96 protein-coding genes, 5 tRNA genes, 1 pseudogene and 1 riboswitch (2 of these 103 cut by a window edge) are annotated in these 115,343 nt (G+C 72.6%); of the genes and pseudogenes, 77 read left to right on the forward strand and 25 right to left on the reverse strand.

The features are described from left to right. The 3 genes from glyA to gcvT form a co-directional block, all read right to left on the reverse strand. Positions 1-587, reverse strand: the 5' portion of a protein-coding gene (glyA, locus tag J5Y04_RS09115) for a serine hydroxymethyltransferase (RefSeq protein WP_209411352.1). Its footprint begins 682 nt before the window's first position; the window shows 587 of its 1,269 coding nt (coding positions 1-587); it begins with the start codon at positions 585-587; its stop codon lies off the left edge, out of view. A 134-nt stretch (positions 588-721) separates the two neighbouring features. Further along, on the reverse strand, positions 722-1,099 hold the full coding sequence (gene gcvH / locus J5Y04_RS09120) for a glycine cleavage system protein GcvH (RefSeq protein ID WP_148642853.1): 378 nt from the start codon (positions 1,097-1,099) through the stop codon (positions 722-724). Between the two features lie 99 nt (positions 1,100-1,198). Continuing rightward, entirely contained in the window at positions 1,199-2,320 is a 1,122-nt protein-coding gene (gcvT, locus tag J5Y04_RS09125) for a glycine cleavage system aminomethyltransferase GcvT (protein ID WP_209411353.1), read from the reverse strand. A gap of 233 nt (positions 2,321-2,553) precedes the next feature. Then, positions 2,554-2,659, reverse strand: a riboswitch (glycine riboswitch). Positions 2,660-2,807: 148 nt separating this feature from the next. On the opposite strand from gcvT, the gene J5Y04_RS09130 reads away from it, so the two are divergent. From J5Y04_RS09130 to J5Y04_RS09165, 8 genes are all read left to right on the forward strand, one after another. After that, complete coding sequence (locus J5Y04_RS09130; protein WP_209411354.1) at positions 2,808-3,602, forward strand: enhanced serine sensitivity protein SseB; 795 nt, start codon at positions 2,808-2,810, stop codon at positions 3,600-3,602. A 180-nt stretch (positions 3,603-3,782) separates the two neighbouring features. Further along, positions 3,783-4,721, forward strand: coding sequence for an enhanced serine sensitivity protein SseB C-terminal domain-containing protein (locus J5Y04_RS09135; RefSeq protein WP_209411355.1), 939 nt, complete (start codon positions 3,783-3,785; stop codon positions 4,719-4,721). A gap of 509 nt (positions 4,722-5,230) precedes the next feature. Then, complete coding sequence (locus J5Y04_RS09140; RefSeq protein WP_209411356.1) at positions 5,231-6,220, forward strand: ABC transporter permease; 990 nt, start codon at positions 5,231-5,233, stop codon at positions 6,218-6,220. Positions 6,221-6,274: 54 nt separating this feature from the next. Next, the gene (locus tag J5Y04_RS09145; protein WP_209411357.1) at positions 6,275-8,044 is read left to right on the forward strand and encodes an ABC transporter substrate-binding protein; all 1,770 of its coding nucleotides are present in this window, start codon (positions 6,275-6,277) and stop codon (positions 8,042-8,044) included. A gap of 98 nt (positions 8,045-8,142) precedes the next feature. Then, on the forward strand, positions 8,143-9,153 hold the full coding sequence (locus tag J5Y04_RS09150; protein WP_209411358.1) for an ABC transporter permease: 1,011 nt from the start codon (positions 8,143-8,145) through the stop codon (positions 9,151-9,153). After that, positions 9,150-10,217, forward strand: a complete 1,068-nt coding sequence (locus tag J5Y04_RS09155; RefSeq protein ID WP_209411359.1) for an ABC transporter ATP-binding protein — start codon at positions 9,150-9,152, stop codon at positions 10,215-10,217. Before J5Y04_RS09150 ends, J5Y04_RS09155 begins: the two co-directional genes overlap by 4 nt. Before the next feature lie 34 nt (positions 10,218-10,251). Continuing rightward, positions 10,252-11,310: an ABC transporter ATP-binding protein gene (locus J5Y04_RS09160; RefSeq protein WP_209411360.1), complete on the forward strand. Its 1,059-nt coding sequence runs from the start codon at positions 10,252-10,254 to the stop codon at positions 11,308-11,310. 119 nt (positions 11,311-11,429) lie between these two features. Then, positions 11,430-12,089 (forward strand): trimeric intracellular cation channel family protein, encoded by a 660-nt coding sequence (locus tag J5Y04_RS09165; protein WP_209411361.1) that lies wholly within the window; start codon positions 11,430-11,432, stop codon positions 12,087-12,089. Here J5Y04_RS09165 and J5Y04_RS09170 read toward each other — a convergent pair. Continuing rightward, a complete protein-coding gene (locus J5Y04_RS09170) occupies positions 12,025-12,780 on the reverse strand; it encodes an IclR family transcriptional regulator (protein WP_209411362.1) in 756 nt (251 codons plus the stop codon). The genes J5Y04_RS09165 and J5Y04_RS09170 overlap by 65 nt on opposite strands. 274 nt (positions 12,781-13,054) lie before the next feature. Between J5Y04_RS09170 and J5Y04_RS09175 the strand changes: the two genes are divergently transcribed. After that, positions 13,055-14,236, forward strand: a complete 1,182-nt coding sequence (locus tag J5Y04_RS09175) for a cysteine desulfurase family protein (protein WP_209411363.1) — start codon at positions 13,055-13,057, stop codon at positions 14,234-14,236. 47 nt (positions 14,237-14,283) lie between these two features. After that, entirely contained in the window at positions 14,284-15,420 is a 1,137-nt protein-coding gene (gene mnmA, locus J5Y04_RS09180) for a tRNA 2-thiouridine(34) synthase MnmA (protein ID WP_209411364.1), read from the forward strand. Positions 15,421-15,463: 43 nt separating this feature from the next. Here the strand turns inward: mnmA and J5Y04_RS09185 are convergent, their stop codons facing one another. The 3 genes from J5Y04_RS09185 to J5Y04_RS09195 form a co-directional block, all read right to left on the reverse strand. Further along, positions 15,464-15,892: a PIN domain-containing protein gene (locus J5Y04_RS09185; RefSeq protein WP_209411365.1), complete on the reverse strand. Its 429-nt coding sequence runs from the start codon at positions 15,890-15,892 to the stop codon at positions 15,464-15,466. After that, complete coding sequence (locus J5Y04_RS09190) at positions 15,889-16,164, reverse strand: hypothetical protein (RefSeq protein ID WP_209411366.1); 276 nt, start codon at positions 16,162-16,164, stop codon at positions 15,889-15,891. The genes J5Y04_RS09185 and J5Y04_RS09190 overlap by 4 nt, the downstream gene beginning before the upstream one ends. Positions 16,165-16,349: 185 nt before the next feature. Beyond that, positions 16,350-16,790, reverse strand: coding sequence for a hypothetical protein (locus J5Y04_RS09195; RefSeq protein ID WP_209411367.1), 441 nt, complete (start codon positions 16,788-16,790; stop codon positions 16,350-16,352). Positions 16,791-16,806: 16 nt separating this feature from the next. Between J5Y04_RS09195 and J5Y04_RS41495 the strand changes: the two genes are divergently transcribed. From J5Y04_RS41495 to J5Y04_RS09225, 6 genes are all read left to right on the forward strand, one after another. Continuing rightward, a complete protein-coding gene (locus J5Y04_RS41495; RefSeq protein WP_245204478.1) occupies positions 16,807-17,340 on the forward strand; it encodes a lipopolysaccharide assembly protein LapB in 534 nt (177 codons plus the stop codon). Next, positions 17,337-17,855, forward strand: coding sequence for an NUDIX hydrolase (locus J5Y04_RS09205; protein WP_209411368.1), 519 nt, complete (start codon positions 17,337-17,339; stop codon positions 17,853-17,855). Before J5Y04_RS41495 ends, J5Y04_RS09205 begins: the two co-directional genes overlap by 4 nt. A gap of 196 nt (positions 17,856-18,051) precedes the next feature. Next, a complete protein-coding gene (locus J5Y04_RS41500; RefSeq protein ID WP_245204479.1) occupies positions 18,052-18,384 on the forward strand; it encodes an N-acetyltransferase in 333 nt (110 codons plus the stop codon). Positions 18,385-18,415: 31 nt separating this feature from the next. Next, complete coding sequence (locus tag J5Y04_RS09215; protein WP_209411369.1) at positions 18,416-19,009, forward strand: flavoprotein; 594 nt, start codon at positions 18,416-18,418, stop codon at positions 19,007-19,009. 324 nt (positions 19,010-19,333) lie between these two features. Then, positions 19,334-20,311 carry a hypothetical protein gene (locus J5Y04_RS09220; RefSeq protein WP_209411370.1) on the forward strand — a complete coding sequence of 326 codons (978 nt, stop codon included), beginning with the start codon at positions 19,334-19,336 and terminating at the stop codon, positions 20,309-20,311. After that, on the forward strand, positions 20,304-20,762 hold the full coding sequence (locus J5Y04_RS09225) for an NUDIX hydrolase (RefSeq protein WP_209411371.1): 459 nt from the start codon (positions 20,304-20,306) through the stop codon (positions 20,760-20,762). Before J5Y04_RS09220 ends, J5Y04_RS09225 begins: the two co-directional genes overlap by 8 nt. A 95-nt stretch (positions 20,763-20,857) precedes the next feature. On the opposite strand, the gene J5Y04_RS09230 is transcribed toward J5Y04_RS09225, so the two are convergent. Next, positions 20,858-21,451: an MBL fold metallo-hydrolase gene (locus J5Y04_RS09230; protein WP_209411372.1), complete on the reverse strand. Its 594-nt coding sequence runs from the start codon at positions 21,449-21,451 to the stop codon at positions 20,858-20,860. An 81-nt stretch (positions 21,452-21,532) separates the two neighbouring features. Between J5Y04_RS09230 and J5Y04_RS09235 the strand changes: the two genes are divergently transcribed. From J5Y04_RS09235 to J5Y04_RS09340, 22 genes and pseudogenes are all read left to right on the forward strand, one after another. After that, positions 21,533-22,501: a GlxA family transcriptional regulator gene (locus tag J5Y04_RS09235; protein ID WP_245204480.1), complete on the forward strand. Its 969-nt coding sequence runs from the start codon at positions 21,533-21,535 to the stop codon at positions 22,499-22,501. Between the two features lie 194 nt (positions 22,502-22,695). After that, on the forward strand, positions 22,696-23,220 hold the full coding sequence (locus J5Y04_RS09240; protein ID WP_209411373.1) for a TIGR00730 family Rossman fold protein: 525 nt from the start codon (positions 22,696-22,698) through the stop codon (positions 23,218-23,220). A gap of 13 nt (positions 23,221-23,233) precedes the next feature. Next, positions 23,234-23,923 (forward strand): SDR family oxidoreductase, encoded by a 690-nt coding sequence (locus J5Y04_RS09245; protein WP_209411374.1) that lies wholly within the window; start codon positions 23,234-23,236, stop codon positions 23,921-23,923. 86 nt (positions 23,924-24,009) lie between these two features. Continuing rightward, positions 24,010-26,403 carry a hypothetical protein gene (locus tag J5Y04_RS09250; protein WP_209411375.1) on the forward strand — a complete coding sequence of 798 codons (2,394 nt, stop codon included), beginning with the start codon at positions 24,010-24,012 and terminating at the stop codon, positions 26,401-26,403. Between the two features lie 317 nt (positions 26,404-26,720). Then, entirely contained in the window at positions 26,721-29,039 is a 2,319-nt protein-coding gene (locus tag J5Y04_RS09255; protein ID WP_209411376.1) for a right-handed parallel beta-helix repeat-containing protein, read from the forward strand. 296 nt (positions 29,040-29,335) lie between these two features. After that, positions 29,336-31,546 carry a right-handed parallel beta-helix repeat-containing protein gene (locus J5Y04_RS09260; protein ID WP_209411377.1) on the forward strand — a complete coding sequence of 737 codons (2,211 nt, stop codon included), beginning with the start codon at positions 29,336-29,338 and terminating at the stop codon, positions 31,544-31,546. Between the two features lie 108 nt (positions 31,547-31,654). Next, positions 31,655-32,665, forward strand: coding sequence for a methionine synthase (locus J5Y04_RS09265; protein ID WP_374105973.1), 1,011 nt, complete (start codon positions 31,655-31,657; stop codon positions 32,663-32,665). A 23-nt stretch (positions 32,666-32,688) separates the two neighbouring features. Further along, positions 32,689-35,037: an NAD-dependent DNA ligase LigA gene (gene ligA, locus J5Y04_RS09270; RefSeq protein ID WP_209411535.1), complete on the forward strand. Its 2,349-nt coding sequence runs from the start codon at positions 32,689-32,691 to the stop codon at positions 35,035-35,037. 373 nt (positions 35,038-35,410) lie between these two features. Then, positions 35,411-36,979, forward strand: a pseudogene (locus tag J5Y04_RS09275) (putative bifunctional diguanylate cyclase/phosphodiesterase); the annotation flags it as partial. A 471-nt stretch (positions 36,980-37,450) separates the two neighbouring features. Continuing rightward, positions 37,451-37,747 carry an Asp-tRNA(Asn)/Glu-tRNA(Gln) amidotransferase subunit GatC gene (gene gatC / locus J5Y04_RS09280; RefSeq protein ID WP_035845952.1) on the forward strand — a complete coding sequence of 99 codons (297 nt, stop codon included), beginning with the start codon at positions 37,451-37,453 and terminating at the stop codon, positions 37,745-37,747. 5 nt (positions 37,748-37,752) lie between these two features. Further along, positions 37,753-39,246 (forward strand): Asp-tRNA(Asn)/Glu-tRNA(Gln) amidotransferase subunit GatA, encoded by a 1,494-nt coding sequence (gatA, locus tag J5Y04_RS09285; protein ID WP_209411379.1) that lies wholly within the window; start codon positions 37,753-37,755, stop codon positions 39,244-39,246. Next, positions 39,243-39,482, forward strand: coding sequence for a hypothetical protein (locus J5Y04_RS09290; protein WP_209411380.1), 240 nt, complete (start codon positions 39,243-39,245; stop codon positions 39,480-39,482). The genes gatA and J5Y04_RS09290 overlap by 4 nt, the downstream gene beginning before the upstream one ends. A 75-nt stretch (positions 39,483-39,557) precedes the next feature. Beyond that, complete coding sequence (gene gatB, locus J5Y04_RS09295) at positions 39,558-41,069, forward strand: Asp-tRNA(Asn)/Glu-tRNA(Gln) amidotransferase subunit GatB (RefSeq protein ID WP_148642825.1); 1,512 nt, start codon at positions 39,558-39,560, stop codon at positions 41,067-41,069. Positions 41,070-41,350: 281 nt separating this feature from the next. Beyond that, positions 41,351-41,506: a hypothetical protein gene (locus J5Y04_RS09300; protein ID WP_209411381.1), complete on the forward strand. Its 156-nt coding sequence runs from the start codon at positions 41,351-41,353 to the stop codon at positions 41,504-41,506. 131 nt (positions 41,507-41,637) lie between these two features. After that, complete coding sequence (locus J5Y04_RS09305) at positions 41,638-44,685, forward strand: helix-turn-helix transcriptional regulator (protein WP_245204481.1); 3,048 nt, start codon at positions 41,638-41,640, stop codon at positions 44,683-44,685. 470 nt (positions 44,686-45,155) lie between these two features. Then, entirely contained in the window at positions 45,156-48,086 is a 2,931-nt protein-coding gene (locus J5Y04_RS09310; RefSeq protein ID WP_209411537.1) for a bifunctional diguanylate cyclase/phosphodiesterase, read from the forward strand. Positions 48,087-48,417: 331 nt separating this feature from the next. Then, on the forward strand, positions 48,418-50,271 hold the full coding sequence (locus J5Y04_RS09315) for an acetolactate synthase large subunit (protein WP_209411383.1): 1,854 nt from the start codon (positions 48,418-48,420) through the stop codon (positions 50,269-50,271). A gap of 34 nt (positions 50,272-50,305) precedes the next feature. Next, positions 50,306-50,830 (forward strand): acetolactate synthase small subunit, encoded by a 525-nt coding sequence (ilvN, locus tag J5Y04_RS09320; RefSeq protein WP_148642822.1) that lies wholly within the window; start codon positions 50,306-50,308, stop codon positions 50,828-50,830. Between the two features lie 159 nt (positions 50,831-50,989). Continuing rightward, complete coding sequence (gene ilvC / locus J5Y04_RS09325; RefSeq protein ID WP_209411384.1) at positions 50,990-51,988, forward strand: ketol-acid reductoisomerase; 999 nt, start codon at positions 50,990-50,992, stop codon at positions 51,986-51,988. Positions 51,989-52,241: 253 nt separating this feature from the next. Then, the gene (serA, locus tag J5Y04_RS09330; RefSeq protein WP_209411538.1) at positions 52,242-53,828 is read left to right on the forward strand and encodes a phosphoglycerate dehydrogenase; all 1,587 of its coding nucleotides are present in this window, start codon (positions 52,242-52,244) and stop codon (positions 53,826-53,828) included. Positions 53,829-54,131: 303 nt separating this feature from the next. Beyond that, positions 54,132-54,293 carry a hypothetical protein gene (locus J5Y04_RS09335; protein ID WP_209411385.1) on the forward strand — a complete coding sequence of 54 codons (162 nt, stop codon included), beginning with the start codon at positions 54,132-54,134 and terminating at the stop codon, positions 54,291-54,293. Positions 54,294-54,537: 244 nt separating this feature from the next. Continuing rightward, a complete protein-coding gene (locus J5Y04_RS09340) occupies positions 54,538-57,927 on the forward strand; it encodes a S8 family serine peptidase (RefSeq protein ID WP_209411386.1) in 3,390 nt (1,129 codons plus the stop codon). Between the two features lie 87 nt (positions 57,928-58,014). Here the strand turns inward: J5Y04_RS09340 and J5Y04_RS09345 are convergent, their stop codons facing one another. Further along, complete coding sequence (locus J5Y04_RS09345; RefSeq protein ID WP_209411387.1) at positions 58,015-60,540, reverse strand: YfhO family protein; 2,526 nt, start codon at positions 60,538-60,540, stop codon at positions 58,015-58,017. Positions 60,541-60,706: 166 nt separating this feature from the next. Between J5Y04_RS09345 and J5Y04_RS09350 the strand changes: the two genes are divergently transcribed. From J5Y04_RS09350 to cimA, 5 genes are all read left to right on the forward strand, one after another. Then, a complete protein-coding gene (locus tag J5Y04_RS09350; protein ID WP_209411388.1) occupies positions 60,707-61,273 on the forward strand; it encodes a Uma2 family endonuclease in 567 nt (188 codons plus the stop codon). A 62-nt stretch (positions 61,274-61,335) separates the two neighbouring features. Then, the gene (locus tag J5Y04_RS09355; protein ID WP_148642817.1) at positions 61,336-62,373 is read left to right on the forward strand and encodes a 3-isopropylmalate dehydrogenase; all 1,038 of its coding nucleotides are present in this window, start codon (positions 61,336-61,338) and stop codon (positions 62,371-62,373) included. Positions 62,374-62,611: 238 nt separating this feature from the next. Next, positions 62,612-63,724 carry a branched-chain amino acid aminotransferase gene (locus J5Y04_RS09360; RefSeq protein WP_209411389.1) on the forward strand — a complete coding sequence of 371 codons (1,113 nt, stop codon included), beginning with the start codon at positions 62,612-62,614 and terminating at the stop codon, positions 63,722-63,724. A 103-nt stretch (positions 63,725-63,827) separates the two neighbouring features. Next, positions 63,828-64,397 (forward strand): Uma2 family endonuclease, encoded by a 570-nt coding sequence (locus J5Y04_RS09365; RefSeq protein ID WP_307853014.1) that lies wholly within the window; start codon positions 63,828-63,830, stop codon positions 64,395-64,397. A 321-nt stretch (positions 64,398-64,718) separates the two neighbouring features. Beyond that, positions 64,719-66,338: a citramalate synthase gene (gene cimA / locus J5Y04_RS09370; RefSeq protein ID WP_209411390.1), complete on the forward strand. Its 1,620-nt coding sequence runs from the start codon at positions 64,719-64,721 to the stop codon at positions 66,336-66,338. A 159-nt stretch (positions 66,339-66,497) separates the two neighbouring features. Here cimA and J5Y04_RS09375 read toward each other — a convergent pair whose 3' ends face one another. From J5Y04_RS09375 to J5Y04_RS09410, 8 genes are all read right to left on the reverse strand, one after another. Next, positions 66,498-67,082: an ATP/GTP-binding protein gene (locus J5Y04_RS09375; protein WP_209411391.1), complete on the reverse strand. Its 585-nt coding sequence runs from the start codon at positions 67,080-67,082 to the stop codon at positions 66,498-66,500. Next, the gene (locus J5Y04_RS43485; RefSeq protein WP_209411392.1) at positions 67,063-67,767 is read right to left on the reverse strand and encodes a DUF742 domain-containing protein; all 705 of its coding nucleotides are present in this window, start codon (positions 67,765-67,767) and stop codon (positions 67,063-67,065) included. The genes J5Y04_RS09375 and J5Y04_RS43485 overlap by 20 nt, the downstream gene beginning before the upstream one ends. Positions 67,768-67,928: 161 nt before the next feature. Continuing rightward, on the reverse strand, positions 67,929-68,342 hold the full coding sequence (locus J5Y04_RS09385; protein WP_097236138.1) for a roadblock/LC7 domain-containing protein: 414 nt from the start codon (positions 68,340-68,342) through the stop codon (positions 67,929-67,931). A gap of 10 nt (positions 68,343-68,352) precedes the next feature. After that, complete coding sequence (locus J5Y04_RS09390; protein ID WP_307853015.1) at positions 68,353-71,790, reverse strand: nitrate- and nitrite sensing domain-containing protein; 3,438 nt, start codon at positions 71,788-71,790, stop codon at positions 68,353-68,355. A gap of 399 nt (positions 71,791-72,189) precedes the next feature. Further along, positions 72,190-72,768: an ATP/GTP-binding protein gene (locus J5Y04_RS09395; protein WP_148642811.1), complete on the reverse strand. Its 579-nt coding sequence runs from the start codon at positions 72,766-72,768 to the stop codon at positions 72,190-72,192. After that, positions 72,749-73,174, reverse strand: a complete 426-nt coding sequence (locus J5Y04_RS09400; RefSeq protein ID WP_148642810.1) for a DUF742 domain-containing protein — start codon at positions 73,172-73,174, stop codon at positions 72,749-72,751. Before J5Y04_RS09400 ends, J5Y04_RS09395 begins: the two co-directional genes overlap by 20 nt. A 162-nt stretch (positions 73,175-73,336) precedes the next feature. Then, entirely contained in the window at positions 73,337-73,750 is a 414-nt protein-coding gene (locus tag J5Y04_RS09405) for a roadblock/LC7 domain-containing protein (protein ID WP_097236138.1), read from the reverse strand. A gap of 10 nt (positions 73,751-73,760) precedes the next feature. Next, on the reverse strand, positions 73,761-77,477 hold the full coding sequence (locus tag J5Y04_RS09410) for a nitrate- and nitrite sensing domain-containing protein (RefSeq protein ID WP_307853016.1): 3,717 nt from the start codon (positions 77,475-77,477) through the stop codon (positions 73,761-73,763). 629 nt (positions 77,478-78,106) lie between these two features. Here J5Y04_RS09410 and J5Y04_RS09415 point away from each other — a divergent pair. The 8 genes from J5Y04_RS09415 (at position 78,107) to J5Y04_RS09450 (ending at position 81,691) form a co-directional block, all read left to right on the forward strand. Further along, positions 78,107-78,331, forward strand: coding sequence for a hypothetical protein (locus tag J5Y04_RS09415; RefSeq protein ID WP_209411394.1), 225 nt, complete (start codon positions 78,107-78,109; stop codon positions 78,329-78,331). 317 nt (positions 78,332-78,648) lie between these two features. Continuing rightward, positions 78,649-79,449, forward strand: a complete 801-nt coding sequence (locus J5Y04_RS09420; RefSeq protein WP_209411395.1) for a fumarylacetoacetate hydrolase family protein — start codon at positions 78,649-78,651, stop codon at positions 79,447-79,449. 4 nt (positions 79,450-79,453) lie between these two features. After that, entirely contained in the window at positions 79,454-80,965 is a 1,512-nt protein-coding gene (gltX, locus tag J5Y04_RS09425) for a glutamate--tRNA ligase (protein WP_209411544.1), read from the forward strand. A 214-nt stretch (positions 80,966-81,179) separates the two neighbouring features. Beyond that, a tRNA-Gln gene (locus J5Y04_RS09430) sits at positions 81,180-81,251 on the forward strand. 46 nt (positions 81,252-81,297) lie between these two features. Further along, positions 81,298-81,370, forward strand: a tRNA-Glu gene (locus tag J5Y04_RS09435). 27 nt (positions 81,371-81,397) lie between these two features. After that, positions 81,398-81,470: transfer RNA gene (locus J5Y04_RS09440), tRNA-Glu, on the forward strand. 26 nt (positions 81,471-81,496) lie between these two features. Then, positions 81,497-81,572: transfer RNA gene (locus J5Y04_RS09445), tRNA-Glu, on the forward strand. Positions 81,573-81,616: 44 nt separating this feature from the next. Then, a tRNA-Gln gene (locus tag J5Y04_RS09450) sits at positions 81,617-81,691 on the forward strand. A gap of 155 nt (positions 81,692-81,846) precedes the next feature. Here J5Y04_RS09450 and ndgR read toward each other — a convergent pair. Continuing rightward, positions 81,847-82,560: an IclR family transcriptional regulator NdgR gene (gene ndgR / locus J5Y04_RS09455; protein ID WP_148642806.1), complete on the reverse strand. Its 714-nt coding sequence runs from the start codon at positions 82,558-82,560 to the stop codon at positions 81,847-81,849. Between the two features lie 231 nt (positions 82,561-82,791). Between ndgR and leuC the strand changes: the two genes are divergently transcribed. The 4 genes from leuC to J5Y04_RS09475 all read left to right on the forward strand — a co-directional run bounded on the left by leuC (position 82,792) and on the right by J5Y04_RS09475 (position 86,194). After that, positions 82,792-84,213 (forward strand): 3-isopropylmalate dehydratase large subunit, encoded by a 1,422-nt coding sequence (gene leuC, locus J5Y04_RS09460; protein WP_148642805.1) that lies wholly within the window; start codon positions 82,792-82,794, stop codon positions 84,211-84,213. Positions 84,214-84,218: 5 nt separating this feature from the next. Continuing rightward, positions 84,219-84,815 carry a 3-isopropylmalate dehydratase small subunit gene (gene leuD, locus J5Y04_RS09465; RefSeq protein WP_209411396.1) on the forward strand — a complete coding sequence of 199 codons (597 nt, stop codon included), beginning with the start codon at positions 84,219-84,221 and terminating at the stop codon, positions 84,813-84,815. Between the two features lie 343 nt (positions 84,816-85,158). After that, on the forward strand, positions 85,159-85,347 hold the full coding sequence (locus J5Y04_RS43490; protein ID WP_209411546.1) for a hypothetical protein: 189 nt from the start codon (positions 85,159-85,161) through the stop codon (positions 85,345-85,347). A gap of 133 nt (positions 85,348-85,480) precedes the next feature. Next, entirely contained in the window at positions 85,481-86,194 is a 714-nt protein-coding gene (locus J5Y04_RS09475) for an HU family DNA-binding protein (protein ID WP_209411397.1), read from the forward strand. 110 nt (positions 86,195-86,304) lie between these two features. Here the strand turns inward: J5Y04_RS09475 and J5Y04_RS09480 are convergent, their stop codons facing one another. Both J5Y04_RS09480 and cofC read right to left on the reverse strand, forming a co-directional pair. Continuing rightward, positions 86,305-86,526 carry a hypothetical protein gene (locus J5Y04_RS09480; RefSeq protein WP_209411398.1) on the reverse strand — a complete coding sequence of 74 codons (222 nt, stop codon included), beginning with the start codon at positions 86,524-86,526 and terminating at the stop codon, positions 86,305-86,307. Between the two features lie 43 nt (positions 86,527-86,569). Beyond that, complete coding sequence (gene cofC / locus J5Y04_RS09485; RefSeq protein WP_209411399.1) at positions 86,570-87,277, reverse strand: 2-phospho-L-lactate guanylyltransferase; 708 nt, start codon at positions 87,275-87,277, stop codon at positions 86,570-86,572. A gap of 216 nt (positions 87,278-87,493) precedes the next feature. Between cofC and J5Y04_RS09490 the strand changes: the two genes are divergently transcribed. From J5Y04_RS09490 to J5Y04_RS09500, 3 genes are all read left to right on the forward strand, one after another. Continuing rightward, positions 87,494-88,327, forward strand: coding sequence for a 1-acyl-sn-glycerol-3-phosphate acyltransferase (locus tag J5Y04_RS09490; protein WP_209411400.1), 834 nt, complete (start codon positions 87,494-87,496; stop codon positions 88,325-88,327). Continuing rightward, on the forward strand, positions 88,324-89,325 hold the full coding sequence (locus tag J5Y04_RS09495) for an NAD(P)H-dependent glycerol-3-phosphate dehydrogenase (RefSeq protein ID WP_148642801.1): 1,002 nt from the start codon (positions 88,324-88,326) through the stop codon (positions 89,323-89,325). Before J5Y04_RS09490 ends, J5Y04_RS09495 begins: the two co-directional genes overlap by 4 nt. 100 nt (positions 89,326-89,425) lie before the next feature. Then, positions 89,426-90,568 carry a D-alanine--D-alanine ligase family protein gene (locus tag J5Y04_RS09500; RefSeq protein WP_209411401.1) on the forward strand — a complete coding sequence of 381 codons (1,143 nt, stop codon included), beginning with the start codon at positions 89,426-89,428 and terminating at the stop codon, positions 90,566-90,568. Between the two features lie 88 nt (positions 90,569-90,656). On the opposite strand, the gene J5Y04_RS09505 is transcribed toward J5Y04_RS09500, so the two are convergent. Both J5Y04_RS09505 and J5Y04_RS09510 read right to left on the reverse strand, forming a co-directional pair. Next, positions 90,657-91,169 carry a DUF3515 domain-containing protein gene (locus tag J5Y04_RS09505; RefSeq protein ID WP_209411402.1) on the reverse strand — a complete coding sequence of 171 codons (513 nt, stop codon included), beginning with the start codon at positions 91,167-91,169 and terminating at the stop codon, positions 90,657-90,659. 20 nt (positions 91,170-91,189) lie between these two features. Next, complete coding sequence (locus J5Y04_RS09510; protein WP_148642799.1) at positions 91,190-91,423, reverse strand: Lrp/AsnC family transcriptional regulator; 234 nt, start codon at positions 91,421-91,423, stop codon at positions 91,190-91,192. Between the two features lie 209 nt (positions 91,424-91,632). Here J5Y04_RS09510 and J5Y04_RS09515 point away from each other — a divergent pair, with 209 nt between their 5' ends. From J5Y04_RS09515 to thiD, 3 genes are all read left to right on the forward strand, one after another. Continuing rightward, positions 91,633-92,598 (forward strand): thiamine-phosphate kinase, encoded by a 966-nt coding sequence (locus J5Y04_RS09515; RefSeq protein WP_209411403.1) that lies wholly within the window; start codon positions 91,633-91,635, stop codon positions 92,596-92,598. 161 nt (positions 92,599-92,759) lie between these two features. After that, on the forward strand, positions 92,760-93,785 hold the full coding sequence (locus J5Y04_RS09520; protein ID WP_209411405.1) for a 6-phosphofructokinase: 1,026 nt from the start codon (positions 92,760-92,762) through the stop codon (positions 93,783-93,785). Between the two features lie 23 nt (positions 93,786-93,808). Then, a complete protein-coding gene (gene thiD / locus J5Y04_RS09525) occupies positions 93,809-94,669 on the forward strand; it encodes a bifunctional hydroxymethylpyrimidine kinase/phosphomethylpyrimidine kinase (RefSeq protein WP_209411407.1) in 861 nt (286 codons plus the stop codon). A 127-nt stretch (positions 94,670-94,796) separates the two neighbouring features. On the opposite strand, the gene rpmB is transcribed toward thiD, so the two are convergent. Further along, a complete protein-coding gene (gene rpmB, locus J5Y04_RS09530) occupies positions 94,797-94,982 on the reverse strand; it encodes a 50S ribosomal protein L28 (RefSeq protein WP_014138233.1) in 186 nt (61 codons plus the stop codon). 248 nt (positions 94,983-95,230) lie between these two features. On the opposite strand from rpmB, the gene J5Y04_RS09535 reads away from it, so the two are divergent. The 10 genes from J5Y04_RS09535 (at position 95,231) to mutM (ending at position 105,267) form a co-directional block, all read left to right on the forward strand. Further along, the gene (locus J5Y04_RS09535; RefSeq protein ID WP_209411409.1) at positions 95,231-96,913 is read left to right on the forward strand and encodes a DAK2 domain-containing protein; all 1,683 of its coding nucleotides are present in this window, start codon (positions 95,231-95,233) and stop codon (positions 96,911-96,913) included. 73 nt (positions 96,914-96,986) lie between these two features. Then, a complete protein-coding gene (gene recG, locus J5Y04_RS09540; RefSeq protein ID WP_209411411.1) occupies positions 96,987-99,206 on the forward strand; it encodes an ATP-dependent DNA helicase RecG in 2,220 nt (739 codons plus the stop codon). Positions 99,207-99,310: 104 nt separating this feature from the next. Continuing rightward, the gene (locus J5Y04_RS09545) at positions 99,311-99,844 is read left to right on the forward strand and encodes a hypothetical protein (RefSeq protein ID WP_209411413.1); all 534 of its coding nucleotides are present in this window, start codon (positions 99,311-99,313) and stop codon (positions 99,842-99,844) included. Between the two features lie 88 nt (positions 99,845-99,932). Then, positions 99,933-100,517 (forward strand): 16S rRNA (guanine(966)-N(2))-methyltransferase RsmD, encoded by a 585-nt coding sequence (gene rsmD / locus J5Y04_RS09550; RefSeq protein ID WP_209411419.1) that lies wholly within the window; start codon positions 99,933-99,935, stop codon positions 100,515-100,517. 52 nt (positions 100,518-100,569) lie between these two features. Next, the gene (gene coaD / locus J5Y04_RS09555; RefSeq protein WP_148642791.1) at positions 100,570-101,061 is read left to right on the forward strand and encodes a pantetheine-phosphate adenylyltransferase; all 492 of its coding nucleotides are present in this window, start codon (positions 100,570-100,572) and stop codon (positions 101,059-101,061) included. 196 nt (positions 101,062-101,257) lie between these two features. Beyond that, a complete protein-coding gene (locus tag J5Y04_RS09560) occupies positions 101,258-102,451 on the forward strand; it encodes an ATP synthase F0 subunit B (protein ID WP_209411421.1) in 1,194 nt (397 codons plus the stop codon). Between the two features lie 191 nt (positions 102,452-102,642). Next, the gene (locus tag J5Y04_RS09565) at positions 102,643-103,287 is read left to right on the forward strand and encodes a DUF177 domain-containing protein (protein WP_148642789.1); all 645 of its coding nucleotides are present in this window, start codon (positions 102,643-102,645) and stop codon (positions 103,285-103,287) included. Between the two features lie 2 nt (positions 103,288-103,289). Next, positions 103,290-103,463: a 50S ribosomal protein L32 gene (rpmF, locus tag J5Y04_RS09570; RefSeq protein ID WP_030056747.1), complete on the forward strand. Its 174-nt coding sequence runs from the start codon at positions 103,290-103,292 to the stop codon at positions 103,461-103,463. Positions 103,464-103,483: 20 nt separating this feature from the next. Next, entirely contained in the window at positions 103,484-104,254 is a 771-nt protein-coding gene (gene rnc / locus J5Y04_RS09575; protein ID WP_209411426.1) for a ribonuclease III, read from the forward strand. 92 nt (positions 104,255-104,346) lie between these two features. Further along, positions 104,347-105,267 (forward strand): bifunctional DNA-formamidopyrimidine glycosylase/DNA-(apurinic or apyrimidinic site) lyase, encoded by a 921-nt coding sequence (gene mutM, locus J5Y04_RS09580; protein ID WP_209411427.1) that lies wholly within the window; start codon positions 104,347-104,349, stop codon positions 105,265-105,267. 7 nt (positions 105,268-105,274) lie between these two features. Here mutM and J5Y04_RS09585 read toward each other — a convergent pair whose 3' ends face one another. Continuing rightward, positions 105,275-106,195, reverse strand: a complete 921-nt coding sequence (locus J5Y04_RS09585; RefSeq protein WP_209411428.1) for a hypothetical protein — start codon at positions 106,193-106,195, stop codon at positions 105,275-105,277. Positions 106,196-106,498: 303 nt separating this feature from the next. On the opposite strand from J5Y04_RS09585, the gene J5Y04_RS09590 reads away from it, so the two are divergent. The 6 genes from J5Y04_RS09590 (at position 106,499) to ftsY (ending at position 114,817) form a co-directional block, all read left to right on the forward strand. Then, positions 106,499-107,860 carry a transmembrane domain-containing protein gene (locus tag J5Y04_RS09590; RefSeq protein ID WP_209411429.1) on the forward strand — a complete coding sequence of 454 codons (1,362 nt, stop codon included), beginning with the start codon at positions 106,499-106,501 and terminating at the stop codon, positions 107,858-107,860. A 201-nt stretch (positions 107,861-108,061) separates the two neighbouring features. Then, entirely contained in the window at positions 108,062-108,559 is a 498-nt protein-coding gene (locus J5Y04_RS09595) for a helix-turn-helix domain-containing protein (RefSeq protein WP_307853018.1), read from the forward strand. Between the two features lie 34 nt (positions 108,560-108,593). Further along, a complete protein-coding gene (locus J5Y04_RS09600) occupies positions 108,594-108,893 on the forward strand; it encodes an acylphosphatase (RefSeq protein ID WP_148642784.1) in 300 nt (99 codons plus the stop codon). Between the two features lie 423 nt (positions 108,894-109,316). Beyond that, entirely contained in the window at positions 109,317-109,520 is a 204-nt protein-coding gene (locus tag J5Y04_RS09605; protein ID WP_148642783.1) for a hypothetical protein, read from the forward strand. Between the two features lie 198 nt (positions 109,521-109,718). After that, positions 109,719-113,369 carry a chromosome segregation protein SMC gene (gene smc / locus J5Y04_RS09610; RefSeq protein ID WP_209411430.1) on the forward strand — a complete coding sequence of 1,217 codons (3,651 nt, stop codon included), beginning with the start codon at positions 109,719-109,721 and terminating at the stop codon, positions 113,367-113,369. A gap of 239 nt (positions 113,370-113,608) precedes the next feature. After that, positions 113,609-114,817, forward strand: a complete 1,209-nt coding sequence (ftsY, locus tag J5Y04_RS09615; protein ID WP_209411431.1) for a signal recognition particle-docking protein FtsY — start codon at positions 113,609-113,611, stop codon at positions 114,815-114,817. Between the two features lie 241 nt (positions 114,818-115,058). Here ftsY and J5Y04_RS09620 read toward each other — a convergent pair whose 3' ends face one another. Further along, on the reverse strand, positions 115,059-115,343 hold the 3' end of the coding sequence (locus J5Y04_RS09620) for a bifunctional DNA primase/polymerase (protein ID WP_209411432.1). Its footprint extends 390 nt past the window's final position; only the last 285 of its 675 coding nucleotides appear in the window; its start codon lies off the right edge, out of view — the gene reads right to left on this strand; it ends in the stop codon at positions 115,059-115,061.

A 115,343-nucleotide genomic window follows, 5' to 3' on the forward strand; every position in this document is an offset into this window, starting at 1 on the left:
GCGCCGACCTCGTCGGCGATGCGGCGGAACGCGGCGAAGTCCAGCTGGCGCGGGTAGGCGGACCAGCCGGCGATGATCAGCTTGGGCTGGTGCTCCTTGGCGAGGCGCTCGACCTCGGCCATGTCGACCTGGCCGGTCTTGTCGTCCACGTGGTACGCGGCGACGTTGTAGAGCTTGCCGGAGAAGTTGATCTTCATGCCGTGGGTCAGGTGACCGCCGTGGGCCAGGGACAGGCCCAGGATGGTGTCGCCCGGCTGGATCAGCGCGAACATCGCGGCGGCGTTGGCCTGCGCGCCGGAGTGCGGCTGGACGTTGGCGTGCTCGGCGCCGAACAGGGCCTTGATCCGGTCGATCGCGATCTGCTCGACCACGTCGACGTGCTCGCAGCCGCCGTAGTAGCGGCGGCCGGGGTAACCCTCGGCGTACTTGTTGGTCAGCACCGAGCCCTGGGCCTCCATGACCGCCACCGGGGCGAAGTTCTCGGAGGCGATCATTTCCAGGGTGGTCTGCTGGCGGTGCAGCTCGGCGTCGACCGCGGCGGCGATCTCGGGGTCGAGCGAGTGCAGGGACTGGTTGAGAACCGTCATGGTGTGGTCTTCCCGGGAGGAGAGAAGGAGGTCCCGCGCGTGGCGCGCCCCCGCGGGGGTGGCGGCGGGCGACGGGAGGGAGGGACGGCCGGCGGCGGGGCGGCCGCAGCGCTGCGGCCGCCCCGGCGGGTGGCTCAGGCCGGGTTGGTGAGGGCGTCGTACTCGGCGGCGCTCAGCAGCTCGTCGGTCGACTCGACACGCACCTTGAACAGCCAGCCGCCCTCGAACGGGGCGCTGTTGACCAGGGAGTTGTCGTCCAGGACGTCCTGGTTGACCTCGGTGATCTCACCGGTGACCGGCGAGTACAGGTCGCTGACCGACTTGGTGGACTCCAGCTCGCCACAGGTCTCACCCGCGGTCACGGTCTCGCCGACCTCGGGCAGCTGCACGTAGACGATGTCACCGAGGGCGTCGGCCGCGTGGGCGGTGATGCCGACCGTGGAGACACCGTCCTCGGCGGCGGTCAGCCACTCGTGCTCCTTGGTGTACTGCAGGTGCGTGGGGTTGCTCATGGCGTCATTCTCCAGGATGGGAAGCGGGTACGACGAAGCGGCCCGGCGGCCGGGCACGCCTCGGCGGGGGAAGCGGAGGGGGGAAGCGGCGGGGAGGGGTCAGCGGGCGCGCTTGTAGAAGGGCAGCGCCACGACCTGGACCGGCTCGTGCTTGCCGCGGACGTCCACCGCGACGGTGGTGCCGGGGGCGGCGTGCGCCGCGTCCACGTAGGCGATCGCGATCGGCTTGCCCAGGGTGGGGGAGGGCGCGCCGGAGGTGATCCGGCCGATCGGGGCGCCGTCGGCGGAGACCACCGTGTACTCGGCGCGCGGCACGCGCTTGCCCTCGGAGACCAGGCCGACCAGCACCCGCGGCGGGTTGGCCTCGGCCTCGGCGGCGGCCTTCTCCAGCGCCTTGCGGCCGACGAACGCACCCTCGTTGGTGGTCTTGTCGAAGCGGACGACGCGGCCGAGACCGGCGTCGAACGGGGTCAGGTCGGTGGAGAGCTCGTGCCCGTACAGCGGCATGCCGGCTTCCAGGCGCAGCGTGTCGCGGCAGGAGAGGCCGCAGGGGACGAGGCCGCGGTCGGCGCCGGCCTCGGTCAGCGCCTGCCAGATCTGCTCGGCGTCGCCGGGGTTGCAGAAGATCTCGAAGCCGTCCTCGCCGGTGTAGCCGGTGCGGGCGAGCAGCACGTCGCGGCCGGCGACCTGGGCCGGGAGGATCGCGTAGTACTTCAGGCCGGGCAGGTCGGCCTCGGTGGTGGCGGTGAGGATCGCGGTGGCCTCGGGGCCCTGGACGGCGATCAGCGCGTAGGTGTCGCGGTCGTCGGTGACGACGGCGTCGTAGCCCTTGGCCCGGGCGATCAGCTCGTCCAGCACCAGCTGGGCGTTGGAGGCGTTGGCGACGACCAGGAAGGCGTCCTCGCGCAGGCGGTAGACGATCAGGTCGTCCAGGATGCCGCCGTCCTCGGCGCAGATCATGGTGTAGCGGGCGCGCAGCACGCCGAGCGCGGAGACGAAGCCGACCAGCGCGTGGTCCAGCATCTCGCCGGCCTGCGGGCCGGTGACGGTGATCTCGCCCATGTGGGAGAGGTCGAAGAGACCGGCCTTGGTGCGGACGGCGAGGTGCTCCTCGCGCTCGCTCCCGTAACGCAGCGGCATGTCCCAGCCCGCGAAGTCGGTCATGGTGGCGCCGAGGCTGCGGTGCAGCGCGTCGAGCGCGGTGAGGCGGAGGGACGACATGGCCTGGAACTCCTCGGTCTGGGCACTCAGGGGTGCGCACGCCGGACCGGTCCCGCTCGGAGAGGGACCTGACCTGCGCGCGGGCATGCGGCGGCTGGGTCTCCCCATCTGTCGTCGTACCTGAGAGCTTCACCGCACGCGGGCCCGCAGCTCTTTACAGCTAACAGGACAGCATGGCGGCTTGCACCGTGGGTGGGCGCGCGACCGGGCCGTGCGCCGCTTTCCAGATGTGCCTAATCCGTGCGGTAGGGGTGCCTGAGAGATTCCGGGGAGGACTTGCTCCTTCGGCGCCGGTCCTGCCGCCGTCGGCGGCACTCCGGACTCTCCCGCGCGGGTTCGAGCGGCCGGTATGGAGTTAGGGGGCGGCCCGGCGAGAACGCGGAGCCGCGGACATCATGGCACGTCCGGCGCCCGTGCGGGAGAGGGGCCCCGGGCGGCCCGCTAGGCTGCACGCGTCGACGAGCCAGTGAGGCGGTACAAGGGGCGCATGGGGTACCCGGTGGAGCAGCAGCAGGGGTGGGGCGGTCCGGACTCGGTGCCGCCCGGCGGCGGATGGCCTGCCAACGAGCTGGAGCAGGTGCTCACCGCCGCGCTCGGCGATCCGGGCGCCACGCCGCGGGTGTTCGAGGTGCTCGCCCGCAGCCAGGTGTGGATCCCGCTGCCGGCCGGGGCCGACCCGCAGGGCCAGGCGCTGAACCTGCCGACCGTGGAGCTGGGCGGGGAGCCGTACGTGCCGGTCTTCTCCTCGCAGGAGGTGTTCCTCCAGCAGGCGCCGGGGATGCCGTTCGCGATCGCGCCGGTCTGGGAGTTCGCCCGCGGGCTGCCGCTGGGCGTGGGCATCGCGGTGAACCCGGAGGCGGCGGTCGGCATCCCGGTGCCGCCGCAGGGTGTGGCCGAGCTGCGGCGCGGGCCGCGGGAGGACCGCTGGGAGGCCGCGCAGGCGCCGTCCGGCGGCCGGGTGGCGCTGCGCGAGCCGGTGCCGGGCGAGGACCCGGAGGCCTTCCTGGCCGCCTGCCGCGGCGAACTGTCGGCGCTGCCCGGGGTGCTCACCGCCCGGCGGGCGCTGGCCAGCGTCGAGGGCGAGCCCACCGTGATGTTCGTCGGCGTCCAGCTGGACCGGCTGGCCCCGGCCGACCCGGCCGCCGTGAACGAGGCGCTGGGCCGGGCGCTGGGAACCGCGCCGCTGCCCGGCGGCGTCCACCTCGTACTGCTCGACCTCGCGGAGGACCCCGTGGTCGAGTGGTTGCTCGACAAGGTCCAGCCGTTCTACACACGGATGTGACCCGGCGCGGAAGCGACGTGCCCCTCCCCGCCCGCCGTCGGGCGGCCCGCGAACGGGTAGGAGGGGCCCAAGGCAGGCACGTCGGCGTGGCGGTGGTCGGTGGCGCCCCATAGGGTGCGTGCAGACACCCGTCGGGCCGGCGGCAGGTGAGGGAAAGAAGAGGCGCAGCGAGGTGGGCGCATGAGTGCGGGAGCGGTAGCGGGCGGTGTACCGGGGCCCTGGGGCCAGGCACCCGCCGGGCGCCCCGGCGCGGATCCGAGAGCGCTGGAACACGCCCTGCGCGAGGTCGCGCCGGAGCGCTGGGAGGCGTACGAGGCGCTGCTGCACGCCCTGGCCGACGGCCAGGTGCTGATGCTGCTCTGGCACGGGACGCCGGGAAGCCCGGACGCCCAGTACGGGAACATGGAGATCAGCGGCCACGGCTACGCGCCGGCGGTCACCTCGCCCGAGCAGCTGGCGGCGTCCGGCTGGGCGCGGGCGCACGAGGTGATCTCGGGGCGCGAGATCGCCGCCTCGCTCTACCGGACCCGCTGGGGCCTCTGGCTCAACCCGCACGCCCCCGGCGGCGGGGTCGGCGTGCCCTGGGCGGACCTGCGGCGGATCGCGGCCGGCCTGGACCGGCTGCCGGCCGGGCCGCTGAAGCTGAGTGAACCGCAGGTGCCCGCCCAGCAGTTCTTCGCACTGCTGGAGCACCAGGCGGGCGAGGTGCGGGCGGTCAAGGCGCTCCGCCGGGCCTGGGTGCAGCCCTCCGTAGGCGAACCGTACCTGGCCATCGGCCTTGAGCTGTACGAGAGTTCGCCGCCCACGGTGGAGGCCGTCCGGGCGTTGATGCAGCGGGCGATCGCGGTCGCGCCGGAGGGCCTGGCCGTCTCCACGGTGGCGATGGGCGACGAGTACGACCCGGTGGCGCTCTGGATGCGGGCCAACGCACGGCCGTTCTACGACCGCGAGGCGGGTGCCCAGGGCCGGCCGCCGGCCACGGCGTACCCGCCGGTGCCCCCGCCGCCGTACGCCTCGCAGGCGGGGCCGGGGTACGGCTACGGCACCCAGCCGCCCGCCCCGGGCTGGCAGGGCCAGCCGCCGCCGCAGCAGCCCTGGCCCGGCTACCCCACCCGCTGACGCGGTAGCGGCCGAGCGGCGCGGCAAAGGCCGAGCGACGCGGTAAAGACCAAGCAAAGAAACCGGTTTGACGATCCGTCGGACCGGTTTCGGCGTTTTCCGGACGAAGTTCCCGTTCGTGCTGGCAGACATCTTGACATGGCTGTTACAGCTGTGTGAAGAGCGGTATGCCGAAGATCCAGAGGTGCATGTCGACAGATCACAGTTGGGCATCTGTCGGTTGTCAGGGCTGGCGCAAGCCAGTTCGGATGGCAGAGAGTTCTGCAAACGCACCGCGCGTGGTTGGCGCCCCACAAAGGCGAACGCGCAGGCGGACAGCTTGATCCACGCGATGCCCATCCCGCGTGGCGGCAGTACCCGAGCACGCAGTACCGCACGTCGTACCGCTGCGAACACCGCCCTGTACCTCCGTACGTCCGCACCTCCGCACGTCCGCACCAGCCGTCCCGCCGATCCCGGCGACCGGCACCCGTGGGCCGGCCACCGTCGGCGAGGGGACCGAACTGACCATGACCGCACCCATCAAGACCGCCGGAAACGCACCGGAGGCAGACGCCGCCGCGAGCCCGGCCAAGAAGATCGAGGGCCGCTCGCTCGGCCAGATCGCCTGGACCCGTTTCAAGCGGGACAAGGCCGCCGTCGCCGGCGGCATCGTGGTGATCCTGCTGATCCTGCTCGCCGTGCTGGCCAAGCCGATCGAGTCGGTCTTCGGCATGGACCCCGACGCGCTCAACCAGGACCTCCTGGACGCCAACCTCGGCGGCCTGCCGTTCGGGGACTGGGGCGGCATGAGCATGGACCACCCGCTCGGCGTCGACCCGCTGCAGGGCCGCGACCTGCTCGCCCGCGTCATCGAGGGCTCCTGGGTCTCGCTGCTCGTCGCCTTCGGGGCGACCCTGCTCTCCAACACCATCGGCACCGTGCTCGGCGTGATGGCCGGCTACTACGGCGGCTGGGTGGACAACCTGATCAGCCGGGTGATGGACGTGTTCCTCGCCTTCCCGCTGCTGCTCTTCGCCATCGCGATCTCCGCCTCGCTGCAGGGCGGCGCCTTCGGCCTGCACGGCCTCCCGCTGCACATCATGGTGCTGATCTTCGTGATCGGCTTCTTCAACTGGCCCTACATGGGCCGGATCGTGCGCGGCCAGACCCTCTCGCTGCGCGAGCGCGAGTTCGTCTACGCCGCCCGCAGCCTGGGCGCCCGCGGGCCGTTCATCCTGTTCAAGGAGCTGCTGCCCAACCTGGTCGGTCCGATCCTGGTCTACTCGACCCTGCTGATCCCGACCAACATCCTCTTCGAGGCCGGCCTGAGCTTCCTCGGCGTCGGCATCCAGGCCCCGCAGTCCTCCTGGGGCGGGATGCTCAACGACGCGATCAAGTACTACCAGGTGGACCCCCAGTACATGGTGGTCCCCGGTATGGCGATCTTCCTCACGGTTCTCGCCTTCAACCTGCTCGGCGACGGGCTGCGTGACGCCCTCGATCCCAAGAGCAACTGACCTCTCGTCAGGACCCTCCGATACGCCACCACTCCTCAAGGGGTTGATCCCACCATGCGTAGGTCCCGTACCGTCGCGCTGACCGCAGTGGCTGCCGCCACTGTCCTGGTCGTCACCGGCTGCTCGTCCAGCTCCTCCAAGAGCGGGGACAGCAACTCGTCCTCCGCCGCCTCCTCCGGCGGTGCCGACGCGGCCACCAAGGGCATCGTCAACGCCTCGGACAAGAAGGGCGGGACGGTCACCTACGAGATGAAGGGCACGCCGGACTCGCTCGACCCCGGCAACACGTACTACGCGTACATCTACAACTTCTCGCGCCTGTACGGGCGTCCGCTGACCACCTTCGCCCCGGGCCCCGGCGACGAGGGCAACAAGCTGGTCCCGGACCTCGCCGAGTCGATGGGCCAGCCGAGTGCGGACGGCCTGACCTGGACGTACAAGCTGCGCGCGGGCCTCAAGTACGAGGACGGCAGCGCGATCACGTCCAAGGACGTCAAGTACGCGGTGGAGCGCTCCAACTGGGCGCCGGACGTGTTCTCGAACGGTCCGACGTACTTCAAGGAGCTGCTGGTCGACAACCCGACCCCGTACGAGGGTCCGTACAAGGACACCACCGGTGACCTGAAGTCGATCGAGACCCCGGACGACCTGACCGTCGTCTTCCACCTGAAGCACGCCTTCGCGGACTTCGACTACCTGGTCTCCGCCCCGCAGACCGTCCCGGTCCCGAAGGACAAGGACAAGGGCGCCGACTACGTCAAGCACCCGCTCGCCTCGGGCAGCTACAAGTTCGAGTCCTACGAGGACGGCAAGCAGCTCACGCTGGTGCCGAACACCAACTGGGACGCGAAGAGCGACCCGATCCGCAAGCAGCTCGCGGACAAGATCCTGCTCAAGATGAACATCGAGCAGTCCACCATCGACAAGGACCTGCTGGCCGGCAACGCCCAGGTGGACCTCGTCGGCGGCGGCGTCGACCCGCAGACCCAGGCGCAGATCCTGCAGAACCCGAAGCTCAAGGCCAAGACCGACAACGCCTACGGCGGCCGTCTGGTCTACACCGCGATCGACAGCCACGTCGCGCCGTTCGACAACGTCGACTGCCGCAAGGCCGTCCAGTTCGCGATCGACAAGGTCTCGGTGCAGACCGCGATCGGCGGCCCGATCCGCGGCCAGATCGCCAACTCGGTGCTCCCGGCGGACATCCCGGGTCACCAGGACATCAACCTGTACGAGACCAAGGACAACAAGGGCGACGAGGCCAAGGCCAAGGAGGCCCTCAAGGCTTGCGGCAAGCCGGAGGGCTTCTCCACCGTCCTGTCCGCCCGTACCGAGCGGGCCACCGAGATCGCCGCCGCGACCTCGATCCAGGCCGCGCTGAAGAAGATCGGCATCAACGCCGAGATCCAGCAGTTCCCGCAGGGCAAGTACCTCTCCGACAACGTCGGCGTGCCGGCGAAGAACAAGGAGAAGAACATCGGCCTGATGATGATGCAGTGGGGCGCCGACTGGCCGACCGGCTACGGCTTCCTGCAGCAGATCGTCGACGGCCGCGCCATCAAGGAGGCCGGTAACAACAACCTGGCCTCGCTGAACGACCCGGCGATCAACAAGCTGCTCGACGACGCCGCGGTCAACACCGACAAGGCCGCCCGCGAGAAGATCTACTCCGAGATCGACAAGAAGGTCATGGAGAGCGCGGTCTACGTCCCGCTGACCTACTTCAAGGTGTTCCTGTACCGCTCGGACACCGCCACCAACGTCGTCTCCACCTCGGCCTTCTCGGGTGAGTACGACTACCTGAACATCGGTACGAGCAAGTAAGAGCCTGGCTCCGCATCCCTGAAGGCAGGTGAAGGCAGCGGCGCCCGCCGCCGTCCGGAAGATCCCGGACGGCGGCGGGCCGCCGGAGCCGCCCTACTGTGTTTGCCTACATCCTCCGCAGGACGCTCGCGGCCGTGGTGCTGCTGCTGGTGGTCAGCGCGGTCACCTTCGCGATCTTCTTCCTGCTGCCGCGCCTGGCCGGCGAGACGACCGACCAGCTGGCCACGCAGTACATCGGGAAGAACCCCTCCCCCGAAGCGGTCGCGGCGGTCAAGAAGAACCTCGGGTTCGACCAGCCGATCTACGTCCAGTACGGGCGCTTCCTGAAGGCGCTGGTCACCGGGGCCGAGTACAAGTTCGGCCCGGACGCGGCCACCTGCCACGTTCCCTGCTTCGGCTACTCCTTCAAGAACCACCTTGAGGTCTGGCCCGAGCTGACCAAGCGCATCCCGATCACGCTCTCGCTGGCCATCGGCGCCGCGGTGCTCTGGCTGGTCTCCGGCGTCACCACCGGCGTCATCTCGGCGCTCAAGCCGCGCTCGATCTTCGACCGCCTCTCCATGGGCGTCGCCCTCGCCGGCGTCTCGCTGCCGGTCTTCTTCACCGGCGCGCTGCTGCTCACGCTCTTCAGCTACGAGTGGCCGATCCTGGACAACCTGCAGTACGTCAACTTCACCGACGACCCGCTGATGTGGGCCCGCAACCTGATCCTCCCCTGGATCTCGCTGGCCTTCCTCTACTCCGCGCTCTACGCCCGGCTCACCCGCGCCGGAATGCTGGAGACGATGAGCGAGGACTACATCCGCACCGCCCGGGCCAAGGGCCTGGTCGAGCGCAAGGTCGTCGTCAGGCACGGACTGCGCTCCGCGCTCACCCCGGTCGTCACCATCTTCGGCATGGACCTCGGCCTGCTGCTCGGCGGTGCGCTCATCACCGAGCAGGTCTTCTCGCTCCAGGGCGTCGGCGCCTTCGCGGTCTCCGCGATCGCCGACAACGACCTGCCGAAGATCCTCGGCGTCACGTTGCTCGCAGCCTTCTTCATCGTCCTCTGCAACCTCGTGGTTGACCTCCTGTACGCCGCTGTCGACCCCCGGGTGAGGCTGTCGTGACCGAGCTCCAGAAGACCCCGGCGCCCGTGGCCGCCCCGACCGGGGACGCCTTCCTCTCCGTCCGGGACCTGCGGATCCACTTCGACACCGACGACGGCCTGGTCCGCTCGGTCGACGGGGTCAGCTTCGACCTGCACAAGGGCAGGACCCTCGGCATCGTCGGCGAGTCCGGCTCCGGCAAGTCCGTCACCTCGCTGGGCATCATGGGCCTGCACCGCTCCAAGCGGGCCCGGATCAGCGGCGAGATCCGCCTCGACGGCGAGGACCTGATCGCGGCCGGCCCCGAGCGGGTCCGGCAGCTGCGCGGCCGCGAGATGGCGATGATCTTCCAGGACCCGCTGACCGCGATGCACCCGTACTACACGGTCGGGGCGCAGATCATCGAGGCCTACCGGGTCCACCATCCGCAGGCCACCAAGAAGCAGGCCCGGGCCCGCGCGGTCGAGATGCTCGACCGGGTCGGCATCCCGCAGCCCGACCGCCGGGTCGACGACTACCCGCACCAGTTCTCCGGCGGCATGCGCCAGCGCGCCATGATCGCCATGGCCCTGGTCAACGACCCCTCGCTGCTGATCGCTGACGAGCCCACCACCGCCCTGGACGTCACCGTCCAGGCGCAGATCCTGGACCTCATCCGCGACCTCCAGCAGGAGTTCGGCTCGGCCGTCATCATCATCACCCACGACCTCGGGGTGGTCGCCGAGATCGCCGACGACATCCTGGTCATGTACGGCGGCAAGTGCGTCGAGCGCGGACCCGCCGACACCCTCTTCGACGCGCCCGAACACCCCTACACCTGGGGCCTGCTGGGCTCGATGCCACGCCTCGACCGCGAGCTCCAGGAGCGGCTCGTCCCGGTCAAGGGCACCCCGCCCAGCCTGATCAACGTGCCCAGCGGCTGCGCCTTCCACCCGCGCTGCCCGTACGCCGGGCAGACCGGGGGCCGCTCCACGAGCGAGACCCCCGTCCTGACCGAGGCGGCGCCCGGGCACCACGCGGCCTGCCACCTCGCCACCGCCGACCGGCACCGCATCTTCGCCGAAGAGATCGCGCCCCGGCTGTGAGCCCGGCCTCGTACCACCTTTCTGGAGAGAACCGATGACGGACACTCAGGCGGCAGCCCCCGAGCCCTTGAAGAAGGTGCCGGCGCCCTCGCCCGCTCCCGACCGCGAGCCGCTGCTCCGGGTGACCGGACTGACGCGGCACTTCCCGATCCACGGCGGGCTGCTGCGCCGCCGGACCGGCGCGGTGCGGGCCGTCGACGGCATCGACTTCACCGTCAACGCGGGGGAGACCCTCGGCGTGGTCGGCGAGTCCGGCTGCGGCAAGTCGACCATGGGCCGACTGGTCACCCGGCTCGACGAACCCACCGGCGGGAAGATCGAGTTCGAGGGGACCGACATCACCCACCTGGGTACCGGGGCGATGCGTCCGCTGCGCCGCGACATCCAGATGATCTTCCAGGACCCGTACTCCTCGCTGAACCCCCGGCACACCGTCGGCACCATCGTCGGCGCGCCGTTCAAGCTGCAGAAGGCCGAGCCGGCCGGCGGGGTCAAGAAGGCCGTCCAGGAGCTGCTGGAGCTGTGCGGGCTCAGCCCCGAGCACTACAACCGGTACCCGCACGAGTTCTCCGGCGGCCAGCGCCAGCGCATCGGCATCGCCCGGGCGCTCGCCCTGCGGCCCAAGATGGTCGTCGCGGACGAGCCGGTCTCCGCGCTCGACGTCTCCATCCAGGCGCAGGTGGTCAACCTGCTGGACGACCTCCAGCGCGAGCTGGGTCTGACCTACCTGATCATCGCGCACGACCTCTCGGTGGTCCGGCACGTCTCCGACCGGGTCGCCGTGATGTACCTCGGCAAGGTGGTCGAGATCGCCGACCGGGACTCCCTCTACGCGAACCCGATGCACCCGTACACCAACGCGCTGATGTCGGCCGTGCCGGTGCCCGACCCGCGCCGCAGGCAGCGCCGCGAGCGCATCCTGCTCAAGGGCGACGTGCCGTCCCCGATCAACCCGCCGTCCGGCTGCCGGTTCCGCACCCGCTGCTGGAAGGTGCAGGAGATCTGCGCCACACAGGAGCCGCCGCTGGCCGCGCTCAAGACCGGGCACCAGGTGGCCTGCCACTTCCCCGAGCGGAGCGAGGGGAACGACTAGCAGAGCCCGGAGAACGCGCCTTCGGCGGGCGGTACGGCGGAGAAGGCCCCCGCCTCGGCGTGAGGCGGCCGGGTTGAGCCGAATCGGAGGGGGAGGTTCCGCGGGTCCATAGTTGTGCGGTGACCTCGCAGATCTTCCCCTCCGACGTCCAGCAGTCGCTGGACCTGATCGGCATCTTCGTCTTCGCCCTCTCCGGGGGCCTGCTCGCCGTCCGCAAGAACATGGACATCTTCGGGATCTGTGTGCTGGCGGAGGTCACCGCCCTCGGCGGCGGGGTGATGCGAGACCTCGTCATCGGGGCCACGCCCGTGGCCGCCTTCACCAACCTCGGGTACTTCGTCACCCCGCTCGTGGCCGGCCTGGTGGTCTTCTTCCTGCACCCCGAGGTCGAACGGATCAACCGTGCGGTGCAGACCCTCGACGCCCTCGGGCTCGGCCTCTTCTGCGTCACCGGAACGGCCAAGGCGCACGACTACGGCCTCGGCGCGGTGGCGGCCATCGCGCTCGGCATGGTGACGGCGGCCGGCGGCGGCGTGATGCGCGACGTGCTGGCCGGCGAGATCCCCTCGCTGCTCCGCTGGGACCGGGAGATCTACGCCGTTCCGGCCCTGGTCGGCTCCACGCTGGTGGTGGTGCTGATCGGCCTCGACCGGCTCAGCGCGGCCACCGGCACGGCCGCCGCGCTGACCGCCTTCGTGCTGCGGATGCTCGCCCTCAAGTACGGCTGGCGTGCCCCGCGGGCCTGGCACCGCAACGGTTCTCGCACCAGCGAGGAGTAGGCGAGCCCCCGTACGCCAAGGAGATCGCCTCGGCCGTGCAGAGCAGCTCCGGCAGCAGCCGGACCAGCTCGAACGGGGCCATCTCGTAGGTCGGGGCGCTCACCGCGCACGCGGCCACCGGCCGCCCCGCACTCCCGGCCACCGGCGCGGCCACGCAGGCCACCGGCTCCCGGTGCTCGGCCGACTCGGCCGCCCAGCCCTGGCGGCGGACCCTGGCCAGCTCGGCCGGCAGGTCGTCCTCGCGGGTGCCGTCCTCGGGCAGTCCGGCCAGCAGCACCCGGCCGATCGCGGTGCCGGTCGTCGAGGCCCGCCGCCCGATCCGGGACGGTCGGCCGGCCCCCGGGTGCCAGCGGCCGGCCAGCTCGTCCAGGTAGAGCACCTCGTCGTCCTGGAGCACGGCCAGCTGGACGGTCACCCCGAAGCGGCGGTTGAGCGCGGCCAGGTAGGGCGCCGCGATCCGCCGCACGTCGATCTCCTCCAGCGCCCGGTGGGCGAGCGACAGCAGCCGGCCGCCGAGCCGGTAGCGCCGGTCGTCCAGGCGGTGGACGAAGCCGTGCTCCTCCAGGGTGCGCAGCAGGCGCAGCGCCGTGGACTTGTGCACGCCGATGCTGGTCGCGGCCTGTTCGAGGGTCACCGGGCCGTCGCCGAGGGAGCCGAGGATGGTCAGCGCGCGATCGACAGACTGCGACATCCCGCCCCCAGTCCTGTCCCGTACGGCCTCTTTTGCGGTGGGTCGTCAGGCTAACCGCTGGCCCCGGCGGGCGGCCAAACCGGGCCCGGACGCGGGCGTCCGGCGGGCGGGACGGTGCCACCGGCGCGGTCCCGGGTCCGGTGCCGTACGTGGCCGGTGGGTGGTCCCGGGTCCGGTGCCGTACGTCGCTGGTACGCGGTCCCGTGAGGCGTGGGTGGCCGGATTGCGCCGGTGGCCGTGACGGCGGCGGGCGGCCCTCTACAATCGGATGGTTATGCCATACCTGGACCATGCGGCGACCACGCCGATGCTGCCCGAGGCGATCGCCGCGATGTCGGCGCACCTGGGGGTCGTCGGCAACGCCTCCTCCCTGCACGCCTCGGGCCGCCGGGCCCGCCGCGTCGTCGAGGAGGCCCGCGAGTCGCTCGCCGAGTCCCTGGGCGCGCGGCCCAGCGAGATCGTCCTCACCGGCGGCGGCACCGAGTCCGACAACCTCGCGGTCAAGGGCCTGTACTGGGCCCGCCGCGACGCCGACCCGGCCCGGACCAGGGTGCTCAGCAGCCCCGTCGAGCACCACGCGGTGCTGGACGCCGTGCACTGGCTCTCCGAGCACGAGGGCGCCACCGTCGAGTACCTCCCGGTGGACGGGCTCGGCCGGGTGCACCCGGCGGCCCTGCGGGAGGCGATCGAACGGGACCCGTCGTCCGTCGCGCTGGTCACCGTGATGTGGGCCAACAACGAGGTCGGCACCGTCCAGCCCGTCGTCGAACTCGCCGCCGTGGCGGCCGAGTACGGCATCCCGATGCATGCCGACGCCGTCCAGGCGCTCGGTCAGGTCCCGGTCTCCTTCGCCGAGTCGGGGCTCACCGCGCTCACCGTCACCGGCCACAAGATCGGCGGCCCCTTCGGCATCGGCGCCCTGCTGCTCTCCCGCGGCGCCAGCCCCGTCCCGCTGCTGCACGGCGGCGGCCAGGAGCGCGACGTCCGCTCCGGGACGCTGGACGCCCCCGCCGCCGCGGGCTTCGCCGCCGCCGCGGCCCTGGCGGTCGAGCGGCGGGCCGAGCACGCGGCCGTGCTGGGCGCGCTCCGCGACGAACTGGTCGCCTCGGTGCTGGCCGTCGTCCCCGACGCCGTCCTCAACGGCGACCCGGCGGCCGAGGGCCGGCTGCCCGCCAACGCGCACTTCTCCTTCCCCGGCTGCGAGGGCGACGCCCTGCTGATGCTGCTCGACGCCCAGGGCATCGAGTGCTCCACCGGCTCCGCCTGCTCGGCCGGCGTCCCGCAGCCCAGCCACGTCCTGCTGGCGATGGGCGTCGACCCGCTGCTGGCCCGCGCCTCGCTGCGGTTCTCGCTCGGTCACACCTCGGTGCGGGAGGACGTGGCGGCGCTCGCGGAGGCCATCGGCCCGGTGGTCCAGCGGGCGCGGAACGCCGGTCTGGCGTCCGTGCGGCGCTGATATCGGCTCGGGGAACAGCCGGCCGAGCACGTACGCTTACTGGCATCATGACTGACTTCCCGGGTGCCCCGACCACTCCGTCCACCGGCCGCCTGCGCGTGCTCGCGGCGATGTCCGGCGGAGTCGACTCCGCCGTCGCCGCCGCCCGCGCCGTCGAAGCGGGGCACGAGGTGACCGGCGTCCATCTGGCGCTCTCCGCCAACCCGCAGTCCTTCCGTACGGGCGCGCGCGGCTGCTGCACCATCGAGGACTCCCGGGACGCCTGGCGGGCGGCCGACGTGATCGGCATCCCGTTCTACGTCTGGGACCTCGCGGAGCGCTTCCGCGAGGACGTGATCGACGACTTCGTCGCCGAGTACGCGGCCGGCCGGACGCCGAACCCCTGCCTGCGCTGCAACGAGAAGATCAAGTTCGCCGCCCTGCTCGACAAGGCGATCGCTCTCGGCTTCGACGCCGTCTGCACCGGCCACTACGCCCGGATCGTCGACCTGCCGGACGGCTCGCGCGAGCTGCACCGCGCCGTGGACGCGGCCAAAGACCAGTCCTACGTGCTGGGCGTGCTCGACGCCGACCAGCTCGCCCACTCGCTCTTCCCGCTCGGTGACACCACCAAGGACGTCATCCGCGAGGAGGCCGAGCGCCGGGGCCTGGCGGTGGCGAAGAAGCCGGACAGCCACGACATCTGCTTCATCGCGGACGGCGACACCCAGGGCTTCCTGGCGAAGCACCTCGGGACGGCCACCGGCGACATCCTCGACACCGACGGCACCAAGCTCGGCGAGCACGACGGCGCGTACGGCTTCACCATCGGCCAGCGCAAGGGCCTGCGGATCGGCCGCCCGGCGGCGGACGGCAAGCCGCGGTACGTGCTGGACATCTCGCCGGTGAACAACACGGTGACGGTCGGCCCGGTCGAGGGGCTCGACGTGACTGGGCTGACCGCGATCCGCCCCCGCTGGTGCGGCACCGAGGAGCTGGCCGACGGCCGCTACACCGCCCAGCTGCGCGCCCACGGCGAGGAGGTGCCGGTGACCGCCTCGATGGTCGACGGCGAGCTCCACGTCCGCCTGGACTCCGCGGTGCGCGGCATCGCCCCCGGCCAGGCCGTGGTGCTGTACGACGGCACCCGCGTCGTCGGCTCCGCGACGATCGCGACGACGGAGCGCCCGGCGGTCAACGCGTAGTCCGACGACATGGGCGGGCTCGGCGGATGCCGCCCGGCCCGCCCTACGCCTCGTACTCCCACGGGTTGAGCACGAGGGCTCCTGTCCGGGCCAGGTGTTTGATGTTGCGGCTCACCACCGTCCAGCCGTTGGCGAGGGCGGTCGCAGCGATCAGTGCGTCCGGCGGGTCGATACTCGTTCCGGAGCTCTTGAGTCGTCGGTGGATGGCGAGGTACGCGAGCGCCTCACGCTCGCCGACGGCAGCAATCCGGTCTCGGTACGCACTCCGGATGCCCTCAAGGGCCCGCTCGAACCCAGCCCGCCGTAGCGGGTCGGGTGCCGCCGCGATTCCTGCCTCGATCTCCGCGACGGTGATCACACTCAGGTAGAGGGCAGGGATCGGGACCGATCGGGCCCACGCGACGACAGCCGGAGCCGGCTTCGGCCGGGTGGTGAGCTCAGCAACCACGTTGGTGTCGAGCAGGTAGATCATTCGCCGCCCGCCGCGTCGTCATAGGAGCGCTCCCCGAAGTCCAGCCCTTCGAACGGGGTCGACAGCAACTTGTCGAGAAACCCATCGCTTCCGAGCGTCGCCCAGCGGTGGAGCATGGCAGGCAGTGCGTCGATGTCGGTGTCGGCGAGCTCGGCGTCGAAATGCTCGGCCTGGTCCGCGGGCAGGGAATCCCGGATCTCCCGGATGGTCCGCAGAGGATGCGGTTCGTCGGGGCGGCGCGGCGGAAGCGGCAAATCCGGGGCAGTGCTCATGGTCGGCTCCTCCTCGTTGCAGGCCGCTGGGCAGTGAGACCACTCCAGCCTAAAGTTCATCGGCCTCCCCTGTCAGTCCGCCCTGGAGGACGCCGACCTGGACGTCGGCAACGGGAGCGCCCGGCGGTACGGGCCGGTCCGGGTTGCCGGGGCCCGGCCGTCCGAAGCGGGGCGGCCGGGCCGTGTCACCGGTGCTGCGGAACGGGGTGCTCCGGGGAGTCCAGCCAGACGAACTGCCCGCCCGGGGTGACCGACAGGCCGAACCGCTCGTGCCCGGGGCGGCCCCGGCCGGCCCACCACCGGTACGCGGCGTCCACCTCGTCCCAGAGCCTGCGCGGGCCGGACTGGTACACCTCGTACTGCGTGCGGCCCGGCTCGTAGTCGGCGGAGGCCCACGACCGGGTGTCGCGGCTGTAGAGCCACAGCGTGTACGCGCCGTCCTCGTAGCGTTCCGCCCTCCAGAACGCACCGGGCACGCCGGCGCCGATGACGAACTGCTCGAACCACCCTCCGGTGTCCGGCGGGGCGAGGGTGGTCGTGCTCCTCACCCCGTCGGCGGGCCACGGCTCTCCCCGTAGGTAGGCCTCGAAGAGCGGCCGGTCCGTGCGCTGCTGCCGGAGCCGCATGAACGCGGAGCCACGGGTGAACCGCCCGCTCGCGCCGGCTCCGTCGTCGTGGACGGTCAGACGGACGATGTGCTCGCCGCCGTACTCGGTGCCGAACGGGGGGCATGCGGCTCTCGCTGCCGGAGCCGATGACGACCACCCGTGGTTGAGTCCGTTCGACGACGCCACGCTCGCCAGTGAGTCCGCACTGGCGTTCAGCGACCTCGGCCGTTCCAAGGACGCCCTTCAATATGGCGAACAGGCCGTAGCCCTACGTCAGGAAGGCCGGGCACGCTCGCTTGCTTTCAGCCGCATCACGCTTGCGCGCATCCATGCCGACCGAGGCGACCTGGACGCCGCGATCGCTGTCGGAACCGAGCTTCTGGCCACAGGCCCGACGCTCGGGTCCGTACGGGTCGTTCACCAGCTGGACGACCTCGGTGAGCTCCTTGCGCGGCACCGCGAGTACGGGCCGGTGCGTGAGTACCTGGCACGATTCGACGAGGCACGCAGAACCTGGCTGCTTCTGCTCGCCGACATCATCCCGTCGTCTCAGGGAGGTTCAACGTGAGGCCCGCGCCCACCGACACCAACGCCTGGAACGCCTACCTCGCCGAGGGCAATGCCCGGCAGGCGCGGAAGCGCGTCTCCGCGGACGTGATCCTGCGCGACCAGGCCGGTCGTATTCTGACCGTCAACCCGACCTACAAGGAGGGTTGGGACCTGCCCGGCGGGATGGCGGAAGCCAATGAGCCGCCGGACGACGCAGCGGTGCGGGAACTGCGCGAGGAACTGGGCCTGGAGATCACCGTCCATCGCCTGCTGGTCGTGGACTGGGTCCCCCCGCATGGCCCGTGGGACGACCAGATCGCCTTCATCTTCGATGCGGGCACCCTCACACCTGAGCTGGCCGGAAGGGTGCGACCGCACGACGAGGAACTCTCCGAGGCCGTGTTCCTCCCCGCGTCGGAGGTCGCAGACCGGCTGCGCATTCGCCAGCGGAACCGGTTGCACGCAGCCGTCAGGGCACTCGCTGACGGCAGCGCCAAGTACCTGCACGATGGGGTGGAGGCGTGGGGGCAGTGACGGTTCACCTACTCGGGGGCAAGCAGGCAGCGGAGCTTGAGCGGCAGCTGAAGGAGGTGTTCGCGGAAGCGTTCGCAGAGCCCCCGTACGGGGAGGTGCGGGCCGACGTGGAGCGGGCGTTCCGCCGTTTCGCTCGCAGGTCCGCCGGCGTGGCTTCCTGGCCGCTGTCGCCTATGACGCCGACCTCGTTGTGGGCATGGCTTACGGCTACCCGCTGCCGGCAGACACCGGGTGGTGGGACACCCTGACTGATCCCATCTCCGACGATCTCCGGCGCGAGGACGGGAAACGTACCTTCGGTCTCTTCGAGTTGGCGGTCCGGCCGAGGTGGCGTCGTCAAGGCATCGCGACCCGGATGCATCGCGTCCTTGTCGAGGGGCTCGACAACGGCCGGGTGATGCTGAACGCCAGGCCGGAGGCGACTGCGGCCCAGGCGTCCTACCGCGCCTGGGGCTATCGGCGGGTTGGCTCAGCGGTTCCGTGGGAAGGTGCAGCCCGGCACGACGTGATGGTTCTCGACCTCCTCTGATCTGCCGTCCAGCCGAGTTGGGAGTTTGCGATTGCCCGAGCATCGCGAGCCGTTTCTCTACGTCGTCGTCTGCGCCTCGGGCATCGCGGACGACGTGGGCGAACTGATTGCCGCCGCCCAGGCCGAGGGCTGGAGGGTCGGCGTGATCGCAACGCCGAGCGCCCTCGGATTCGTAGACCAGGAAGCCATCGAGGCCCAGACGGGCTATCCGATCCGCTCGGCCTGGCGTACCCCGAGCATCCCGCAGCCGCTGCCACCTGCCGACGCCATCGCGGTAGCCCCCGCCACCTTCAACACCATCAACAAGTGGGCTGCCGGAATCTCTGACACCCTCGCGCTCGGCATCCTCTGCGAGGCGTACGGGCTCGGCATCCCCGTGGCCGTCCAGCCGTACATCAACTCCGCCCAGGCCGCCCACCCCGCGTACGAGGAGAGCCTGGCGCGCCTGCGCTCGATGGGCGCCCTGATCGGCGACTACGTTCCGCATAAGCCCAAGTCGGGCGGGGGCCGGGACAAGTACAGCTGGACCCACGTCCTTGACCTGCTTCGCCCGCTGGTGCACTCCACGGCACGGCAGCCGTGGTCACCCGGCGGCCTGCTCGCCGAGCAGGCCGCCGGGAGCTGAAAGCTTCCTGGCGTCCGGCGCGAGAGCTCGCAGTGCGCGTGAGATGGTCAGGGCGCCAGCGGCAGAGCCTGATGGCGCGGAGAACTTGCCCCGACTAGCGAACAGCCCGCCTCGCGTGAGCACTGACCGCAGTGAATCTATGACTGTCCGTCAAATCAGCTGCTCTCTCGGCGTAAACTGGAATGGCCACCGCCCAGTTGGGCGGTGGCCATTCCCGCGTACGCCTGTAACTTGGCGGTTCCGGCGTACGCGTTTCTCCAAAGCTCGGCCAGTATGCCAGCCAGGCTGCCTTCCGGCTCGCATATCGGCCATGAAAGGCTGAACGTGCACGCCATCACCACCGAAGCCCTCGCCCTCGCCCGTCCCACCGGCACCCCACCCGCGAACGAGTTCCGGGTCCGCGTGGGGCAGTGGATGCAGAGCGTCCCGACCGGCGGGCCCTGGAAGTCCCTCGGGTCGTCCTTCGTCCTCTTCCTCATGCACGCCGCGCAGAAGGCCGACGCGGACGGGACCAACCTCCACTGCCCACCCTCCAACCTCTGGTTCTCCCGCGCCTGCCGGGTCTCCAAGGACTCCGTCCCTGGCTTCTACCGCGCCGCCGAGGCCGCCGGGGTCCTGGCCCTCGTCCACGGCCCCTCCGGCACCCGCGTGCGCGGCTACGCCGTCACCATGCCCCTGGGCGGCGTCCCCGACTGGGACGCCGCCCTCGCCGTCCTGCGCGCCGACGCCCGGCGGGTCAAGCAGGAGCAACTCCGCTGCGACGCCGGTAAGTCCGCACATGCGGAGCCGGTGAAGTCCGCACGTGCGGTGCTGCCGAGGCCGCGCTGCGGTGAGCGGAAGTCCGCACCTGCGGATCCGGGCAAGTCCGCACGTGAAGGCTCGAAGCTCCGCACGTGCGGACGGAACCAGGAAGTCCCTTACCAGGAAAGGCAGATGGTTGCTGTTGTGGTGACAGGTACCACTCCGCGCGCGGGCGAACGGCCCGCGCCGGTACCGCTGCCGCCGCTGCCCGACCCCACGGCCTGGGAGCGGATGATCGAGCACCTGCCGCCCGACCTCCAGGAGCCCGCCCGCGCCGTCCCGGAGGACGACCTGCTGCGCCGGGTCACCACCACGGCCCTCCGCGACGGCTGGGCGTCCCCGGGCTGGCTCGCCGCCCGCCTGGCGTCCCACCGGCCGGAGAATGCCCCCGCCGCCACCCCTGCCGACCGTCTCGCCGCCGCTCTGGTGGCCGTCCTGTGCGCCCTCTCGGACCGACACGCCCGCGCGGCCCGGGGCCTCCGTCCTGCTGCGCATGAGTGACGGTGCCGGACCGCCCCGGTCAACGCCGCTCCACTCGGTGTCCGTCGCGGGAGCGGTGGTGCGCGAGGACGGCCGGGTGCTCGCGATCCGCCGGGCCGACAACGGCACCTGGGAGCCTCCGGGGGGAGTGCTGGAGCCGGCCGAATCCATCGAGGACGGGGTGCGCCGCGAGGTCTACGAGGAGACCGGGATCAAGGTCGGCGTCGAGCGGCTGAGCGGCGTCTACAAGAACGTGAGCCGCGGCGTCGTCGCCCTGGTCTTCCGCTGCCGTCCCGAAGGCGGGACCGAGCGGCTCTCGGCCGAGTCGACCGCCGTCGCCTGGCTCACACCGGCCGAGGTGTCCGATCGCATGGCCGAGGTCTACGCCGTGCGCCTGCTGGACGCACTGCGGGACGACCCTGCATCGGTCGTCCGCACGCACGACGGTCGGCGGCTGCTCGGGCAGGGCTGAGCGTGGCCGACAGTGCCGCGCGCAGAAGCGGACGTGACGCCTGGGACCGGCCGGGACCGCTGGACCGGTTCCGCGGATTCCGCCGTGCGCACTTCCTACAGCGGTGCGTTGTCGTCGGCCGTGAACGGGGCGCCGTGGCCGGGCACGATGACGTCCGCGGCGGCCAGGACCCGGAGGCGGGAGGCGCGCAGGACCTCGCGGTCCGGGGCCACCGGGTCGTCGGCCGGGCCGTTCCGGTGCCACCACAGGTCGCCGGCGAAGGCGACCACGCCGGTGTCCGTGCCCGCCAGCAGCGTGATGTCCTCGTTGCTGTGGCCCGGGGTGCGGATCAGCCGCAGCGACGGGGTGAGTTCGTAGCCCTCCGCGTCCCGGTTCGTCCAGTGGTGGCCCTGGTACTCCACCTTGTGGTCGTGGACCCGGGCGCGGCCGAAGAGGCCCACGTTCATGGTGTTGTCCGGGTGGTGGTGGCTGAGCACCACGTCGGTGATGTCGTCGGGGCCGAGGCCCAGTTCCGCGAGCGGTGCGAGGATGTCGTCGTGGTCGGCGACCATGCCCGGGTCGAAGATCACGTGCCGTCCCGCGTCCGAGACGTAGGAGACCGTGGCGGCGACTCCCGGGCCGGTGGAGCCCACGTAGCCGGTGGTCAGGACCTTGTACACGGCGCTGCGGCCGAGCGGTGCGTCTGTCATGCCTCGATCCTGTCGAACGGGCCGAGTCCCGACGAGTGGCACGGATGCCAGCGATCGCAGGAAATGTGCCATCATCCGCGGATGGCACCCTTCGCGACCGTCGCCGCGTACGTCCCGCCCGGCGCCGGCATGTTGTCCGTCGGCATCGTCGCCGAGGTGTTCGGGGCCCACGGGGCGGCGGCGCCCGGTTTCGACTTCGCGCTCTGCGCCGACCGCCCGGGGAGTGTCCCCACCGACCTCGGCGTGCCGCTGACGGTCGGGCACGGCCTGGACCGGCTGGCCGCCGCGGACCTCGTGATCGCCCTGCCCGGGGCCGGCTTCCGCACGCCACCCGGCCCCGCCGTGCTCGACGCCCTGGTGGCCGCGTACGAGCGCGGTGCCCTGGTGGCCGCCCACTGCGTCGGCACCTTCGCGCTCGCCGCCGCCGGGCTGCTCAACGGCCGCCGGGCCGCGACCCATTGGCGGTTCGCGGACCTGCTGGCACGCGACTACCCGGACGTCGCCGTCGAGCCCGACGCCCTGTACCTCGACGAAGGGCGGATCGTCACGGGAGCGGGGGCCGCCGCGGGGTTCGACCTGTGCCTGCACCTGATCCGGCGGGAGCACGGAGCCGCCATGGCCAACCACATCGCCCGCGACATGGTGCTGCCGTCGCACCGCGACGGCGGGCAGGCCCAGTACCTGGCCGCGCCCGCCCCCGAGGACGGTCAGGACGAGCGCCTCGCCGAGGTACTGGCCTGGGCCCGCGAGCACCTCCACGAGCCGCTGCCGGTGGCGGAGCTGGCCCAGCGGGCCATGATGAGCAAACGGTCCTTCGCCCGCCGCTTCACGGCCGCCACCGGCACCACCCCGCACGCCTGGCTGCGGGACCTGCGGCTCAGCAGCGCCGAGGAGCTCCTGGAGACGACGGACCTGCCGGTCGAGGAGATCGCCCGCCGGGTCGGCTACGGCAGCGCGTCGGTCCTCCGGGAACAGTTCGTCCGCCGCCGTGGCGTCCCGCCCCGTGACTACCGCCGCTCCTTCACCCGCATGACGACTCCGGCGGGATGAGCCGGTCCGTCTCCACGAAACGGTCCGCGGTCGGTAGGTCGGTAGTCGGTAGGTCGGTACGCAAGCAGGTACGCAGGCAAGCAGGTACGCAGGCAAGCAGGTACGCAAGCAGGTGCGCAGGCCGGCCCGGTGCGCCCGTGCGGAAGGAAAGCCGGTGGGCCGGGCAGCGGGCACGTGGTACACCAGAGAACACTATGAATATCTGCGTCTTCTGCTCCGCGTACTCGCTCGACGACCGCTACACCGGCCCCGCCGCCGAATTCGCCCGCCTCCTGGGGGAGGGCGGGCACACCCTGGTCTGGGGCGGCTCCAACGCCGGCCTGATGGGGCTGCTCGCGGACGGCGTGAAGGAGGCCGGCGGCCGGCTGGTCGGCGTCATGGTCGAGATGCTGAAGCACAAGGGGTACGTCGGTGCCGACGAGCTGGTCATGACGCGGGACCTCGCGGAGCGGAAGGCCGAGCTGGCGGCCCGGGCGGACGCGATCGTCGTCCTGGTCGGCGGCCTCGGCACCCTCGACGAGGTCACCGAGGTGCTGGAGCTCAAGAAGCACGGGATGTTCGACAAGCCGGTGGTCGTCCTCGACACCGAGGGCTTCTACGGCGGCATGCGCACCCAGCTGGAGCGGATGGACGCCGAGGGCTTCCTGCCGCGCCCGCTCGGTGACCTGATCACCTTCGCCGACACCCCCGCGCAGGTCTTCGAGCAGCTCAAGGCCTGAGAGGATCCGGACCATGGCTGCACATCTGATCACCGGCGCGGGCTCCGGCATCGGCGCCGTCCTCGCCGAACGCCTCGCCGAGCGCGGGGACGACCTCTGGCTGCTGGCCCGCGACGCCCGCCGGGCCGCCGAGCTGCGCGAGCGCTTCCCCGGGGCGAACACCCTGGTCGGGGACCTCAAGGACCCGGCCAAGCTCTCCTGGGCCTTCGGCCACCAGGCGCTTCCCGTCGAGCTGGACTCCCTCCTGCACGTCGCGGGCGTGGTCGAGCTCGGCCAGGTCGGCGAACTGCCGGTCAAGGCCTGGCAGGAGACCCTGAACGTCAACCTGGTCGCGCCCGCCGAACTGACCCGGCTGCTGCTGCCCTCGCTGCGGCTAATCAAGGGCCACGTCGTCTTCGTGAACTCCGGCGCCGGCCTCAACGCCCACGCCGAGTGGTCGGCGTACGCGGCGAGCAAGCACGGGCTGAGGGCGCTCGCCGACTCGCTGCGCCAGGAGGAGCACGGCCACGGCGTCCGCGTCACCTCGGTCTACCCGGGCCGCACCGCCACGGCGATGCAGGTCAAGGTGCACCAGCAGGAGGGCAAGTCGTACGACGCCGACAAGTGGATCGACCCGGAGTCCGTGGCGAAGGCGGTCCTCGCCGCGCTCGACGCCTCGCGGGACGCGGAGATCACCGAGATCACCGTCCGCCCGGGCAGGTAGTCCCCGGGCAGGTAGTCCCCGGGCAGCGCAAACGTTTACCAAAGCCTTGCGCCGGCGGGTATTTCGGCCGGTATCTCCGGTGTGGAATGATCCGCTCGCCGCTTTTCCGGACGCGTTTCGAGAAGGCGGCGAGCGGCGCACCCAGCGCCGCCCGATCGTCCAGGGGGACTTCCATTTCCAGAACCCGCCTTGCGCTGGCGCTCAGCGCAACGCTGCTCGGGACGGCCGCTCTGCCGGCCATCGGTGCGAACTCCGCGGTTGCCGCGGCCACCACGCTCTACGTCAACAACAACGCCCAGGCCAACTGCACCGACGGCGGCACCGGCACCCAGGCCGCGCCGTTCTGCACCGTCGCCGCCGCGGCGGCCGTCGTCCAGCCGGGCCAGACCGTCCAGATCGCCCGAGGTGACTACCCGGAGAACGATCTCACGATCACCCGCTCCGGCACGTCCGGGGCCCCGATCACCTTCCGCGGCCCCTCGCCGTTCGAGCCCGGCTACGGCGGCAGCGCCAGCATCGGCACGAGCAAGGCGCCGGGCGGCGGCCTCACCGTCCGCGGCGCCGCGCACGTCCGCTTCGAGCACTTCGGCGTGTACGCCGCCGCCTCGCGGCCGGTCGTGCTGGCGGACGGCGCGCAGGACGTCTCGTTCGACGACTTCGCGGCCTTCGGCGACACCGGCGCGCGCATCACCAATGGCTCCGGCCAGGTCCGCTACTCCCGAGGCACCTTCCTCGGTACGAAGGGCCCGACCATCAAGGTGGACGGGGGCTCCACCGGCACCGTTGTCACCACCAACCTCCTCGTCCCCGGCTCCGGCGACGACCGGGCCGCCGTGCTGGTCGACAACGCGCCCAACAGCGTCGTCGTGGCCAACAGCATCGAGGGGGTCTGCGCGCCCGGCATCGTGCTGACCGGAACCTCGACCGGTGCCGTCGTCGAGAACAACGTGATCAACCCCACGGGCGACCAGGCAGTCCCGTGCGGCGGCCCGGACGCGCCCCAGGACTTCGGTCTCAGCGTGGCCCAGAGCGCCACCGCGGGCACCAAGGCCGACTACAACACCTTCGACGCGCAGAGCAACACCCCGGCGTACAACTGGGCCGGCACCACCTACACCGACCAGGCGTCCTTCACGGCCGCCAGCGGCGGGCAGGGCGCCCACGACTTCCTCGCGCCGATCAGCCGTTTCCGGGGCCCGGACTACACCGACCACGCCGGTGACGCGGCCGACGAGACCGCGCCCGGGATGCTGCCGACCGACCGGTTCTACAAGACCGCGGTGGAGGACCCGACGCTGCCCGACACCGGTACGGGCAGCGGCATCCGTGACCGCGGCGCGGAGGAGCGCACCGACGTCGGCAGCGCGTTCACCCCGTCCGGCCCGACCCGGCTGCTGGACACCCGTCTGGCGATCGGAGTCCCGAGCACGCAGGCCGTGTCGGCGTGGGGCACGGTCGACCTGCCGGTCACCGGTGTCGCGGGTGTGCCGGCGAGCGGCGTGACGGCCGTGACGATGACTGTGACGGTGACCGAGCCGCAGGTGGACGGTCACCTGACGGTCTACCCGCACGGCGGCGCGGCGCCGGACTCCTCCAGCGTCAACTGGGCGTCCGGGCACACCATCGCCAACCAGGTGACGGTGCCGGTGAAGGACGGCAAGGTGTCCTTCTTCAACGCCTCCGGCGGCACCGTGCACCTCGTCGCCGACCTGGCGGGCTACTACAGCCCGCAGGGTTCGCTGTTCCACGCGCAGGGGCCGACCCGGCTGCTGGACACCCGTCTGGCGATCGGAGTCCCGAGCACGCAGGCCGTGTCGCCCTGGGGCACGGTCGACCTGCCGGTCACCGGTGTCGCGGGTGTGCCGGCGAGCGGCGTGACGGCCGTGACGATGAACGTGACGGTGACCGATCCCACGGGGGGCGGCCATCTGACGGTCTACCCGCACGGCGGAGCGGCGCCGGACTCCTCCAACATCAACTGGACGGCCGGGCAGACGATCCCGAACCTGGTGACGGTGCCGGTGAAGGACGGCAAGGTGTCCTTCTACAACGCCTCCGGCGGCACGGTGAACCTGATCGCCGACCTGGCGGGCTACTACGCCACCACCGGCAAGACCGCCTTCTACCCCGGTGGTCCGACGCGGATCATGGACACCCGACGGGATTTCGCGGACCACAGCTACCACCGTCCGGCAGGCCCCGTCCCGGCCTGGGGCACGCTGGACCTGAACACCAGCGCGACGAACGGCCTCCCGGTGACCCTGAACGTCACGGTCACCGAGCCGGGCGCCGAGGGCCACCTCACCGTCTTCCCGTACGGGGACGCGGTGCCGGACGTCTCGAACCTCAACTTCAAGCCCGGTGACACCATCGCCAACCAGGTCGTGGTCCAGCAGTCGGGCGGCCGGATCTCGCTGTACAACGCGAGCGGCGCGCCGCTGCACCTCGTGGTCGACGTGTTCGGCACCGAGCGCTACTGAGCGCTCCCGCCACACCAACGCACCAACGCACCAACGCACCAACGCACCAACGCACCAACGCACCAACGCACCACCGCACCAACGCACCAACGCACCACCGCACCACCGCACCACCGCACCACCGCACCACCGCACCACCGCCCGGGGGCGGCCCTGCTGCGGAGCTCCGCGCTCTGCGGCAGGGCCGCCCTCGGGTGCGGGCCGGGGCCGCCGGTAAAGCCTTGGTAGAGCTCTGCCCCCTGTGCGATGATCCGCTCCGCCCTCCGTTCGATCACTTTCGGACGTCCGAGGGTTGGAATGCGCCATAGCGCTTCGTCATGCCCAGGGGGGCTTCGATTTCCAGAACCCGCATAGCGCTGGCCGTCGGTGCGACGCTGCTCGGCACGGTCGGTCTGCCGGCCGTCGGGGCCAACAGCGCGGTCGCCGCGGCCACCACGCTCTACGTCAACAACGCTGCCGGTGCCAACTGCACCGATGCCGGTACGGGCGCCCAGGCGGCACCGTTCTGCACGATCGGCGCGGCGGCGGCAGTCGCCCAGCCGGGGCAGACGGTCGAGATCGCCGACGGTACCTACACCGAGGACCTGACCTTCACCCGATCGGGTACCGCCGAGGCGCCGATCACCTTCCGCGGCAAGCGGCCGGACCCGCTCTACCTGTCGAGCGGCGTCAGGCTCGGCACTTGGGACAAGCCGGTCAACGGCTTCACCGTCAAGGGCGCCCAGCACCTGCGCTTCGCGAACCTGTCGATCACCCCGGCCTTCCAGAAGCCCTCCGTGGTGGTGGACGGCGCCGGTGACGTGGCGTTCGACGGCGTCGACGTCGGCGGCGGCACCAGCATCCGGATCACCAACGGCTCCGACAAGGTGCTGTTCGGGCGCGGCCGCGTCTACACGGCGGGCCCGGCCCTCCTCGTGGACGGCGGCTCCACCGGAACGGTGCTGACCACCAACGAGGTGCAGCCGAGTGCGCCGACCGACGGGACGGGCATCCTGGTCAAGGACGCCCCGAACACCGTCGTGGTGAGCAACTCGATGAACACGCGCTGCTACGCGGGCATCGTGCTGGACGGCGCGTCGACCGGCGCGGTGGTCGAGAACAACGTGGTGGACACCGCGCTGGACCTCGACAAGTCCTGTGCCGACAAGGCCGCCAAGGCCACCGGGATCACCGTCGGGGCGAACGCCACCGCCGGTACCAAGGTCGACTACAACGTCGTCGACTCGCGCAGCGGCGGTGCGGCCTACAGCTGGGCCGGTACCACCTTCACCGCCCAGGGCCAGTTCACCGCGAACACCGGCCAGGGCGCGCACGACCTCGTCACCCCGTCGTGGTCCCAGAAGGGCCCGAACGCGCCGGTCGACCCCACGGTCGACTCGGCCGACGAGAACGCCCCGGGCATGCTGGCGTCCGACCGCATCGGCGCGGCCCCGGTGGACGACGTGACGGTGCCGAACAGCGGGACCGGCAGCGGCATCCGCGACCGCGGCGCCCACGAGAACCTGGACGTGGGCAGCGCGTTCACCCCGGCCGGCCCGACCCGTCTGCTGGACACCCGTGCGCCGATCGGCGTCCCGACGGCGCAGGCCGTCCCGGCGTGGGGAACGGTCGAGCTGCCGGTCGCAGGCGTAGCCGGGGTCCCGGCGACGGGTGTGACCGCGGTGACGATGAACGTGACGGTGACCGAGCCGCAGGCGGACGGCCACCTGACGGTCTACCCGCACGGTGACCAGGCGCCCGCCTCGTCGAACCTCAACTGGACCGCCGGGCGCACGATCCCGAACCTGGTGACGGTCCCGGTGAAGGACGGCAAGGTGTCGTTCTACAACGCCTCCGGCGGCACCGTGCACCTGATCGCCGACCTCGCCGGCTACTACGGCACCAAGGGCTACCTCTTCCACCCGCAGGCCCCGACCCGGCTGCTGGACACCCGGGAGCCGATCGGCGTCCCGGCGGCGCAGGCCGTGCCCGCGTGGGGCACCGTCGACCTGCCGGTCGCGGGCGTAGCCGGGGTCCCGGCGGCGGGCGTGACCGCGGTGACGATGAACGTGACGGCGACCGAGCCCACGGCGGACGGTCACCTGACCGTCTACCCGCACGGGGACAAGGCGCCGAACGCCTCCAACCTCAACTGGACCGCCGGGCGCACGATCCCGAACCTGGTGACGCTCCCGGTCAAGGACGGCAAGGTCTCGTTCTACAACGCCTCCGGCGGCACCGTGCACCTGATCGCCGACCTCGCCGGCTACTACACCGCCGAGGGCAAGGTGAGCTACCGTCCGGAGGGGCCGTGGCGGCTCATCGACACGCGTGAGTACATCCGCTGGGAGGACGGCGAGCGTCCGGCCGGCACCGTGCCGGCGTGGGGCACGCTGGACGTCCCGGTCGGTGACATCCCGAACGTCACCGCGGTGACCCTGAACGTCACGGTCACCGAGCCGGGCGCCGAGGGCCACCTCACCGTGTACCCGCACGGCGATGCGGCGCCGAACGCCTCGAACCTCAACTTCCTGCCCGGGGAGACCATCCCCAACCAGGTCGTGGTCCCGGTCAAGGACGGCACGATCTCGTTGTACAACGCCAGCGGTGCGCCGCTGCACATCGTCGTCGACCTGTTCGGCTACCAGGCGTACTGACCCCCCCCGAGCACCACCCCCGCGGCCCCGGACCGAGCCCCGCGCTCGGTGCCGGGGCCGCTTCGGATTACCCCGTGGTGCGGTTCCCACCCCCTGTGGCATGATCCCGATCGACCCTCCGCCGGGAGACCCAGGCCCTCCGCCGGGAAACCCCAGGCCGACGAGGGCTCGCACGCGGCACCGGTCCGCATTTCCGCCCAGGGGGGCATCCCATTTCCAGACTTCGCACAGCCCTGGCCGTCGGGGCCACGCTGCTCGGCACGGTCGGCCTGCCGGCCGTCGGTACGGGCGGCGCGGTGGCCGACGCCACCACGCTCTACGTCAACAACAAGGCCGGGCTGAACTGCACCGACAGCGGCGCCGGCACCCAGGCCGCGCCGTTCTGTCACGTCGGTGCCGCCGCCGCGGCCGCCCGTCCGGGCCAGACGGTCGAGATCGCCGACGGCGTCTACGACGAGGGGGACCTCACCGTCGCGGGCTCCGGTACGGCCGAGGCGCCGATCACCTTCCGCGGCCCGGCCCGGTACTCCGGAGGCATGGCCCACATCGGCGAGTCGGGCCACCCGATCAACAGCTTCGTCGTCAAGGGCGAGCACCTCAGGTTCCAGAACCTGGTCGTCTTCACGCCCGACGGGAAGCCGCTGACGGTGGACGGCGCGCGAGACGTGTCGTTCACCGCTGTGAGCCTGATGACCGGGGGCGCCCATATCACCAACGCCTCCAGTCAGGTGGTCTTCTCCCGCAGCGAGACCAGCGTCAACGTGGACGGGGCGGCGGCCTTCACGGTGGACGGCGGCTCCACCGGGACCGTGCTGACCACGAACACCATCAGCGATACCCGCGGCACGGCCGTCCTGGTCGACGGCGCCCCGAACACGGTGATCGTCAGCAACAGCATGCTGCCGCTCTGCGGACCGGGTGTGGTCCTGACCGGGGCCTCCGGCGGTGCCACGGTGGAGAACAACGTGGTCGACACGGGGACCCTGTTCGGTGGGGCCTGCGCCGGCGTGGACCCGGCGCAGCACACCGGCATCACCGTCGCGGCCGCCGCGACCGCCGGGACCAAGGTGGACTACAACATCGTCGACTCGCGCAGCGACGGCCTCGCCTACAACTGGGCCGGCACCGCCTACACCGACCAGCCGGCGTTCACCGCCGCCAGCGGGCAGGGCGTTCACGACTACGTGGAGCCGGACTCGTCCGCCTCACCGGGAACGGACGCACCCGTCGGCCACAGGATCGACTCCGCCGACGAGAACGCGCCCGGGATGCCGGCGACCGACTTCGACGGCCGCGCGCCCGTGGACGACCCGCGGGTGCCCAACACCGGTACCGGCAGCGGCTTCCGCGACCGCGGTTCAGGTGAGAAGACCAACGTCGGCAGCGCGTTCACGCCCGCCGGTCCGACCCGCCTGCTGGACACCCGGGAGCCGATCGGGGTGCCGTCGGCGCAGGCCGTCCCGGCGTGGAGCAGCGTGGAGCTGCCGGTCGCGGGTGTGGCGGGGGTGCCGGCCACCGGCCTGACGGCGGTGATGATGAACGTGACGGTGACCGAGCCCACGAAGGGCGGCCACCTGACGGTGTATCCGCACGGTGACGCGGTACCGAACGCGTCGAACCTGAACTGGGAGGCCGGCCGGACGATCGCCAACCTGGTGACGGTGCCGGTGAAGGACGGCAAGGTGTCCTTCTTCAACGCCTCCGACGGCCCGGTGCATCTGATCGCCGACCTGGCCGGCTACTACAGCTCGAAGGGCGACCTCTTCCACCCGCAGGGTCCGTCCCGTCTGCTGGACACCCGGGAGCCGATCGGGGTGCCGTCGGCGCAGGCCGTCCCGGCGTGGGGCACCGTCGACCTGCCGGTCGCGGGTGCGGCAGGGATCCCGGCGACGGGTGTGACCGCGGTGACGATGAACGTGACCGTGACCGAGCCGACGGTGGACGGCCACCTCACCGTTTACCCGCACGGTGGTGCCGCGCCCAACGCGTCGAACGTGAACTGGACGGCGGGCCGGACGATTCCGAACCTGGTGACGGTGCCGGTGAAGGACGGCAAGGTGTCGTTCTACAACGCCTCCGGCGGCACCGTGCACCTGCTCGCGGACCTGGCCGGCTACTACACGGCCGAGGGCAGGCTCAGCTACCGCCCGTACGGTCCGACGCGGATGATGGACACCCGGACGAACTTCAGCACCGACCGGTACCACTCGCGTCCCGCAGGTGCCGTTGCGGCCTGGGGCACCTTGTCGGTCTACATGGGCTCCAGCGGTTCCACCGCTGCGAGGACCCTGAACGTCACGGTCACCGAGCCGGGCGCCGAGGGCCACCTCACCGTCTACCCGGGCGGTGAGGTGATGCCCAAGGTCTCGAACCTCAACTTCGTGGCCGGCGAGACCATCGCCAACCAGGTCGTGGTGCCGGTGAAGGGGGACTGGGTGTCGTTCTACAACGCGAGCGGCGCGCCGATCCACGTGGTGGTCGACTCCTTCGGCTCCGAGCAGTACTGACCGCAGCCCGCACGGACATCCCGCGGCCCCGGTGCCGAGCCCCGCGCTCGGCACCGGGGCCGCGCCCGTGTGCGGGCCGCGCCCGCCCGGCGCACTAGGCTCGGACGGGTGAGCAACGGACACCCCTTCCCCGACCTGACCGGCGCCGCCACCGGCGTCGGCTCGCTGCCCGGCACCGACGCGCGGGAGGCCGCCAGGACGGCCACCGGGGCGCTGGAGCACCTGCCGTTCCTCCCGGAGCTGCCCGCGCGCGGACCGGGCGCCGACATGATCGGGCGCGGGGCCGGCCTGCTGGTCGAGCTGTTCGCCCAGACCGAGCCGAGCGGCTGGCGCTTCACCGACCACCCGGGCCGGGACACCCGGCGCGCCCACTCCTGGCTCCGCGAGGACCTGGACGCCCTGGAGGAGTACACCCAGGGCTACCGGGGCGCGCTCAAGGTGCAGGCGGTCGGGCCGTGGACGCTGGCCGCCACGATCGAGCTGAAGCACGGCGAGAAGGCGCTCGCCGACCCCGGGGCCTGCCGTGACATCGCCGGCTCGCTCACCGAGGGCCTGCGCCGCCACCTCGCCGACGTCCGCAGGCGGATCCCCGGCGCGGAGGTGGTGCTCCAGCTCGACGAGCCCTCGCTGCCCGCCGTGCTGGCCGGCGCGGTGAAGACGGCCAGCGGCTTCCAGCGGCTGCGCGCGGTGGACCGGCAGGTCGCCGAGGAGACCCTGCGCGAGCTGGTCCGCGCTCTGGACGCGCCGGTGATCGTGCACTCCTGCGCGCCGAACGTGCCGATTCCCCTGCTGCGCCGGGCCGGGGTGGCCGGGATCTCGCTGGACTTCTCGCTCCTGACGGACCGGATGGACGACGACCTCGGCGAGGCGGTCGAGGGCGGCACCGCGATCCTCGCCGGTGTCGTCCCCGCCACTGACCAGGCGGTGTCGGACCCGGCCGGTAGTGTCCAGGGTGTCAGGACGTTGTGGCGCAGGCTCGGGTTCGCCCCGGAGCTGCTCGGCCGCCGCGTGCTGGTGACACCCGCCTGCGGGCTGGCCGGGGCCTCCCCGGCGTACGCGCGCCAGGCGTTGTCGCTCAGCGCGCGGGCGGCGCAGAGCCTGGTGGACAACCCGGAGTAACAGGTAACGGAGGGCTTGCGGTGGTGGCTGTCGAGGGCTGGGAGGACGTCCCGGCAGAGGTGCGCAGACGGCACGCCGAGCTGGCGGTGGAGATCACGGACCACCGTGCCCGCTACTACGAGCAGGACGCGCCGGTCGTCAGCGACGCCGAGTTCGACGCGCTGATGCGCGAGCTGGAGGGGCTGGAGGCCGAGCACCCGGCGCTCGTCACCCCGGAGTCGCCGACCCAGCGGGTGGGCGGCGCCCCGACGGAGCTGTTCGCCGCGGTCGAGCACCGCGAGCGGCTGCTCAGCCTGGACAACGCCATGGACGACGACGAGCTCGCCGCCTGGGCCGAGCGCGTCGCCGGCGAACTGCACGGCATCGACTACCACTACCTGTGCGAGCTCAAGGTGGACGGCCTGGCCGTCAACCTGACGTACGAGAACGGCCAGCTGGTGCAGGCCGCGACGCGCGGCGACGGCCGGGTCGGCGAGGACATCACCGCCAACGTCCGCACCATCCGGGAGATCCCGCACCAGCTCAAGGGCGACAACATCCCCGAGCTGGTCGAGATCCGCGGCGAGGTCTACTTCCCGACCGAGGCCTTCGAGGCGCTCAACGCCTCCTTCGCGGAGGAGAACGAGCGCCGCCGGCAGGAGAACGAGGAGCGCGCCAAGGAGGGCAGGCGGCCCCGGGCGATGATCCGGCTGTTCATGAACCCGCGCAACGCCGCCGCCGGTTCGCTGCGCCAGAAGGACCCGCACGTCACCGCCTCCCGGCCGCTGCACATGGTGGTGCACGGCATCGGCGCCCGGGTCGGCTTCGACATCGACAACCAGTCGCACGCCTACCAGCTGCTGCACGACTGGGGCCTGCCCACCGCGCGGCACAACCGGGTGGTCGCCACCCTCGACGAGGTCCGCGCCTTCATCGGGCAGTACGGCGAGCAGCGGCACTCGGTCGAGCACGAGATCGACGGCGTGGTGGTCAAGGTCGACGAGATCGCCCTCCAGGGCCGGCTCGGCGCCACCTCCAAGTCCCCGCGCTGGGCGATCGCTTGGAAGTACCCGCCGGAGGAGGTCACCGGCAAGCTCGCCGCGATCAAGGTCGGCATCGGCCGCACCGGCCGGGCCACCCCGTACGCGGTGCTGGCGGAGCCGGTCAAGGTGGCCGGCTCGATGGTCCAGTACGCGACGCTGCACAACCAGCAGGTCGTCAAGGCCAAGGACGTCCTGCTCGGCGACACCGTGGTGCTGCGCAAGGCCGGCGACGTCATCCCGGAGATCCTCGGCCCGGTCTACGACCTGCGGGACGGCACCGAGCAGGAGTTCGTGATGCCCGCGCACTGCCACGAGTGCGGTGCGGAGCTGCGGCCGATGTCCGAGGGGGACATCGACCTCAGGTGTCCGAACGCGCAGTTCTGCCCGGCGCAGATCCGGGAGCGGATCGCCTTCCTCGGCGGCCGCTCGGCGCTGGACGTCGAGGGCCTCGGCTACGTCGCCGCCACCGCGCTGACCCAGCCGCTGGAGCCGGCCGAGGCTCCGGTGAGGGACGAGGGCGACATCTTCGGCCTCACCGAGGAGCAGCTGCTGCCGATCAAGGTGCTGGTCCGCGACCAGAAGACGGGCATGCCGAAGCTCGACGACAAGACCGGCAAGGAGAAGGAGGTCTTCTTCTTCGCCACCACCACGGGCGCGGCGAAGAAGTCGCTCGGGACGCTTCTCGACAACCTCGGCAAGGCGAAGGACCGCCCGCTGGCCAGGTTCATCAACGGGCTGTCGATCCGCCACGTCGGCCCGGTGGCCGCCCAGGAGCTGGCCCGGGAGTTCCGCGACCTGGACAGGATCTTCGAGGCGAGCGAGGAGGAGCTGGCGGCGGTCGAGGGCGTCGGCCCGATCATCGCCCGCTCGATCAAGGAGTGGCACCAGGAGGACTGGCACCGGGAGATCCTGGAGAAGTGGCGCCGGGCCGGCGTCCGCTTCACCGAGGAGGCCGGGGACGACGAGCAGGGCGAGCGCCCGCTGGAGGGCCTGACCGTCGTCGTCACCGGCACCCTGGCCGGGCACACCCGGGACGGCGCCAAGGAGGCGCTGACCTCGCGCGGAGCGAAGGTGACCGGTTCGGTGTCGAAGAAGACCCACTTCGTGGTGGCCGGCGACAACCCCGGGTCCAAGTACGACAAGGCCGTTCAGCTGGGACTGCCGGTGCTGGACGACGCGGGCTTCGCCGTCCTCCTCGACCAGGGGCCGGGGGCGGCGCGGCTCCACCTGGGCCTGCCGGAGGAGCCGGAGCCCGTGGAGGCGGCGCCCGCGCGGAAGCGGGCCGCGAAGAAGGCCGACGGGCAGGAGGCCGCCGAGGAGCCCGTGGAGGAAGCCCCGGCCGAAGGCTGACCCGCGCGCGGAAGCGCCGAATCCGTCTTGTTATCGTCCTGATGCAACGTCACCGGGTGCCGCACAGTGAAAGCGGGCATTGTGTCACTGCGCGGCACCCGAACTCGGTGGCGTGTTCCCGGTTGTCCGAAAGTCTGCCCGCCGGGTGGACCCCGGAATACCCTGGAGCGCAACAGAGTGTCAGCAGGGGTGGGGGCACCGGCTGAGCCGGTCTCCGCGGGGTCGCTCCATGCCCGGCAGCTGCCGGCACCAGCACGGTGCCTCACCGTAAGGCGGCCTGACGGGGCGGGCCCGACGGAGGACAGGGCTTATGGATCGTACGACCGGCGGTGCGCCCACACGCCCGCCGCAGGGGGTGGCGGGTGCGGTCCTGCTGCTCGGCGTGCTGCTGGCCGGCGCCGCGCCGCTCATCCCGCTGGCCGTCCTGGTCTACCGGTACGAGCCCGAGCTGCTGCCGCTCTTCGCGGTGCCGCTGGCCGTGCTGGTCGCGGCGTGGCGGATCGCCCGTGACCGGGCCCGGGACCAGCTCACCGACCCGCTGACGGACCTGCCCAACCGCCAGGCGCTGCTGCTGGCGGCCCAGGAGGCGATCGCCGAGCACGAGCAGGGGTACAGCGTCGGGCTGATACTGCTGGACCTCGACCGGTTCCGGTCACTCAACGACACGCTCGGGCACACCGCCGGCGACCGGTTACTCGTGCACATCGCCCGCCGGCTGCACCGGGCGCTGCGGTCCGGCGGCCCGGCGGGCAGCGCCACCCGGGAGTCGATCGACGACGTCTTCGCCGGGCTGCCCCGGCACTACCGGGGCGGGCGTCCGCTGGTGGCCCGGATGGGCGGCGACGAGTTCGCCGTCCTGCTGCCCGGCGTCGGCTGCCCGGACACCCTGGAGCGGGTCGCCAAGGCGCTGATCGCCGAGCTGGCCGCGCCGATCCGCCTGGACGGGCTGCTGCTCGTCCTGGAGGCCAGCGCCGGCGTCTGCGTCTACCCGCAGCACGCCCAGGACGCCGAGTCGCTGCTGCGCCGCGCCGACGTGGCGATGGGCCACGCCCAGCACGGCCGCACCTCCGTCGAGCAGTACAACGAGACCCAGGACGCCGACACGCCCTACCGGATCGGGCTCCTGGGCGACCTGCGGCGGGCGCTGGAGACCGGAGAGGTGCAGCTGCACTACCAGCCGAAGGTGGCCTTCGACGGCCGGGTGGTCGGCCTTGAGGCGCTGCTGCGGTGGGAGCGGCCGGGCCAGGGCAAGGTCTCGCCGGACGAGTTCGTCGGCCTCGCCGAGTCCAGCGGCCTGATGCCCCGGCTCACCGACTACGTGCTGGAGGCGGCCGTCGGCCAGCTCGCCTACTGGCGCGAACAGGGCCTCCAGGTGCAGGTCGCCGTGAACGTCTCGCCGCGCGACGTGCTCAACCCCGGCTTCGCCCAGCGGGTCGCCGGGCACCTCGTCCGCCACCAGGTGCCGGCCCACGCGCTCCAGCTGGAGATCACCGAGCGGCTGCTGCTGGACGACTCCCGGCGCGCCGCGGACACCCTGGCCGAGCTGCGCGGCTACGGCGTGGGGATGTCCCTCGACGACTTCGGCACCGGCCACTCCTCACTGGTGCGGCTGCGCAGCCTTCCGGTCGGCGAGCTGAAGATCGACCGTTCCTTCGTCTCCCGGATGGTCGCGGACGACCACGACGCGGCGGTGGTCCGCTGCTCGGTGGAGCTGGCGCACTCGCTCGGCCTGACCGTGGTCGCCGAGGGCGTCGAGGACGACGAGACCTGGGAGCGGCTGCACCGCATGGGCGTGGACGCCGTCCAGGGCTGGCTGGTCTCGGCGGCGCTGCCGGCCGAGCAGGCCACCGCCTGGCTGCGGGTGCACCGCACCGGCGCGCCGAAGGTGGAACGGTTCAGCGCGGCCGCCCAGCTGCCGCCGGCCGTCCAGCCGGGGCTGCCGCCGGTGCTCCAGCCCGGTGCCCAGCCGGCCATCGCGCCCGCGATCCCGCCGGTGCTCCCGGCCGGTGTCCAGGCCGGCCTCCAGGCCGCTGCCCAGCCCGTGCTCCAGGCCGGAATCCAGGCCGGAATCCAGGCCGGAGTCCAGCCGGTGATCAGCCCGGTCGGCCAGTCCGTCCTGCCGCCGGTGATCCAGGCCGCGCAGGCCGCGCAGATGGAGATCCGGGCCCCCGGCGCGCCGAACTAGCCCCCGAACCGGCCGCAGTGGCGCCCCCGGCACGCCGGGCCGGCCGGCGCCCGTGGCCGCAGTGACCGGGCCCCGGCGTTACTCGTTGGCCGGTGGCAGGGCCGCGCCCCATAGGATGGGGCCACAGACCAAGAGGACGGGAGCGCCGAGCCGGCTGCTCCCGCCCGGGCCCGGCACCGCCTCACCGCACCGCCGGGCCTCACCAGAACTCACCCTGAGGATCGCTGCATGCCTGGCATCACGCGCGAGGAGGTCGCCCACCTCGCTCGGCTGTCGCGTCTTGAGTTGCAGGCCGAAGAGCTGGACCACTTCGCCGAGCAGCTCGACGTGATCATCGGCGCGGTCGCCCGCGTTTCCGAGGTCGCCGGACAGGACGTCCCGCCGACCTCCCACCCGCTCCCGCTGACCAACGTCATGCGCGCGGACGAGGTGCGGCCGTCGCTCACCCCGGAGCAGGCCCTGGCCGGTGCCCCGGCCGCCGAGGAGCAGCGTTTCCGCGTTCCCCAGATCCTCGGGGAGGACTGACCGAGATGACCGACCTGATCCGCTACACCGCCGCCGAGACCGCGGGCGCCATCGCCAAGGGCGAGGTCTCCGCCGTCGAGGTCGCCCAGGCGCACCTGGACCGCATCGGGGCCGTCGACAAGAAGGTCAACGCCTTCCTGCACGTCGACGCCGAGGGCGCGCTGAGCGCCGCCAAGGCCGTGGACGAGAAGCGCGCCAAGGGCGAGGAGCTCGGCCCGCTGGCCGGCGTCCCGCTGGCGCTGAAGGACGTCTTCACCACCAAGGGCGTGCCGACCACCTGCGGCTCGAAGATCCTCGAAGGCTGGATCCCGCCGTACGACGCCACGCTGACCACGCGTCTCAAGGACGCCGGCGTCGTCATCCTCGGCAAGACCAACATGGACGAGTTCGCGATGGGCTCCTCCACCGAGAACTCCGCCTTCGGCGTCACCGGCAACCCGTGGGACCTCACCCGGATCCCCGGCGGCTCCGGCGGCGGTTCGGCCGCCGCGCTGGCCGCCTTCGAGGCACCACTGGCGATCGGCACCGACACCGGCGGCTCGATCCGCCAGCCGGGCGCCGTCACCGGCACCGTCGGCGTGAAGCCGACCTACGGCTCGGTCTCCCGCTACGGCCTGGTGGCGTTCTCCAGCAGCCTCGACCAGGGCGGCCCGTGCGCCCGCACCGTGCTGGACGCGGCGCTGCTGCACGAGGCCATCGCCGGCCACGACCCGCTGGACTCCACCTCGATCGACGCGCCGGTCCCGGCCGTGGTCGAGGCGGCGAAGCTGCGCGACGTCCGCGGCATGCGGATCGGCGTGGTCAAGGAGTTCGCCGGCGAGGGCTACCAGGCCGGCGTGATGCAGCGGTTCAACGAGTCCGTGGAGCTGCTGCGCGAGCTGGGCGCCGAGGTCGTCGAGGTCTCCTGCCCGTCGTTCACCCTGGCGCTGCCGGCGTACTACCTGATCGCGCCCAGCGAGGCCTCGTCCAACCTGGCCCGCTTCGACGCGATGCGCTACGGCCTGCGGGTCGGCGACGACGGCACCCGCTCGGCCGAGGACGTCACCGCCCTCACCCGTGAGGCCGGTTTCGGCCCCGAGGTGAAGCGCCGCATCATCCTCGGCACCTACGCCCTCTCCTCGGGCTACTACGACGCCTACTACGGCTCGGCCCAGAAGGTCCGCACGCTCATCTCGCGCGACTTCGACGCGGCCTTCGCCGGCGTGGACGTGCTGATCTCGCCGACCACGCCGACCACCGCCTTCCCGATCGGCGAGCGCGCCGACGACCCGATGGCGATGTACCTGGCCGACCTGTGCACGATTCCGTCGAACCTCGCGGGCAACGCGGCCATGTCGCTGCCCTGCGGTCTGGCCCCGGAGGACAATCTCCCGGTCGGCCTGCAGATCATCGCACCCGCGATGGCGGACGACCGCCTGTACCGCGTGGGCGGCGCCGTCGAGGCCGCGCTCAACGACAAGTGGGGGCACCCCCTGCTGGAGGAGGCACCGGCACTGTGAGCAAGATCGAGAAGGCCAAGGGCTTCAAGCACAGCAAGCCCGGCCTGTGGCTGTCCATCGGGACCAGCGCCTTCGGCGCCATCTCCGTGTACAAGGACGTCAAGAAGGCCCGCACCGAGAACGACACGCTGAAGCTGGTCAACGCCCTGGTCGGCGCCGCCGCCCTGATCACCGGCACGGCCCTGCTCGTGCGCGAACTGCGCTGCCTCGGCGACGACGACGTCCTGCTGGGCTGAGCAGCCCCGGCCCGGCCCGCACCCGTGTGCGCGGCCGGGCCCGTACCTCCACAGACTTTTAGCGAAGGGGACGCTGTGAGCGTCATGAACCTGGTCTCCTACGAGGACGCTCTCGCGTCGTACGACCCGGTGATGGGCCTTGAGGTCCACGTCGAGCTGGGCACCAAGACCAAGATGTTCTGCGGTTGCTCGACCGAGCTGGGCGCCGAGCCGAACAGCCAGGTCTGCCCGACCTGCCTGGGCCTGCCGGGCTCGCTGCCGGTGGTCAACGCGATCGGCGTGGAGTCGGCCGTCAAGATCGGCCTGGCGCTGAACTGCGAGATCGCCGAGTGGTGCCGGTTCGCCCGGAAGAACTACTTCTACCCGGACATGCCGAAGAACTTCCAGACCTCGCAGTACGACGAGCCGATCGCCTTCAACGGCTACCTCGACGTGCAGCTGGAGGACGGCTCGACCTTCCGCGTGGAGATCGAGCGCGCCCACATGGAGGAGGACACCGGCAAGTCCAGCCACGTCGGTGGCGCGACCGGCCGGATCCACGGCGCCACCCACTCGCTGCTCGACTACAACCGGGCCGGCATCCCGCTGATCGAGATCGTCACCAAGCCGATCGAGGGGGCCGGCGAGCGGGCCCCCGAGGTCGCCAAGGCGTACGTCGCCGAGCTGCGCGAGCTGATCAAGGCGCTGGGCGTCTCCGAGGCCCGGATGGACAAGGGCCAGATGCGCTGCGACGTCAACCTGTCGCTGCGCCCGAACGGCACGAAGACCTTCGGCACCCGCTCGGAGACCAAGAACGTCAACTCGCTGCGCAGCGTGGAGCGGGCCGCCCGGTTCGAGATCCAGCGGCACGCCACCGTGCTGACCGACGGCGGCACGATCGTCCAGGAGACCCGGCACTTCCACGAGGACGACGGCAGCACCACCTCGGGCCGGATCAAGGACAACGCCGAGGACTACCGCTACTTCCCCGAGCCGGACCTCGTCCCGATCGCGCCCTCGCGCGAGTGGGTCGAGGAGCTTCGGGCGGGGCTGCCCGAGCTGCCGCGCGTGCGCCGTGCCCGGCTCCAGGCCGAGTGGGGCCTGTCGGACAAGGACATGCAGTCGGTGCTGAACGCCGGTGCGGTCGAGCCGATCCAGGAGACCATCGCCGCCGGTGCGCCGGCCGACCAGGCCCGCAAGTGGTGGATGGGCGAGCTGGCCCGCCGCGCCAACGAGACCGGCACCGAGCTGAGCGAGCAGCCGATCACCCCGGCGCAGGTCGCCCGGGTCACCGCGCTGGTCGCCGAGGGCAAGCTGAACGACAAGCTGGCCCGCCAGGTCATCGAGGCCGTGCTGGCCGGCGAGGGCGAGCCGGACGAGGTCGTCGAGAAGCGCGGCCTGGCCGTCGTCTCGGACGACTCCGCGCTCGGTGCCGCCGTCGATGAGGCCATCGCCGGCAACGAGGCGATCGCCGCCAAGATCCGCGACGGCAAGGTCGCCGCGGTGGGCGCGCTGGTCGGCGCGGTCATGAAGGCCACCCGCGGCCAGGCCGACGCGGCCCGCGTGAAGGACCTCATCCTGCAGCGCCTCGGCGTGGAAGGTCAGTAGGCACGGTCTGCAGCGCCTCGGCGTGGAAGGACAGTAAGCGCCTCTCTGCGGTGCCAGTCGCCTAAGGTTCTAAGGCGTCTAAGGCCTTCTAAGGTGCCTTAGTGCGGTCTAAGGCCCGGATTCACCCTTGTAAGTGGGGATGAATCCGGGCCTTCGCCGTTTCCGGGGCCCCGCCTAAGGCGATCGGCCCCCGGAAGATGCGGCAGGCTGCCGATGTGGTGCACCCCCCTGGGAGAGGAGTCTTTACCTCAGAACGAGAGACCACCACGAGGGGAAACACCGTGATCGAGTACGAGCTCATCCAGCAGCAGGTGCGGGAACTCCACGCCCAGGCCGACCACCAGCGTCTGGTCCGTGAGGCCAAGGTCGGCCAGGGGCTGCGCCGCCTGGTCACCACCCGTGCCGACCGGCGCGCCGCGCGTCTGAACGAGTGCTGACGGGCCGGCACCCGGCAGCGGCCGGGGCGGACGAGGAAGGGGAGGCGCGATCCAGCGCCTCCCCTTCCGGGCTTCCGGAGGATGGGATAACCCCTCGGCCGGGCGGATCGGCTTATGGCATGCTCGCCTCCATGCAGCAGATATCGGTGAGTCCCGTCTTCGTCGGCCGTGGAACGGAGATCACCGAGCTGACGGACGCTCTGAAGCGGGCCGGCTCCGGCAGCCCGCAGACCGTGCTGGTCGGCGGCGAGGCCGGCGTCGGCAAGACCCGGCTGCTGGAGGAGTTCCTCGCCCGGGCCGCCGCCGACGGCGGGGGAGTGGTGACCACCGTCGGCGGCTGTCTGGAGGTCGGCGCCGAGGGCCTGCCGTACGCGCCCCTGTCCTCCGCGCTGCGCCGGCTGCACCGTGGTCTGGGCGCCGAGCTGGAGGTGGCCGCCGCCGGCATGGAGGGTCATCTCGCCCGGCTGCTGCCCGACTTCGGCGAGGCCGACGGCGAACCCAACGACGAGTACGGCCGGGCCCGGCTGTTCGAGCACACCGCGAGGCTGTTCGAGCGGCTCGGCACGGACCGTACCCTCGTCCTCGCCGTCGAGGACCTGCACTGGTCCGACCGCTCCACCCGCGAGCTGCTCGCCTACCTGGTCCGCACGCTGCACCGGGCCCGCGTCCTGCTGGTGGCCACCTACCGCACCGACGACCTGCACCGGCGGCACCCGCTGCGACCGTTCCTGGCCGAGCTGGAACGGCTGCGCACCGTACAGCGGATGGAGCTGGAGCGGTTCGGCCCGGGCGAGGTCGCCGCGCAGCTGGCCGGCATCCTCGGCACCGCCGACCCGGACCGGCAGCTGGTCGACCGGATCCACCGCCGCTCGGAGGGCAACCCGTTCTTCGTCGAGGAGCTCGCGACCGCCTTCCAGGACGGCTGTTCGGCCGGGCTCACCGACTCGCTGCGGGACATCCTGCTGGTCCGCGTCGAGGCGCTGGACGAGGAGACCCAGCGGGTGCTGCGGATCGCCGCCGAGGGCGGCTCCTACGTCGAACACGCGCTCCTGGCGGCCGTGCTGGACGACGAGGAGGAGCTGATCGAGTCGCTGCGCGCGGCCGTCGGCGCCAACATCCTGCGCCCGGATACCGACGGCGACGGCTACCGGTTCCGGCACGCCCTGGTCCGTGAGGCCGTCTCGGACGACCTGCTCCCCGGCGAGCGGCACCGGATCAACCGCCGCTTCGCCACCGCGCTGGAGGCGCAGCCGCACCTGGTCGGCAGTGACGTCCGCCCGGCCAGGCTGGCCAACTACTGGTACCACGCGCACGATCCGGCCCGCGCCCTGCCGAGCGCCCTGGACGCCGCCCGGGCCGCCCGCCGGCGCAACGCCTTCGCCGAGCAACTGCGGATGCTGGAACGCGCCCTGGAGCTGTGGGACCAGGTCTCCGAGGAGGTGCTGGCGCACACCCTGCGCCCGTACGACTGGGCCGAGACCTACCCGCCGTGCTCCTGCGACGTGGTGACGCACGACCCCGAGCGGCTGCAACTGGTCGACGTCCTCGCGGAGGCGGTGGTCGCGGCCCGGCGCAGCGGTGACCGCGAGCGCGGCCTGAGCCTCTCCCGGCGGGCGCTGAAGCTGGTCGACGAGACCAAGGACCCGGCCCGCGCCGCCTGGTTCCGGATGAACCGGGCCCGGATGTTCGGCCACCTCAACCGGTCCAAGGACCAGGACGAGGCGGCCTACGCCCGGCGGCTGGTCGAGCAGCTGCCGCCGTCCGCGGTGCAGGCCGAGGTGTTCGCGCTGAGCGCGGGCATCGCCATGCTGAACAGCCCCACCGGCGAGAGCGTCGAGCTCGCCGAGCGGGCGGCGGCGATCGCCCGTGAGGTCGGGGCGCACGCCGTCGAGCAGCACGCCCGGATGACGCTCGGCACCCTGCGCAACGACCTGGGGAACGACCCCGAGGCCGCCGTCGCGGAGCTGTCCGCGGCGGTCGCCGCCACCCGCGAGCTCGGCGTGCCGGACCTCATGCTCCGCGGGCTCAACAACCTGGCCAGCCTGCTGCAGTCGCTCGGCCGCGCGGAGGAGGCCGTGGTGCTGGCCCGCGAGGGGCTGGAGACCGCTGACGGCAACGGCCTGCTGCGCAACATCGGCACCCTGCTGGTCGGCAACCTCGCCGAGGCGCTGATGGACCTCGGCCGGACCGAGGAGGCGGCCGAGGCGCTGGCCGGCGCCGAGCGGACCCAGCAGCCGGGCAGCCACGCGGAGTTCCTCGACCGGCTGCGGGGCGAGCTGGCCCTGATGAGCGGGGACCTCCCCTCGGCGGCCGGCATGCTGGCCCAGGCCCGGGCCTCGGACCGGGTCTGCCAGTTCCAGCACTCCGTGCCGATCTCCCGGCTCGCGGTGCTGATCGCCGCCCGCAGCGGGCGCCTGCTGGAGGCCCGGGCCGAGCTGCTCGCCGTGATCGACAACCCGATCCCCGCCGGGAACGAGGCCGCGCTCTACCCGCTGCTGGTGGACGGCGCCGCGGCCGAGGCCGACAGCCGGGGCCTGCCGGAGGCCGGGCCGGGCCGCGCCGAGGTGCTGGCGAAGATCGCCGCGGTGGCCGCCCTGCTGACCCCCAAGGCGTCGCTCCACCACGGCTGGGCGCGGCTGCTGGAGGCCGAACTGGCCCGGGCCGAGGACCGGGACACCCCGGCGCAGTGGGCCGCCGCCGTCGAGGCGCTGCGGCCGGCCGGGCTGCCGGGCCCGCTGGCGGCGGCGCTGCTGCGGGCCGGCGAGGCCGAGGTGCTGGCCGGGCACCGCGAGGCGGGCGCCGAATTGCTGCGCGAGGCGCGGAAGCTGGCCGGGGCGCGCTCCGACACCGCGCTGCTCGCCGAGATCACGGCGCTGGCCGAGCGGGCGGGCCTGGCGCTCTCCGGGCGCGCCGGGGCGGGTGCCCCCGTCCCCGCCGCTCCGCCGTCGGGGGGAGACTCCTTCGGCCTCACCCCCCGTGAGCGGGACGTGCTCCGGTTGCTCGCCCGGGGCCGTACCAACCGGCAGATCGCGGAGGAGCTGTACATCTCCCCGAAGACCGCGAGCGTCCACGTCTCCAACATCCTCGGCAAGCTCGCGGTGGCCGGCCGGGGCGAGGCCGGCGCGCTGGCCCACCGGTTGCGGCTCTTCCCGGAGGACCTGGCGCCCGCCGGCCGCTGAGCCGGGCCGCCGTCCGGGCCCGCCGACCGTACCGGTCCGACCGGTCCCCGGTCGGCGGGCGCCTCCGTGTGCTCCTGTGCGCGCCGCGTGAGCCCCTCGCCGCACGCCCCCGCCAACCGGCCCGTTCTGGCGGATTCGGGTGCAATTCCCCACCCCTGCACCATTACTCTAAGTTGAGTGTGCGTGTCATTGAGTGACCGAAGTGGTGTAGGGTCCCGACCGGGAACATCGGTGCGGTGCGTCGGCCGACAGGCCGTCCACCCCCTGGGCCACCGCCCTGACGGGGCGCCAGGTCACCGCGTACGGCCACCAGGTGCGCGGCCGGTGGCCCGTGGCCGGGGCGCAACGCCCCGGGTCGGAGGGGGAGAGGCCGAGTGAGCTCCACCGATGCGGTGCTGCCCGGAGCCGGACGGCCGGGCGCGCCGGACGCCGACACGCCCCGGTGTACCGGGCGCGGCCCGGTCTGCCGGATGCTCCACAGTCGTGGCCTGCCCGGCGCAGCCCTCGGCGTCCTCTGCGTGGCCTATGCGACCGGCGCGGCCTCCGGCTGGGGATCCCGCCAACTGGCGATCTTCATGGGCGACTTCGGCCTGGCCGCGGCCGCCCTCGCGGCCGCGCTGTCCTGCCTCGCCTACGGCTGCGCGGTCGGCGGCCACGCCCGCCCGGCCTGGCTGCTGTTCGGCCTCTCCTCGCTCATGGTCGCCTTCGGCAACGGCACCTGGGGCTGGTACGAGCTGGTCGAGCGCACCCCGCTGCCGCAGGACTCGCTCGCCGAGTACGCCTTCCTGCTCTTCGCCCCGCTCGCCATCACCGGCGTGCTCGTCCTCGCCCAGCGCCCGCGCAGCGCCGCCGGCTGGCTCTGCCTGCTGCTCGACGGCTGGCTGGTGGCCGGCTCGCTGTTCACCCTCAGCTGGAGCCTCGCGCTCGGCCGGATCGCCGCCGGGGAGGACGGCTCCCCGCTGCGCCTCGCCCTCAACCTGGCCTACCCGGTGCTGGACATCCTGCTGGTCAGCCTGGTGGTCGGGCTGCGCTTCGGCGGCCGGGACGGCAACCGGGCCGCGGTGCACACCGCGATGATCGGCCTGGCCGTCACCGTGCTCTGCGACGCCCTCTTCACCTCCCCCGAGCTGCGCAACAGCTACCACTCGGGGGAACTGCTGGACGCCGGCTGGTTCGCCGGCAGCCTGCTGCTCGCCTGGGCGCCGTGGTCGCCGCGCTGGCGCCGCCCGCTGCGCGAGCACCCCTCGGCCGGGGGCCTGCCGCGTCGCCGGGTGGCCACCACCTTCAGCGCCCTCACCCCGTACGCGGCGGCCGCGGTCTGTACGGCCGGGATCCTCTACAACGCCCTCGGCGGGCGGCCGTTGGACCGGGTGGTGGCCTCCGCCGCCTGCACCGTCGGCCTGGCGCTGATCCTGCGGCAGGGCGTGATGCTGCTGGACAACCTCTCGCTGGCGCAGGAACTCGCCCACAAGGAGGCGCACTTCCGCTCCCTGGTGCAGGGCTCCAGTGACGTCATCATGATCGCCGGTGCCAACGGCGTGCTCTCCTACGTGTCCCCGGCCGCGCTCGGCGTCTACGGGCGGGACCCGGAGGAGCTGGTCGGCGGCAACCTGCTGGACCTCGTCCATCCCGAGGACGTGGACCGCGTACTGCTGGAGGTGCGCCGCTTCCTGGCCCGCGGCCGGCTGCTGGCGCACCGCTCGTCGGGCACCGCCGCCGAGCCGTCGGCGGCCCGGGTGGAGTGCCGGATCAGCTCCGGCGGCGGTGAGTGGCTGCACGTCGAGTCGACCGTCAACCGGTACCGCGACGGCCTGATCCTGAACAGCCGGGACGTCACCGAACGCGTGATACTCCAGGCCCAGTTGCAGCACAACGCCTCCCATGACCCGCTCACCGACCTGCCCAACCGGGCGCTCTTCGCACAGCGGCTGCGCGGGGCCCTCGCCACGCGCGGACAGCAGGGCGGGGCCGGCGCCGGGGTCGCGGTGCTCTTCCTCGACCTGGACGGCTTCAAGGCGGTCAACGACAGCGCCGGCCACCAGGTCGGCGACGAGCTGCTCGTCCAGGCGGCCCGCCGCCTCCAGGGCGCCGTGCGCTGCGGGGACACCGTCGCCCGGTTCGGCGGGGACGAGTTCGCCGCGCTGGTCTGCGGCCCGCTCGGCCGGCTCCAGGTCCAGGAGCTCGCCGAGCGGCTGCGGGTCGCGCTCTCCGAGCCCTACTGGATCGGCGGCGCCGAACTCGCCGTCGCGGCCAGCATCGGCATCGCCTTCGGCACCCCCGAGCGCGGCCCCGCCGCCGACCCCAGGGCCGCCGCCGACGAGCTGATGCGCAACGCCGACCTCGCGATGTACCGGGCGAAGTCCGAGGGCAAGGGCCGGGTGGTGCTCTACACCCCGGCCATGCGGGCCGACCTGGAGCGCCGCTCGGAGCTGGAGGAGCGGCTGCGGGTCGCCGTCCGGGAGGGCGGCTTCACGCTGCTGCACCAGCCCGTGGTGGACCTCCTGTCCGGCTCCGTCACCGGCGTCGAGGCCCAGGCCCGCTGGCGCTCGGCCCAGGGGCTGCTGCTCACCCCCGCCGAGTTCCTGCGCTCCGCGGAGCACGGTGACGCGGCCGCCCGGTTCTCCCGCTGGCTGGTCCACGAGGCGGTGACCGCCGCGGCGCTGCGGCGCGGGCTGCCGGCCAGGACCCGTTCGGCGCCGCCGCCCGTGCCGGTCTCGGTCCGGTTGTCGGCCGAACGGCTCTGCTCGCCCGGCATGTACGAGGCCGTGGTCGCCGCGCTGCGGGACAGCGGGCTGCCGGCCGGCCAGCTGGTGGTCGAGGTCGCCAGAACGGGCCCGGACGCGCTGGCCGACGAGCTCGGCCGTCGGCTGGCCGCGCTGCGCAGGCTCGGCGTCTCCACCGCCCTGGCCGGCTTCGGGGCCGGCCACGGCTCGCTCGGCGCGCTGGGCCGGCTGCCGTTCGACGGGCTCAAGCTGGACCGCACGCTGGTCCAGGACCTCGGCGAGTCAGGGCTCGGCCGGACGCTCGCCGGGCACGCCCTGCGGCTCGGCCGCGACCTCGGCCTGGTGACGGCCGCCGAGGGGGTGGACCTGCCGCGCCAGGTCTCCGTGCTCCAGGAGTTGGGCTGCCGGCAGGGCCAGGGTTCGGCCTTCGCGCCGCCCCTGGACGAGACCCGGCTGCGCCGCGCGCTGGTCCGCCGGGTCTACCCGCTGCCGAGACCGCTCGGCTCGCTCTCGGCCCGCCGCGCGCACCTCGCCGCGGACACCCGTACGAGTGGCTGCGGGGAGTCCGCGACGGGGCGTGTCGTACATCACCACGGCGGCTCCGACCTGCCCGAACACCGCGCGGTGGCCGGTCCGGGGCATGGTCCGCATGGCGAGACTGTCATCCCACCTGCTTGACAGTCGGCCCCGCACGGGAGGAAGGTCGTTGCCATGCGCACCCGAATTCTCGTACTTGGCGGGCGCGTCGGCTGAGCGGGCCATGCCCGACTCGTGAGAGACCGACGCGCCACCCCTCGCATGCCCTAGGCACGAGGGGTTTTTTGTTGCACTGACACTGTTCCACTCCGCAAGACCACTGGCCCCGGCCGCCCCCGACCACCCCGATCCACCGGGAAAAGGGGGACGATTGGGGCAGAGCCGGCGATCGGCCCGACCCCCGGGACCCCACCCTCGACAGACCGGGGCCCGCAACCACCCGGGCCGGCAAAAACCGAGAAGAGACAGGCAGATGACTGAGCACGCCGCATCCCCCCGCCGCGGGGACACCCCGGCCGCCCACGCTCCCGCTCCCCAGCACGTCGTCGAGACCATGACCGGCGCCCAGTCGCTCATCCGCTCGCTGGAGGCCGTGGGCGCGGACACCGTCTTCGGCATCCCGGGCGGGGCCATCCTTCCCGCGTACGACCCGCTGATGGACTCGACCAAGGTGCGTCACATCCTGGTCCGCCACGAGCAGGGCGCCGGCCACGCCGCCACCGGCTACGCCCAGGCCACCGGCAAGGTCGGCGTCTGCATGGCCACCTCCGGCCCCGGTGCGACCAACCTGGTGACCCCGATCGCCGACGCCTACATGGACTCGGTGCCGATGGTGGCCATCACCGGCCAGGTCGCCTCCAAGGCGATCGGCACCGACGCCTTCCAGGAAGCGGACATCTGCGGCATCACGATGCCGATCACCAAGCACAACTTCCTGGTCACCGACCCGGCCGAGATCCCCCGGGTGATCACCGAGGCGTTCCACATCGCCGCCACCGGCCGGCCCGGCCCCGTCCTGGTCGACATCGCCAAGGACGCGCTGCAGGCCACCACCACCTTCCGCTGGCCGGCCGAGACCTCGCTGCCCGGCTACCGCCCGGTGACCAAGCCGCACGCCAAGCAGATCCGCGAGGCCGCGAAGATGCTGGTCGGCGCCAAGCGCCCGGTGCTGTACGTCGGCGGCGGCGTGATCAAGGCGAACGCCACGGCCGAGCTGCGGATCCTCGCCGAGCTGACCGGCGCCCCGGTGGTCACCACCCTGATGGCGCTCGGCGCCTTCCCCGACAGCCACCCGCAGCACCTCGGCATGCCCGGCATGCACGGCTCCGTCCCGGCCGTCACCGCGCTGCAGAAGTCGGACCTGCTGTTCACCCTCGGCGCCCGCTTCGACGACCGCGTCACCGGCCGGCTGGACAGCTTCGCCCCGTACGCCAAGATCGTCCACGCCGACATCGACCCGGCCGAGATCGGCAAGAACCGCCCGGCCGACGTGCCGATCGTCGGTGACGCCCGCGAGGTGCTGGCCGACCTCATCGTCGCCGTCCAGGCCGAGTTCGACGCCGGCCACAAGAGCGACTACGTGGACTGGTGGGTCAAGCTCAACGAGTGGAAGAAGACCTACCCGCTGGGCTACGAGCCGGCCCCGGCCGGGCAGCTCTCCCCGCAGCAGGTCATCGAGCGGATCGGCCAGCTGGTCGGCCCGGACGCGATCTACGCCGCGGGCGTCGGCCAGCACCAGATGTGGAGCTCGCAGTTCATCCAGTTCGAGAAGCCGGCCACCTGGCTGAACTCGGGCGGCGCGGGCACCATGGGCTACGCCGTCCCGGCCGCCATGGGGGCCAAGGCGGGCCGCCCGGAGACGTCGGTCTGGGCGATCGACGGTGACGGCTGCTTCCAGATGACCAACCAGGAGCTGGTCACCTGCGCCCTGAACGACATCCCGATCAAGGTCGCGGTCATCAACAACGGCTCGCTGGGCATGGTCCGCCAGTGGCAGACCCTCTTCTACAACCAGCGGTACTCCAACACCGTGCTGCACTCGGGCCCCGGCCACGACGGCATCGAGCCGCCGGCCCAGGGCACCCGGATCCCCGACTTCGTGCTGCTCTCCGAGGCGATGGGCTGCGTCGGCCTGCGCTGCGAGCGCCCGGAGGACCTGGACGCGGTGATCAAGCAGGCGATGGAGATCAACGACCGCCCGGTCGTCATCGACTTCATCGTCCACCAGGACGCCATGGTCTGGCCGATGGTGGCGGCCGGCACCAGCAACGACGAGATCCAGTTCGCCAAGGGCGTCCGGCCCGACTTCGGCGACGACACCGACTGACCCCGACCTCGAAGACCTAGGGATACAGAGACCCATGTCCAAGCACACCCTCTCCGTCCTGGTCGAGAACAAGCCCGGCGTGCTCGCCCGCATCGCCGCGCTGTTCTCCCGTCGGGGCTTCAACATCGACTCCCTCGCCGTCGGCCCGACGGAGCACCCGGACGTCTCCCGGATGACGATCGTGGTCAACGTCGAGGACCTCCCGCTGGAACAGGTCACGAAGCAGCTCAACAAGCTCGTCAACGTGATAAAGATCGTCGAGCTCGACCAGTCCGCTGCGATCCAGCGGGAACTGGTCCTGGTGAAGGTCCGCGCCGACAACGAGACCCGGTCGCAGATCGTCGAGATCGTCCAGCTGTTCCGCGCCAAGACGGTCGACGTGTCCCCGGACGCGGTGACCATCGAGGCCACCGGCAGCTCGGACAAGCTGGAGGCCATGCTCCGGATGCTGGAGCCGTACGGCGTCAAGGAGCTGGTCCAGTCGGGTCTGGTCGCCATCGGGCGCGGCGCCCGGTCGATCACCGACCGCTCGCTGCGCGCCCTCGACCGGAGCGCGTGACACCCGGCCGTCGCCCGTCACCACCCTTCCAACGGTGCGACACCGCCCCTCATGCGCCCCGTCTCACCCCCTGAAGCACCGCCCCACCCCCCCGCCGGGTCGACGTACCGTAGGAAACGCAGTACCCGGCAAGACCATCACGCAAGGAGATGTGCCCCCGTGGCCGAGCTGTTCTACGAAGACGACGCCGACCTGTCCATCATCCAGGGCCGCAAGGTCGCGGTCATCGGCTACGGCAGCCAGGGCCACGCCCACGCGCTGTCCCTGCGCGACTCCGGCGCCGACGTCCGGGTCGGCCTGAAGCCGGAGTCCAAGTCCCGTGCCAAGGCGGAGGAGGCCGGCCTGCGCGTCGTCACCCCGTCCGAGGCCGCGGCCGAGGCCGACGTCATCATGATCCTGGTGCCGGACCCGATCCAGGCCGACGTCTACGAGGCGGACATCGCCCCGAACCTGAAGGCCGGCGACGCGCTGTTCTTCGGCCACGGCCTGAACATCCGCTTCGGCTTCATCAAGCCCCCGGCCGACGTCGACGTCTGCATGGTCGCCCCGAAGGGCCCGGGCCACCTGGTCCGCCGCCAGTACGAGGAGGGCCGCGGCGTCCCCGCGATCGTCGCGGTCGAGCAGGACGCCACGGGCAACGCCTTCGCCCTGGCGCTCTCCTACGCCAAGGGCCTGGGCGCCACCAAGGCCGGCGTCATCAAGACCACCTTCACCGAGGAGACCGAGACCGACCTGTTCGGTGAGCAGGCCGTCCTCTGCGGTGGCACCGCCGCCCTGGTGAAGGCCGGGTTCGAGACCCTGGTCGAGGCCGGCTACCAGCCGGAGATCGCCTACTTCGAGTGCCTGCACGAGCTGAAGCTCATCGTCGACCTGATGTACGAGGGCGGCCTGGAGAAGATGCGCTGGTCGGTCTCCGAGACCGCCGAGTGGGGCGACTACGTCACCGGCCCCCGCATCATCACCGACGCCACCAAGGCCGAGATGAAGAAGGTCCTCGCCGAGATCCAGGACGGCACCTTCGCCAACACCTGGATCGCCGAGTACAAGGCCGGCCTGCCCAAGTACAACGAGTACAAGAAGGCCGACGAGGACCACCTGCTGGAGACCACCGGCAAGCAGCTCCGCAAGCTGATGAGCTGGGTCAAGGAAGAGGCCTGAGCCTCTCCGGGCACCGGTCCGATCGGATCAGCCTGATTTTGTAACTCCCTTGTACAACTAGGCTGCTCCCGTCCGGGTGATTTCGCCGGACGGGAGCAGCCTGGTACCCAGCCCGTCGATACACTTCCGAGTGCGCGTCAGGCCCACAGCGTCGTGCGTCTACCTACGCGGCATGCCACCTTCCCCCCGCATTCCACGCCACCTTCGTGCCGGGGAGAACCGCACAGTTAAGGACCACACTGTCGTGAGCACTGTGACATCCAAAGCCGTCGTCCTGATCGCCGAAGAGCTGTCGCCCGCCACCGTCGACGCCCTCGGACCCGACTTCGAGATCCGCCACTGCAACGGTGCCGACCGCACCGAGCTGCTGACCGCGATCGCCGACGTGGACGCCATCCTGATCCGCTCCGCCACCAAGGTGGACGCCGAGGCGCTGGCCGCCGCCCGCAAGCTCAAGGTGGTGGCCCGGGCCGGCGTCGGCCTCGACAACGTGGACGTCTCCGCCGCCACCAAGGCCGGCGTGATGGTCGTCAACGCGCCGACCTCCAACATCGTCACCGCCGCCGAGCTCGCCTGCGGCCTGCTGATCTCGGTCGCCCGCAACATCGCGCCCGCCAACGCCGCCCTCAAGCAGGGCGAGTGGAAGCGCAACAAGTACACCGGCGTCGAGCTGAGCGAGAAGGTCCTCGGCGTCGTCGGCCTCGGCCGCATCGGCGTGCTGGTCGCCCAGCGGATGTCCGCCTTCGGCATGAAGATCGTCGCGTACGACCCCTACATCCAGGCCGCCCGCGCCGCGCAGATGGGCGTCAAGCTGGTCTCGCTGGAGGAGCTGCTGGAGGTCTCGGACTTCATCACCGTCCACCTCCCGAAGACCCCGGAGACCATCGGCCTGATCGGCGACGAGGCGCTGCACAAGGTCAAGCCGACCGTCCGCATCGTCAACGCCGCCCGCGGCGGCATCGTGGACGAGGCCGCGCTCGCCGCCGCCCTGCGCGACGGCCGGGTGGCCGGCGCCGGCCTGGACGTCTACGCGAAGGAGCCGTGCACCGACTCCCCGCTGTTCGCCTTCGACAACGTGGTCGCCACCCCGCACCTGGGCGCCTCCACCGACGAGGCGCAGGAGAAGGCCGGCATCGCGGTCGCCAAGTCCGTGCGCCTGGCGCTGGCCGGCGAGCTGGTCCCGGACGCGGTCAACGTCCAGGGCGGCGTGATCGCCGAGGACGTCCGCCCGGGTCTGCCGCTGGCGGAGAAGCTCGGCCGGATCTTCACCGCGCTGGCCGGCGAGGTGGCCGTCCGGCTCGACGTCGAGGTCCGCGGCGAGATCACCCAGCACGATGTCAAGGTGCTCGAACTGTCGGCCCTCAAGGGCGTGTTCGAGGACGTCGTGGCGGAGACGGTGTCCTACGTCAACGCCCCGCTGTTCGCCCAGGAGCGCGGCGTCGAGGTACGCCTGACCACCTCCAGCGAGAGCCCCGAGCACCGCAACGTGATCACCGTCCGCGGCACCCTGGCCGACGGCGGCGAGATCGCCATCTCCGGCACCCTGGCCGGCCCGAAGCAGACCCAGAAGATCGTCGGCGTGGACGCCTTCGACGTGGACGTCGCGCTCACCGACCACATGGCGTTCTTCAAGTACGAGGACCGTCCGGGCGTGGTCGGCATCCTCGGCCGCCACCTCGGCGACGCCGGCATCAACATCGCCGGCATGCAGGTGGCCCGCGACGGCAGCGGCGCGCTGGCCTCCATCACCGTGGACAGCCAGATCCCGCAGGAGGTCCTCACCGCCATCTCCGCCGAGATCGGCGCCCGCTTCGCCCGTTCGGTCGACCTGGGCGCCTGAGCACCGCACGGCCTCCGACAGCAGGGCCCGGGCCACCGTTCCAACGGTGGCCCGGGCCCTGCTGCGTGCCCCGGGGCGGCTCCCGTCTCAGATAGTAGGAAATCCAAGTATTCGTGCAGACACGGCAGGCGCCGGGTCGTACCGTGGAAGAGCCATACGGTGTGCCGCCCCTGTAGCCAGGGCCTGCGGCCCGTGTGTGCCCGTGCGCCCCGAGGGCAGGCGACCCCTGCTCCGCGCACCCCCCACTCTCTGTGCCTTCCACCCTCTGCGCCCTCCCGGCGCGCTCGCCCCAAGGAGCCCGGTATGCCCCCCGCCGCAGACCGCCACGCCACTCCCGCCCCCGCCGCCACCCCGGCCCGCACCCCGCGTCGCCGCCGCGCGGCCGAGCGGAGCCCCTTCGCGGCCGCCGCCCTGCAGCGCGCACTGGACCGCCGTGACAACGGCGGCGCGACCGGGCACCTCTGATGGTCGCTCCGGCCCTCCTGCGAGTCCGTCTCCGGGCGGTGGCGTTCATCCGCCGAATGGGCCGTCCGGACTGACGCCGGATCACCCGGAGGAGTGCAAGTGGCGCCCGTTGGAGGGATGTTGCTCGCACTCCCCGGCGGGGTCTCCTATATGTGGGGCCCCGGAGGGGTGATCGACGTCCGCGCGGGCGGGCGTCAGCGACACGGCGTGCGGATCAGTCCCCCTTGCCGGGGGAGAGGGCTCAGTGCGTCAGCCACCCGTCCGTCGTCCGGTCACCAGGATCGGACTCACCCTGGCCCTGCTGGCGGGGCCGGTGCTGCTCACCGCGGCCCCGGCGGCCGGCAGTCCGCCGACGAGCCCGACGGCCCAGGGCGCCCCGTCGGGGCGCCCGGCCTCCGTCCTGCTGGAGCTCACCACCGAGGCCGCCGGCCCGGCCTGGCGGCGGGCGGCCGCCGAGGCCCGGCGGGCCCGGCGCTCCCCGGAGGCCGTCCGCCGGGAGGCCGCGCAGGCCGGGGGCGGGCAGCGCTCCCGCGCCTCCGACGCGCTCGACCGGCTCGCCGACGCCGTCCGCGGCGCGGCGCCCACCGCCCGCGAGCTCTACCGCACCCGCACCCTGCTCACCGGCCTCGCCGTCACCGTGCCCGCCGACCGGCTGCCCGCCCTGCGCGCGCTGCCCGGCGTCCGGGCCGTCCACCCGGTCGTGCGCAAGCAGCGGGACAACGCGTACTCCGTGCCGCTCACCGGGGCGCCGCAGGTCTGGTCCGGCCCCTCCGCGGACGGCACGACCGGCGGCAACACCGGGCAGGGCGTGCGGATCGGCGTCATCGACAGCGGCATCGACTACACCCACGCCGACTTCGGCGGCCCCGGCACCGCGGAGGCGTTCAAGGCGGTCGACGGCGCCGGGCCGGCCCCCGCCGGACTCTTCCCCAACGCCAAGGTGGTCGGCGGCAAGGACCTCGTCGGGGACGACTACAACCCGGACCCGTCCGCCCCGAACTACCAGCCCGACCCGCACCCCGACGCCAACCCGATCGACTGCGCGCTCAACGGCCACGGCACCCACGTCGCCGGCACCGCCGCCGGCCTCGGCGTCACCGCCGACGGCCACCCGTACACCGGCCCCTACCGGCCCGGCCTCGACCCGGCCGCCTTCAAGGTCGGCCCCGGCGCCGCACCCGGCGCCCAGCTCTACGCGATCCGGGTGTTCGGCTGCGACGGCTCCACCGACCAGCTCGCCCAGGCCCTCGACGTCGCGGCCGACCCGGACGGCGACGGCGACCTCGGCGACCGGCTCGACATCGTCAACCTCTCCCTCGGCAGCCGCTTCGGCTCCACCGACGACGCCGACGCCGTCGCCGTCGACCACCTCGCCGACCTCGGCACCCTGGTGGTCGCGGCCGCCGGCAACGAGGGCGACGTCTACGGCATCGGCGGCAGCCCCGGCACCGCCGCCCGGGCCCTCGCCGTCGCCGCCTCGGTCGACCCGCACAGCGATGCCGACGGCCTCACCGTGCTGGCCCCCGAGCCGCTCGCCGGCACCGTCCCGGCCCACTGGAGCGGCCGCTACCAGGGCTGGTCCACCGCCGACGTCGCCGGCCGGCTCGCGCTGCCCGTCGACCAGGCCGACGGCTGCACCGCCTTCACCGACGCCGACAAGCAGCGGCTCACCGGCAGGATCGCCGTACTCGCCTGGGCCACCCGCGAGTCCGAGCGCGCGTGCGGCTCCGCCCCGCGCGCCGACCACGCCGCCGACGCCGGCGCGATCGGCGCCCTGCTCGCCGCCGACGACGACCACCTCGCCGAGATCGCCGGCAACGACCGCATCCCCGTCGCCCTGCTCGCCCACGCCGACGGCGAACGCCTGCGCCAGGGCGCGGCGGCCGGCCAGGTCGACGTCCGGCTGGCCGCGCCGGGCAACCCGCTGCACGGCGTCGTCCCCCAGGACCAGCCGCAACGCACCGACACCCTCACCGACTTCACCTCGCGAGGCATCGGCGTGCCCGGCGTGGTCAAGCCCGACCTGGCCGCGCCCGGCGAGACGATCTGGTCCGCCAAGGCCGGCAGCGGAGGCGGGGGCCAGCGCGAGGACGGCACCTCGATGGCCACCCCGCACGTGGCCGGACTCGCCGCCCTCGTCCGCGCCGCCCACCCCGACTGGACGGTCGAGCAGCTCAAGGCCGCGCTGATGAACACCGCCGGGGACACCTGGCTCGGCGACGGCGGCACCGGCCCGGTCTACGGCCCCGAGCGCACCGGCGCCGGCCGGGCCCGGGTCGACGCCGCCGTCCGCACCCCCGCCGTCGCGTACGCCGCGGGGGAGGGCGCGGTGCAGGGCAGCGTCGGCGTCTCCTTCGGCGTGGTGGCGGTCGGCGGTGCGCCCGGCGCAGCCCGCGGGGCGGAGGTCCGTGAGGTCGAGGTCCGCAACCTCTCCGGCGCGGCGATGACCTACCGCACCGGCTACGCGGCCGCCACCGACGTGCCCGGTGCCCGCTACGAGATCAGCCCCGGCCGGGTCGAGGTCCCGGCCGGCGGCACCGCCCGCGTCCGGGTCACCCTGGCCGTCCCCGGGCAGCTGGGCCGCAGTCCCGACCCGACCATCGCCACCCTCCAGGGCGGGAAGGCCCGCAGCTACCGCGGCGAACTCTCCGGCCGGCTGCTGCTCACCCCCGAGTCCGACGCGGCCGTGCCCGCGCTGCGGGTCCCCGTCTTCGCCGCCCCCCGGCCCGCCTCCGACCTCAGCGCCGTCGCCCCGGTCCGCACCCCCCGCTCCGGCGCGCTCGTCGCCCTCGGCGGCACCCGGGCGCCCGCCGAACAGCCCGGTCTGCTCAGCGCCTTCGCCCTCGGCGGCGAAGGGGCCCGCTGGCCCGACTGCCCGCCCGGCAGCGGCGCCGCCGTCGGCCCGGGCGCGGGCATCGTCCCCGAGGACGGCGAACCGCAGAAGCCGGAGGACGTCTGCGTCGAACGCCCGGGCGACCGGGCCGCCAACCTGCGCGCCGCGGGCGCCGCCTCGGACGCGCCCGCCGTCGGCGACGGGCAGGGCACGCTCTACCTCGCCGCCCAGTTCTGGGCGCCCGCCACCACGCCGGTCGGCGTCTTCGCCGTCCGGGCCTCGCTCGACACCGACGGGGACGGCAGCACGGACGCCTTCGTCAAGGCCGACCGGCAGCGCGGCAGCGACGTCCTGGTCGCCCGTACCGTGGACGCCCGGACCGGCGCCGAGCTGGACGTCCAGCCGCTCAACGCCCGCTGGGGCGACACCGACACCGCGCTGCTCGACAGCGACGTGCTGGTGCTCCCGGTCCGGCTGAGCGCCCTCCCCGGCGTGAAGGCGGGCCACAGCACCGTCCGCTACGGGCTCTGGACCGGCGCCGCCACCGCGGGCAAGCCCGACCCGGCCGAGGCGTTCTCCGCCATCGGCCTGCGCGGCACCCGGCCCACCCTCGCCGTCGACGTCCTGCACCCGGCCGTCGACGTCCGGACCGGCCCCGGCGGCCCCGCCGCGATGGCGGCGCCGCTGCCGCCCGGCACCGTGCTCGACGTCCGCCGGGCCGACGGGGACACGTCGCGCCTGCTGCTCCTGCACCACTTCAACCGCGACGGCCTCCGCGGGCAGATCCTGAACCTGCCCTGACACCGCGCCCCGCACCCGGAGCCGCCGCCCCGCATAGGGCGGCGGCTCCGTCGTGTACCGGGCCCGCCGGCCGCGCGGCCGGGCGGTTCACAGGCCCCACGTGCCTCCCGGCGGCCGCCACTCCTCCCGCCACTCCCGCTCGGCCGCCGCCCGGCGGACGCGGCGCGGAGTCCGGGTGGGGCGGTGGCGCAGGCGGCCGAAGACGGCGGTCAGGACGGTGACGGCGGCGGAGGCGAGCGCGAAGGTCTCGCCCTCGGTGAGGCCGGGCGGACGGAAGGAGCAGACGACCCGGTCGGCGCCCCGGCCGAGCGGGACACCGATCATGCCCAGGACGGACCGCGGCGCGGTGTACGGGCCGCCGCCGGCCGAGCAGGTCCACCCGGTGGTGGCCGGGACGGAGAGCAGGGCGGTTCCGGTGCTGCCCGCGGGGAGGACGGCGCTGAGGCCGTGCCCGCCCGCGGTGACCCGCGTCGCGCCGGTGGCGGTGAGCCGGGTGACGGCCGCCTCCAGGGCGCCGGGCCGGAGGCAGCCGACCGGCCGGGCCGGGACCTGGGTGACGGTGTCCGCGTGCAGCACCACCCGGACGACGCCGTCGGCGGGCACCGGCCCCAGCAGGTGCACGGGCACCGCCGTGGTCGGCTGGACGCCGTCACTGCGGTAGGTGGTGCCGAGGCCGCTCACCGTGCCGTTGAACCAGACCCCGTGGAAGTACGCGGTGGCGCCCGGCGTGCAGAGCGCGGTGAAGGCGGTCCCGACCGTGCCCTCCGGGGTGGCGGGGACGGACCACCCGCTGCTGCCGTGCGCGGTGGGCGCCGGGCCGGCGGCCGGGACGGGCACGGGTACGTCGTACACCTGCCCGCCGAGCAGCGACTCCTGCCGGGACCAGACCGAGGTGGTGTCGACGGCCGATCCCGGCGGCAGGACGGTGACCAGCGGGGGAGCGGGCGCCCGGACGACGGTGAAGCCGTCCGGCGGGGGCCCGTCGGCGAGGTGGGTGTGCACGCCGAACAGCGCCTGCCCGACCGGATCGGTGACGCTCGCGGTCTGCCGTCCGCCCGCCGTCCAGCCCGCGCCGAGGTCGTGCAGGAGCAGGGCGGTGACCGTGGGCAGGTAGCCGCTGGAGTAGCCGCCGCCCTGGCCGTCGAGCAGCAGCGGGTCGTTCGGGGTGAAGGCGTGCGGACCGGGGTCGGTGCGCACGCGCGGCCAGTCGGCGGCCTGCCGCATCGCCTCGTACCCGGCCCGGACGGACGCCCCGGAGGCGGTGCCGGTGGCCGGCGTGCCCAGCGCCGCGTACGAGGACCAGACAGCGCCGCCCAGGACGGCGCACCCGAGCACCGCCGTCGCCGCCGCGCCCGCCCGCCGGCCGGTGTGCCGGTGCTCCAGCGTCCACAGGGCGGCGAGCAGGACGGCGCCGCCGGCCACCAGCAGCACCCAGGTGGACGCCCGCACCGAGCGCTGGCCCGCCGCGACGGCGGTCACCACCAGCACCACCGCGGCCCCGCCGAGCAGGGTCACGGTGTCCGGCCGGTGCGCCAGCGAGACCCAGCCGGCCAGCACCAGCAGGCCGCTGAGCACGAAGGCGACGCGGTAGGGGCCTCCGGCCGGGATCGCCAGGCCGTGCCAGACCAGCACCGTCGGCGTCCAGACGAAGCTGAGCACCACGAGCACCAGCAGCCCGCACCAGGCGATCCGCTCGCGGGCCCGCACCCGTCGGTTGAACGGCAGCCCGGCCACCAGCAGGAGGCCGAACAGGCCGATCGAGACGTCCGGGACGGGCGGGCCGCCGTGGGCGCCGGGCAGCAGCTGGGCCAGGTGCCCGCCGAGCCCGGACGGGCCGAGCGGCTGCACCGGGGACTCCGGCTGGGCCTCCTGCGCGGCCCGGACGGCGACGAACAGGACGGGCGCGGCGAGCAGCATCCCGGCGGTGGCCGTGGTGACGGCCCGGCCGGTCACCCGGACGAGCGTCCTGAACGGCCGGCGGACGGAGGGCAGCCGGACGGCGAGCACCAGTCCGGCCGTGATGGTGGCCATCGCGGCGGTGTAGAGGTTGCCCCACCAGGCGAGCGCGACGCAGAGGGTGCCGGACAGCCAGCGCCGCTCGTGCAGGCACCAGTCGCCGGCCACGACCAGCAGCGGCAGCGAGACCAGGCCCCAGAGCCACATCGGGGCCGTCCCGCCGACGGTCGGCACCCAGGCGCAGAGCCCGTAGCCGAGGGCGGCGAGCGCCCGCAGCCAGTGCGGTCCCGGGTGCAGCCGGCCCAGCGCGTAGGTCATCAGGCCGGTGCCGAGCCCGATGGTGGACAGGGCCACCAGGAACACCGCCAACTGACCCTGGTCGCGCGGCAGCAGGACGGTGGGCCAGGAGAACGGGTTCATCAGGTAGGCGAAGAAGTCGGCGAGGAACGGCGCGCCGTAGCCGCTGTTCCAGTTGAACAGCAGGTCGCCGGGGGCGTCGCCGCGCACCATGTCCCAGAGGTGGGCGTGGAACGGCACCGCGGTCTGCGCCGCCCCCGGCGGCCACTGCCCCCGCAGCCCGGCCGCGACGGCGTACGCGGCCATCCCCGCGGCCCCCGCCGCCCCGCAGACCCGCGCCTCCCGCCACCGCTCGGCCATGGTGATCTGCCCCGTTCTGCGAGGAATGCCGGACCGGATGCCCGCGAGCATAAGCGCGCCCCCGGCGCGGACGCGGTCTCACGCGCTCCCTCGTGGGAGGGGCGTACCGGAGAACTCCGCCGAGTAGCCTGAGAAGGCCCGTCAGGATGCCCGCATGGGAGGAATCATGACCATCGAGCCGTACCCGGACTGGCTCCGGCCCCCGGCTGAGGGGTACACCGCCGAGGACCTCGACCGGCTGCCCGATCTCCCGCCGCACACAGAGCTGCTCGACGGGAGCCTGATCTTCGTGAGTCCGCAGACGCTTTTCCACATGTCGACGCTGAAGCGGTTGGAGCGGGCCCTCGACGACGCGGTGCCGGCCGGTTGGCGGGTGTGGCGCGAGATCACGGTGCGGCTGAACGTGCGGAACCGGCCGGAGCCCGACCTGCTCGTGGTCGACGAACGCGTGCACTCGGACTCCAGGCGCACGTCCTGCGAGCCCGAGGACGTCCTGCTCGTCATCGAGGTCGTCTCGGAGGAGCCCCGGGAGCGCGACCGGCAGGTGAAGCCGCGGAAGTACGCCGCCGCCGGCATCCCGCACTTCTGGCGGGTCGAGGGTGACGAGGAGGGGCGCCCGGTCGTCCACACCTACGAGCTCGACCCGGCCACCCAGTCCTACGGTCTGATCGGCATCCACCACAAGCAGCTGAAGCTCGAACGCCCGTTCCCGGTCGACATCGACCTGACCTGACCGTTCGTCCGGATAGTGGACACGAGGTGTCAGCCTCTGGGACACCGGAGTAGGGTCCGACCATGTCTCGCACCATTCGTCTCGCAGTTGTCCCCGGTGACGGCATCGGCCAGGAAGTGGTGGCCGAAGGCCTCAAGGTCCTTGGCGCCGCGCTGCCCGCCGACGTGAAGCTGGAGACCACCGAGTACGATCTCGGCGCCCGGCGCTACCACCGCACCGGCGAGACGCTGCCGGACAGCGTGCTGGCGGAGCTGAAGGCCCACGACGCGATCCTGCTCGGCGCCATCGGAGACCCGAGCGTGCCCTCCGGCGTGCTGGAGCGCGGGCTGCTGCTGAAGCTGCGGTTCGCCTTCGACCACCACATCAACCTCCGCCCGGGCCGTCTCTTCCCCGGCGTGAAGTCCCCGCTGGCCGGCGAGCCGGACATCGACTTCGTGGTCGTCCGCGAGGGTACCGAGGGCCCGTACGTCGGCAACGGCGGCACGCTGCGCACCGGGACCGAGCACGAGGTGGCCACCGAGGTCAGCCTCAACACCGCCTACGGCATCGAGCGGGTCGTCCGGGACGCCTACCGCCGGGCCCAGGCGCGTCCGCGCAAGAAGCTCACGCTCGTCCACAAGAACAACGTGCTGGTGCACGCCGGTCACCTGTGGACGCGGATCTTCGAGCAGGTCGGCCGGGAGTTCCCCGAGGTCACCACCGACTACCTGCACGTCGACGCGGCGACCATCTTCTTCGTCACCCAGCCCGAGCGGTTCGACGTGATCGTCACCGACAACCTGTTCGGCGACATCCTGACCGACCTGGCCGCCGCCGTCACCGGTGGCATCGGGCTGGCGGCCAGCGGCAACATCAACCCGAGCGGCGACTTCCCGTCGATGTTCGAGCCCGTGCACGGCTCGGCGCCGGACATCGCGGGCCAGGGCAAGGCCGACCCGACCGCCACCGTGCTCTCGGTCGCCATGCTGCTGGACCACCTCGGCTTCGCCGCCGAGGCCGCCAAGGTCGAGGCCGCGGTCGCCGCGGACCTGGCCGAGCGCACGGGCACCCGGACGACCTCGCAGGTCGGCGACGCGCTCACCGCCCGAGTATCCGGCTGAGCGGCCGGAACCGAGAAGCGGTATCCGGCCGAACGGCCGGAACCGGTACAACGTGTTCCGGCCCGACGGGCCGGACCGCATAACCACAGCTTGCAGCTCCCCAAGGAGCCCGCGACTGTTCGGCACGGCCCTCTGGATGCGAGTATCGACAGTGGGCCGTGCCGTCGTGCGTTCGTTCGCCGAGACGAATCCCGGCGGAGGCGGCCCGGACCAACCCCACGGTGAAGGACATACAGCCATGAGCACGCCCACCCAGGCGCCCATCACGTTCGACCTCAAGCCCTCCGCCCAGCCGCTGTCCGACGCGGAGCGCGAGGCCCGGCTGACCAACCCCGGCTTCGGACGCGTCTTCACCGACCACATGGTCACCATCCGTTGGACCGAGGGCCGGGGCTGGCACGACGCCCAGCTGACGCCGTACGCGCCGCTGGAGATCGACCCGGCGAACATGACGCTCCACTACGGCCAGGCGATCTTCGAGGGCCTCAAGGCCTACCGCCAGCCCGACGGTTCGATCTCCACCTTCCGCCCGGAGGCCAACGCGACCCGCTTCCAGGCCTCCGCCCGCCGCCTGGCGATGCCGGAGCTGCCGGTCGAGGCCTTCGTCGAGGCGGTCGAGCTGCTGGTCCAGCAGGAGCAGGCCTGGGTCCCGAACGAGCCCGAGCAGAGCCTCTACCTGCGCCCGTTCATGTTCGCGACCGAGGTCGGCCTGGGCGTCCGCCCGGCCAACTCCTACCTCTTCATGATCATCGCCTCGCCGGCCGGCGCCTACTTCCCCGGTGGAGTCAAGCCGGTCTCGGTCTGGCTCTCCGAGGACTACGTCCGGGCCGCGCCGGGCGGCACCGGTGCCGCCAAGTGCGCCGGCAACTACGCCGCGTCCCTGGTCGCCCAGGCCGAGGCCGCCGCCAAGGGCTGCGACCAGGTCGTCTGGCTCGACGCCGCCGAGCACCGGTGGGTCGAGGAGATGGGCGGCATGAACCTGTACTTCGTCTTCGGCGAGGGCAAGGACGCGAAGATCGTCACCCCCGAGCTCTCCGGCGCGCTGCTGCCCGGCATCACCCGCGACTCGCTGCTCCAGCTCGCCGCCGACCTCGGCTACGCCGTCGAGGAGCGGAAGATCTCCACCGAGGAGTGGAAGCAGGGCAACGCCGACGGCACCCTCACCGAGGTCTTCGCCTGCGGCACCGCCGCCGCGATCACCCCGGTCGGCTCGGTCAAGTCGGCCGGCGGCGACTGGACGGTCGGCACCGGCGAGCCCGGCCCGATCACCATGGAGCTGCGCAAGTCCCTGCTCTCCATCCAGGCCGGCCAGGCCCCCGACACGCACGGCTGGCTGCACAAGATCGTCTGACGGCGCGAGCACCGCGGCCGGGCGCCCCGCGACGGCGGGGCGCCCGGCCGCGTAACCTCGGAGAGTCCCGCTCGTTGAGCCGTGTGGACCAGAAGGAGGGGCTGTGACCGCGTTGACGCATGGGATCGCAGCGACTTCGGGTGACGGGGGCAAGAGCCTGCTGGAGGCCTTCCTCGCCTTGGAGCTTCGTGAAGGCTTCAAGGCCGAGCTCATCGAGGGGGAGATCGTCGTGACCCCACCGCCGGACGGTGAACACGAGACGCTGACCGGCCGGCTCAGCTGGCAGGTGGCCCGCCAGGCACCCAAAGGCCTGGACTTCGCGGCCGGCAAGGGGCTGATCGTTCCCACCGGGCGGTTCATCCCGGACGGTACGTTCACCACTCGCGGGGCGATGATCGGCCGTGGCTCCTGGTCCAAGCCCGAGGGGGTCCTGATGGTCCTGGAGGTCACCTCCAGTCGGCCGAACACGGATCGCATCGACAAGCGCAAGGGCTACGCCGCCGCGGAGATCCCGCTCTACCTGTTGATCGACCGCGAGAGGAACCAGGTCGTTCTGCACAGCGTTCCCGCGCGCGGCGACTACACCACCACCACGGTCGTCCCGATCGGCGATTCCTTGGACCTCCCCGAGCCGTTCGGCTTCACGCTCGACACGGCCGAGCTCGTCGAGTAGGCGTCCCGCATCCCGAGACGCCCCGGCCGGACTCCGGATCGGTGTGCCAGACTGCGAGCGTGTCCTCGCTTTCGCTGATTATTAGCAGCAGGCGCGCCGGTCCGCAGTGACCGCTCCCGCACCACCCGATGCGGAGCGACCACCAGCGTCCAGACCCGCGCGCAGACCTCTCGCACCCGCGAGGGGTCTTTTGTTTTGCCCCGGACCGGCCGGAGCCCCCACAAGGGGCCGAGGGACACCGGGTGCGCGCGGGATGCTGGACAGTGGAGCCGGGTCCCCGAAACCGGCAGAGCACCACCCGACTCGACACAAGGAGTCCCCATGGCCGAGGCCAGCCGCACCGACGACAGCTTCCACGTCTTCGACACCACCCTGCGCGACGGCGCGCAGCGGGAGGGCATCAACCTCACGGTGGCCGACAAGCTGGCGATCGCCCGGCACCTGGACGAGTTCGGCGTCGGCTTCATCGAGGGCGGCTGGCCGGGCGCCAACCCGCGCGACACCGAGTTCTTCGCCCGGGCCGCCGCCGAACTGGACCTCAGGAACGCCCGGCTGGTCGCCTTCGGCGCCACCCGCCGGGCCGGCGGCAAGGCCTCCGAGGACCCGCAGCTGGCTGCCCTGGTCACCTCGGGGGCGCCCGTCGTCACCCTGGTCGCCAAGGCCCACGACCGGCACGTCGAGCTGGCCCTGCGCACCACCCTGGACGAGAACCTGGAGATGGTCCGGGACAGCGTGGCGTACCTGCGCGCCCAGGGCCGCCGGGTCTTCATCGACTGCGAGCACTTCTTCGACGGCTACAAGGCCAACCGCGCGTACGCCCTCGCGGTGGTCCGCGCCGCGCACGAGGCCGGCGCCGACGTGGTGGTGCTCTGCGACACCAACGGCGGGATGCTGCCGGCCGGCGTCCGCGACATCGTCACCGACGTCCTCCGGGACTGCCACACCTACAAGCCCGGCGCGCGGATCGGCATCCACGCCCAGGACGACACCGGTTGCGCGGTGGCCAACACCCTGGCCGCGGTGGACGCCGGCGCCACCCACGTCCAGTGCACCGCCAACGGCTACGGCGAGCGGGTCGGCAACGCCAACCTGTTCCCGGTGGTCGGCGCGCTGGAGATCAAGTACGACCGCCGGGTGCTGCCGCCCGGCAGCCTGGCCGAGATGACCCGGATCTCGCACGCCATCGCCGAGGTCGTCAACCTGGCACCCTCCACCCACCAGCCCTACGTCGGCTTCTCCGCCTTCGCGCACAAGGCGGGCCTGCACGCCTCCGCGATCAAGGTCGACCCGGACCTCTACCAGCACATCGACCCGGAGACGGTCGGCAACACCATGCGGATGCTGGTCTCCGACATGGCCGGCCGCGCCTCGGTCGAGCTCAAGGGCAAGGAGCTGGGCTACGACCTCTCCACCGACCGGGACCTCGCCGGCCGGGTGGTCGCCAGGGTCAAGGAGCAGGAGAACCTCGGCTACACCTACGAGTCCGCCGACGCCTCCTTCGAGCTGCTGCTCCGCGACGAGGTGCGCGGCAGCCGCGAGCGCTTCTACACGCTGGAGTCCTGGCGGACCATCAGCGAGCAGGGCCCCAACGGCTTCTCGGGCAACGAGGCGACGGTGAAGCTCTCGGCCAAGGGCGAGCGGAGGATCGCCACCGGCGAGGGCAACGGCCCGGTCGACGCGCTGGACAAGGCGCTGCGCACCGCGCTGGACGGCATCTACCCGCAGCTGGGCAGGCTGGAGCTGGTGGACTACAAGGTCCGCATCCTGGAGGGCCAGCACGGCACCGGCTCCAAGACCCGGGTGCTGATCGAGACCAGCGACGGCACGGCCGGCTGGTCCACCGTCGGGGTGGCGGACAACGTGGTCGCCGCCTCCTGGCTGGCCCTGGAGGACGCCTACACCTACGGCCTGATCCGCGCGGGCCTGGAGCCCACCGAGTAGCGGCACCGGACGGGCGCCCCCGCAACTCGGCGGGCGCCCCGCACTCGACGTGCGCCCCGTACTCGACGCGTGCGCCCCGCGCGAAACGGGCGCACGCCCACGGCCCACGGACGCCCCCAGGGGTCCGTGGGCCGCACCGTTCGTCCTCCGTCGGCCTTCCTAGCGCAGGCGGGCGAGGAGGGCGTGCTCGACGAGCGTGATGAGGGCGCTCTTGGCGCTGTCACGGCGTCGGGCGTCCAGCGTGATGACCGGGGTGTCGGGGCCGAGTTGGAGGGCTTCGCGGACCTCGTCGGCGGTGTGGGGCTGGTGTCCGTCGAAGCCGTTGAGGGCGACGACGAAGGGCAGGCCGCTGTTCTCGAAGTAGTCGAGGGCGGGGAAGCAGTCGGCGAGGCGTCGGGTGTCGACGAGGACGACGGCGCCGATGGCGCCGCGGACGAGGTCGTCCCACATGAACCAGAAGCGGTCCTGTCCGGGGGTGCCGAACAGGTACAGGATCAGGTCCTCGTCGAGGGTGATGCGGCCGAAGTCCATGGCGACGGTGGTGGTCGTCTTGCCCGAGACGTGGCTGATGTCGTCGATGCCGGCGGACGCGGAGGTCATGACGGCTTCGGTGCGCAGCGGGTTGATCTCGGAGACGGCGCCGACGAGCGTGGTCTTGCCGACGCCGAAGCCACCGGCCACGACGATCTTCGCGGAGGTGGTGGCGCGGGTTGGGGCGGCCGCGTTAGAGCTTGCGAAGTCCACTGAGGACCCTTTCGAGCAGCGTGACGTCGGGCTGGTTTCCGGATTCGCCGCCGGAAGCGGGCTGGTGGATGGCGACCAGGCCGGCTTCGGCCAGGTCGGCCACGAGGATGCGGGCCACTCCCAGGGGCAGGGAGAGCAGCGCCGAAACCTCGGCGACGGACTTCACCTCGGTGCAGAGGGTGCAGATCCGCTGGTGCTCGGGGAGCAGGGTGGCCAGGCGCTGCGGGTCGACACTGGCGGAGACGAGTGCCTCCAGTGCCAGTTCGTAGCGCGGGCGGGTCCGCCCGCCGGTCATCGCGAACGGCCGGATCAGCGGGCCCGAGTCGTGGTCGTCCTCGAACTCCTCGACGTGCCCGGGGTCCTCGGCCGGCGCGTAGCCGGGGTCGGGGCTCTGGCCGGGGACGCCGTGGCCGGTGTGCCGGCCGGGCAGGTGGCCGTCCTGGGCCGGGTATCCGGCCGGCGGCGCGTCGTACGAGGGCTGCGGCTGGGAGTACTGGCCGTACTGGCCCTGCCCCGGACCGTACTGGTGCTGGGGCTGGCCGTACTGCTGCTGGCCGTACTGCTGGCCGTGCGGGCGGTCGTACTGCTGACCGTGGCCGACGACGCCGGGTGCTCCGAAGGCGTCATGGCCCGTGCCAGGGTACGGAACGCCGTACTGGCCGCTGCGGTCGTCGGGCGGTGTCACGGTTCCTCTCCTCACAAGGTGCGGCGGTGCGGTGCGAGCTCGGGCACGAGTCCCCAGCCGGTGTTGCGAAGGCCGTACAACGTCCGAACCCGAGCCCGCCGAAGCGGGCCCGGGACGGTCGTGGAGGTGCTTCGAATACCAGGACGGTATCCGACGAACCGTCAGTGCAGGAGACTGCCCTGGAGTTCTGCGCGGAGCGCGGGGGTGAGGACGGCGCCGGCGCGGTCGACGAGGAGGGCCATTTCGTAGCCGACCAGGCCGATGTCGGAGTCCGGCGAGGCGAGTACGGCGAGGGCGGAGCCGTCGCTGATGGCCATCAGGAAGAGGAAGCCGCGCTCCATCTCGACGACGGTCTGGTTGACCTCGCCGCCCTCGAAGATCCGGCTGGCGCCGGAGGTGAGGGAGGTGAGGCCGGAGGCGACGGCGGCGAGCTGGTCGGCGCGGTCGCGGGGGAACCCTTCGGACATGCACAGCAGGAGGCCGTCCGCGGAGACCACCACCGTGTGCGACACCCCGGGGGTGTTGTCCACGAAATTGGTGATCAGCCAGTTCAGGTTCTGTGCGGCCTGGCTCATCTGACTCAACTCAACGCTCCTGGTGATTCGAGCCGCCGAAGAGATCGGTGCTGCGATTCTGCTGTCCGTTGCCGGACTGGTCTACCTGATCGGGATCGATCCGGAAGCTTCCGGTGTTGCCGGCGCTGCGGCCCTGCTCCACACCGCGGCGCAGGTTGGTGAGGCGTCCACGGACCTCCTCGGGGCTGCGGGAGACCTGCGGCCCGTCCTGCGGAGTGGGCTTGGCGTTGCCGGCCACCAGGTTCTGCTTGGGCACCCGGCGGGGCAGGCCCGCCGGGGTGGTGCCACCGGAGGCGGGCTCGCGGAGCTGCTCGGCGCGCTGCCAGGAGCCGTCGTTGGGCGACTGCCAGGCGGCGCTGGTCGGGCCGGTCGGTCCGGTGGGACCGTACCCGCCCAGCGCGGACACCTCGTGTCCGCGCGATTCGGTCGGCGCCGAGGTGTCCTTGGCGCCGGCGAACCAGTTCGGGGTCTCGCCGGTGTCCTGGCCGCCGCCCTGGAAGGCGGCACCGGAGCCGCCGCCGAGCTGCTGGCCGGGGCGGCGCTGGGGAAGGCCGGACGGCAGGGTGGCGGACGGCTCGGCCGCGGGCAGCGCCGGGGTCTCCGGGCTGTACGGGTGGCCGGCCGGGGCCTCGTCGGCCTGGTGGCCGTACTGCTCGTCGGCGTAGCCGTCGTCGTAGCCCTGGTACTGGCCGTACTGGTCGCCCTGGCCCTGACCCTGGCCCTGGGCCTGGCCGTACTGGTCGTCGGCGTAGCCCTGCTGGGGGAACCGGCCGTAGGCGTCCGGGCCGTACCCGTCCTGCCCGTAGTCGTTGCGGGCGTACTCGTCCTGGCCGTACGCGTACTGCTCGTCGGTGTAGCCGGACTGCTCGTAGCCCTGTCCGCCGTACTGGTCGTCCTGGGCGTAGGCCTCGTCGTTGCGCCGGCCGTACGCCGGGTACTCCTCCTCGACCTCGGCGTCGAGGACCGGCGGCATCTGCGCGGTCTCCGGGCCGGCCTCCAGGGCGGCGCGGCGGACCTGGTCGAGCCGCTGCGAGCGCTGGACGGCCTCAAGGGCCGGGCTGAAGCCGCTGGAGCCGGCGCTGCCGTTGCCGGTGAGGTGGTCGTCGAAGCCGAGCTCGGCGGCGCTGCGCGGCTGGTTCTGGGCGGCGGCCCAGTCGGCCGGGGAGGGCTCCTGGTCGGCGAAGATCCGGGAGACGGTGAACTGCTCCTCCGGCTCCGGCGCCGCACCCATCTGCGTCAGGAACGGCGGCAGCATGACCAGCGAGGTGGTGCCCGCGGACTCGCCCGAGGGGCGGAGCTGGACGCGGACGTCGTGCCGCTGGGAGAGCCGGCCGACCACGAAGAGGCCCATGCGGCGGGAGATGGTGGCGTCGACCGTGGGCGGCTCGGCGAGCTTCTCGTTGATCTCGGCGAAGTCCTCGGCGGTGAGGCCGATGCCCTTGTCGTGGATCTCGACCAGCACCCGGCCGTCCGGCAGGCGGGTCGCGTTGACCAGCACCCGGGTCTGCGGGCTGGAGAACGAGGTGGCGTTCTCCAGCAGCTCGGCGAGGAGGTGGACGAGGTCGGTCACGGCGGCGCCGACGACCTCGGCCTCGGGGATGCCGGCGAGCTCGACGCGCTCGTACTGCTCCACCTCGGAGGCGGCGGCGCGGAGCACGTCGACCAGCGGCACCGGGGTGTTCCAGCGGCGGCCGGCCTCCTCGCCCGCGAGGACGAGCAGGTTCTCACCGTTGCGGCGCATACGGGTGGCCAGGTGGTCCAGCTTGAAGAGGTTCTCCAGCTGGTCCGGGTCGGCCTCGTTGTTCTCCAGGTCGGTGATCAGCGCCAGCTGGCGCTGGATCAGGCCCTGGCTGCGACGCGACAGGTTGGTGAAGATCGCGTTGACGTTCCCTCGCAGCAGCGCCTGCTCGGCGGCGAGCTCGACCGCCTGCCGGTGGACCTGGTCGAAGGCCCGGGCGACCTCGCCGATCTCGTCCTTGCCGTGCAGCGGGATCGGGGTGACCGAGGTGTCCACCCGCTCCGGGTCGGTCTTGGAGAGCTTCTCGACCAGTTCCGGCAGGCGGTGGTCGGCGATCTCCAGGGCGGCGTTGCGCAGGGTGCGCATGCCGAGAATCATCGAGCGGGCCACGTAGCCGGTGAGGACACCGGCGAGGACCAGAGCGGCGAGCACGATCGCCGAGTTGAGGATGGCGTCGTAGAGCGCGTTGTCCCGCAGGTCCGAGGCGTCGTTGAGGACGTCGTCCAGCAGCGCGACCTCGGTGGAGCGCAGGGTGGCGATGTGGGTGTTGGCGGCCTGCTCCCAGTTCTCCTTGCTCAGGCCGGAGTTCTTCGCCTCGTTGAAGGCGGCGTCGGCGGCGGCCTTGCCCTTGGACTGGCCCTCCGCGGCGGCCTGGCTGTACGCGGCACCGAGGGCCATCAGGCCCGTCATGGTGGGCACGCTGCCGTTCGGCATCCGGTACGCGGACCGCTGGTCGGCGGCGGCCTGGGCGACCTGGGCGTCGGAGTAGCGCTTGGCGTCCTCGGGGGCGCTGCCGGTGTTGAACTCGGAGATCGACACCTGCTCCAGCTTCTGGGAGACCAGGAGCTGCTGGATCAGGTCGACGTTCTCGTACCGGGTCGTGGACTGCGCGGATATGCCGACCAGCAGCTGGAGCATCAGCGCGCGCTGGGTCGAGGCCGAGGCCTTGGCCAGCGACATCGCGTAGATCGCGCGGCCCTTGCTGGTGATGTTGGTGCTGCCGAGGCCGACCGAGTTGTCGTAGGCCAGCAGCGGCGCGAGCATCGTCGAGTAGGCGGACTGGGTCGCGGTGGCGAACAGCTCCGGCTTGTAGGCGTTGTCGCGCAGGTGCGGCAGGAACATCACGAGGCTCTGGAAGGACGCGTGCCGGTGCGGGAGCTCACCGGACTTGTCGGTGGCGTCGTAGGCCGCGTTGTACGCCTTGAGCGCGGCGTCCGTGGTCGCACGCGTCTTGACGACGTCGCCGTTCGGGTCCTGGCCGGTCAGCAGGGGGCTGATCGTCTTGTCGCGCTCGTTCTCCAGCGCTTCGGCCAGTTCGGTGGCCGCCTTGGCCAGGCGCGAGGTCTTCTCGGCGCGCGAGGCCTTGATGTAGCCGTCGACCGAGGTGTTGACGCGCAGGCCGCCGAAGACCAGTCCGATGACCACGGGGATCATCAGGATCGCGATCAGACGGGCCGGCACGCGCCAGTTGCGCGGCCGGAGGAACTCGTACCGTCCGCCGTCCTTGCTGCCGCTCCCGTCGTCCGCGGAGCCGCTGCCGCTGCTGCGGCGCTCCGTGGAGGCGGCCGGGGCCTGTGGCTTGGGGGCCGGCGGGCGTTCCTCGACCGGCGTGAACGCGGAGAACCCGGCCTGGTCCGTTGCGGTACCGTTCGGCTCGCTCTGGCGGGGCTCGGAGCGCCGCTGCGGGGCGACTTGCTGCTTACGCCTCACTCGACAACAACCTCTCGGCCGATTGGCGGCCATGGATCAATCCAGCGCTACCCCTGGCAGTGGTCCGCTGCTGGGTGGGACTGCCGTACGGGATTTAGGGGTAGCTGGAATTTCAGCACGTGCAGGGATGGGGGACAAACAGCGGCTGGCGGCACGCTGCTGTGGCATATTTCGGACATTCGCCGACATCGCGGCGCAAAACCGTGGTCTTCTGGCGCTGAGCGACGCTAAATCGCTACGCATGGTCACTGTTGATCACAAAATGCCTACCGAACTGTTATCCGCTGCTTATGCAGGGGTCTTGCGCGAGCCGCGCGGAGGACACCGCCCCGCAAGAGCAGGCGCCCCGGTGCCCGCCGGGCTGGCGGGACACCGGGGCTGCCGGCCTGCGGGCCGCGTTCAGCGCAGGCGGGCGAGGAGGGCGTGCTCGACGAGCGTGATGAGGGCGCTCTTGGCGCTGTCACGGCGTCGGGCGTCCAGGGTGACGACCGGGGTGTCGGGGCCGAGTTGGAGGGCTTCGCGGACCTCGTCGGCGGTGTGGGGCTGGTGTCCGTCGAAGCCGTTGAGGGCGACGACGAAGGGCAGGCCGCTGTTCTCGAAGTAGTCGAGGGCGGGGAAGCAGTCGGCGAGGCGTCGGGTGTCGACGAGGACGACGGCGCCGATGGCGCCGCGGACGAGGTCGTCCCACATGAACCAGAAGCGGTCCTGTCCGGGGGTGCCGAACAGGTACAGGATCAGGTCCTCGTCGAGGGTGATGCGGCCGAAGTCCATGGCGACGGTGGTGGTCGTCTTGCCCGAGACGTGGCTGATGTCGTCGATGCCGGCGGACGCGGAGGTCATGACGGCTTCGGTGCGCAGCGGGTTGATCTCGGAGACGGCGCCGACCAGCGTGGTCTTGCCGACGCCGAAGCCGCCGGCGACGACGATCTTCGCCGAGGTCGTGGCGCGGGTGGCTCCGTTAGAGCTTGCGAAGTCCACTGAGGACCCTTTCGAGCAGCGTGACATCGGGCGTTCCGCCCGACTCGCCCGCGGCGGCGGGCTGGTGGATGGCGACAAGGCCGGCCTCGGCCAGGTCGGCCACGAGGATGCGGGCGACACCGAGCGGCACGCCGGCGAGTGCGGAGATCTCCGCGATGGACTTGACCTCACGGCAGAGGTTCACGATCCGGGAGTGCTCGGGCAGCAGCCCGCCGGACCGCTCGGCGGAGCCGGTGGTCGAGATCAGCGCCTCGATGGCGAGCTGGTACCGGGGCCGGGTGCGGCCTCCGGTCATCGCGTACGGGCGGACCAGCGGCTGCTGCTCGTAGCCGTCGGACTGCTGCCCGCCGTAGCCGCTGCCGTACCCGCTGCCGTACGAGCCGGCGGGTGTCGAAGGCGGGGTCATGGGTCCTCCTTGTGCTGCAGCCTTGGGCAGCCGGTTCCAGCTGGGGCGGTGCCAGCTGAGGCGAAATCAGCTGCCTGAGGGTAGCTGAGGGTGAGGCGCCGGGTCTGGTCGGGTCAGACCCGGCGGGGAGGTGGGACGGATGGGGTCGGCCGCTCAGGGGACTCAGTGCAGGAGACTGCCCTGGAGTTCTGCGCGGAGTGCGGGGGTGAGGACGGCGCCGGCGCGGTCGACGAGGAGGGCCATTTCGTAGCCGACCAGGCCGATGTCGGAGTCCGGCGAGGCGAGTACGGCGAGGGCGGAGCCGTCGCTGATGGCCATCAGGAAGAGGAAGCCGCGCTCCATCTCGACGACGGTCTGGTTGACCTCGCCGCCCTCGAAGATCCGGCTGGCGCCGGAGGTGAGGGAGGTGAGGCCGGAGGCGACGGCGGCGAGCTGGTCGGCGCGGTCGCGGGGGAACCCTTCGGACATGCACAGCAGGAGGCCGTCCGCGGAGACCACCACCGTGTGCGACACCCCGGGGGTGTTGTCCACGAAATTGGTGATCAGCCAGTTCAGGTTCTGTGCGGCCTGGCTCATCTGATTCAACTCAACGCTCCTGATGATCTGCGCCATTGCCGTCGGTACGGCCCCCGAAGCTATCGAACCCGGGCTGCTGGGCACCATGCTGATTGACCTGGCCGCCGGGGTTTCCCGGGCCGGCCGCCTGCTCCGCGCCGACCCTGCGGCCCTGCTGGATGCCGCGGCGCAGGTTGGTCAGCCGGCCGCGCACCTCCTCCGGAGCCCGGGAGACCTGGGGACCGGTCAGCGGGGACGCCTCGGCGGTCCCGGAGACCAGGTTGGCCTGCGGGGTCCGCCGGGGCAGGCCCGACATCGTGACGCCGTTGGTCGAGGGCTCGCGGACCTGCTCGGCCCGGCGCCAGCGCTCGTCGTTGGCGGACGGGCGCCACGGGGCGTCGCCCTGGCCGGGCAGGCCGTGCTGCGGGGCCTGCTGGGCCTGCTGGGGCTGGGCCTGCGCCTGGGGGGCGTGCTGCTGGGCCTGGGGGGCCTGCTCCTGGACCCCCGGGGCGGTGGTCCCGGGCCGGCGCGGCTGGTACTGCCGCGGCCGGGCCGCCTGCGCGGCCTGGTCCTGCTGACCGTTCTCGGGGAACCAGGCCTGCTCGTTCGGCCCGAAGGCCGGCGAACCGCCCTGGGGGCCGCCGTCGGACGGACCGGTCGGCAGCGCCATCGGCTCCTGGCGGACGGGCTCCTGTCGCACCGGCTCCGGCCGGGCGGCCGGGTTCGGCACGTTCGGCAGGACCGGCTCGACCAGGCCGAGGCCCAGCGGGTCACGCGGGTCGATCTCGCTCGCCTCGAAGCGCGGCCGGGCGAACTGCGCGGTGCTCTCCATCGACGAGGACTCGGCCGGCGGCAGCTGGTGGGGCTGCGGCTGCGGCTGGACCTGCTGCGGCTGGGTCTGCTGCGGCGGAAGCTGCGGCTGACGGCCCTGCTGCGGCGCGTCCGGGCCGGGGCGCTGCGGACGGCGCGGACCCTGCGGACCCTGGCCGCCCGGACCCTGCGGACCCTGGGGACCCTGGCCACCCGGACCCTGCGGGGCCTGGCCGGGCTGGCGGCGCTGCGGCAGGCCGTCCTGTGGCCGGCCCGGGCGGGCGCCCTGCGGGGCCCCCGGGCGGCCGGACTGGTCGGCCCAGCCGTGCTGCGGCTGCTCGCCGGTCCGGGCACCCGGACCGCCGTTGAACTCGCCGCCGGGCCGCGGCCGCTCCTGGCCGGGGCCGGGGCGGCGGCCTTCGGCGGGCCGGCCCGGACCGCCCTGCGGCGCGCCGGGCTGCTGCTGGCCGCGGCGGGGCAGGCCACCGGGGCCGCCCTGCGGCGGGCCCTGCCGGCCCGGGTTGCGCTGCGGGAGGCCGCCCTGCTGGTTCTGCTGGCCGGGCTGGCCCTGCTGGTTCTGCTGAGCGGACTGGCCGGGCTGGCCCTGGCGTCCCTGCGGCGGGGTCTCGCGCAGCGACTGGCCGGCCTGGCGGGTCGGCAGGCCGTTGCCACCCGGGGCGCCCGGACCGCCCGGACCACCGGGGCCGCCCTGGCCGAGCTGCGGACGGCCCTGCGGGGCGCCGCCCGCCGGACCCTGGCCGAGCGCGGCCGGGCCGCCGGGGGGAGCGGGCACCTGGCGCTGCTGGCGCGGCGTCGGGGCGACCCCGCGCTGCTGCTTGGCCTGGGCCGGGCCGGGACGGCCGGCGCCGCGGCGGTCGGCCGTGTTGGTGACGTCCACCGGGAGCATGACCAGCGCGGTGGTGCCGCCGGAGTCGCTGGGGCGCAGCTGGATCCGGATGCCGTGTCGCAGGGACAGGCGGCCGACCACGAAGAGGCCCATGCGGCGGGAGACCGAGACGTCCACCGTCGGCGGGTTGGCGAGGCGCTCGTTGATGTCGGCGAGGTCGTCGGGGCTGAGGCCGATGCCGGTGTCGTGGATCTCGACCAGCACCCGGCCGTCCGGCAGCGCGTGGCCGGTGACCCGGACGCGGGTCTGCGGGCTGGAGAACGAGGTGGCGTTCTCCAGCAGCTCTGCGAGCAGGTGGACGAGGTCGTTGACGACGCGGCCGGCGACCTCGGCCGACGGCACCGAGGCGAGTTCGATGCGCTCGTACTGCTCCACCTCGGAGGCGGCGGCGCGGAGCACGTCGACCAGCGGGACGGGGCGGGTCCAACGGCGGCCCGGGTCCTCACCGGCGAGGACGAGGAGGTTTTCGCCGTTGCGGCGCATACGGGTCGCGAGGTGGTCCAGCTTGAAGAGGTTGGCCAGCTGGTCCGGGTCGGCCTCGCGGCTCTCCAGCTCGGAGATGAGCGACAGCTGGCGCTGGATGAGGCCCTGGCTGCGGCGCGACAGGTTGGTGAACATCGCGTTGATGTTGCCGCGGAGGAGGGCCTGCTCGGCGGCGAGGCGGACGGCCTCGCTGTGCACCATGTCGAAGGCGTGGGCCACGTGGCCGATCTCGTCGGTGGAGTCGACGGCGACGGGCTCGACGGTGACGTCGACGTCGTGCGGGTCGCTCTCGGAGAGCGTCTTGACCAGCTCGGGCAGACGCCGCTCGGCGACGTCCTCGGCCGCGGCCTGCAGACGGGTCAGCGAGCGCACCATCGAGCGGGCGATGACGGCGGCGCCACCGAGGGCGACGAGCAGCACCAGCGCGACGGCGGCACCGATGATCAGGGCTTCGGTGTCGGCCTGGGACTGGAGGTCCTGGGCCTTACCGTCGAGGTCCTCGATCAGCTTGCCCTCGATCCGGCGCTCGGCCGTGATCTTGGCGCTGATCTTCTCGTACCAGTCCTTGTAGCTGACCGGCTCGGTCTGGTGGATACCGCTCTGCTGGAGGATCGAGCGCGAGTAGCGGTCGCCCTCGGCGACCACCGAGTTGTAGCTGAGCTGGCCGCGCAGGTTGTCCAGGTCGTGCGAGGTGTAGATGTTGTTGAAGCTGGTCAGCGCGTTGTCGTAGGACGTGCGCAGGCGGATGCCGAAGGACTCGTCGCTCAGGCTGAGGTCGGGCTTCGGGTTGGCGAGCGCGGCGCTGATCAGCGCACGCTGCTGCGAGGTGGCGTTCTTGGCCAGCGAGAACTGCTGGAGCGCGCGGGTGGCGCGGACCAGGTCCTTGTTGTTGGACGCGAGGGCGATGTCCTGGGAGATCGACAGCAGGTCTCGGATGATCACGTCGTAGGCGGTGATCGTGGCCTGGATGTTCTGGTTGTTCTGGTACGGGTTGCCGCGGGCGTCCGAGATCGAGTTCAGGTCGCGGCGGATCTGGAAGAGCAGCGCCTTGCCGCCGGAGAGTTCGAGGTTCTCGAACTTGTCCGAGGACGCGGTGAAGGTGCGGTTCAGGTCGTCGGTGATCTTGCGGGCGCTGACGATGTCGTCGTCGAGCGGCTTCTGCGGGTCCGCGGTGATCGGGCCGGCGCTGATGTCCCGCTCGTTCTGGAGGGCGTCGGCGAGGTTGGTCGCCTTCTTGGCCAGGTCGGAGAGGTTGGCCATCTGGGCCAGCTGCTGCGAGGCCTCGAGCGAGGTCTGGATGCGCAGGCCACCGAGGACGAGCGCGACCAGCACGGGGAGCGCGAGCAGGGCGATCAGGCGGGTACGGATCCGCCAGTTGCGCATCGCCAGCCGGCTCATACCGGTGGCGCGCCGCCGGGTGAGGGTCGTGCGGAGCTTGTCCCGGGTGGACTTCCGGTCCTGTTGGCCGTCGTCCTCCGGGCGGCCGCCCGCATCGAGTGTCGGCTGGCCCGGCCCGCCGGGCGCCGCCGCTTGCTGCGGGGCTGCCACAGGCTCACGCGACTCCGGGTCACCCGCGGCGCCGCTACCCCTTTTGAAACGTCCCTGCACTGGCGTCGCAACCTCTGGACCGGGCGTCCCGCCGCGTCGCCACGGCCTGGACGGTGTCGAGTTTCCATCCGCACCCCGGCCGGTCCGGGAGAGCGGGTCACCGGGGTGGACTACTCCCTACCCACGGTCCGTGGCATTCCAGCACAGCCGGGGAATCCCAACAAGGGCCGCCTGGGCTCACCCGGCGGCGCTACGGACCGCGCGCGCGATTTCACTGACTGTGCGGTAACCGGACCGGAATACCGCCTTTTTCGGACACTCGCCAGATACATGCCAAGCCGACCCGAGATCAACTGGACGAGCAGAGCATCCGGCATGCCCGATATATCCGATATGCCGGTAAAACCTGATGCTTCGATATGTCGGATATAAGAGAATTGCTCGTCAATTTGTGAGCAAAATCACAGGCCAATGTGTAGCTTTGGTCACGGTCCCTGTGGAAAGAGATCCGTAACCTGGGCTGCATCCGGAGCACGGCCCCGATCAGCCTGCCCAGAATCTCCCCGAATCACTCAGGCCGGCTCCGGTTCACACCGCGGTGCCGTCCACGACCCCGAGGTGCTGTCGAGATGTCCCAGGCGAACAAGGCCGCCACCGAGTCCACGTCCACCAGCCGTTCCACGGCGAACCCGCGCCGGACGACGCTGGCGTCGGTCGAGGACTTCAGCAAGATCCCGGGCGCCCGCAGGTCCGAGGACGTGGTGACCTACGCCACCGAGCTGCCCTCCAACACGGCCAACCCGCGCCGCACCCAGCTGATGGTCGCCCCGGCGACCGCCGTCGCGCAGGGCTGAGCCCTCCGCGCCCGCCGAGCCGTTCCGCGCCCGCCGAGCCGTTCCGCGCTCGCCGGGCCGGCCCGCGCTCCGCAGAGGGCGCCGGGGCCGCCCCATCCGGCGGCCCCGGCGCCCTCTGTCGTTCCCGGGCCCCGCTCCCGTTCCGGCCGGCGTGCGCCCGAGACGGGCGCAACCCCGCTGAACAGGGGCAAAGCGGCCGCCGGGAGGCCCGCGCGATAGCCTGGTTGACGATTGAGCGGGGCCGGGCCCGAGTGCGCGGCGCCCACCAGCGCCCGGGCGCGCCCCGGGCGGCCGACGAAGCGAGGGGTAGCCCAGCCGTGCGCATTGCCAGGTTTTCCGTCCGGGAAGGAAGCCCTGCCGCCGGCAGCGTCTCCTTCGGAGTGGTCGAGGGCGACCCGGCCCAGCCCGAGTCTCTGGTCGTCCACGCCCTGGCCGGCCACCCGTTCGGGCAGCCCCAGCCCACCGGTGAGAGCTACCGGTTCCAGGACGTCCGGCTGCTCAGCCCGATGCTGCCCAACAAGATCGTCGCGGTCGGCCGCAACTACGCGGCCCACGCGGCCGAACTGGGCAACGCCGTGCCGGACGCTCCGCTCACCTTCTTCAAGCCGTCCACCTCGGTGATCGGCCCGACCGAGTCGATCGCCTACCCGCCGTTCTCCTCCGACGTCCACCACGAGGCCGAACTGGCCGTGGTGATCGGCCGGATGTGCCGCGAGGTCCCGCTGGAGCGGGTGCCCGAGGTGATCCTCGGCTACACCTGCGCCAACGACGTCACCGCGCGCGACGTCCAGCAGCGCGAGGGCCAGTGGGCCCGGGCCAAGGGCTTCGACACCGCCTGCCCGCTCGGCCCGTGGATCGAGACCGACCTCGACCCGGCCGACATCGCCGTCACCTGCACGGTCAACGGCGAGCTGAGGCAGGCCGGCCGCACCTCCCTGATGATCCGCTCGGTCGCCGAGCTGATCGTCCACATCTCCGAGGCCATGACGCTGCTGCCCGGCGACGTCATCCTCACCGGCACACCCGCTGGGGTGGGCCCCCTCAACGTCGGCGACGAGGTCGCCGTCTCCATCGAAGGCATCGGCACTCTCACCAACAAGGTGATCAAGCGTGGCTAATGAAATGCTCAGCGGCTCGACCGCGGGCAACCCGTCCGTCCGGGTTCGCTTCTGTCCGTCCCCGACCGGGAACCCGCACGTGGGCCTGGTCCGGACGGCCCTCTTCAACTGGGCCTTCGCCCGCCACAACGGCGGCACGATGGTCTTCCGGATCGAGGACACGGACTCCGCCCGCGACTCCGAGGAGTCGTACAACCAGCTGCTCGACGCCATGCGCTGGCTCGGGTTCGACTGGGACGAGGGCCCGGAGGTCGGCGGCCCGCACGAGCCGTACCGCCAGTCGCAGCGGATGGACATCTACGCCGACGTCGCCCGGCGCCTGCACGAGGCCGGTCACGCCTACTACTGCTACTGCTCCACCGAGGAGCTGGACGCCCGCCGCGAGGCCGCCCGCGCGGCGGGCAAGCCCTCCGGCTACGACGGCCACTGCCGGGAGCTGACGGACGACCAGGTCGCCGTCTACAAGCTGGAGAAGCGCGAGCCGATCCTGCGCTTCCGGATGCCCGACCGGACCATCGCCTTCGACGACCTGGTGCGCGGCACGCTCACCTTCGAGCCGGAGAACGTGCCCGACTACGGCATCGTCCGGGCCAACGGCGCGCCGCTCTACACCCTGGTCAACCCGGTGGACGACGCCCTGATGGGCATCACCCACGTGCTCCGCGGCGAGGACCTGCTCTCCTCGACCCCGCGCCAGATCGCGCTCTACGCGGCGCTCGCCGAGATCGGCGTCGGCGACGGGACCACCCCGCGCTTCGGCCACCTGCCGTACGTGATGGGCGAGGGCAACAAGAAGCTCTCCAAGCGCGACCCGCAGGCCTCGCTCAACCTGTACCGCGAGCGCGGCTTCATCCCCGAGGGCCTGCTCAACTACCTGTCGCTGCTCGGCTGGTCGCTCTCCGCGGACGACGACATCTTCAGCGTGGAGCAGCTGGTCGCGGCGTTCGACATCGCCGACGTCAACGCCAACCCGGCCCGCTTCGACCTCAAGAAGTGCGAGCACATCAACGCCGAGCACCTGCGCAAGCTGGCTCCGGAGGACTTCGTCCGGCGCCTGGTGCCGTACCTGCAGGCCCCCGGCCTGCTGCCGGCCGAGCCGACCGCCGAGCAGCTGGAGCTGCTGGCCAAGGTGGCGCCGCTCACCCAGGAGCGGATGGTCGTGCTGAGCGAGATCGTGAACATGGCCGGCTTCCTCTTCGTCGACCCGGCCGACTTCGCGCTCGACCCGGACGACGCGGCCAAGGTCCTGACCGCGGACGCCCGCCCGGTGCTGGAGGCCAGCATCAAGGCGCTGGAGGCGCTGGACGACTTCTCCCCGGAGCCGATCCAGGCCGCGCTGCGCGAGGCCCTGGTGGACGGCCTGGGCATCAAGCCCAAGTTCGCCTTCACGCCGCTGCGGGTGGCCGTCACCGGCCGCCGGGTCTCCCCGCCGCTGTTCGAGTCGATGGAGCTCCTCGGGCGCCCCGAGACGCTGCGCCGGCTGACCTCCGCGCTGGCCGCCGTCCCGGCTGCCTGAGCCCCGCGCGGGCGGCTGCGGGCCCGGTTCCGACCTGGCCCGCAGCCGCCCCGGCCACGGCCTGGGGTTATCGATTTTGGAGCCAGGGCCGACGTCGGGTAATGTTCTTTCTGCGCCGCCCGGGAGGGAACGGACGAGGGAGCGAAAGCCCCCCGGCCGGGACCGAACGAGAGGCGCAACGCCTGGGAAGATCCCGACGAGGGTTCAACTCTGGTGGGGTATGGTGTAATTGGCAGCACGAGTGATTCTGGTTCATTTAGTCTAGGTTCGAGTCCTGGTACCCCAGCGCAGTACAGCAGTAACAGCAGTACCGCAGTACAAATGAAGATCAAGCCCCCGTTGTGTAGCGGCCTAGCACGCTGCCCTCTCACGGCAGTAGCGCCGGTTCGAATCCGGTCGGGGGTACTGATCCCGCAAGGGATCACCTGGAAAGCCCCCGTTGTGTAGCGGCCTAGCACGCTGCCCTCTCACGGCAGTAGCGCCGGTTCGAATCCGGTCGGGGGTACTGATCCCGCAAGGGATCACCAGGAAGCCCCCGTTGTGTAGCGGCCTAGCACGCTGCCCTCTCACGGCAGTAGCGCCGGTTCGAATCCGGTCGGGGGTACCAGAGCACGAAGCCGATGGGCTCGCCCCATCGGCCGATTGCTTTGTTGGGGTATGGTGTAATTGGCAGCACGAGTGATTCTGGTTCATTTAGTCTAGGTTCGAGTCCTGGTACCCCAGCCAGATAGAGAACGAAGCCCCGGTCGCCGGGGCTTTCTGCATTTCCGGGCATATTCCCGGAGCATTCCCCGCGCCTTGTAAAAAGGGCCCCGCACACCGGAGTGTGCGGGGCCCTTTTTCCGTGGGGGAGGTCGCCGGCGGGGAGTCCGGCGGATCGGTCAGCCGCGGCGCAGGGCCTCGGTGAGGCGGTTGGCGGCCTCGATGATGGCCTGGGCGTGCAGCCGGCCGGGGTGGCGGGTCAGGCGCTCGATCGGGCCGGAGACGGAGACGGCGGCCACCACGCGGTTGGAGGGGCCGCGCACGGGTGCGGAGACGGACGCCACGCCCGGCTCGCGCTCGCCGATCGACTGGGCCCAGCCACGGCGCCGGACGCCGCTCAGGGCGGTGGCGGTGAAGCGGGCGCCCTGGAGGCCGCGGTGGAGCCGCTCGGGCTCCTCCCAGGCCAGCAGGACCTGGGCGGCCGAGCCGGCCTTCATCGGCAGGGTGCTGCCGACCGGGACGGTGTCCCGCAGGCCGGAGAGCCGCTCGGCGGCGGCTACGCAGATCCGCATCTCGCCCTGCCGGCGGTAGAGCTGTGCGCTCTCGCCGGTGACGTCGCGCAGGTGGGTCAGGACCGGGCCCGCGGTGGCGAGCAGCCGGTCCTCGCCCGCCGCGGCGGAGAGTTCGGAGAGACGGGGGCCGAGGATGAACCGGCCCTGCATGTCCCTGGTGACGAGTCGGTGGTGTTCGAGTGCGACGGCGAGTCTGTGGGCCGTGGGGCGCGCCAGACCAGTGGCGGCGACCAGCCCCGCCAACGTGGCGGGGCCCGACTCCAGTGCGCTCAGCACCAGAGCGGCCTTGTCGAGAACGCCGACGCCGCTAGAGTTGTCCATGCCCTAAGACTGCAGTCTCATTCCGCGAGACGCAAGTTCAATCTTCCGCGAAAAGCGCCACTCTGGATGCAGCAGCCCGGGAGACATCCAGGATGCGGCCCCCGCCAGGTGTCCGCATCGTGGACACCGATCCGGAGTGCAGGTCGCGCGACGCGAGCCTCACAGGGCGGCGAACGCACTGACCTCGACGACACGAGAAGGCCGGCAACGCGGCCGGCTGGAGGGAATCCGATGGGACGGACACTCGCAGAGAAGGTCTGGGACGACCACGTCGTGCGGCGCGCGGAGGGCGAGCCCGACCTGCTCTTCATCGACCTGCACCTGCTCCACGAGGTGACCAGCCCGCAGGCCTTCGACGGCCTCCGGCTGGCCGGGCGCAAGGTCCGCCGGACCGATCTGACGATCGCCACCGAGGACCACAACACCCCCACCCTGGACATCGACAAGCCCATCGCGGACCCCGTGTCCCGGGTGCAGCTGGAGACGCTGCGCCGCAACGCCGCCGAGTTCGGCGTCCGGATCCACTCGCTCGGCGACGTCGAGCAGGGCGTCGTGCACGTGGTCGGCCCGCAGCTGGGCCTGACCCAGCCCGGCACCACCGTCGTCTGCGGTGACTCCCACACCTCCACCCACGGCGCGTTCGGCGCCCTGGCGTTCGGCATCGGCACCAGCCAGGTCGAGCACGTACTGGCCACCCAGACGCTTCCGCTGGCGCCGTTCAGGACCATGGCGATCACGGTCGAGGGCGAGCTGCCCGAAGGCGTCACCGCGAAGGACCTGATCCTGGCGATCATCACCAGGATCGGCACCGGCGGCGGCCAGGGCTACGTCCTGGAGTACCGCGGCTCCGCGATCCGCAGCCTCTCCATGGAGGCCCGGATGACCATCTGCAACATGTCGATCGAGGCGGGCGCCCGGGCCGGCATGATCGCCCCGGACCAGACCACCTTCGACTACCTGGAGGGCCGCCCGCACGCGCCCGAGGGCGAGGACTGGGACGCCGCGGTCGCGTACTGGAAGACCCTGGTCACCGACGAGGACGCGGTCTTCGACCACGAGATCTTCATCGACGCGAGCGAGCTGACCCCCTTCGTCACCTGGGGCACCAATCCCGGCCAGGGCGCCCCGCTCGGCGCGAACGTGCCGGACCCGGCCTCCTTCGCCGACCCGCAGGAGCGGACCGCCGCCGAGAACGCCCTGAAGTACATGGGCCTGGAGGCCGGCACCCCGCTGCGCGAGGTGAAGGTCGACGCCGTCTTCGTCGGCTCCTGCACCAACGGCCGGATCGAGGACCTGCGGGCCGCCGCGGCCATCCTGGAGGGCCGCTCCGTCGCCGAGGGCGTACGGATGCTGGTCGTCCCCGGCTCGGTGCGGGTCGCCCTGCAGGCCGTCGAGGAGGGCCTGGACAAGGTGTTCACCGCCGCCGGCGCCGAGTGGCGCCACGCGGGCTGCTCGATGTGCCTGGGCATGAACCCCGACCAGCTGGCCCCCGGCGAGCGCTGCGCCTCCACCTCGAACCGCAACTTCGAGGGCCGCCAGGGCAAGGGCGGCCGCACCCACCTGGTGTCGCCGCAGGTCGCCGCCGCCACCGCCGTCCTGGGCCGGCTGGCCGCGCCCGCCGACCTCTCGTCCAACGTCGCTGTGGAGGCCTGAGCAGCATGGAGAAGTTCACCACCCACACCGGCCGGGCCGTCCCGCTGCGCCGCAGCAACGTCGACACCGACCAGATCATCCCGGCCCACTGGCTCAAGAAGGTCACCCGTTCCGGTTTCGAGGACGGGCTGTTCGAGGCCTGGCGCAAGGACGAGTCGTTCATCCTCAACCAGCCCGAGCGCCAGGGTGCGACCGTCCTGGTGGCCGGCCCCGAGTTCGGCACCGGCTCCTCCCGCGAGCACGCGGTCTGGGCGCTGCAGAACTACGGTTTCCACGCCGTGATCTCGTCCCGGTTCGCCGACATCTTCCGTGGCAACTCCCTGAAGAACGGCCTGCTCACCGTCGTTCTGCCGCAGGAGACCGTGGAGCGGCTCTGGGCGCTCACCGAGGCCGACCCGACCGCGGAGATCACCGTCGACCTGGAGGCCCGCGAGGTGCGCGCCGAAGGCGTCACCGCCTCCTTCGAGCTGGACGACAACGTGCGTTGGCGGCTGCTGAACGGCCTGGACGACATCAGCATCACCCTGCAGAACGAGGGTGACATCGCGGCCTTCGAGGCGACCCGGCCGGCGTTCAAGCCGCGTACTCTTCCGGTCGCCTGAGAAGCCGTTCAGAACAAGCATTCTGACGATCCGCCGGATGGCCCGTCTCCCCCTTCGGGGGGGCGGGTCATCCGCCGTTCCGGAGGCGGAGTTCACCCCCCTGCCCGGCCCCCGATTGCCCATTTGGCAATGGAGCAGAGGGCCCCCGGCAAGCACAACTGCGGGTAGATGGCACAATCAGTACATGCACCGGCACCATGAACCTCCGTACGCGGGCGGCGAACCCGCGTCACAGGAGTCCACGGGCCGGGGATCCGAACGCCGAATTGACGATCGGCCGGACGCCGCCACCTCACCTGCTGAGGGGCCGGACGACCCGGAAGTCGCAGCGCTCTACGCGCTTGTGGCCGAGCGGTTGAAGCAAGCTCACGCCCGCGTGCATGCGCTGAACGTGTCTGCCGATGCAAAGACCGCTCTCACCCGACAACTCCTCATCGTCACGGAGACCGCCAAGCGCGATCTTCCGGGGGCGGCAAGGCGGTTGAGTCGCTTTGTGCAGGACCTCGACGAGGGGCGCCCGCCCGTCGTCTGAGGTCGCCGATGCGCAAATCCATTGCGACACTAGGGTGATTCGCGCGTTTGGTAATTGAAAGTCCGCAGATACATACCTAACGTGCGAAATGAACGGATGGAATCATCCGGCGCCCGTTTCCGAAGGGGAAGACGTGAACAAGGCTCAGCTTGTCGAAGCGGTGGCCGAGCAGCTGGGCGGTCGCAAGGCTGCCGCAGAGGCCGTCGACGCAGTGCTCGACACCATGGTCCGCGCCGTTGTGGCCGGTGACCGGGTGTCGGTCACCGGTTTTGGCACCTTTGAGAAGGTGGAGCGCTCCGCGCGCTTCGCCCGCAACCCGCAGACCGGCGAGAAGGTCAAGGTCAAGAAGACCTCGGTGCCCCGCTTCCGCCCCGGCCAGGGCTTCAAGGACCTGGTCAGCGGCAGCAAGAAGCTGCCGAAGGAAGGCCCCTCGGTGAAGAAGGCCCCCAAGGGCTCCCTCACCCCGGGCAAGAGCGGTGTCGCCGCGACCCCGGCCGCCAAGCGCGCCGCCACCAAGCGTGCCGCCGCCGCCGCGACCCCGGCCGCCGCGACCAAGAAGGCCGCCGCCAAGAAGACGGCGACCACCGCCGCCGCCAAGAAGACCACGGCCACCGCCGCGAAGAAGGCGACCGCCACCAAGAAGGCCACCCCGGCCGCGGCGAAGAAGACCACCGCGACCGCCGCCAAGAAGACCACGGCCGCCGCCAAGAAGACGGCGACCACCGCCGCCGCCAAGAAGACCACGGCCACCGCCGCGAAGAAGGCGACCGCCACGGCCAAGAAGACGGCTCCGGCGAAGAAGACCGCCACCCGCAAGACCACTGCGCGCAAGAGCACCGCGAAGTAGTCCGCGGACGGCCTTCCAGAGCCGTGGCGCACCTCCACCCGGGCCCGGGCGGACGGGACCGCCACGGCTCTTCGGTTTCCGGGGCACACCCCGGCGGGTGCGCGTGGGCGTCAGGCCCCGGCCGGGTCCGGGAAGGTCTGCAGCGTCACGAAGACCACCCGGCGGGCCTCGCCGGCGCCCTCGGTGCGGATCCGCACGCGCTGGCCGGGACGGAGCAGCCGCAGGCCGCCCGCATCGAAGGCGGCGGCGTCGAACGGCACCGGCGTCCCGTCGTCGAGGAGCACGGAGCCGGCCCGGGTGGCGGGGTCGAAGGTGAACGCGGTGGCCTGCATGAAAGCAGCATAGCGAGCGGCACCGACAGTCCCCGGCGGCGTCTCAGCCGAGTCCGGCGGGCGGCCCCGGGGCGTAGCCGAGCCGGGCCGACAGGGCGCCGGTGTGCGGGCCGACGCCGAGCGCCAGGGCCTCGCCGAGGTCGGCCCCGGTGTCGACGTCCCGGCGTACCGACTGCACGCCGTCCAGCCGTAGTTCGAGGGCGCCGCCGGCCGCGTGCCGGGCCCGTGAGCCGTCGCCGAAGGCGGGGGAGAGCGGGCTGCCGGGGGCGCAGGCGAGCAGGGTGGTACCCAGACCGGGGGCGTCGGCCAGGAAGGCCCGGCCGGCCGGGGGCACGGCGGCCAGCACCCGGGCCAGTTCGGCCGGGCGCAGGGCCGGCAGGTCGGCGGAGAGCGCGGCCAGCGGGGCGCGCGGAGCGATCGCCAGCGCGGCCGCGGCGCCGTGCACCAGTGCGTGGTTGAGGCCGCCGCCCGGCTCGTCGCCTACCACGACGGCGCCCAGCGCGGCCAGCCGGTCCGCGGCCGCGGAATCCCGGGTGACCACCAGCACCCGGGCGACGCCGGGCGTGGCCAGCGCCGCGCCGACGGTGTCCAGGGCGAAGGAGAGTGCCAGGTCCGGGCGGTGCTCCCCGGCGAACGGGGCCAGCCGGCTCTTCGCCAGGGCGAGCGGCTTGAGCGGCAGCACCAGCGACCAGCCGGCGGTGGGTGCGGGGGGCGCGACGGGCCCGCTGGGGCGTACGGTGTCCTGGGTCATCGGCGTCATTGTGACGCCGGTCCCGGAACCCTCGCCAGGCCGTCCGAGCTGTACGGACGTGCGTTTGGTCACGCCCGCCCCGACGTGCTGGCGGGGTTGCTCGACAGCCGTTCGCGGTCGGGCGAGACTGTTCCGCGCTCCGGGCCCCGAACGGGGGCCGCGGATGGCGAGATACTGCGGCACCCCACGTGCCGCACCGGATGAGGAGGACCTGGGGTGGCCCGCCGCTCGTACGCCAGCTTCGGCAACGCCGACTACGGCATCTGGTACCGCTTCGCGGCCGTGCTGGTGAAGCCGGTGACGACCGCGCTGGTCAAGCCCGACTGGCGGGGCTGGGAGCACCTCCCCAAGGAGGGTGGTTTCATCACCGCGGTCAACCACAACTCGATCCTCGACCCGGTGATCTACGCGCACTGGCAGTACAACAGCGGGCGGCCGCCGCGGATGCTCGGCAAGTCCTCGGTGTTCTCGGTGCCGTTCATCGGTTTCATGCTCCGCAAGACCCGCCAGATCCCGGTGTTCCGGGAGTCGACCGACGCCGCGCGGGCCTTCCGGGCCGCGGTCGACGCGGTGAACGACGGCCAGTGCGTGCAGTTCTACCCCGAGGGAACGCTCACCCGGGACCCGGACCTGTGGCCGATGACCGGCAAGACCGGCGTGGCCCGGGTCGCGCTGATGACCGGTGCGCCGGTCATCCCGGTGGCGCACTGGGGCGCGCAGGAGATCATCCCGCCGTACGGCAGAGCCACCCCGGGCAGAGGCAGATTCAACCTCTTCCCGCGGCACAAGGTGACGGTGGCGGCCGGGCCGGCCGTGGACCTGAGCAGGTACGAGGGCCAGGAGCTGACCTCGCAGGTGCTCCGGGACGCCACCGAGGACATCATGCAGGCGATCACCGTCGTGCTGGCCGGCATCCGCGACGAGGAGCCGCCCGCCGAGCGTTACGACATGCGTACGGCGGCCCGGGACCGGGCGACGGCGGCTTCGGCCGAGCCGCAGCGGGCCGCGGGCGGCAAGCGTGGCAACGGTACCGAGGAGGCCGGCAAGTGACCCGATGCGCCGTGTTCGGGACGGGTTCCTGGGGGACCGCGTTCGCGATGGTGCTGGCCGACGCCGGCTGCGAGGTGGTGCTCTGGGGGCGCCGCCAGGAGCTGGCCGACGCGATCAACACCACCCACGTGAACCCGGACTACCTGCCGGGCGTGGAGCTGCCGGCCTCGGTCCGGGCCACCACCGACGCGGCCGAGGCGCTGGCCGGCGCCGACTTCGCGGTGCTGGTGGTCCCCTCGCAGACGCTGCGCGAGAACCTCGCCGCCTGGGCCCCCCTGATCGAGCCGCAGACCGTGCTGGTCAGCCTGATGAAGGGCATCGAGCTCGGCACCGCCAAGCGGATGAGCGAGGTCATCGAGGAGGTCACCAAGGTCGGCCCGGAGCGCGTCGCGGTGGTCAGCGGCCCCAACCTGGCCCGTGAGATCGCCAACCGGCAGCCCGCCGCGAGCGTGGTGGCCTGCACCGACGAGGCCGTCGCCAAGCGGCTCCAGGCGGCCTGCCACACCCCGTACTTCCGTCCGTACACCAACACCGACGTGATCGGCTGCGAGCTGGGCGGCGCGGTGAAGAACGTGATCGGCCTGGCGGTCGGCATGGCCAACGGCATGGGGCTCGGCGACAACACCAAGGCGACGCTGATCACCCGCGGGCTGGCCGAGACCACCCGGCTGGGGACGGCCCTCGGCGCCGACCCGCACACCTTCGCCGGGCTCGCCGGGATGGGCGACCTGGTGGCCACCTGCTCCTCGCCGCTGTCGCGCAACAACACCTTCGGCACCAACCTCGGCCGCGGGATGTCGCTGGCCGAGACCATCGCGGCCACCCGGCAGACCGCGGAGGGCGTGAAGTCCTGCGAGTCGGTGCTCGACCTGGCCCGGCGCAGCGGCGTCGACATGCCGATCGTCGAGGCCGTGGTGGACGTGGTGCACAACGGACGCCCCACCCAGGAGGCGTTGCAGACCCTGATGTCCCGCTCGGCCAAGGCGGAACGCCGCTGAGCCGGCCGGTGCCGCCGGCCCGGTGCCGACAGCACCGGGCCGGTACGCACCGGGTGGCTGACTTTCCGAAAACGCCCCGCACGGTACTCTCAAACGCGATATGAGCATCGAACAGACCTCCCAGAACCCGTCCGCGAAGCCGCGCGTAGCGATCGTCTTCGGTGGCCGCAGCTCCGAGCACGGCGTCTCGGTCGTCACCGCGGGCAGTGTGCTCAGGGCGATCGACCGCGAGAAGTACGACGTGCTGCCGATCGGCATCACCCAGGAGGGCCGCTGGGCCCTGGTCGGCGACGAGCCGGCCCGGATGTCCATCACCGACGGCCGGATGCCGGACGTGGCGCAGGTGGCCGAGGCCGTCGACGGCCAGGTCGCGCTGCCGGTCGCGCCGGGCCACCGCGAGGTGGTCCTCAGCGAGCCGGGGGCCACCCCCAAGGCGCTCGGCGAGGTCGACGTGGTCTTCCCGCTGCTGCACGGCCCCTGGGGCGAGGACGGCACCCTCCAGGGCCTGCTGGAACTCTCCGGCGTGCCGTACGTCGGCAACGGCGTGCTCTCCAGCGCGGTCGGCATGGACAAGGAGTTCACCAAGCGGATCCTGGCCTCGCACGGCCTGGGCGTCGGCCGGTACACCATCGTCCGCCCGCGCGAGTGGGAGACCGAGGACGGCCGGACCGCCGTCCGCGAGCGGGTCGCCGGGCTGGGCCTGCCGGTCTTCGTCAAGCCGTGCCGGGCCGGTTCCAGCATGGGCATCACCAAGGTGAAGGACCTCGCCGCGCTCGACGCCGCGATCGAGGAGGCCCGCCGCCACGACCCCAAGCTGATCATCGAGGCCGGGGTCGCCGGCCGCGAGATCGAGTGCGGGGTGCTGGAGTTCGAGGACGGCCCACGGGCCAGCGTGCCGGCCGAGGTGCTGGTCGGCGGCGACTACGAGTTCTACGACTTCGAGGCCAAGTACATCGACTCCTCCGAGGTCCGCGTCCCCGCGGAGCTCACCGAGGCGGAGACCGCCGAGATCCGCCGCCAGGCGGTCGAGGCCTTCGAGGCGCTCGGCTGCGAGGGCCTCGCCCGGGTCGACTTCTTCCTGCTGGACGACGGCAGCTGGATCATCAACGAGATCAACACCATGCCCGGCTTCACCCCGATCTCGGCCTACCCGAAGATGTGGGAGGCCACCGGGCTGTCGTACCCGGAGCTGATCGACCGGCTGCTCCAGGCGGCGCTGCGCCGCTCGACCGGCCTGCGGTAACCGCCGCGCACGGACGGACGAAGGGCGGGCCGGGAAGCTCCCGGCCCGCCCTTCGCGCGGTCGTAGCGACCGGTCCCGTCGCCCATACCTACGGGATGTTGGCCTTCACCAGGTCGGAGAGGGCGGAGACCGGGTCCAGCGGGTTGCCGAAGGCGCCGCGGGGCACGGTGATCTCGACGTAGGCCTTGCGCATCGTCGAGGTGAACCGGTAGCCGCCGTCGTCCAGCTTCTGCTGCCACCAGGTGACGTCGTTGACGGTGGGGGACCAGTCGCTGGCGGCGGGGCCGTTCAGCTCCTCCGGGCGGTCCACGCCGCAGCGCAGCACGGTGCGCGGGGAGCTGGCCCACGCGGCCACGTACGGGGAGGCCGGCGACGGGTCCTTGCGGGCGTGGCCGAGCAGCTCCTGCGGCAGTGCGGCGGCCAGCGCCCGGCAGTACCCGGCCGCCTTGGGGGCCGGCTCGGGCACCTCGATCTTCGCGGGCACGCTCCAGCTGCCGAGCAGCACCACCACGGTGCAGATCAGCGCAAGCGGCAGTGCCAGCCACCGGACCGGGGCCGGCAGTGCCGCCAGGAAGCGGGGGACGCGGAGTTCTCGGGCCACCCGCCGATGGTAGCCGGGCCTTACAGGTGGACCACCGGACAGGTGAGGGTCCGGGTGATGCCCTCGACCTGCTGGACCTTGGCCACGACCAGGCGGCCGAGGTCGTCCACGGTCGAGGCCTCCGCCCGCACGATCACGTCGTACGGGCCGGTGACGTCCTCGGCCTGGAGGACACCGGGGATCTTGGAGATGGCATCGGCCACGGCGGTGGCCTTGCCGACCTCGGTCTGGATCAGGATGTATGCCTGTACCACGGGGGGACCTCCCGGCGGCTGGGTACGGGGACTGCCGCCGTGATCGCCCGGGCAGGTGTCGGGGGTGGGAGCGGGCTCACCGGCAGACTGATCACCACGCTACCGCGCAGCGGGCCGGGGAGGGGAGACCTCTGCACCCGTGGAGGGCGTACGCTGCGCGCGGGGGTGCGCGGACAACGAGTTCTGATGGAAACGCGAGAGGACGGCAGATGCAGGGGACCGTGGGCGAGCTCGGCGAGTTCGGCCTCATCAGGGAGCTGACCGCCCGGGTGCCGCTCACCGACGCGGTCGACCTCGGCCCGGGCGACGACGCCGCCGTGGTGAAGGCGCCGGACGGCCGGGTGGTGGCGACCACGGACGTGCTGATCGAGAACCGGCACTTCCGCCGGGACTGGTCGACCGCCTACGACGTGGGCCGCAAGGCCGCCGCCCAGAACCTCGCCGACGTCGCCGCGATGGGCGCGGTGCCGACCGCGATACTGCTCGGGCTCGTCGCCCCCGCCGACCTGCCCACCACGTGGGCCACCGAGCTGATGGACGGACTGCGCGACGAGTGCCAGGTGGCCGGGGCGACGGTGGTCGGCGGCGACGTGGTGCGCGGCGACGTCATCACGCTGGCCATCACGGCGCTCGGGGACCTTCAGGGGCGCGCGCCGGTGACGCGCGCCGGGGCCCAGGTGGGCGACGTGGTCGCGGTCACCGGCTGGCTCGGCTGGTCCGCCGCCGGTCTGACCGTGCTCCAGCGCGGCTTCCGCTCGCCGCGCGCCTTCGTCGAGGCGCACCGCCGGCCCGAGCCGCCGTACCACGCGGGCCCGGCGGCCTCCGAGTTGGGCGCCACCGCGATGGTCGACGTGAGCGACGGACTGGTGGCCGACCTCGGCCACGTCGCCCGGGCCAGCGGCGTGGACATCGACCTGCGTGCCGCCGACTTCGACGTCCCGGCCCAGATGGCCGACATCGGGCAGGCGGTCGGGGTGGACCCGCTGGTCTGGGTGCTCTCCGGCGGCGAGGACCACGCGATCGTCGCCACCTTCCCGCGCGGGGCCCAACTCCCCGCCCGCTGGCGGGTGGTGGGCGAGGTCACGGCCCGCGCCCGGGCGGCCCGCGGCGGCCGGGTGACGGTGGACGGGCAGGCGTGGGACCGGGTCGGCGGCTGGGACCACTTCGCCGAGTGACCGGACCGGCCGGGCGGTGGCGTACGGACGGCGCGCGGCACTCCGGCGAGCGGCGCACGGGCCCGGGCGGGAGGACGGCGTAGGCTTGCGCCGAACCGATCCCGCCCGCCCGTCCGGCGCGGGTGGTCTGAACCACTGCAGAGCGGGAGAGCCCACCCACCATGCGCATCGGTGTTCTGACCAGCGGCGGCGACTGCCCCGGCCTCAACGCGGTGATCCGTTCGGTGGTGCACCGGGGCACGGACGTCCACGGCGACGAGATCATCGGCATCGAGGACGGCTTCCTCGGCCTGATCGAGGGCCGCACCCGGCCGATCTCGCACGACGACGTCACCGGTCTGCTGACCCTCGGCGGCACCATCCTCGGCTCGGCCCGGGTCAAGCGCGAGCGCATCGCCTGGGCCGTGGAGAACGCGCAGACCCTCGCCCGGGACATCGGCATCGACGCGCTGATCGCGATCGGCGGCGAGGGCACGCTGACCGCGGCCAGGATGTTCAGCGACGCCGGACTGCCGGTGGTCGGGGTCCCGAAGACCATCGACAACGACATCGACGCCACCGACGTCACCTTCGGCTTCGACACGGCGGTGCACGTCGCCACCGAGGCGATCGACCGGCTGAAGACCACCGCCGAGTCCCACCAGCGCGTGATGGTGGTGGAGTTGATGGGCCGGCACACCGGCTGGATCACCCTCACCGCAGGCATGGCGGGCGGTGCCCACGGCATCCTGATCCCGGAGCGGCCGTTCGACATCGAGGCGGTGGCCCGGATGGTCGAGGACCGCTTCTCCCGCGGCAAGAAGTTCGCCATCATCGCCGTCGCCGAGGGCGCCGCCCCACTGCCCGGCACCCTGCGCTTCGACCACGGCGACGTCGACCAGTTCGGGCACCAGACCTTCGGCGGGATCGGCAACCGGCTCGCCCACGAGCTGGAGAACCTGCTCGGCAAGGAGGCGCGGCCGGTCATCCTCGGCCACACCCAGCGCGGCGGCACCCCCACCGCCCGCGACCGGGTGCTCGCCTCCCGGTTCGGCTGGCACGCGGTGGAGGCCGTCCACAAAGGCGCGTTCGGCCACTTCACCGCGCTGCGCCGCAACGACATCGTGCTGGTGCCGATCGCAGAGGCGGTCACCCGGCTCAAGACCGTGCCGCAGGACCGCTGGGCGGAATCGGAGGCCGTGCTCTGAGCGGTCGGGGGTAGGTTGAGCGCATGTCCCTCCCGTCGCCCGCCCCCGCCCCCGGTGGCCGCGCTCCGCTCGGTCCCTCCGAAGTGCCTCCCCGTACGGCACCCCCCCGCGTCCTCACCGTCGCCGGCTCCGACTCCGGCGGCGGCGCCGGGATCCAGGCCGACCTGAAGGCGATGCTCGCCCTCGGCGTCCACGGCATGAGCGTGATCACCGCCGTCACCGCGCAGAACTCGCTCGGCGTCCAGGGTTACTGGGAGCTGCCGGCCGAGGCGGTCCGGGCCCAGTTCCGCAGCGTGGTGGACGACATCGGCGTCCAGGCCGTGAAGACCGGCATGCTCGCCTCGATCGAGCTGGTCGAGACCGTCTCCGAACTGCTGGCCGGGGTGGACGCCCCGGTGGTGGTCGACCCGGTCGGCGTCTCCAAGCACGGCGACGCGCTGCTGGCCGCCGAGGCCGTCGCCACCGTCCGGGAGCGGCTGCTGCCGGTCGCCACCCTCGCCACGCCCAACCTGCACGAGGTGACGCAGCTCACCGGCCGCACCGTCGAGCACGAGGGCCAGATGCTGGACGCGGCCAAGGCGCTGCTCGACCTCGGGCCGCGCTGGGTGCTGGTCAAGGGCGGGCACCTGGAGGGCGAGGCCGCGGACCTGCTCTACGGCGGCGCGGGCGAGGAGTACTGGTACCGCGCCCCCCGCTACGACAACCGGCACACCCACGGCACCGGCTGCACGCTGGCCAGCTCGATCGCCGCCGGGCTGGCCAAGGGCGAGCCGCTGCCCGAGGCGGTGGCCTCGGCCAAGGAGTACATCACCGGCGCGATCGCCGGCGGCTTCGCGCTGGGCGCCGGCATCGGCCCGGTCGACCACGCCTGGCGCTGGCGCTGAAACGTCCGAAGGGCGGGCCCGGAGGCCCGCCCTTCGGCAGAGGTCGGCAGGTTTGCCGGAGAGACAGAAAGCCGGTCCATCCGAGGATGGACCGGCTCACTGGAGGACCGGCATACCGGTCTGCGCGTCAGCGCGAGACCTTACCGGCCTTGATGCACGAGGTGCAGACGTTGAGCCGCTTCGGCGTCCGCCCAATCACAGCGCGCACCGTCTGAATGTTGGGGTTCCAACGACGGGGGGTACGGCGGTGAGAGTGGGAGATGCTGTTGCCGAAGCCCGGCCCCTTGCCGCAGACGTCGCAGTTGGCAGCCACAGGAGTCACTCCAAGACTTCAGATCATTTACGTTCGAAACCCCGCCGACCCACCGGAGCACTCACGTGAACCAGACCGGACCAAGGGGGTGAGCCTGGACTGTTCCAGGCAACCGGAAGAGCATACAACGCTTGCTTCCGTTCAACGAAACTACCACGACCGTGCAGGTGATCGCTGCGCCCGCTGCCCCCGGCACCCGCCCCCGGCCCCCGATAACCTGCCGGTATCACCCCTCGCCGCTGCCCTGAATGTGTTGCTGCCCCTCAGGCCATCGCGGCGTCCCATCCGGAGGAGACCTGGTGCTGCACACGCTCGACGCCCCGGCCGTGCGCAGCTGGTGCCAGCTGGCCCTGCGTGCGCTCGGCCAGGCCCGCGAGGAGATCGACGCACTCAACGTCTACCCCGTCCCGGACGGCGACACCGGCACCAACCTCTACCTGACCGTGGAGTCGGCCGCCGCCGCCGTGGAGAGCCGCTTCACCGACCCCGCCGCCGGCCCGCCGCCCGGCCTCGCCGAGGCGGTCCGGGAGATGGCCCGCGGCGCGCTGATCGGCGCGCGCGGCAACTCCGGGGTGATCCTCGCCCAGTGGCTGCGCGGCACCGCCGAGAAGCTGGCCGAGGGCGGCGGCGCCGACCAGCTGCGGTCCGCCCTCCAGCGGGCCGCCGACTCCGCCTACCAGGCCGTCGCCGAGCCGGTCGAGGGGACGCTGCTGACCGTCGCCCGGGTCGCCGCCAGGGAGGCCGTCCGGGCCGGGGACGGCCTCGGCCACGTCGCCGACACCGCCTACCGGGCCGCCCGGGACGCGCTGCGGCACACCCCCGAGCAGCTCTCCGTCCTGGCCGAGGCCGGGGTGGTGGACGCCGGCGGCCGCGGCCTGGTCGCCGTCCTGGGCGCCCTCGCCGACGCCGTCGCCGGCCACCAGCCGATGGGCCCGGTCGCGCTGCGCGGGGACGTCCGGCTCGCGGAGCGCTGCGAGAGCCACGTCCGGCCGCCCGGCCCCGGCCACCCCGCCTTCGAGGTGATCTACCTGCTGGACGCCCCCGACACGGCCCTGCCCGCGCTGCGCGAGCGGCTCGCCGCGCTCGGCGACTCGCTGGTGGTCGGCGGCGGCGACGGCCTCTGGAACGTCCACGTGCACGTGGACGACGCGGGCGCCGCCGTCGAGGCCGGGGTCGACGCCGGGCGGCCGCACCAGATCCGGATCACCCACTTCGCCGAGGCCGCCGCCCGCTCCGGCACCGCCGACGACCGGGGCGAGCGCGAGGAGCGCACCAGGGCGGTGCTCTCGGTGGTCTCCGGCACCGGCCTGGCCGAACTCTGCGAGCAGGCCGGCGCCGTCGTCCTGCACGCCGACCCGGACCGCCCGCCGGCCAGCGCCGAACTGGCCGCCGCCGTCCGCCGGGCCGGCGCCCGCGAGGTCGTCCTGCTGCTCAACGACCCCGAACTGCGGGCCGCCGCCGGTGCCGCCGCCGACCAACTGCGCGAGGAGGGCGTGCGGATCGCCGTCCTGCCGACCCGCTCGCCGGTCCAGGGCCTGGCCGCGCTCGCCGTGCACGAGGCCGGCCGGCGCTTCGACGAGGACGTCGTCGCCATGACCTCGGCGGCCGGTGCCACCCGGTACGCCGAACTCGCCGTCGCCGAGGGGGAGTCCTGGACGATGGCGGGCGTCTGCCAGGCCGGGGACGTGCTCGGGCTGATAGACGGGGACGTCGTGGTGATCGGCACCGGCCCGGCCGAGGTCGGGACGATGGTGCTGGACCGGATGCTCGGCGCCGGCGGCGAACTGGTCACCCTGATCCTGGGCGGGGGCGCGCCCGAGGGCCTCGCCGAGGAGCTGGTCGCGCACGCCCGGCACCGCAGGCCCGAGGTCGACGCGGTGGTCTTCCACGGCGGCCAGGAGTCCGCGCCGCTGCTCATCGGGGTGGAGTAGCCGGTCGCCGGGGCGCGGCGGCCCGGCTGGGCCGTGCCCGGATTGTCGGTCCGGTGGTGTAAACAAGGGCCTGATGGGCGCTCTCGATGAACCACTGACCAAGCTCGTCGGCGACCGGACCGCCAAGGTGCTCGCCGACAGCCTCAAGCTGCGCACGGTCGGGGACCTGCTGCACCACTATCCGCGCCGCTACGTCGAACGCGGCCAGCTCACGAGCCTGGACGAGCTGGAGATCGACGAGCACGTCACCGTGCTGGCCAGGATCGAGAAGGTCACCCTGATCCCGTTCCGCGGCCGCAAGGGGGACCGCCTGGAGGTGGTCGTCACCGACGGCCGCAGCCGGCTCTCGCTGGTCTTCTTCAACCAGGGGTGGCGGCAGAAGGACCTCAAGGCCGGCGCCCAGGGCCTGTTCGCCGGCAAGGTCGGCGTCTTCAACCGCACCCGCCAGCTGGTCTCGCCGGACTACCAACTCCTCGACGAGGAGGCCGGGTCGGACGCCGCGCAGCAGTTCGCCGGCCGGCTCATCCCGGTGTACGGCGCGAGCGCTCAGATGCCCAGCTGGAAGCTGTCGATCTGCATCGAGACGGCCCTCACCAAGCACCTCGGCGACGTCGGCGAGCCGCTGCCCGCCGAGCTGCGCGAGCGGCACGACCTGATCCCGCTGCCCGAGGCTCTGGAGCTGATCCACCGCCCGCGCAGCCAGGCCGACCGCGAGCGCGCCCAGGGCCGGCTCCGGTGGGACGAGGCGTTCGTCCTCCAGGTCGCGCTCGCCCAGCGCCGGGCGGCCGACTCCGCCCTGCCCGCCAAGCCGCGCAGGGCCCGCGAGGGCGGCCTGCTGGACGCCTTCGACGCCCGGCTGCCGTTCACCCTCACCGAGGGCCAGGAGAAGGTCTCCGCCGAGATCGCCGCCGACCTGGCGAGTGAGCACCCGATGCACCGGCTGCTCCAGGGCGAGGTCGGCTCGGGGAAGACATTGGTCGCGCTGCGCGCCATGCTCGCCGTGGTCGACGCCGGCGGCCAGGCGGTGCTGCTGGCGCCCACCGAGGTGCTGGCCCAGCAGCACCACCGCTCGGTCGTCGAGATGATGGGGGACCTCGCCGAGGGCGGCATGCTCGGCGGCTCCGACCTCGGCACCCGGGTGGTGCTGCTGACCGGCTCGATGGGCGTCCCGGCCCGCCGCCAGGCGCTGCTGGACATGGCCTGCGGGGATGCGGGCATCGCGATCGGCACCCATGCGCTGATCGAGGACAAGGTGCAGTTCCAGGACCTCGGCCTGGTGGTGGTGGACGAGCAGCACCGCTTCGGCGTCGAGCAGCGGGACGCGCTGCGCGCCAAGGGCGAGCAGCCGCCGCACCTGCTGGTGATGACGGCCACCCCGATCCCGCGCACCGTCGCGATGACCGTCTTCGGGGACTTGGAGACGTCCGTGCTGGACCAGCTGCCGGCCGGCCGCTCACCGATCTCCACCCACGTCGTCCCGGCCGTGGAGAAGCCCAACTTCCTGGCCCGGGCCTGGGAGCGGGTCCGCGAGGAGGTGGCCAAGGGCCACCAGGCGTACGTGGTCTGCCCCCGGATCGGCGACGAGGAGCCCGCCGACCCGAAGGCGGCGAAGAAGAAGCGCCAGGCCCCGGCCGCCGAGGACGACCTGGAGGACGTGGGCGCCGGGAGCGACGAGCGGCGGCCCCCGCTCTCCGTGGTGGAGACCGCGGAGATGCTGGCGAAGGGCCCGCTGGCCGGGCTGCGGGTGGAGATCCTGCACGGCCGGCTGGCGCCCGACGCCAAGGACGAGGTGATGCGCCGGTTCGCCGCCGGCGAGGTGGACGTCCTGGTGGCCACCACGGTGATCGAGGTCGGCGTGAACGTCCCGAACTCCACCGCGATGGTGATCATGGACGCGGACCGCTTCGGCGTATCCCAGCTGCACCAGCTGCGCGGCCGGGTCGGGCGCGGCAGCGCGGCCGGCCTCTGCCTGCTGGTCAGCGACATGCCGGCGGCCAGCCCCGCCCGGGCCCGGCTGGACGCGGTGGCCGGCACGCTGGACGGCTTCGAGCTGTCCCGGATCGACCTCGAACAGCGCCGTGAGGGCGATGTGCTGGGCCAGGCGCAGTCCGGGGTGAAGTCCTCGCTGAAGGTGCTCTCGGTGCTGGAGGACGAGGAGGTCATCGTGACCGCCCGGGCCGAGGCCACCCGGCTGGTCGCGGAGGACCCGGCGCTGGCCGCCCACCCGGACCTGCGCACCGCACTGGAGAGCCTGCTCGACGCGGACCGCGCCGCCTACATGGAGAAGGGCTGAGGGCCGGGCCGGGCCCCCGGATTGTCAGACCCCCGCGAGAGAATGTAGTTGTTCAGGGCGCACCCTCAAGGTGCGTACCTGGCACGACACTTGGGGGTCCTGCCATGGCATTCCGTCATCTCAACGAGCTCCCGCTGGGCGACAAGGTCTTCCGGATCGAACTCGCCAGCGACGACGACCGCGAGGTCACCCTCACCCTGACCGGCTGGCGCGAGGGGGCGGCCGCCGCGCCGCTCGCCTCGGGCAAGCTCCGCCTGCCGGTCGAGGACGTCGCCTCGCTGCGGATCGCGCTCAACCGCGCGCTCCGGGCGCTGGCGATCGTCGCCGACGTCTCCGAGCCCATCCCCGACCGCGACGTGCTGCGCGAGCTGTACCCCGGCCACGGCGCCCCCTGGGTGCCGCAGCACGAGGAGGAGCTGGTCCGGCGGTTCCACGACGGCGAGACCGTCGCCCGGATCGCCGCCCGCTTCGGCCGTACCCCCGACTCCGTCCGCACCAAGCTGCGCGAGCTCGGGCACGACCCGCGCCGCCCCGAGTTCTGCCCGCCCGACGGCTGCCTCTCGTGGTCCCGCTACGCCTCGCCGGCGCTGCTCGGCGCGGCGGTCCCGGCGCAGGCCGCGGCGGCGGACGCGAGCTGACCGCGTGACGCGGTGCCCCGCCGGTCGGACCGGCGGGGCACCGTCCGTATAGCGTGGGCGGGCAGCGACGAAAGGACCTCCCACCACCATGACCCGTGTCATCGCCGGGGCGGCCGGCGGCCGCCGGCTCGCCGTACCGCCCGGCCGGGGCACCCGCCCGACCTCCGACAAGGCCCGTGAGGCGATGTTCTCCACCCTGGAGGCGCTCCGCGGCACCCTGCACGGGGCCCGGATGCTGGACCTCTTCGGCGGATCGGGTGCGGTCGGCCTGGAGGCGCTGTCGCGCGGCGCCGAGCACGTCCTGCTGGTCGAGGCGGACGGACAGGCGGCCCGGGTGATCCGGGAGAACGTGCGGACCGTCGGCCTGACCGGCGCGGTGGTGCAGGCCGCCCGTGCCGAGAAGGTGATCGCCGGCCCGACCCCGGAGACCCCGTACGACCTGGTCTTCCTCGATCCGCCGTACGTCGTCACCGACGACGAGGTGCGCGAGATGCTGATCACACTCCTCGCCGGGGGCTGGCTCGCGGACGAAGCACTCGTCACCGTGGAGCGCAGCACCCGAGGCGGCGCGTTCGGCTGGCCCGAAGGCTTCGAGGAGCTGCGTTCCCGCCGTTACGGCGAGGGCACGCTCTGGTACGGTCGCGCCGCCGCCGAGGCCCGCCAGATCCCGTAGCGGGCCGAGGAGGCCCGCAGCACCCGTCACCCCACGAGGGAGCATCCACGCCATGCGCCGCGCCGTCTGCCCCGGATCGTTCGACCCGATCACCAACGGTCATCTCGACATCATCGAGCGGGCCTCGAAGCTGTACGACGTGGTGCATGTCGCGGTCGCGATCAACCGGAACAAGCAGGGCATGTTCACCATCGAGGAGCGGATCGAGCTCATCGAGGAGACCACCGCCAAGTACGGCAACATCGTGGTCGAGTCGCACCTCGGCCTGCTGGTGGACTTCTGCCGGGAGCGCGGCATCCCGGCGATCGTCAAGGGCCTGCGCGCCGTCAGCGACTTCGACTACGAGCTGCAGATGGCCCAGATGAACCACGGGCTGACCGGCGTCGAGACGCTGTTCCTGCCGACCTCGCCGACGTACAGCTTCCTCTCCTCCACGCTGGTCAAGGAGGTCGCCTCGTACGGGGGCGACGTGTCGCACCTGCTGCCGGAGACGGTGCACCGCCGGCTGGTCGAGCGGATCGCGGAGCGCCGGGCGCAGCAGTAGCGGCCGCGGAACGGGCGCGTCCGTTTCTGCCGGTTCGTCACCACTTGTCCCGGGTGCGTCCGGGCGGGCCGGTCCGGGCGTTGTGACCTCGCCCCGCAGTGGCCGTACAGTCTGTACTCCCTGCCCTGCGGTGAGGTCCACCGCGCCGGGCCTGCCTCCGCCGGACCGTCGGCGGCACACGGAAAGACGGAGCCCCGTGGACGTGCAGAACAAGGTCGACGAGATCGTCGCGGCCGTCGAGAACGCCCGCTCGATGCCCATGTCGGCCTCCTGCGTGGTGAACCGGGCCGAGCTGGTCGGCCTGCTCCAGGACCTCAGGTCGGCGTTGCCCGCCGAGCTGGCCCACGCCCAGTCGGTGATGGCCGACCACGAGCAGGTGGTGGCGGACGCCGAGGCCGAGGCCGACCGGATCATCCAGGGCGCGCACGCCGAGCGCGGCTCGCTGATCTCGGACACCGAGGTGGTCCGCCGGGCCCAGGCCGAGGCGGACCGGATCCTCGCCGAGGCGCGCGCCGAGGCCGAGACCAAGCGCGCCGAGGCCGACGACTACGTCGACAGCAAGCTCGCCAACTTCGAGGTCGTGCTCACCAAGACGCTCGGCGCCGTCGGCCGCGGCCGGACCAAGCTGCGCGGCGACTCCAGCGTCTTCGAGACCGAGCACGACGGCGAGGGCGACGGCGAGGAGTTCCGGCCGCAGCCGAGGATCACCCCGAGCCCCGAGGTCGACGAGTACGTCGACGTGAAGCTCGCCACTCTGGAGAACGTGCTCAGCGCGACCCTGGAGGCCGTCGGCAAGGGCCGCGACAAGCTGCTCGGCAAGGCCCCGATCGACGAGCTGGGCGCGTACCTGGCCGCCGCCGACCAGGCCCAGCAGGCCAAGGACCGGGCCGAGGCGGTCGCCGCCGGCTTCGCAGCGGAGGCCAACGGCGACGACATCGCCTGGTACCGCGAGGACGTCCCGCAGCAGCAGACCTGGCCCGAGCAGACCCCGGCCGCGGCCGGCTGGCAGGCTCCCGGCACCGACCAGTACGCCGCGGCCGCGCAGCAGCCGGGCGGGCAGTACGCCGAGGTGTACGGCGGCGGCTACGACCCGGCCGGCCAGGCCGACCCGTACGGCGCGCAGTACGCCTACGGGCAGCAGCAGCCGGCCTACCCGGCCGGGCAGGAGCAGGGCGAATGGGGGCAGCCCGGGCCCGAGGGCCAGGGGGGCTACCCGCAGCCGCAGCAGCAGGGCTACCCGGCGCAGCAGTACGACGCCTACGGCTACCCGCAGCAGCCGGCCAACCCGCCCGCCCTCCCGCAGCAGCAGCAGGCCGGCCTGGACGAGACCAGCTTCTTCGACACCAGCATGATCGACATGACCCGCCTGCGGGAGCTCGGCGGCCGCTGAGCCGTGCGCCGGCCCGGCGGCGGCCGGGTCCGGGGCGCCGGACCGGTCGGGCCGGAAGGACCGAAGTTGGGCCTGGCGGGAGACTCCGGTAGTCTGACCACTCCGGCCTCTCCGTGTCGGGCTGTCGGTCTGCCCGCGCATCCTCCGGTGAGCAGCGCCGCGCATCAGTTTTCTCAGGAAGTCAGGACACCTTGAACCGCCTCGACCACCGCGACCCCCTCGTGTTCGACACGCACGAGCTCGGCCGTCGCCCGGGCTCGCTGCGCAAGGTGTCCCGCACCCTGGAGGCCCCCGAGGGCCTCGGGATCATCGATGTGATCGGCGTCCCGGAGAAGAGCGAGATCCGGCTGGAGCTCCGCCTGGAGTCGGTGGTCGAGGGTGTGCTGGTCACCGGCACGGCCGAGGCCCACGTCGAGGGCGAGTGCGTGCGGTGCCTGGAGCCCGTCGAGGACGACCTCGACGTCGACTTCCAGGAGCTGTACTACTACCCGGAGTCCGACGAGCGTCACCGCGCCCGGACCGCTGGGGCCGAGGACCTCGACGAGGACCCGGAAGAAGAGACTTACCGTCTGGAGGGCGACTTCTTCGACCTCCAGCCGGTGCTGCGTGACGCGGTGGTGCTCGCACTGCCGCTGCAGCCGGTGTGCCAGGAAGACTGCCTGGGCCTGTGCTCCGAGTGCGGAGCGCGCCTGAGCGACGACCCGGCGCACCACCACGACGCCGTCGACCCCAGGTGGGCGGCTCTGCAGGGACTCTCCGCCGCCCCCGGCGACGAGGGTGACGGGATCAAGAACAGCGACACCCGTGAGGGTGCCGCCGAGAACCAGGAGAAGTAGCCGTGGCTGTTCCGAAGCGGAAGATGTCGCGCAGCAACACGCGCCACCGCCGTTCCAACTGGAAGGCCGTCGTTCCGGCCCTCGTGGCGTGCGACCGCTGCCACGAGCCGAAGCTCGGCCACATCGCGTGCCCGAGCTGCGGCACGTACAACCGTCGCCAGGTCCTCTCGGTCTGATCGGCGGGGTGTACGGATCGATGTCGGACGGTAACTCCTCCCGCAAGTCGGCTTCCAACGGAGGCAGGGCCGGCGGGCCGGCTTCGACCGAATACGACGTTCTGGAAGGGCGCCTCGGGTACACACTCGAGCGCGCCCTTCTGGTACGTGCACTGACCCACCGCTCGTACGCGTACGAGAACGGCGGGCTGCCCACCAACGAGCGCCTGGAGTTCCTCGGCGACTCGGTGCTGGGCCTGGTGGTGACCGACACCCTCTACCGCGTCCACCCGGACGTCCCGGAGGGCACGCTCGCCAAGCTGCGCGCCGCGGTGGTCAACTCGCGCGCGCTCGCCGACGTCGGGCGCGGCCTGGAGCTCGGCACCTTCATCCGGCTCGGCAAGGGCGAGGAGGGTACCGGCGGCCGCGACAAGTCGTCGATCCTCGCCGACACCGTCGAGGCCGTGATCGGCGCCGTCTACCTGGACCAGGGCCTGGACGCGGCCACCGAGTTCGTCCACCGGCTGTTCGACCCGCTGATCGAGGAGTCCTCGCAGCTGGGCGCCGGCCTGGACTGGAAGACCAGCCTCCAGGAGCTGACCGCCTCGGTGGGCATCGGCGTGCCGGAGTACGTGGTCGAGGAGTCCGGCCCGGACCACGAGAAGACCTTCACCGCCGCGGCCCGGGTGGCCGGCGAGGACTTCGGCAGCGGCGTCGGCCGCTCCAAGAAGGAAGCCGAGCAGAAGGCCGCGGAGAGCGCCTGGCGGGCGATCAAGGACAAGTACGCCGACCGGCTGCCCGGCGGCGCCTGAGGGGCAAGCCCCGCCGTGGGCACCGCGGCAGGGCGTCCCGTGCACGCAGTAACCTTCCTCCTGCAGATCCCCGTCGCAGGAGGCAGGTTCACGTGCCCGAACTCCCCGAGGTAGAGGTCGTCCGCCGGGGCCTGGCCAACTGGGTCGCCGGGCGGACGGTCGCCGGTGTCGACGTGCTGCACCCGCGGGCGGTCCGCCGCCAGCCCGCCGGTGCGGCCGACTTCGCCGCGCGGCTGACCGGCACCACGCTCGGCACCGCGCAGCGCCGCGGCAAGTACCTCTGGGTGCCGTTGTCGGGCTCCGGGGCGGGGCCGCAGGCCGACGGGGGGTCCTCCCGACCGGAGGCCGGGGGATTCTCGATGATCGGCCACCTCGGGATGAGCGGCCAACTCCTCGTCCAGGACCCGGCGGTGCCCGACGAGACCCACCTGCGGGTCCGGCTCCGGTTCACCGACGGCGGGCGCGAGCTGCGCTTCGTCGACCAGCGGACCTTCGGCGGGCTGGCCGTCGAGGAGGCCGAGGACGGTGACCCCGAGGGCACCCCGGTCTCCATCGCGCACATCGCCCGCGACCCGCTCGACCCGCGCTTCGACGACGCCGCCTTCGTGGCCGCGCTGCGCGCCAGGCGCACCACGGTCAAGCGGGCGCTGCTCGACCAGACCCTGATCAGCGGGGTCGGCAACATCTACGCGGACGAGGCGCTCTGGCGCTCCAGGCTGCACTACGACCGCCCGACCGCCTCGCTCACCCGCCCGCAGGCCGCCGTCCTGCTGGCCAGCGCCCGGGACGTGATGACCGCGGCCCTCGCCGTCGGCGGCACCAGCTTCGACAGCCTCTACGTCAACGTGAACGGCGAGAGCGGCTACTTCTCCCGCGACCTCGACGCCTACGGCCGCGAGGACGAGCCCTGCCGCCGCTGCGGCACCGCGATCCGCCGGGCCGCCTGGATGAACCGCTCCAGCTACTTCTGCCCCCGCTGCCAGCGCGTCCCGCGCGCCCGCACCGGGGGCTGAGCGGGGCCTACCGCTTGGTGAGCTCGGGCTGCGGGTGGTCCGACTCGGCCGGGCCGTGGGTGTCCTGGCCGAAGTAGGCGACGCCGACCGCCGAGACGACGGCGAGCAGGAAGCCGAGCACGCCGAGCCAGGCGAGGCCCTCCTTCGAGGAGTCGCCCAGCCAGATGACGCCGACCGCACCGGGCAGCACCGTCTCACCGACCACCAGGGCGGCGGTCGCGCCGTTCACCGAGCCGATCTGCAGGGCGACGGTGTGCACGTACATGCCGCCGAGGCCGCCGACCAGGATCGCGTACAGGGCCGGGTCGGAGAGCAGCTTGCCGAGCTCGAACGGGTCGACGCCGTTGAGGATGCGCACGCCGACTCCGAGTGCGCCGAAGCCGAGGCCGGAGAGCAGGCCGGCGACGATCGCGCCGTTGGCGCCCATCCGCCGCACCAGCAGGCTTCCGCCGACCAGCAGCACCGTGGTGATCAGCAGCAGCCACCAGTGGAAGGACATCGCCGCGTGGTGGCCGCCCTCCGGGCCCGCCGAGACGGCCAGCAGCACGAGTGCCGAGCAGAGCACGCCGATCGACGCCCATTCCAGCTGCTTCAGCCGGAGACCGAGCAGCTTGATGCTCAGCAGCGCGGTGATCACCAGGTTGGCGCTGATGATGGTCTGCGAGAGGAACAGCGGCAGCAGCCGCGCGGCCAGCGCGCCGAGCCCGAACCCGATGAAGTCGAGCACCGTGCCGAGGATGAACTCCCAGGTGACGGCGGCCTTCGCGGTGGAGGCGAGGCTGGGCCCGCCGTGCGCGGTGGTGCCGGCCGAGGCGCCCCCGGCGGCGGCCTCCTCCCGGGCGGAGCGCCGTGATCCGACGGCCTGCAGGACCGAACCGGTGCCGTAGCAGGCAGAGGCCGCCACGGCGGTGACGAGGCCGATGAACACCCGGTGCTCCGATCGAGAGAAGTGGTCAAGAGAAGGTCAAGGGGAGGAGGTGCGGCCACCACTATGCCCGGTCGCGCGGTAGCGTCGGACCGCCCGGCGGCCGCCCCGCGATCACCCGGGCCCGCCGGAACGTACGTCCGGGCCGGTGGTCCGGTTCCCGGCGGTGGCGCGATTCGGGGGCGGTCGAGGGAAACATCATCCCCGAGGAGGGGAGCGGCCCCGGCGGACGGTGGGGGTGCGCCCGTCCGCCCGTACGCGAAGGGTATGCCCTTCCGGGACGCCGGTAGCGGTAGCGTCGGTGGCATGAGAACCCTTGCTCGACGACGTTCCCGGGGCGCCGGGCCCCTGGCCCTGGTGGCGGCGCTGCTCGGGCTGCTGCTCCTGCTGGCGCCGGCGGCCTCCGCGGCCGGCGGCCTGGACGACGCCGCCGCGACGCTCAAGCAGGGCCGGGTGTACGTCGACCCGGCGATGACGGGCAGGTTCAGCCAGAGCCAGGCCGACGCGCTGACCGAGAAGATCCGCAAGGCGGACAAGCCGATCTTCGTCGCGGTGGTCCCGGCCGCCGACCCGTACGGCGCCCAGACCGTCTTCAACGACCTGCGCACCAAGGTGGGCATCAACGGTGCCTACGGCGTCTGGCGCGGTGACCAGTTCCAGGCCCGCTCCAACCGCGAGGCGCTGCCCACCGCGAGCGCCGAACGCATCGCGGGCGCGGCTTTCCGCTCCCACCCGGGCGACATCGACGCCACCCTGAACGACTTCGTCGACACCGCGGCCCCGCAGGTCAAGGGCCACGGCGTGAACAGCACCACGGGCGGCGTCTCCACCGCCGCGATCGTCGTCCCGCTGGCCCTGCTGGCGCTGGCCGGCACCGGCGTCTTCCTGCTCTTCCGCCGGGCGAAGAAGCGCAAGGAGGAGCAGCGGCAGGCCGAGCTGGCGCAGCTGCGCCAGGTGGTGGACGAGGACATCACCGCCTTCGGCGAGGAGCTGGACCGGCTCGACTTCAGCCCGGGCGCCGCGGACGCCGACGACGTCCAGCGCGCCGACTACACGCACGCGCTCGACTCCTACGAGCGGGCCAAGCAGAGCATGGATGCGGCCAAGGGTCCGGAGGACGTCAAGCCGGTCACCGAGGCGCTGGAGGACGGCCGGTTCGCGCTGGCCACCCTGGCCGCCCGGCGGGAGAAGCGTCCGCTGCCCGAGCGCCGTCCGCCGTGCTTCTTCGACCCGCGCCACGGCCCGTCCGTGCAGGACGCCGACTGGGCCCCCGCCGGCGGTGCCGCGCGCACCGTCCCGGTCTGCCGGGCGGACGCGGACCGGCTGGCGGCCGGCCAGGACCCGGACATCCGGACCGTCCCCACCGAGCACGGTCCCCAGCCCTACTGGAACGCCGGCCCGGCGTACGGCCCCTGGGCGGGCGGCTACTTCGGCGGCTTCGGCGGCGGCGGCCTGCTGCCCGGCCTGCTGGTCGGCACCATGCTCGGCTCGATGATGAGCACGCCCGCCTACGGCGCCCCGGTCGACGCCGGCTCCGGCTACGAGGGCGGCGACTACACCGGTGCCGACTACAACTCCTCCGACTTCGGCGGCGGCTTCGACAGCGGCGGCGACTTCGGTGGCGGCGGTGACTTCGGCGGCGGGGGCGACTTCGGCGGAGGGTTCTGACCCCGCCGGACGCGACGACCTGCGCTGCGGCCCCGCCACCCACCCGGCGGGGCCGCAGCGCTGTCCGGAGGAGCCCGCGTCGTCCGGACCGCGGTGGTGCCGTACGGAACAGCGGTGCCGTCAGGAAGGGCCCGTGCCGTCCGTGAGGGGTGCGGAGGCAGTCGGGTTTGAGAACGCAACCCTGTGTGGCAGGCTGGTTCTGTGACCTCCCACACGCCTTCGGCGCCGCCCGTCCTGCCCGGCCGGCCCTGCTCGATCGCCGCCGCGCTGCACGTGGTCGGCGAGAAGTGGGCGCTGCTCGCCGTCCGCGAGCTCTTCTACGGCAACCACCGCTTCGACCGGATCGCCCGCAACACCGGCGCGCCGCGCGACCGGCTCACCGCCCGGCTGCGGGCCCTGGAGGAGGCGGGCGTGGTCGAACGCCGCGCCTACAGCGAGCGGCCGCCGCGGTACGAGTACCACCTCACCGAGGCCGGCCGTGACCTCGCGCCGCTCGCCCAGGCACTGCTGGGCTGGGGCGACCGCTGGCTGTACCCCGAGCCGCCGGTGAGCTTCTCCCACACGCCGGACGGGCACGAGCCGCACCCGTACGACCCGGCCTGGGTCTGCCGGACCTGCGGCGGGGAGGGGCGGGGCGAGGACCTCCACGTGGAGATCCACAGCCCGGGCTGGACGGTGGAGGGCCCCACGGTGCCGTGACGCAGGGTGCCGCCGGGCCGGATAGGGTCGGGGCATGCACGGTCGTGACGCGCACAGCGATGAACCGGTCCGGGCGACCGCCTGGGTGCGGGGCAAGGTCCAGCAGGTCGGCTTCCGCTGGTGGACCAGGGCGCGTGCGCTGGAGATCGGCCTGACCGGGTACGCGAGCAACCTCGGCGACGGCCGGGTCCAGGTGGTGGCCGAGGGCCTCGCCGCCGACTGCGAGGAGCTGCTGGCCCTGCTGCGCGGCCCGGACACGCCCGGCGCCGTCTCCGGGGTGACCGAGATCTGGACGGCCGTCGGCACCGGCTACGAGGGCTTCGAGATCCGCTGAACCGGGTACCCGGGCGGGTGAAAGGCCCGTCGCCGCGGGCCGCACCCGAAATGATCGGCAACTGCCGGTGTCATGCGGTTGCCATCGGGGCAGACTCGTGGTTGACTCCGCATCGAACGATGATCCACGAGCACCTGGTGGAGACCGGCCCGAGACCGCCTGGCGTGACCACACCGCCATGCAGGTGACAGGGGCGCGGTAGCGTGGGGTGATCGTGTTGACCCTTTCCGTCTTTGGTGAGACGCTTGAAGCCCGCGCACACGACCGCGTTTATCCGGTAGGCGTATACCCCGTGGGCCCAGCTCACGGTGGTTGTGCCATGGTGCCCAGCCAGCACCGCCGGTGCGCGCCGCGCGTGCGTCCCCCTTCCCCCTAGACCTGTACCGTTCCGGTTCGGTCACTCAGCGTGGAGGACCATTCATCATGGCAAAGGCGCTTCTCGGGTACGTCGGCGGCCCCGACCCGCGAATGCTCTCCGAGATGCGACGGCTTCAGCAGCGCGTCCAGGACCTGGAGTCCGAGCTCCTTCGGATGCAGGCTGAGAACGACGCTCTCACCGCTGTCGCTGACGAGCACTCGCTGCTCAGCAGCATCGATCTGGACCAGCGGGAGCCGGCTCTCACCTGAGTCCCGCCCGGTCCTCGCAGATCGACGCCGCTGTGCACTGAGCCGCCCCGAAAGGGACGCAGCTTGCAAGGGACGCCCTGTGTGGCGTCCCTTCGTCGTGTCCCGGCCCGTGTCCGGGGAGCGTCCGGGCAGGTGGGGCGGGTGGGGCCGGATACAGTCGCAAACCGGGGCCCTGGCGAGCGATGAGGAGACCGGCGCGTGCACCTGAAGAGTCTGACGCTGCGCGGGTTCAAGTCCTTCGCCTCCGCCACCACCCTGCGGTTCGAGCCCGGGATCACCTGCGTGGTCGGCCCCAACGGCTCCGGCAAGTCCAACGTCGTCGACGCGCTCTCCTGGGTGATGGGGGAGCAGGGCGCCAAGTCGCTGCGCGGCGGCAAGATGGAGGACGTCATCTTCGCCGGGACCAGCGGGCGCGCCCCGCTCGGCCGCGCCGAGGTCAGCCTCACCATCGACAACTCCGACGGCGCGCTGCCGATCGAGTACGCCGAGGTGACCATCACCCGGACGATGTTCCGCAACGGCGGCAGCGAGTACGCGCTCAACGGCGACACCTGCCGGCTGCTCGACATCCAGGAGCTGCTCTCCGACTCCGGCATCGGCCGCGAGATGCACGTCATCGTCGGCCAGGGCCAGCTCGACTCCGTCCTGCACGCCGACCCGATGGGCCGCCGCGCCTTCATCGAGGAGGCCGCCGGCGTCCTCAAGCACCGCAAGCGCAAGGAGAAGGCGCTGCGGAAGCTGGACGCGATGCAGGTCAACCTCAACCGCGTCCAGGACCTGGTGGCCGAACTCCGCCGCCAGCTCGGCCCGCTCGGCCGGCAGGCGAAGATCGCCCGCCGCGCCGCGGGCATCCAGGCCGACCTGCGCGACGCCCGTCTCCGGCTGCTCGCCGACGACCTGCTCACCCTGCGCCGGGCCGTCGAGGCCGAGGTCGCCGACGAGCTGGCGCTCAAGCTGCGCCGCTCCACCGTCGAACAGGAACTGGCCCGCGCCGTGCAGCGCGAGGCGGTGCTGGAGGCGCAGGTCCAGCAGCTCGGCCCGAGCCTGGAGGCGGCCCGGCAGACCTGGTACCGGCTCTCCGCGCTGGCCGAACGCACCCGCGGCACCGTCGGCCTGGCCGAGGCGCGGGCCCGGCACGCGGCCACGGGCGGTCAGGTCGAGGAGCGGCCCGGCCGGGACCCGGAGGAGCTGGAACGGGAGGCCGGGCGGGTCCGGGAGGAGGAGGCCGCGCTGGCCGAGGCGCTGGAGGAGGCGCAGTACGCGCTGGCCGAGGCGGTCGAGACCAGGAGCGGGCTGGAACGCTCGCTCGACGCGGAGGAGCGGCGGCTGAAGGACGCCGCCCGGGCCATCGCCGATCGCCGGGAGGGCCTGGCCCGGCTCCAGGGGCAGGCCGCGGCCGCCCGCTCCAAGGCCGCCGCCGCGGAGGCCGAGATCGGCCGGCTCGCCGAGGCCCGGGACGAGGCGTTGCTGCGCGCCGGGGCCGCCCGGCAGGAGTACGAGGAACTGCGCGCACAGGTCGACGGCACGGCGGGGGACGACGAGCGCGCCGAGGCGGCGCACGAGGCCGCCCGTGAACGGCTCGCCGCCGCCGAGCGCGACCTGGCCGCCGCCCGCGAGACCGCCGGTGCCGCCGAGCGCGAACGGGCCGGACTGACCGCGCGGCACGAGGCGTTGGCGCTCGGCCTGCGCCGCAAGGACGGCAGCGGCACGCTGCTGGGGTCCGACGACCGCCCGGCCGGGATGCTCGGCCCCGCGGCCGAGCTGCTGACCGTCGCCCCCGGCCACGAGACCGCCCTCGCAGCGGCGTTCGGGGTGGCGGCGGACGCGGTGGCGGTCGACTCGCCCGGCACCGCCGCCGAGGCGCTGCGGCTGCTGCGCAGGGAGGACGCGGGGCGGGCCGCGCTGCTGATCGCCGGCGCCCCCGAACCCGGCCCCGTCCCGGGGGAGTTGCCGGCCGGTGCCCGTTGGGCCTTTGAACTGGTGGACGGGCCTGCCGAGTTGCTGTCGGCGGTGCGCGCCCTGCTGGCCGGCGTCGCGGTGGTGGGCACGCTCGACGAGGCGCTCCGGGTGGTCTCGGCCCACCCTGGCCTCGCCGCCGTCACCGCCGACGGCGACCGGCTCGGCGCCGGCTTCGCCCACGGCGGCTCGGGCGGCGCGCCCAGCCTGCTGGAGACCCAGGCCGCGGTGGACGAGACCGCCCGGGCGATCGGGCGGCTGGACGTCCGCTGCACCGAGGCGGCCGCACGGCTGGCCGAACTCACCGGGCTGCGCGGGGAGTCGGCCGCCGAGCTGGAGCAACTGGCCGACCGGCGGCGGCAGGCCGAGAAGGAGCGGGCCGAAGTGGCGGGTGCCCTCGGCCGGCTCGGCGGGCAGTCCCGGGCCGCCGCCGGAGAGGCCGAGCGGCTGGCCGCCGCCGCCGGGCGCGCGGAGCAGGGGCTCGCCCAACTGCTCGCCACCGCGGAGGAGCTGGCGGAACGGCTGGCCACGGCCGAGGAGTCGGCGGACGCGGGTGAGGACGAGCCGGACGCCGCCGAGCAGCAGCGGCTGGCGGGGGCCGCCACCGCCGCCCGGCAGGCCGAGCTGGAGGCACGGCTGGCCGTACGCACCCACGAGGAGCGGGTGCGGGCCCTCAACGGTCGCGCCGACCAGCTGGACCGGGCCGCCCGCGCCGAGCGCGAGGCGCGCGCCCGGGCCGCCGAGCGCCGTCGGCGTGCCGAGCACGACGCCGGGGTGGCGAACGCCGTCGCCGCGGGCGCCCGGCAGCTGCTCGCCTGTCTGGAGGTGTCGCTGGCCCGCGCGGACGCCGGGCGGGCCGCCGTCGAGCAGGCGCGCGCCGAGCGCGAGGCGGAGCTCAGGGAGCACCGCGAGCACGGCCGCGAACTCAAGGCCGAGCTGGACAAGCTGGTCGACGCCGGGCACCGGGACGAGGTCCTGCGGGCGGAGAAGCGGCTGCGGATCGAGCAGTTGGAGGCGCGGGCGCTGGAGGAGTTCGGCATCGAGGGCGGCGAGCTGCTCGGCGAGTACGGGCCGGACCGGCTCGTCCCGCCGTCGCCGCCCGAGGACGGGCGGGAGCCCGGCGAGCCGCGCCCGTACGACCGGGCCGAGCAGGAGAAGCGGCTGAGGGCGGCCGAGAAGGCCTACCAGCAGCTCGGCAAGGTGAACCCGCTGGCGCTGGAGGAGTTCGCGGCGCTGGAGGAGCGGCACCGCTTCCTCGGCGAGCAGCTGGACGACCTCAAGCGGAGCCGGCGGGACCTCCTCGACATCGTCAAGGACGTCGACGAGCGGGTCGAGCAGCTGTTCACCTCGGCGTACCACGACACCGCCGCCCAGTTCGAGGGCGTCTTCGCGCGGCTCTTCCCCGGCGGGGAGGGACGGCTGGTTCTGACCGACCCGGACAACATGCTGGCCACCGGCGTCGAGGTGGAGGCGCGTCCGCCGGGCAAGAGGGTCAAGCGGCTCTCGCTGCTCTCCGGCGGCGAGCGCTCGCTGACCGCGGTGGCACTGCTGGTGTCGATCTTCAAGGCCCGCCCCAGCCCGTTCTACGTCATGGACGAGGTGGAGGCTGCGCTGGACGAGACCAACCTGCGCCGACTGATCGGGATCATGGAGGAGCTGCGGGAGAGCTCCCAGCTGATCGTGATCACCCACCAGAAGCTGACCATGGAATCGGCCGACGCCCTCTACGGCGTGACCATGAAGGGCGACGGCATCTCCCAGGTGATCAGCCAGCGCCTGCGCGTGGCGGAACCTCCCGGCCGCCGGACCGGGGGAGAGCACCGCGGGAGCGGCACGCACGCGACCCGGCCCCGGCAGTACGAGGAGGCGACCGCCTCCGGCCCGGCGGACTGATCCACCGGCCAACGCCGGGGCGGATGCCCGCGGGCGACCCGATCACCGATACTGGACGGGTTGTGACTCCTCCCCCTCGCGTGCGAGGGGGCTTCTGACCCAGCCGCTTGACGACCTCATGACGGCCAAGCCCTGACCGGTGCCGGACGGCACGGCGTCAGCGTAAGGGAGGCGGCGGCGCTCCGTGCGTCGGTGACCGAAGGATCACTCTGTCGTGGGATCCCGATAAGGAGATTTATGTGGAATACGTGATCCTCGCCGTAGTCATCGCCGTGATCGCCATCGGTGCGATCGCCGGCCTCGTCGTTTCCGGCAGACGACGCCAGCAGCTGCCCCCGAAGTCGCAGGCGCCGGTCATCACGGCGCCTCCGACCCCGCAGGAGCCCCAGGTCGGCGAGGAGGCCGCGCCGCCGACCGAGGAGCCCCGGCGCACCGTCGAGGAGGTGGAGCTCCCCGAGGCCGAGGCCGAGGCCGTCCCCGAGACGGCCGCGGAGGTCGAGGAGGCCCCGGCCCTCGAAGTCCCCGAGCCCACCGCCGGCCGGCTGGTCCGGCTGCGGTCCCGGCTCTCCCGCTCGCAGAACTCGCTCGGCAAGGGCCTGCTCTCGCTGCTCTCCCGCGAGCACCTGGACGAGGACACCTGGGAGGAGGTCGAGGAGACCCTGCTGACCGCCGACGTCGGCGTGACCCCCACCCAGGAGCTCGTCGAGCGGCTGCGCACCCGGGTGAAGGTGCTCGGCACCCGCACCCCGGACGAGCTGCGCGGGCTGCTCCGCGAGGAGCTGGTCGAGCTGATCGGCAAGGACGCCGACCGCACCGTGCACTCCACCAAGCACCAGGCGGGCCCGGCCGTCGTCCTGGTGGTCGGCGTCAACGGCGTCGGCAAGACCACCACCACCGGCAAGCTGGCCCGCGTCCTGGTCGCCGACGGCCGCAAGGTGGTGCTCGGCGCCGCCGACACCTTCCGTGCCGCCGCCGCCGACCAGCTGCAGACCTGGGGCGAGCGGGTCGGCGCGCGCACGGTGCGCGGCCCGGAGGGCGGCGACCCGGCCTCGATCGCGTTCGACGCGGTCAAGGAGGGCATCGCCGAGGGCGCCGACACCGTCCTGGTCGACACCGCCGGCCGGCTGCACACCAAGACCGGCCTGATGGACGAGCTGGGCAAGGTCAAGCGGGTCGTCGAGAAGCACGGCCCGGTGGACGAGGTGCTGTTGGTGCTGGACGCCACCACCGGCCAGAACGGCCTGGTCCAGGCCCGGGTCTTCGCCGAGGTGGTCGACATCACCGGCATCGTGCTGACCAAGCTGGACGGCACCGCCAAGGGCGGAATCGTGGTCGCGGTCCAGCGGGAGCTGGGCGTGCCGGTCAAGCTGATCGGTCTCGGCGAGGGTGCGGACGACCTGGCGCCGTTCGAGCCGGGTGCCTTCGTGGACGCGCTGATCGGGGACTGATCCCGGGAACCGCTCCACCGGTGAAGGGTCCGCCTCGCGAGGGGCGGGCCCTTCGGCGTTCTCCGCCGGTGCCTGCGTTTGCCCACCGGTGCCTGCGTTCTCCGCCGGTGCCTGCATTTCTCCGCCGGCGTCGGGGTGGCGCGCGGGAGGGGCCGGCGGTGCGTCCGGGTGGTAGGTGCGGCCGGCGCCCACGGGGGGTGGCCAGGCGAGCTGCCCGCGAAGGGCGGGTTGCGGGCGCTGCCTACGAGGCGAGCCAGGCGGGCTCGGCGGAGCGCTCGCGGCCGCGGTGGCAGGCGTAGGCGAGGGTGCCGAGCAGCAGCCGGGCCTCGGGCGGGCAGCCGGCGTTGTCGCGGGTCGGCCGGCGCAGCCAGCGGACCGGGCCGAGGCTCCCGAGGACGGTGGGCGGGGCGGCGACGTAGCTGCCCTCGCCGTGGCAGGTGAGGTCGAGCGCGGCGTCGTCCCAGCCCATCCGGTAGAGGAGGTCGGGCAGCCGGCGGGCGGTGCCGGCGGCGACCAGGAACTGCAG

This window comes from Kitasatospora sp. RG8 (genome assembly GCF_017813315.1).
Lineage (GTDB): Bacteria > Actinomycetota > Actinomycetes > Streptomycetales > Streptomycetaceae > Kitasatospora.

Bases quoted from the DNA above. Each gene is read 5' to 3' on its own strand.
- J5Y04_RS09605 (WP_148642783.1), top strand. From the start codon at position 109,317: ATGGCAAAGGCGCTTCTCGGGTACGTCGGCGGCCCCGACCCGCGAATG.
- J5Y04_RS09175 (WP_209411363.1), top strand. From the start codon at position 13,055: ATGCCATACCTGGACCATGCGGCGACCACGCCGATGCTGCCCGAGGCG.
- J5Y04_RS09345 (WP_209411387.1), bottom strand. From the start codon at position 60,540: ATGGCCGAGCGGTGGCGGGAGGCGCGGGTCTGCGGGGCGGCGGGGGCC.
- J5Y04_RS09145 (WP_209411357.1), top strand. From the start codon at position 6,275: ATGCGTAGGTCCCGTACCGTCGCGCTGACCGCAGTGGCTGCCGCCACT.
- J5Y04_RS09355 (WP_148642817.1), top strand. From the start codon at position 61,336: ATGTCTCGCACCATTCGTCTCGCAGTTGTCCCCGGTGACGGCATCGGC.
- J5Y04_RS09415 (WP_209411394.1), top strand. From the start codon at position 78,107: ATGTCCCAGGCGAACAAGGCCGCCACCGAGTCCACGTCCACCAGCCGT.
- J5Y04_RS09140 (WP_209411356.1), top strand. From the start codon at position 5,231: ATGACCGCACCCATCAAGACCGCCGGAAACGCACCGGAGGCAGACGCC.
- J5Y04_RS09230 (WP_209411372.1), bottom strand. From the start codon at position 21,451: ATGACAGACGCACCGCTCGGCCGCAGCGCCGTGTACAAGGTCCTGACC.
- ilvN (WP_148642822.1), top strand. From the start codon at position 50,306: ATGTCCAAGCACACCCTCTCCGTCCTGGTCGAGAACAAGCCCGGCGTG.
- J5Y04_RS09185 (WP_209411365.1), bottom strand. From the start codon at position 15,892: ATGATCTACCTGCTCGACACCAACGTGGTTGCTGAGCTCACCACCCGG.
- J5Y04_RS09350 (WP_209411388.1), top strand. From the start codon at position 60,707: ATGACCATCGAGCCGTACCCGGACTGGCTCCGGCCCCCGGCTGAGGGG.
- J5Y04_RS09480 (WP_209411398.1), bottom strand. From the start codon at position 86,526: ATGCAGGCCACCGCGTTCACCTTCGACCCCGCCACCCGGGCCGGCTCC.
- J5Y04_RS09240 (WP_209411373.1), top strand. From the start codon at position 22,696: ATGAATATCTGCGTCTTCTGCTCCGCGTACTCGCTCGACGACCGCTAC.
- gcvH (WP_148642853.1), bottom strand. From the start codon at position 1,099: ATGAGCAACCCCACGCACCTGCAGTACACCAAGGAGCACGAGTGGCTG.
- gatA (WP_209411379.1), top strand. From the start codon at position 37,753: ATGACCGACCTGATCCGCTACACCGCCGCCGAGACCGCGGGCGCCATC.
- J5Y04_RS09245 (WP_209411374.1), top strand. From the start codon at position 23,234: ATGGCTGCACATCTGATCACCGGCGCGGGCTCCGGCATCGGCGCCGTC.
- J5Y04_RS09405 (WP_097236138.1), bottom strand. From the start codon at position 73,750: ATGAGCCAGGCCGCACAGAACCTGAACTGGCTGATCACCAATTTCGTG.
- J5Y04_RS09135 (WP_209411355.1), top strand. From the start codon at position 3,783: ATGAGTGCGGGAGCGGTAGCGGGCGGTGTACCGGGGCCCTGGGGCCAG.
- J5Y04_RS09235 (WP_245204480.1), top strand. From the start codon at position 21,533: ATGGCACCCTTCGCGACCGTCGCCGCGTACGTCCCGCCCGGCGCCGGC.
- J5Y04_RS09190 (WP_209411366.1), bottom strand. From the start codon at position 16,164: ATGAGCACTGCCCCGGATTTGCCGCTTCCGCCGCGCCGCCCCGACGAA.
- J5Y04_RS09545 (WP_209411413.1), top strand. From the start codon at position 99,311: ATGGCATTCCGTCATCTCAACGAGCTCCCGCTGGGCGACAAGGTCTTC.
- cimA (WP_209411390.1), top strand. From the start codon at position 64,719: ATGGCCGAGGCCAGCCGCACCGACGACAGCTTCCACGTCTTCGACACC.
- J5Y04_RS09160 (WP_209411360.1), top strand. From the start codon at position 10,252: ATGACGGACACTCAGGCGGCAGCCCCCGAGCCCTTGAAGAAGGTGCCG.
- ndgR (WP_148642806.1), bottom strand. From the start codon at position 82,560: ATGGACAACTCTAGCGGCGTCGGCGTTCTCGACAAGGCCGCTCTGGTG.
- J5Y04_RS09195 (WP_209411367.1), bottom strand. From the start codon at position 16,790: ATGCGGCTCCGGCAGCAGCGCACGGACCGGCCGCTCTTCGAGGCCTAC.
- J5Y04_RS09225 (WP_209411371.1), top strand. From the start codon at position 20,304: ATGAGTGACGGTGCCGGACCGCCCCGGTCAACGCCGCTCCACTCGGTG.
- J5Y04_RS09335 (WP_209411385.1), top strand. From the start codon at position 54,132: ATGCCCCCCGCCGCAGACCGCCACGCCACTCCCGCCCCCGCCGCCACC.
- J5Y04_RS09255 (WP_209411376.1), top strand. From the start codon at position 26,721: ATGCCCAGGGGGGCTTCGATTTCCAGAACCCGCATAGCGCTGGCCGTC.
- cofC (WP_209411399.1), bottom strand. From the start codon at position 87,277: ATGACCCAGGACACCGTACGCCCCAGCGGGCCCGTCGCGCCCCCCGCA.
- J5Y04_RS09315 (WP_209411383.1), top strand. From the start codon at position 48,418: ATGACTGAGCACGCCGCATCCCCCCGCCGCGGGGACACCCCGGCCGCC.
- leuC (WP_148642805.1), top strand. From the start codon at position 82,792: ATGGGACGGACACTCGCAGAGAAGGTCTGGGACGACCACGTCGTGCGG.
- coaD (WP_148642791.1), top strand. From the start codon at position 100,570: ATGCGCCGCGCCGTCTGCCCCGGATCGTTCGACCCGATCACCAACGGT.
- J5Y04_RS09535 (WP_209411409.1), top strand. From the start codon at position 95,231: ATGTGTTGCTGCCCCTCAGGCCATCGCGGCGTCCCATCCGGAGGAGAC.
- J5Y04_RS09250 (WP_209411375.1), top strand. From the start codon at position 24,010: ATGATCCGCTCGCCGCTTTTCCGGACGCGTTTCGAGAAGGCGGCGAGC.
- J5Y04_RS41500 (WP_245204479.1), top strand. From the start codon at position 18,052: ATGGCTTACGGCTACCCGCTGCCGGCAGACACCGGGTGGTGGGACACC.
- J5Y04_RS09590 (WP_209411429.1), top strand. From the start codon at position 106,499: ATGAGAACCCTTGCTCGACGACGTTCCCGGGGCGCCGGGCCCCTGGCC.
- J5Y04_RS09520 (WP_209411405.1), top strand. From the start codon at position 92,760: ATGCGCATCGGTGTTCTGACCAGCGGCGGCGACTGCCCCGGCCTCAAC.
- thiD (WP_209411407.1), top strand. From the start codon at position 93,809: ATGTCCCTCCCGTCGCCCGCCCCCGCCCCCGGTGGCCGCGCTCCGCTC.
- gatC (WP_035845952.1), top strand. From the start codon at position 37,451: ATGCCTGGCATCACGCGCGAGGAGGTCGCCCACCTCGCTCGGCTGTCG.
- gltX (WP_209411544.1), top strand. From the start codon at position 79,454: ATGCTCAGCGGCTCGACCGCGGGCAACCCGTCCGTCCGGGTTCGCTTC.
- rsmD (WP_209411419.1), top strand. From the start codon at position 99,933: ATGACCCGTGTCATCGCCGGGGCGGCCGGCGGCCGCCGGCTCGCCGTA.
- J5Y04_RS09305 (WP_245204481.1), top strand. From the start codon at position 41,638: ATGCAGCAGATATCGGTGAGTCCCGTCTTCGTCGGCCGTGGAACGGAG.
- J5Y04_RS09500 (WP_209411401.1), top strand. From the start codon at position 89,426: ATGAGCATCGAACAGACCTCCCAGAACCCGTCCGCGAAGCCGCGCGTA.
- J5Y04_RS09385 (WP_097236138.1), bottom strand. From the start codon at position 68,342: ATGAGCCAGGCCGCACAGAACCTGAACTGGCTGATCACCAATTTCGTG.
- J5Y04_RS09400 (WP_148642810.1), bottom strand. From the start codon at position 73,174: ATGACCCCGCCTTCGACACCCGCCGGCTCGTACGGCAGCGGGTACGGC.
- J5Y04_RS09360 (WP_209411389.1), top strand. From the start codon at position 62,612: ATGAGCACGCCCACCCAGGCGCCCATCACGTTCGACCTCAAGCCCTCC.
- rnc (WP_209411426.1), top strand. From the start codon at position 103,484: ATGTCGGACGGTAACTCCTCCCGCAAGTCGGCTTCCAACGGAGGCAGG.
- J5Y04_RS09310 (WP_209411537.1), top strand. From the start codon at position 45,156: ATGCTCCACAGTCGTGGCCTGCCCGGCGCAGCCCTCGGCGTCCTCTGC.
- gcvT (WP_209411353.1), bottom strand. From the start codon at position 2,320: ATGTCGTCCCTCCGCCTCACCGCGCTCGACGCGCTGCACCGCAGCCTC.
- J5Y04_RS09515 (WP_209411403.1), top strand. From the start codon at position 91,633: ATGCAGGGGACCGTGGGCGAGCTCGGCGAGTTCGGCCTCATCAGGGAG.
- J5Y04_RS09130 (WP_209411354.1), top strand. From the start codon at position 2,808: ATGGGGTACCCGGTGGAGCAGCAGCAGGGGTGGGGCGGTCCGGACTCG.
- leuD (WP_209411396.1), top strand. From the start codon at position 84,219: ATGGAGAAGTTCACCACCCACACCGGCCGGGCCGTCCCGCTGCGCCGC.
- J5Y04_RS09600 (WP_148642784.1), top strand. From the start codon at position 108,594: ATGCACGGTCGTGACGCGCACAGCGATGAACCGGTCCGGGCGACCGCC.
- J5Y04_RS09170 (WP_209411362.1), bottom strand. From the start codon at position 12,780: ATGTCGCAGTCTGTCGATCGCGCGCTGACCATCCTCGGCTCCCTCGGC.
- mnmA (WP_209411364.1), top strand. From the start codon at position 14,284: ATGACTGACTTCCCGGGTGCCCCGACCACTCCGTCCACCGGCCGCCTG.
- recG (WP_209411411.1), top strand. From the start codon at position 96,987: ATGGGCGCTCTCGATGAACCACTGACCAAGCTCGTCGGCGACCGGACC.